104 protein-coding genes, 2 tRNA genes and 1 pseudogene (1 of these 107 cut by a window edge) are annotated in these 112762 nt (G+C 74.7%); 57 read left to right on the forward strand and 50 right to left on the reverse strand.

From position 1 onward, the window contains the following. On the reverse strand, positions 1 to 1182 hold a 1182-nt coding region (locus LPA42_RS16415; RefSeq protein WP_228986663.1), incomplete at its 3' end, for a zinc-dependent metalloprotease. Between the two features lie 181 nt (positions 1183 to 1363). Here LPA42_RS16415 and LPA42_RS16420 point away from each other — a divergent pair. From LPA42_RS16420 to LPA42_RS16440, 5 genes are all read left to right on the forward strand, one after another. Then, positions 1364 to 2377: a PDZ domain-containing protein gene (locus tag LPA42_RS16420; RefSeq protein ID WP_176734128.1), complete on the forward strand. Its 1014-nt coding sequence runs from the start codon at positions 1364 to 1366 to the stop codon at positions 2375 to 2377. Between the two features lie 122 nt (positions 2378 to 2499). Further along, on the forward strand, positions 2500 to 5490 hold the full coding sequence (locus LPA42_RS16425; protein ID WP_228986664.1) for a UPF0182 family protein: 2991 nt from the start codon (positions 2500 to 2502) through the stop codon (positions 5488 to 5490). Between the two features lie 72 nt (positions 5491 to 5562). After that, a tRNA-Met gene (locus LPA42_RS16430) sits at positions 5563 to 5636 on the forward strand. A gap of 171 nt (positions 5637 to 5807) precedes the next feature. Further along, positions 5808 to 5881, forward strand: a tRNA-Met gene (locus tag LPA42_RS16435). A gap of 209 nt (positions 5882 to 6090) precedes the next feature. Further along, a complete protein-coding gene (locus LPA42_RS16440; RefSeq protein ID WP_043965858.1) occupies positions 6091 to 6342 on the forward strand; it encodes a hypothetical protein in 252 nt (83 codons plus the stop codon). Positions 6343 to 6385: 43 nt separating this feature from the next. Here the strand turns inward: LPA42_RS16440 and LPA42_RS16445 are convergent, their stop codons facing one another. After that, positions 6386 to 7717, reverse strand: a complete 1332-nt coding sequence (locus LPA42_RS16445) for an ABC transporter substrate-binding protein (protein ID WP_077938439.1) — start codon at positions 7715 to 7717, stop codon at positions 6386 to 6388. A gap of 129 nt (positions 7718 to 7846) precedes the next feature. On the opposite strand from LPA42_RS16445, the gene LPA42_RS16450 reads away from it, so the two are divergent. Next, positions 7847 to 8680 carry a phosphoribosylaminoimidazolesuccinocarboxamide synthase gene (locus tag LPA42_RS16450; RefSeq protein WP_077938440.1) on the forward strand — a complete coding sequence of 278 codons (834 nt, stop codon included), beginning with the start codon at positions 7847 to 7849 and terminating at the stop codon, positions 8678 to 8680. Between the two features lie 48 nt (positions 8681 to 8728). On the opposite strand, the gene glpK is transcribed toward LPA42_RS16450, so the two are convergent. Continuing rightward, the gene (glpK, locus tag LPA42_RS16455) at positions 8729 to 10216 is read right to left on the reverse strand and encodes a glycerol kinase GlpK (protein ID WP_077938441.1); all 1488 of its coding nucleotides are present in this window, start codon (positions 10214 to 10216) and stop codon (positions 8729 to 8731) included. Between the two features lie 65 nt (positions 10217 to 10281). Continuing rightward, on the reverse strand, positions 10282 to 10740 hold the full coding sequence (locus LPA42_RS16460; RefSeq protein WP_077938442.1) for an ATP-binding protein: 459 nt from the start codon (positions 10738 to 10740) through the stop codon (positions 10282 to 10284). Positions 10741 to 10820: 80 nt separating this feature from the next. On the opposite strand from LPA42_RS16460, the gene macS reads away from it, so the two are divergent. Together macS and LPA42_RS16470 are read left to right on the forward strand one after the other, a co-directional pair. Continuing rightward, positions 10821 to 11972: a MacS family sensor histidine kinase gene (macS, locus tag LPA42_RS16465; RefSeq protein WP_368665525.1), complete on the forward strand. Its 1152-nt coding sequence runs from the start codon at positions 10821 to 10823 to the stop codon at positions 11970 to 11972. Positions 11973 to 12067: 95 nt separating this feature from the next. Beyond that, positions 12068 to 12733, forward strand: a complete 666-nt coding sequence (locus LPA42_RS16470; RefSeq protein WP_077938462.1) for a response regulator transcription factor — start codon at positions 12068 to 12070, stop codon at positions 12731 to 12733. 63 nt (positions 12734 to 12796) lie between these two features. Here LPA42_RS16470 and LPA42_RS16475 read toward each other — a convergent pair whose 3' ends face one another. From LPA42_RS16475 to LPA42_RS16485, 3 genes are all read right to left on the reverse strand, one after another. Further along, entirely contained in the window at positions 12797 to 13369 is a 573-nt protein-coding gene (locus tag LPA42_RS16475) for a DUF5709 domain-containing protein (protein WP_077938443.1), read from the reverse strand. A gap of 95 nt (positions 13370 to 13464) precedes the next feature. Beyond that, on the reverse strand, positions 13465 to 14244 hold the full coding sequence (locus tag LPA42_RS34160; RefSeq protein WP_077938444.1) for an ATP-binding protein: 780 nt from the start codon (positions 14242 to 14244) through the stop codon (positions 13465 to 13467). Continuing rightward, the gene (locus LPA42_RS16485) at positions 14244 to 15242 is read right to left on the reverse strand and encodes an SDR family oxidoreductase (RefSeq protein ID WP_077938445.1); all 999 of its coding nucleotides are present in this window, start codon (positions 15240 to 15242) and stop codon (positions 14244 to 14246) included. Before LPA42_RS16485 ends, LPA42_RS34160 begins: the two co-directional genes overlap by 1 nt. 175 nt (positions 15243 to 15417) lie before the next feature. On the opposite strand from LPA42_RS16485, the gene LPA42_RS16490 reads away from it, so the two are divergent. Then, the gene (locus LPA42_RS16490; RefSeq protein WP_077938446.1) at positions 15418 to 16620 is read left to right on the forward strand and encodes a glycosyltransferase; all 1203 of its coding nucleotides are present in this window, start codon (positions 15418 to 15420) and stop codon (positions 16618 to 16620) included. Positions 16621 to 16679: 59 nt separating this feature from the next. Here LPA42_RS16490 and LPA42_RS16495 read toward each other — a convergent pair whose 3' ends face one another. The 4 genes from LPA42_RS16495 to aroA all read right to left on the reverse strand — a co-directional run bounded on the left by LPA42_RS16495 (position 16680) and on the right by aroA (position 20882). Beyond that, positions 16680 to 17582, reverse strand: coding sequence for a hypothetical protein (locus LPA42_RS16495; RefSeq protein ID WP_077938447.1), 903 nt, complete (start codon positions 17580 to 17582; stop codon positions 16680 to 16682). 26 nt (positions 17583 to 17608) lie between these two features. Next, entirely contained in the window at positions 17609 to 18427 is an 819-nt protein-coding gene (hisN, locus tag LPA42_RS16500; protein ID WP_077938448.1) for a histidinol-phosphatase, read from the reverse strand. A 51-nt stretch (positions 18428 to 18478) separates the two neighbouring features. After that, positions 18479 to 19417, reverse strand: a complete 939-nt coding sequence (gene rsgA, locus LPA42_RS16505; protein WP_077938463.1) for a ribosome small subunit-dependent GTPase A — start codon at positions 19415 to 19417, stop codon at positions 18479 to 18481. Positions 19418 to 19580: 163 nt separating this feature from the next. Further along, complete coding sequence (gene aroA / locus LPA42_RS16510; protein WP_077938449.1) at positions 19581 to 20882, reverse strand: 3-phosphoshikimate 1-carboxyvinyltransferase; 1302 nt, start codon at positions 20880 to 20882, stop codon at positions 19581 to 19583. Positions 20883 to 21031: 149 nt separating this feature from the next. Here aroA and LPA42_RS16515 point away from each other — a divergent pair, with 149 nt between their 5' ends. The 7 genes from LPA42_RS16515 to LPA42_RS16545 all read left to right on the forward strand — a co-directional run bounded on the left by LPA42_RS16515 (position 21032) and on the right by LPA42_RS16545 (position 25660). Beyond that, entirely contained in the window at positions 21032 to 21739 is a 708-nt protein-coding gene (locus LPA42_RS16515) for an SOS response-associated peptidase (protein ID WP_077938450.1), read from the forward strand. A gap of 199 nt (positions 21740 to 21938) precedes the next feature. Then, positions 21939 to 22331 (forward strand): WhiB family transcriptional regulator, encoded by a 393-nt coding sequence (locus LPA42_RS16520; RefSeq protein ID WP_077938451.1) that lies wholly within the window; start codon positions 21939 to 21941, stop codon positions 22329 to 22331. 156 nt (positions 22332 to 22487) lie between these two features. After that, positions 22488 to 23105: an alpha/beta family hydrolase gene (locus LPA42_RS16525; RefSeq protein WP_077938452.1), complete on the forward strand. Its 618-nt coding sequence runs from the start codon at positions 22488 to 22490 to the stop codon at positions 23103 to 23105. A gap of 229 nt (positions 23106 to 23334) precedes the next feature. Beyond that, the gene (locus tag LPA42_RS16530; RefSeq protein ID WP_077938453.1) at positions 23335 to 24168 is read left to right on the forward strand and encodes a sigma-70 family RNA polymerase sigma factor; all 834 of its coding nucleotides are present in this window, start codon (positions 23335 to 23337) and stop codon (positions 24166 to 24168) included. A gap of 1 nt (position 24169) precedes the next feature. Continuing rightward, on the forward strand, positions 24170 to 24457 hold the full coding sequence (rsrA, locus tag LPA42_RS16535; RefSeq protein WP_074472685.1) for a mycothiol system anti-sigma-R factor: 288 nt from the start codon (positions 24170 to 24172) through the stop codon (positions 24455 to 24457). A gap of 478 nt (positions 24458 to 24935) precedes the next feature. After that, the gene (locus LPA42_RS16540) at positions 24936 to 25151 is read left to right on the forward strand and encodes a biotin/lipoyl-binding carrier protein (protein WP_077938454.1); all 216 of its coding nucleotides are present in this window, start codon (positions 24936 to 24938) and stop codon (positions 25149 to 25151) included. Further along, positions 25148 to 25660: a GNAT family N-acetyltransferase gene (locus LPA42_RS16545; protein WP_077938455.1), complete on the forward strand. Its 513-nt coding sequence runs from the start codon at positions 25148 to 25150 to the stop codon at positions 25658 to 25660. The genes LPA42_RS16540 and LPA42_RS16545 overlap by 4 nt, the downstream gene beginning before the upstream one ends. Before the next feature lie 108 nt (positions 25661 to 25768). Here the strand turns inward: LPA42_RS16545 and LPA42_RS16550 are convergent, their stop codons facing one another. Continuing rightward, positions 25769 to 26332, reverse strand: a complete 564-nt coding sequence (locus LPA42_RS16550) for a TetR/AcrR family transcriptional regulator (protein WP_077938456.1) — start codon at positions 26330 to 26332, stop codon at positions 25769 to 25771. 112 nt (positions 26333 to 26444) lie between these two features. Here LPA42_RS16550 and LPA42_RS16555 point away from each other — a divergent pair, with 112 nt between their 5' ends. Beyond that, positions 26445 to 28034 carry an MDR family MFS transporter gene (locus LPA42_RS16555; protein WP_077938457.1) on the forward strand — a complete coding sequence of 530 codons (1590 nt, stop codon included), beginning with the start codon at positions 26445 to 26447 and terminating at the stop codon, positions 28032 to 28034. A 67-nt stretch (positions 28035 to 28101) separates the two neighbouring features. On the opposite strand, the gene LPA42_RS16560 is transcribed toward LPA42_RS16555, so the two are convergent. Then, the gene (locus LPA42_RS16560) at positions 28102 to 29931 is read right to left on the reverse strand and encodes a tetratricopeptide repeat protein (protein WP_077938458.1); all 1830 of its coding nucleotides are present in this window, start codon (positions 29929 to 29931) and stop codon (positions 28102 to 28104) included. Positions 29932 to 30156: 225 nt separating this feature from the next. Here LPA42_RS16560 and LPA42_RS16565 point away from each other — a divergent pair, with 225 nt between their 5' ends. The 3 genes and pseudogenes from LPA42_RS16565 (at position 30157) to LPA42_RS34480 (ending at position 33075) form a co-directional block, all read left to right on the forward strand. Next, positions 30157 to 31188 carry an SIS domain-containing protein gene (locus LPA42_RS16565; protein WP_077938459.1) on the forward strand — a complete coding sequence of 344 codons (1032 nt, stop codon included), beginning with the start codon at positions 30157 to 30159 and terminating at the stop codon, positions 31186 to 31188. Positions 31189 to 31320: 132 nt separating this feature from the next. Beyond that, positions 31321 to 32427 (forward strand): annotated as a pseudogene (locus LPA42_RS34475) (histidine kinase N-terminal domain-containing protein); the annotation flags it as partial. Between the two features lie 42 nt (positions 32428 to 32469). Then, the gene (locus tag LPA42_RS34480; RefSeq protein WP_368859507.1) at positions 32470 to 33075 is read left to right on the forward strand and encodes an ATP-binding protein; all 606 of its coding nucleotides are present in this window, start codon (positions 32470 to 32472) and stop codon (positions 33073 to 33075) included. A 227-nt stretch (positions 33076 to 33302) separates the two neighbouring features. Here the strand turns inward: LPA42_RS34480 and LPA42_RS16575 are convergent, their stop codons facing one another. Beyond that, entirely contained in the window at positions 33303 to 34961 is a 1659-nt protein-coding gene (locus LPA42_RS16575; RefSeq protein WP_096761674.1) for a glycosyltransferase family 39 protein, read from the reverse strand. A 481-nt stretch (positions 34962 to 35442) separates the two neighbouring features. Here LPA42_RS16575 and LPA42_RS16580 point away from each other — a divergent pair, with 481 nt between their 5' ends. The 4 genes from LPA42_RS16580 to LPA42_RS16595 are packed head-to-tail and all read left to right on the forward strand — an operon-like array spanning position 35443 to position 38835. Then, positions 35443 to 37155, forward strand: coding sequence for a nitrite/sulfite reductase (locus LPA42_RS16580; RefSeq protein WP_077938465.1), 1713 nt, complete (start codon positions 35443 to 35445; stop codon positions 37153 to 37155). Continuing rightward, positions 37152 to 37310, forward strand: coding sequence for a hypothetical protein (locus LPA42_RS16585; protein WP_176734126.1), 159 nt, complete (start codon positions 37152 to 37154; stop codon positions 37308 to 37310). The genes LPA42_RS16580 and LPA42_RS16585 overlap by 4 nt, the downstream gene beginning before the upstream one ends. Then, positions 37307 to 38071: a phosphoadenylyl-sulfate reductase gene (locus LPA42_RS16590; RefSeq protein WP_043965904.1), complete on the forward strand. Its 765-nt coding sequence runs from the start codon at positions 37307 to 37309 to the stop codon at positions 38069 to 38071. The genes LPA42_RS16585 and LPA42_RS16590 overlap by 4 nt, the downstream gene beginning before the upstream one ends. Before the next feature lie 2 nt (positions 38072 to 38073). After that, positions 38074 to 38835: a sirohydrochlorin chelatase gene (locus tag LPA42_RS16595; RefSeq protein ID WP_077938466.1), complete on the forward strand. Its 762-nt coding sequence runs from the start codon at positions 38074 to 38076 to the stop codon at positions 38833 to 38835. Between the two features lie 135 nt (positions 38836 to 38970). On the opposite strand, the gene LPA42_RS16600 is transcribed toward LPA42_RS16595, so the two are convergent. Further along, on the reverse strand, positions 38971 to 39228 hold the full coding sequence (locus LPA42_RS16600; RefSeq protein ID WP_007072794.1) for a WhiB family transcriptional regulator: 258 nt from the start codon (positions 39226 to 39228) through the stop codon (positions 38971 to 38973). Between the two features lie 450 nt (positions 39229 to 39678). Then, the gene (locus tag LPA42_RS16605; RefSeq protein WP_077938467.1) at positions 39679 to 40629 is read right to left on the reverse strand and encodes a diacylglycerol kinase family protein; all 951 of its coding nucleotides are present in this window, start codon (positions 40627 to 40629) and stop codon (positions 39679 to 39681) included. Between the two features lie 43 nt (positions 40630 to 40672). On the opposite strand from LPA42_RS16605, the gene LPA42_RS16610 reads away from it, so the two are divergent. Continuing rightward, positions 40673 to 41062 carry a hypothetical protein gene (locus tag LPA42_RS16610; protein ID WP_077938473.1) on the forward strand — a complete coding sequence of 130 codons (390 nt, stop codon included), beginning with the start codon at positions 40673 to 40675 and terminating at the stop codon, positions 41060 to 41062. Between the two features lie 63 nt (positions 41063 to 41125). Here LPA42_RS16610 and LPA42_RS16615 read toward each other — a convergent pair whose 3' ends face one another. The 3 genes from LPA42_RS16615 to sodN are packed head-to-tail and all read right to left on the reverse strand — an operon-like array spanning position 41126 to position 42497. Then, entirely contained in the window at positions 41126 to 41530 is a 405-nt protein-coding gene (locus LPA42_RS16615; protein ID WP_043965908.1) for an ATP-binding protein, read from the reverse strand. A 32-nt stretch (positions 41531 to 41562) separates the two neighbouring features. Then, entirely contained in the window at positions 41563 to 42096 is a 534-nt protein-coding gene (locus tag LPA42_RS16620) for a GNAT family N-acetyltransferase (RefSeq protein WP_077938468.1), read from the reverse strand. Beyond that, on the reverse strand, positions 42093 to 42497 hold the full coding sequence (sodN, locus tag LPA42_RS16625) for a superoxide dismutase, Ni (protein ID WP_043965912.1): 405 nt from the start codon (positions 42495 to 42497) through the stop codon (positions 42093 to 42095). Before sodN ends, LPA42_RS16620 begins: the two co-directional genes overlap by 4 nt. A gap of 53 nt (positions 42498 to 42550) precedes the next feature. Between sodN and LPA42_RS16630 the strand changes: the two genes are divergently transcribed. The 3 genes from LPA42_RS16630 (at position 42551) to LPA42_RS16640 (ending at position 45300) form a co-directional block, all read left to right on the forward strand. Further along, entirely contained in the window at positions 42551 to 42940 is a 390-nt protein-coding gene (locus LPA42_RS16630; RefSeq protein ID WP_091276925.1) for a S24/S26 family peptidase, read from the forward strand. Positions 42941 to 43082: 142 nt separating this feature from the next. After that, entirely contained in the window at positions 43083 to 44261 is a 1179-nt protein-coding gene (locus LPA42_RS16635; RefSeq protein ID WP_077938469.1) for an NADP-dependent malic enzyme, read from the forward strand. Between the two features lie 76 nt (positions 44262 to 44337). Beyond that, the gene (locus tag LPA42_RS16640; RefSeq protein ID WP_176734125.1) at positions 44338 to 45300 is read left to right on the forward strand and encodes a zinc-binding dehydrogenase; all 963 of its coding nucleotides are present in this window, start codon (positions 44338 to 44340) and stop codon (positions 45298 to 45300) included. A gap of 70 nt (positions 45301 to 45370) precedes the next feature. Here the strand turns inward: LPA42_RS16640 and LPA42_RS16645 are convergent, their stop codons facing one another. The 3 genes from LPA42_RS16645 to LPA42_RS16655 form a co-directional block, all read right to left on the reverse strand. Further along, complete coding sequence (locus tag LPA42_RS16645; protein ID WP_077938471.1) at positions 45371 to 46342, reverse strand: dienelactone hydrolase family protein; 972 nt, start codon at positions 46340 to 46342, stop codon at positions 45371 to 45373. 64 nt (positions 46343 to 46406) lie between these two features. Beyond that, the gene (locus tag LPA42_RS16650; RefSeq protein ID WP_228986668.1) at positions 46407 to 46961 is read right to left on the reverse strand and encodes a nucleotidyltransferase domain-containing protein; all 555 of its coding nucleotides are present in this window, start codon (positions 46959 to 46961) and stop codon (positions 46407 to 46409) included. Between the two features lie 40 nt (positions 46962 to 47001). Then, on the reverse strand, positions 47002 to 47925 hold the full coding sequence (locus LPA42_RS16655; RefSeq protein WP_096761675.1) for an alpha/beta hydrolase: 924 nt from the start codon (positions 47923 to 47925) through the stop codon (positions 47002 to 47004). A 157-nt stretch (positions 47926 to 48082) separates the two neighbouring features. Between LPA42_RS16655 and LPA42_RS16660 the strand changes: the two genes are divergently transcribed. Further along, positions 48083 to 48256 carry a hypothetical protein gene (locus LPA42_RS16660; RefSeq protein ID WP_198956627.1) on the forward strand — a complete coding sequence of 58 codons (174 nt, stop codon included), beginning with the start codon at positions 48083 to 48085 and terminating at the stop codon, positions 48254 to 48256. Between the two features lie 58 nt (positions 48257 to 48314). Here the strand turns inward: LPA42_RS16660 and LPA42_RS16665 are convergent, their stop codons facing one another. The 7 genes from LPA42_RS16665 to LPA42_RS16695 form a co-directional block, all read right to left on the reverse strand. Further along, entirely contained in the window at positions 48315 to 49442 is a 1128-nt protein-coding gene (locus LPA42_RS16665; protein WP_077938475.1) for an acetate kinase, read from the reverse strand. After that, positions 49439 to 51508, reverse strand: a complete 2070-nt coding sequence (pta, locus tag LPA42_RS16670; RefSeq protein ID WP_077938476.1) for a phosphate acetyltransferase — start codon at positions 51506 to 51508, stop codon at positions 49439 to 49441. The genes LPA42_RS16665 and pta overlap by 4 nt, the downstream gene beginning before the upstream one ends. A gap of 82 nt (positions 51509 to 51590) precedes the next feature. After that, complete coding sequence (locus LPA42_RS16675; protein ID WP_007072780.1) at positions 51591 to 51770, reverse strand: DUF6104 family protein; 180 nt, start codon at positions 51768 to 51770, stop codon at positions 51591 to 51593. A gap of 116 nt (positions 51771 to 51886) precedes the next feature. Next, the gene (locus LPA42_RS16680; protein ID WP_077938477.1) at positions 51887 to 55651 is read right to left on the reverse strand and encodes a multifunctional oxoglutarate decarboxylase/oxoglutarate dehydrogenase thiamine pyrophosphate-binding subunit/dihydrolipoyllysine-residue succinyltransferase subunit; all 3765 of its coding nucleotides are present in this window, start codon (positions 55649 to 55651) and stop codon (positions 51887 to 51889) included. Positions 55652 to 55918: 267 nt separating this feature from the next. Then, positions 55919 to 56743: an ABC transporter permease gene (locus LPA42_RS16685; protein WP_077938478.1), complete on the reverse strand. Its 825-nt coding sequence runs from the start codon at positions 56741 to 56743 to the stop codon at positions 55919 to 55921. Beyond that, complete coding sequence (locus LPA42_RS16690) at positions 56740 to 57681, reverse strand: ATP-binding cassette domain-containing protein (protein ID WP_043965934.1); 942 nt, start codon at positions 57679 to 57681, stop codon at positions 56740 to 56742. The genes LPA42_RS16685 and LPA42_RS16690 overlap by 4 nt, the downstream gene beginning before the upstream one ends. Positions 57682 to 57880: 199 nt before the next feature. Then, entirely contained in the window at positions 57881 to 58537 is a 657-nt protein-coding gene (locus tag LPA42_RS16695; RefSeq protein WP_077938479.1) for a hypothetical protein, read from the reverse strand. A 237-nt stretch (positions 58538 to 58774) separates the two neighbouring features. Between LPA42_RS16695 and LPA42_RS16700 the strand changes: the two genes are divergently transcribed. The 8 genes from LPA42_RS16700 to LPA42_RS16735 all read left to right on the forward strand — a co-directional run bounded on the left by LPA42_RS16700 (position 58775) and on the right by LPA42_RS16735 (position 67441). Then, positions 58775 to 59581, forward strand: a complete 807-nt coding sequence (locus LPA42_RS16700; protein ID WP_077938485.1) for a GNAT family N-acetyltransferase — start codon at positions 58775 to 58777, stop codon at positions 59579 to 59581. Then, entirely contained in the window at positions 59578 to 60540 is a 963-nt protein-coding gene (locus tag LPA42_RS16705; RefSeq protein WP_077938480.1) for a 1-acyl-sn-glycerol-3-phosphate acyltransferase, read from the forward strand. Before LPA42_RS16700 ends, LPA42_RS16705 begins: the two co-directional genes overlap by 4 nt. A gap of 103 nt (positions 60541 to 60643) precedes the next feature. Continuing rightward, the gene (locus LPA42_RS16710) at positions 60644 to 61474 is read left to right on the forward strand and encodes a DUF4097 family beta strand repeat-containing protein (protein ID WP_077938481.1); all 831 of its coding nucleotides are present in this window, start codon (positions 60644 to 60646) and stop codon (positions 61472 to 61474) included. Next, complete coding sequence (locus LPA42_RS16715) at positions 61471 to 62094, forward strand: PadR family transcriptional regulator (protein WP_077938482.1); 624 nt, start codon at positions 61471 to 61473, stop codon at positions 62092 to 62094. Before LPA42_RS16710 ends, LPA42_RS16715 begins: the two co-directional genes overlap by 4 nt. An 85-nt stretch (positions 62095 to 62179) precedes the next feature. Further along, the gene (locus LPA42_RS16720; RefSeq protein WP_043966583.1) at positions 62180 to 62881 is read left to right on the forward strand and encodes a response regulator transcription factor; all 702 of its coding nucleotides are present in this window, start codon (positions 62180 to 62182) and stop codon (positions 62879 to 62881) included. Then, complete coding sequence (locus tag LPA42_RS16725; protein WP_077938483.1) at positions 62878 to 64440, forward strand: HAMP domain-containing sensor histidine kinase; 1563 nt, start codon at positions 62878 to 62880, stop codon at positions 64438 to 64440. The genes LPA42_RS16720 and LPA42_RS16725 overlap by 4 nt, the downstream gene beginning before the upstream one ends. A 62-nt stretch (positions 64441 to 64502) precedes the next feature. Next, entirely contained in the window at positions 64503 to 66074 is a 1572-nt protein-coding gene (locus LPA42_RS16730; RefSeq protein WP_228986669.1) for a S1C family serine protease, read from the forward strand. A gap of 308 nt (positions 66075 to 66382) precedes the next feature. Next, on the forward strand, positions 66383 to 67441 hold the full coding sequence (locus LPA42_RS16735; protein WP_077938486.1) for a glycosyltransferase family 4 protein: 1059 nt from the start codon (positions 66383 to 66385) through the stop codon (positions 67439 to 67441). Between the two features lie 22 nt (positions 67442 to 67463). Here the strand turns inward: LPA42_RS16735 and LPA42_RS34165 are convergent, their stop codons facing one another. Next, on the reverse strand, positions 67464 to 69014 hold the full coding sequence (locus tag LPA42_RS34165; protein ID WP_305076018.1) for a serine/threonine-protein kinase: 1551 nt from the start codon (positions 69012 to 69014) through the stop codon (positions 67464 to 67466). Between the two features lie 153 nt (positions 69015 to 69167). On the opposite strand from LPA42_RS34165, the gene LPA42_RS16750 reads away from it, so the two are divergent. The 5 genes from LPA42_RS16750 (at position 69168) to LPA42_RS16770 (ending at position 76414) form a co-directional block, all read left to right on the forward strand. After that, positions 69168 to 70001, forward strand: a complete 834-nt coding sequence (locus LPA42_RS16750; RefSeq protein ID WP_077938487.1) for a patatin-like phospholipase family protein — start codon at positions 69168 to 69170, stop codon at positions 69999 to 70001. After that, entirely contained in the window at positions 70001 to 71026 is a 1026-nt protein-coding gene (locus LPA42_RS16755) for a 1-acyl-sn-glycerol-3-phosphate acyltransferase (RefSeq protein WP_077938488.1), read from the forward strand. The genes LPA42_RS16750 and LPA42_RS16755 overlap by 1 nt, the downstream gene beginning before the upstream one ends. Positions 71027 to 71035: 9 nt before the next feature. Further along, entirely contained in the window at positions 71036 to 71356 is a 321-nt protein-coding gene (gene cutA / locus LPA42_RS16760; RefSeq protein WP_074472721.1) for a divalent-cation tolerance protein CutA, read from the forward strand. 47 nt (positions 71357 to 71403) lie between these two features. Further along, a complete protein-coding gene (locus LPA42_RS16765) occupies positions 71404 to 75180 on the forward strand; it encodes an SCO7613 C-terminal domain-containing membrane protein (protein WP_228986670.1) in 3777 nt (1258 codons plus the stop codon). Between the two features lie 187 nt (positions 75181 to 75367). Next, positions 75368 to 76414: an acyl-CoA desaturase gene (locus tag LPA42_RS16770; protein WP_077938490.1), complete on the forward strand. Its 1047-nt coding sequence runs from the start codon at positions 75368 to 75370 to the stop codon at positions 76412 to 76414. Between the two features lie 65 nt (positions 76415 to 76479). Here LPA42_RS16770 and LPA42_RS16775 read toward each other — a convergent pair whose 3' ends face one another. Beyond that, positions 76480 to 77265, reverse strand: a complete 786-nt coding sequence (locus LPA42_RS16775; RefSeq protein WP_144082697.1) for a hypothetical protein — start codon at positions 77263 to 77265, stop codon at positions 76480 to 76482. Positions 77266 to 77421: 156 nt separating this feature from the next. Between LPA42_RS16775 and LPA42_RS16780 the strand changes: the two genes are divergently transcribed. Then, positions 77422 to 77715, forward strand: a complete 294-nt coding sequence (locus LPA42_RS16780; RefSeq protein ID WP_043965956.1) for a 4a-hydroxytetrahydrobiopterin dehydratase — start codon at positions 77422 to 77424, stop codon at positions 77713 to 77715. Further along, positions 77712 to 78863 (forward strand): FHA domain-containing protein, encoded by a 1152-nt coding sequence (locus LPA42_RS16785; RefSeq protein ID WP_043965959.1) that lies wholly within the window; start codon positions 77712 to 77714, stop codon positions 78861 to 78863. The genes LPA42_RS16780 and LPA42_RS16785 overlap by 4 nt, the downstream gene beginning before the upstream one ends. A gap of 56 nt (positions 78864 to 78919) precedes the next feature. Here LPA42_RS16785 and rocD read toward each other — a convergent pair whose 3' ends face one another. The 3 genes from rocD to LPA42_RS16800 form a co-directional block, all read right to left on the reverse strand. Then, entirely contained in the window at positions 78920 to 80134 is a 1215-nt protein-coding gene (gene rocD, locus LPA42_RS16790; RefSeq protein ID WP_198956631.1) for an ornithine--oxo-acid transaminase, read from the reverse strand. After that, positions 80134 to 80949: a dimethylargininase gene (ddaH, locus tag LPA42_RS16795; protein ID WP_198956630.1), complete on the reverse strand. Its 816-nt coding sequence runs from the start codon at positions 80947 to 80949 to the stop codon at positions 80134 to 80136. The genes rocD and ddaH overlap by 1 nt, the downstream gene beginning before the upstream one ends. 223 nt (positions 80950 to 81172) lie before the next feature. Next, on the reverse strand, positions 81173 to 81823 hold the full coding sequence (locus tag LPA42_RS16800) for an NAD(P)-dependent oxidoreductase (RefSeq protein ID WP_228986671.1): 651 nt from the start codon (positions 81821 to 81823) through the stop codon (positions 81173 to 81175). Between the two features lie 97 nt (positions 81824 to 81920). Between LPA42_RS16800 and LPA42_RS16805 the strand changes: the two genes are divergently transcribed. After that, the gene (locus tag LPA42_RS16805; protein WP_228986672.1) at positions 81921 to 82289 is read left to right on the forward strand and encodes a helix-turn-helix domain-containing protein; all 369 of its coding nucleotides are present in this window, start codon (positions 81921 to 81923) and stop codon (positions 82287 to 82289) included. A 297-nt stretch (positions 82290 to 82586) separates the two neighbouring features. On the opposite strand, the gene LPA42_RS16810 is transcribed toward LPA42_RS16805, so the two are convergent. From LPA42_RS16810 to LPA42_RS16820, 3 genes are all read right to left on the reverse strand, one after another. After that, positions 82587 to 83450: a DUF4383 domain-containing protein gene (locus tag LPA42_RS16810; RefSeq protein WP_228986673.1), complete on the reverse strand. Its 864-nt coding sequence runs from the start codon at positions 83448 to 83450 to the stop codon at positions 82587 to 82589. A gap of 241 nt (positions 83451 to 83691) precedes the next feature. After that, positions 83692 to 84483, reverse strand: coding sequence for an NUDIX domain-containing protein (locus LPA42_RS16815; protein WP_077938495.1), 792 nt, complete (start codon positions 84481 to 84483; stop codon positions 83692 to 83694). Further along, positions 84480 to 84950, reverse strand: a complete 471-nt coding sequence (locus LPA42_RS16820; protein WP_144082698.1) for a hypothetical protein — start codon at positions 84948 to 84950, stop codon at positions 84480 to 84482. The genes LPA42_RS16815 and LPA42_RS16820 overlap by 4 nt, the downstream gene beginning before the upstream one ends. 839 nt (positions 84951 to 85789) lie before the next feature. Here LPA42_RS16820 and LPA42_RS16825 point away from each other — a divergent pair. Further along, positions 85790 to 86644: an Fpg/Nei family DNA glycosylase gene (locus tag LPA42_RS16825; protein WP_077938496.1), complete on the forward strand. Its 855-nt coding sequence runs from the start codon at positions 85790 to 85792 to the stop codon at positions 86642 to 86644. An 11-nt stretch (positions 86645 to 86655) separates the two neighbouring features. On the opposite strand, the gene LPA42_RS16830 is transcribed toward LPA42_RS16825, so the two are convergent. The 4 genes from LPA42_RS16830 to LPA42_RS16845 form a co-directional block, all read right to left on the reverse strand. Then, the gene (locus LPA42_RS16830) at positions 86656 to 87561 is read right to left on the reverse strand and encodes an aminoglycoside phosphotransferase family protein (protein WP_077938497.1); all 906 of its coding nucleotides are present in this window, start codon (positions 87559 to 87561) and stop codon (positions 86656 to 86658) included. A 41-nt stretch (positions 87562 to 87602) separates the two neighbouring features. Continuing rightward, complete coding sequence (locus LPA42_RS16835) at positions 87603 to 89024, reverse strand: WGR domain-containing protein (RefSeq protein WP_077938498.1); 1422 nt, start codon at positions 89022 to 89024, stop codon at positions 87603 to 87605. 78 nt (positions 89025 to 89102) lie between these two features. Next, a complete protein-coding gene (locus LPA42_RS16840) occupies positions 89103 to 90476 on the reverse strand; it encodes an FAD-dependent oxidoreductase (protein ID WP_077938501.1) in 1374 nt (457 codons plus the stop codon). 93 nt (positions 90477 to 90569) lie between these two features. Then, positions 90570 to 91718: a glutamate--cysteine ligase gene (locus LPA42_RS16845; protein WP_096761676.1), complete on the reverse strand. Its 1149-nt coding sequence runs from the start codon at positions 91716 to 91718 to the stop codon at positions 90570 to 90572. 192 nt (positions 91719 to 91910) lie between these two features. Between LPA42_RS16845 and LPA42_RS16850 the strand changes: the two genes are divergently transcribed. From LPA42_RS16850 to LPA42_RS16865, 4 genes are all read left to right on the forward strand, one after another. Further along, positions 91911 to 92210 (forward strand): DUF6412 domain-containing protein, encoded by a 300-nt coding sequence (locus LPA42_RS16850; protein ID WP_228986674.1) that lies wholly within the window; start codon positions 91911 to 91913, stop codon positions 92208 to 92210. 210 nt (positions 92211 to 92420) lie between these two features. Next, positions 92421 to 93320: a membrane protein insertase YidC gene (locus tag LPA42_RS16855; protein WP_077938503.1), complete on the forward strand. Its 900-nt coding sequence runs from the start codon at positions 92421 to 92423 to the stop codon at positions 93318 to 93320. Between the two features lie 62 nt (positions 93321 to 93382). Continuing rightward, the gene (locus LPA42_RS16860) at positions 93383 to 94822 is read left to right on the forward strand and encodes a chitinase (RefSeq protein WP_228986675.1); all 1440 of its coding nucleotides are present in this window, start codon (positions 93383 to 93385) and stop codon (positions 94820 to 94822) included. Positions 94823 to 94865: 43 nt separating this feature from the next. Next, the gene (locus LPA42_RS16865; RefSeq protein WP_077938504.1) at positions 94866 to 96434 is read left to right on the forward strand and encodes a cellulose binding domain-containing protein; all 1569 of its coding nucleotides are present in this window, start codon (positions 94866 to 94868) and stop codon (positions 96432 to 96434) included. 76 nt (positions 96435 to 96510) lie between these two features. Here the strand turns inward: LPA42_RS16865 and LPA42_RS16870 are convergent, their stop codons facing one another. Together LPA42_RS16870 and LPA42_RS16875 are read right to left on the reverse strand one after the other, a co-directional pair. After that, positions 96511 to 97182, reverse strand: coding sequence for a DedA family protein (locus LPA42_RS16870; protein WP_043965979.1), 672 nt, complete (start codon positions 97180 to 97182; stop codon positions 96511 to 96513). Positions 97183 to 97300: 118 nt separating this feature from the next. After that, complete coding sequence (locus LPA42_RS16875; protein ID WP_077938505.1) at positions 97301 to 97906, reverse strand: DUF1349 domain-containing protein; 606 nt, start codon at positions 97904 to 97906, stop codon at positions 97301 to 97303. A 78-nt stretch (positions 97907 to 97984) separates the two neighbouring features. Here LPA42_RS16875 and LPA42_RS16880 point away from each other — a divergent pair, with 78 nt between their 5' ends. Together LPA42_RS16880 and fabG are read left to right on the forward strand one after the other, a co-directional pair. Then, positions 97985 to 99637 (forward strand): alpha-amylase family protein, encoded by a 1653-nt coding sequence (locus LPA42_RS16880; RefSeq protein ID WP_077938506.1) that lies wholly within the window; start codon positions 97985 to 97987, stop codon positions 99635 to 99637. Positions 99638 to 99693: 56 nt separating this feature from the next. Beyond that, the gene (fabG, locus tag LPA42_RS16885; protein WP_077938507.1) at positions 99694 to 100452 is read left to right on the forward strand and encodes a 3-oxoacyl-ACP reductase FabG; all 759 of its coding nucleotides are present in this window, start codon (positions 99694 to 99696) and stop codon (positions 100450 to 100452) included. A 79-nt stretch (positions 100453 to 100531) separates the two neighbouring features. Here fabG and LPA42_RS16890 read toward each other — a convergent pair whose 3' ends face one another. Further along, complete coding sequence (locus LPA42_RS16890; RefSeq protein WP_077938508.1) at positions 100532 to 100942, reverse strand: hypothetical protein; 411 nt, start codon at positions 100940 to 100942, stop codon at positions 100532 to 100534. Next, entirely contained in the window at positions 100935 to 101327 is a 393-nt protein-coding gene (locus tag LPA42_RS16895; RefSeq protein ID WP_043965988.1) for a hypothetical protein, read from the reverse strand. The genes LPA42_RS16890 and LPA42_RS16895 overlap by 8 nt, the downstream gene beginning before the upstream one ends. A gap of 228 nt (positions 101328 to 101555) precedes the next feature. On the opposite strand from LPA42_RS16895, the gene LPA42_RS16900 reads away from it, so the two are divergent. Further along, entirely contained in the window at positions 101556 to 102461 is a 906-nt protein-coding gene (locus tag LPA42_RS16900) for a Gfo/Idh/MocA family protein (protein ID WP_198956636.1), read from the forward strand. Positions 102462 to 102851: 390 nt separating this feature from the next. Then, entirely contained in the window at positions 102852 to 103643 is a 792-nt protein-coding gene (erm, locus tag LPA42_RS16905; RefSeq protein WP_077938509.1) for an ErmE/ErmH/ErmO/ErmR family 23S rRNA (adenine(2058)-N(6))-methyltransferase, read from the forward strand. A 3-nt stretch (positions 103644 to 103646) separates the two neighbouring features. Here the strand turns inward: erm and LPA42_RS16910 are convergent, their stop codons facing one another. Beyond that, positions 103647 to 104903, reverse strand: coding sequence for an erythromycin esterase family protein (locus LPA42_RS16910; protein WP_077938510.1), 1257 nt, complete (start codon positions 104901 to 104903; stop codon positions 103647 to 103649). Between the two features lie 103 nt (positions 104904 to 105006). Between LPA42_RS16910 and LPA42_RS16915 the strand changes: the two genes are divergently transcribed. Beyond that, positions 105007 to 105198 carry a DUF2795 domain-containing protein gene (locus LPA42_RS16915; protein WP_077938511.1) on the forward strand — a complete coding sequence of 64 codons (192 nt, stop codon included), beginning with the start codon at positions 105007 to 105009 and terminating at the stop codon, positions 105196 to 105198. A gap of 73 nt (positions 105199 to 105271) precedes the next feature. On the opposite strand, the gene LPA42_RS16920 is transcribed toward LPA42_RS16915, so the two are convergent. Beyond that, positions 105272 to 107494 carry an MMPL family transporter gene (locus LPA42_RS16920; RefSeq protein ID WP_077938512.1) on the reverse strand — a complete coding sequence of 741 codons (2223 nt, stop codon included), beginning with the start codon at positions 107492 to 107494 and terminating at the stop codon, positions 105272 to 105274. A gap of 39 nt (positions 107495 to 107533) precedes the next feature. Then, positions 107534 to 108133 carry a TetR/AcrR family transcriptional regulator gene (locus LPA42_RS16925; RefSeq protein ID WP_077938513.1) on the reverse strand — a complete coding sequence of 200 codons (600 nt, stop codon included), beginning with the start codon at positions 108131 to 108133 and terminating at the stop codon, positions 107534 to 107536. A 213-nt stretch (positions 108134 to 108346) separates the two neighbouring features. On the opposite strand from LPA42_RS16925, the gene LPA42_RS16930 reads away from it, so the two are divergent. Continuing rightward, a complete protein-coding gene (locus LPA42_RS16930; RefSeq protein WP_077938514.1) occupies positions 108347 to 109129 on the forward strand; it encodes an isocitrate lyase/phosphoenolpyruvate mutase family protein in 783 nt (260 codons plus the stop codon). Positions 109130 to 109206: 77 nt separating this feature from the next. On the opposite strand, the gene LPA42_RS34170 is transcribed toward LPA42_RS16930, so the two are convergent. Together LPA42_RS34170 and LPA42_RS16940 are read right to left on the reverse strand one after the other, a co-directional pair. Next, complete coding sequence (locus LPA42_RS34170; RefSeq protein ID WP_077938515.1) at positions 109207 to 110373, reverse strand: NAD(P)/FAD-dependent oxidoreductase; 1167 nt, start codon at positions 110371 to 110373, stop codon at positions 109207 to 109209. A 104-nt stretch (positions 110374 to 110477) separates the two neighbouring features. Beyond that, positions 110478 to 111164 carry a TetR/AcrR family transcriptional regulator gene (locus tag LPA42_RS16940; RefSeq protein ID WP_077938516.1) on the reverse strand — a complete coding sequence of 229 codons (687 nt, stop codon included), beginning with the start codon at positions 111162 to 111164 and terminating at the stop codon, positions 110478 to 110480. Positions 111165 to 111461: 297 nt separating this feature from the next. Between LPA42_RS16940 and LPA42_RS16945 the strand changes: the two genes are divergently transcribed. Continuing rightward, on the forward strand, positions 111462 to 112762 hold the 5' portion of the coding sequence (locus tag LPA42_RS16945; RefSeq protein ID WP_228986676.1) for a right-handed parallel beta-helix repeat-containing protein. The gene runs 280 nt beyond the window's last position; only the first 1301 of its 1581 coding nucleotides appear in the window; it begins with the start codon at positions 111462 to 111464; the stop codon falls past the right edge of the window.

Below are 112762 nucleotides of genomic sequence, written 5' to 3' on the forward strand. Positions count from 1 at the left end.
GGGCGGGGGTTGCTCCTGGGGGCCGCCCGGGGCGGTGAAGTCGAAGGTGGCCAGCTCGTCGTCGAGGTCGAGCCGGGCCGTGGCGAACGCCACCGGGTCGGTGAAGTCGTCGTCGGAGGGGAGCAGGTCGGGGTGGCCCCAGACGGCGTCCCGGCCGGCGATGCCCCGGTGCTCGGTCAGCGCCGCCCACAGGGTCGCCGCCTCGCGCAGCCGGCGCGGGCGCAGCTCCAACCCGACCAGCGCCGCGAACGTCTGCTCGGCCGGCCCGCCGGCCGCCCGTCGACGGCGGAACGCCTCGCCGAGGCGTACGACGTTGGGCAGGCGCTCACCGGCGGCGTCGTCCACCACGTGGCAGACCCAGCCCTCCACCAGGGCGAGCGCGGTCTCCAGCCGGGCCAGCGACGCCTTCTGCGCCGGCGTGTCCTCCGGGGTGAAGATGCCCTCCAGGGCGATCGCCTGCATCGACTCCGGGTCGGTCGGGTCGACCCGGCCCATCGCCTCCTCGATCGCCTCCCGGTTGACCCGGATCCCCGAGGCGTACGTCTCGACGGCGGTGAGCACGTGCCCGCGCAGCCACGGCACGTGCTCGAAGAGCCGTTGGTGGGCCGCCTCGCGCAGGGCCACGTACAGCCGGACCTCGTCCTCGGGCAGCTCCAGGCCCTGGCCGTACACCCGGATGTTGGCCGGGATCAGCGCGGCCGTGCCGGCCGGGCCGAGCGGCAGGCCGATGTCGCCGGCGGAGAGCACCTCGGCGGCGAGCGAGCCGAGGGCCTGGCCGAGCTGCCCGCCGAAGAGCGCGCCGCCCAGCGTCGCCACCATCGACTGCATCGGGCCGAGCTGGGCGCGGGCCTCCGGCGGCACCAGGTCGCCCATCGCGCCGACCATCCGGCTGGCCACCGGGTCGCACAGCTTGCGCCAGACGTCGAGCGTCTTGTAGATCCACTCGTTGCGGTTCCAGGCCAGCGAGGTGCGGATGCCCGTCGGCCAGGCGGTGGCCGGCTCCAGCCAGAGGTCGGCCAGGCGCAGCGCCTCCTCGACGGCGTGCCGCTCGTAGGGTGAGGCCGCCGGGTCCCCGGTGGCGGCGAGCTGACTGGCGGCCACCTGCCGGGCCAGGTCCCAGTTGACCGGTCCGCCGCCCTGCGCCGAGAGCAGGTGCTGCAACTGCGACATGAACTGCTGCATCGCCGCGGGATCGTTGGGGTCTGGTGGTTGCCCACCCGGGAGCGCGAAACCGAACGGAATATCAGGCACGACCTCTACGGTACGCGGGCTGCGCCCCAGGCAGCCGCCACCGGCGTTGCGCTGAGGGCGAAGTCCCCGTCACCCTCGGGCATCCCGCCGCGGCCTCGGTACGCTCACCGCCATGAGACGTCGCGGCGTGACCGTCCTCCTGGGTGCCCTGCTGACCGCCCTGCTCAGCTTCGGCGTGCTCAACGCGCCCATCCCGTACGTGGTGCTCGGCCCCGGCCCGACGGTCAACACGCTCGGCACCGTGGACGGCAAGGAGGTCATCCAGGTGACCGGGCGGGCGACGTCCACCTCCGCCGGCCAGCTGCGGCTGACCACGGTCGGCGTGCAGCCCACGGTGCGGCTGCGGTCCGCGCTGGCCGGCTGGTTCTCCGCCGACGAGGCGGTGGTGCCCCGCGAGCTGGTCTACCCGCCGGGGGAGACCCAGCAGGAGGTCGAGCAGCGCAACGAGGAGGACTTCCGCAACTCCCAGACCAGCGCCGAGACCGCCGCGCTGCGGGAGCTGGGCTTCCCCGTCCAGGTGCTGGTCAAGACCGTGACGGCGGGCGGCCCGTCGGAGGGGGTGCTCTCCCCGGGCGACATCGTCACTTCGGTCGACGGCACGCCGGTCACCAGCGCGGGCAAGCTCACCGAGCTGATCCGCGCCAAGCCGGCCGGCACCGGCCTGACCGTCGGCTACACCCGCGCCGGTGCCGCCGCCACGGCCCGGATCACCAGCCGGGAGTCCGACGGCCGGCCGCGCATCGGGGTCGAGATCGACCAGCAGCAGCCGCACCCGTTCACCCTCTCCATCGACCTCGGCGACATCGGCGGGCCGAGCGCCGGCCTGATGTTCGCCCTCGGGATCGTGGACAAGCTGGAACCGGCCGACCTCACCGGCGGGACGATCATCGCGGGCACCGGCACCATCGACGACGAGGGCCGGGTGGGCCCGATCGGCGGGATCGCCCAGAAGCTGGTCGGCGCGAAGGACTCCGGGGCGAAGGTGTTCCTGGTGCCGGAGGCGAACTGCGCGGAGGCGGTGCGTAACCCGCAGCCCGACCTGCCGTTGCTCAGGGTGGGGTCGCTGGCCGACGCGCTCACCGCCCTGGAGACCCTCCGCGCCGGGGGCCAGCCCACCCGCTGCTGACCGATGTGCCCGCCCGACCCGCCGCCCGGCGTGACCGTGGGCCGACACTCTCAGGAACACCCCGTACTCTGGGTGCCTGGTCGGAGCCGATCACATCGAGCGTGCGGAGCCAAACAGTGGTCATGCGTAGCAGCCCCCTGCCGAGGATGAGCCGGCGCGGACGCGTCACCATCGGAGTCCTGGTCGGGGTGTTCGTTCTCTTCACCCTCCTCGGTTGGGGGGTGCAGGCGTGGACGGACTGGCTGTGGTTCGACGAGGTGCGATACACACAGGTCTTCACCGGCGTGCTGGCCACCCGGCTGCTGCTCTTCCTCGTCGTCGGCCTCGCGATGGCGCTGGTCGTCGGCGGCAACCTCTGGCTGGCGCACCGGCTGCGCCCCAAGCTGCGGCCCCACTCGCTGGAGCAGGCCACCCTGGAACGCTACCGGATGGTGCTCGGCCCCCGGCTCGGCCTCTGGATCAGCCTGGTCGCCCTGGTGGTCGGCCTCTTCGCCGGGCTGTCGGCGCAGAGCCGGTGGAACCAGTGGCTGCTGTTCCGCAACGGCGGCGACTTCGGCGTCAAGGACCCGGAGTTCGGCGTCGACGTCGGCTTCTACGTCTTCCAGCTGCCGTTCTGGCGCTACGTGCTGGGCGTCGGCTTCACGGCGGTGGTGCTGGCCCTGCTCGGCGCGCTGGCCGTGCACTACATCTTCGGCGGCGTGCGCCTGCAGGGCGTCGGGGACCGGATGACCAACGCCGCGCGGGCCCACCTGAGCACGCTCGTCGCGGTCTTCGTCCTGCTCAAGGCCGTGGCGTACGTGTTGGACCGGCGCAGCATGCTGCTGGAGTACAACGAGGGCGCGAAGCTCTACGGCGCCGGGTACGCCGACATCAACGCGCTGCTGCCGGCCAAGGAGATCCTCGCCTACATCTCGGTCGTGGTCGCCATCGCGATCATCGTGTTCTCCAACGCGGTGATGCGGAACCTGGTGTGGCCGGGCATCTCGCTGGCCCTGCTCGGCGTCTCCGCCGTCGCCATCGGCGGCATCTACCCGTGGGCCGTGCAGACCTTCGAGGTCAAGCCGAGCGCCAAGGACAAGGAAGCGCCGTACATCGAGCGGAGCATCGACGCCACCCGGGCCGCGTTCGGGCTGGCCGACACGAAGATCCAGCCGTACGCGGCGAGCAACCTGGTGCCACCGCAGAGCCTGGGCACCGACGCCTCCGTGGTGCCGAACGTCCGGCTGCTCGACCCGCAGCTCGTCTCCGAGACGTACACCCAGCTCCAGCAGGTCCGGGGCTTCTACGACTTCGGCCCGAAGCTGGACATCGACCGGTACGCGGTGGGCGGCAAGACCTCCGACTACGTGGTCGGCGTCCGGGAGGTCAACTACGGCGAGTTGACCGATCAGCAGAACACCTGGATCAACCGGCACACCGTCTACACCCACGGCTACGGGCTGGTGGCCGCGCCGGCCAACCAGGTGGTGTGCGGCGGCCAGCCGTACTTCGTCTCGGGCTTCCTCGGCGAGAAGACCCAGGAGGCGTGCTCGGCGCAGACCGAGCAGATCCCGGCCACCCAGCCGCGCATCTACTACGGCGAGCGGATGGAGCCCGAGGACTACGCGATCGTCGGGCAGGCCAACCCGGAGCGCAACGCCGAGTTCGACCGGCCGACCCAGACCGGCGGCGAGCAGTACTACACGTACACCGGCGAGGGCGGCGTCGAGATCGGCTCGTTCAGCCGCCGGCTGCTCTACGCCATCAAGGAGCAGGAGTCCAACTTCCTGCTCTCCGAGGCCGTCAACGAGAACTCGAAGCTGCTGTACGTGCGTAACCCCCGGGACCGGGTGGAGAAGGTCGCGCCGTTCCTCACCCTCGACGGCGACCCGTACCCGGCGGTGGTCGGCGGCCGGGTGCAGTGGATCGTCGACGGCTACACCACGGCCGCGACCTACCCGTACGCCGAGCGGGTCAACCTCCAGTCGGAGACCACCGACGAGCTGACCGGCCGGGGCACGTTCCAGCTCGCCCGGGAGAACGTCAACTACATCCGCAACTCGGTCAAGGCCACGGTCGACGCGTACGACGGCACGGTCCGGCTGTACGAGTTCGACCAGACCGACCCGGTGCTCAAGGCGTGGAACAAGGCGTTCGGCGGGGACCTGGTGCTGCCGAACGACAAGATCCCGGCCGAGCTGCGGGAGCACTTCCGGTACCCGGCCGACCTGTTCAAGGTGCAGCGCAACCTGCTGACCAAGTTCCACGTCACCGACCCGGGCGACTTCTACTCGGCGCAGGACTTCTGGCAGGTGCCGAACGTGCCGGACAACCCCGACGGCGGGCAGAAGCAGCCGCCGTACTACCTGTGGACGCAGTTCCCGGGGCAGGCCGCGCCGCGCTTCCAGCTCACCTCCGCCGTCACCCCGAACGGCCGGCAGAACCTCGCCGCGTTGATCTCCGGCTCGTACGTCGACGGCAAGCCACAGCTGGAGGTGCTGGAGCTGCCCGACCAGACCCGGATCTCCGGGCCGGTGCAGGTGCACCAGCAGATGACCAACAACGCCAACATCCGGCAGCAGCTGAACCTGCTCTCCTCCAACCAGGCCCAGGTGCAGTACGGCAACCTGCTGTCGCTGCCGTTCGGCGACGGGATGCTGTACGTCGAGCCGGTCTACGTCAAGAGCAACCAGCAGGACGCGTATCCGCTGTTGCAGAAGGTGCTGCTCTCCTACGGCGACGGCGGCTCGTACGTGGTGCTGGCCAACAACCTGACCGACGGCATCAAGCAGCTCGTCGAGCAGGGCAAGCAGGCCGCCGAGGGCGGGACCCCGCCGCCGACCGGCGGTACCCCGCCCCCGGGCGACGGCAGCAACGCCCCGCCGCTGACCGGCGAGCTGGCCGAGGCGGCGGCCAAGGTGCAGTCGGCCATCGCCGAGGTCAAGGCCGCGCAGACGTCCGGCGACTTCGAGCGGTACGGCCGGGCGCTCAAGGCCCTGGACGAGGCGATGACGGCGTTCCAGCAGGCCCAGCAGGCGGCCAGCCCGGCCGCCCCGGCCGCGCCCTCGGCGTCGCCGTCCGCCTCGCCCAGTGGCGGCTCCGCTCCGTCGCCGTCGGCGCCGGCAGGGGGATGACCAGCGGTTACGCCCCGCCCCGTGGGCCGTTTTGCGGCCCGCGGGGGCGGTGGGTTAGGGTTAACGAGCCGACGCGGGGTGGAGCAGCTCGGTAGCTCGCTGGGCTCATAACCCAGAGGTCGCAGGTTCAAATCCTGTCCCCGCTACTCGTTCGGAAAGGCCCCGGAGTTCGCTCCGGGGCCTTTCGCGTGACAGCCTTCCACGTGCTGGCCCTTCGCGCGCCGGCTTCTCGCATGCTGGCTTCTCGGACGGGGCGGGCGGCTTTCGGGGGGCCCGCTGATCTCCGCCGCGGGGATGGGCTAAGCTATAAAAGCCGACGCGGGGTGGAGCAGCTCGGTAGCTCGCTGGGCTCATAACCCAGAGGTCGCAGGTTCAAATCCTGTCCCCGCTACTCGTTCGCAAGGGCCCCGGAGTTCGCTCCGGGGCCCTTCGCCTATTCCTGCGCGCGAGGCTCCGTGTCTCCTCCTCGCGCGAGGCCCTGTCCAGCTCTCGGCCGCGAAGCTGGGGCGATGCCGTCCGTCGTGCCGTCGGGCGATGCCGTCGGGCGCATCCCCGGCCGTCCCGCGTGCCCCACTTGCGTTCCTCGGCGAGGATGGGGGCATGTCTTCGTGGAACAAGTGGTGGGGCCGGCTCAGCACGGTCCTCGGTGCGGTCGTGCTGTCGGTCTTCGTCCCGGTCGCGGCCTGGGCGTCCACCGGCACGGGGGAGCTCGTGGTGGAGGCCGCCAAGCGGCGGTCCCGGGGCGGCGGCGTCGGCTTCCTCGGGCTGCTGTGCTGCCTGGTCGTCGTCGGCGGGATCGTCCTGCTGGTGCTGCTGCTCATGCGCAACCGGCGAAACCGCCCGCCGCGCTGACCCGTCCTGTCGGCGACGCCGGGCGACGGAACGACGCGGGTGGTCAGGAGGCCAGGGCGGCCTCGGCCTGGGCGACGAACCGGGTGGTGGCCGCGCGGATCCCGGCCCGGCCGGAGCGGACGCCCTCGGCCGTCTCGACGAGCAGGGTCCGGACCCGGGCGTGCCCCTTCGGCGGCGGGCCGGGGGCCGGGCCGAGCTGGGCGGCCACGGCCTCCGCGAGGGCGGCGGCGGCCTGCTGCCCCGGGTCGGCCAGGCTCTCCCGCACGTACCGGCGGATGGCGAGGTTGGGGCTCACCCCGCGTTCGTGGCCGAGGGCCAGGCCGGCCTCCATGTTGTTGGTGAGGAACTGGATGACGTCGGCCACCAGTGCGGGGTGCCGGGTGCCCCGGAAGCCCGCCCAGTACATCGAGGCGCGCGGCCACTGCGCCGCCGGTGGCCCGGGGAACGCGGCCAGGGCCAGCTCGTCCCTGGTCTGCCGCCGGAACTCGGGGAACTGGTGGGCCCAGGCGAACGACGCGGCCGTGTGGCCGGTCACCACCAGTTGCCGGGTCGGCTCTCCGCCGTCGGCCTGGTCCACCAGGGCGGCGCTCGGGGTGGCCTGCCGGGCCCGCGCGTTCTGCCACAGCTCGAACCAGTCGACCAGCTCGTTCGCGCCGAAGCCGAGCTGCCGGCCCTGGTACAACTCGGCGCCCCGGGACCGCAGCCACAGCCAGAGCGCCCGGTGGTCGCCGGACGGGTCCATCGTGCCGGCCACCCGGCCGTCGGCGGCCCGGGTGACCCGCGCCGCCCAGTCGACGTACGCGGGCCAGGACATGCCGGTGCGGGGCTCGGCGACCCCGAGCCGGCGCAGCAGGCTGCGGTTGTAGACGAGGGCGGCGGTCGTCTGGGCGGCGGCGACCGCCACGGTGCGCCCGTCCACCTCGCCGTAGCGCGCCAGGTCCGGCGGGAGCCCGCGCAGGTCGAGCCGCTGGTCGGCGACGTATCCGCCGAGGTCGAGCAGGATCTCCCGCCGGGCGTACTCGGCGAGGACGGTGTCGTCGAGCTGGATCAGGTCTGGCACGTTGCCGCCGGCGGCCTGGGTGGCCAGCCGGTCGTAGTAGCCGGGCAGGCCCTGCCAGGTGACCCGGAAGCTGACCAGGTTGTTGCGGGAGGAGTAGAGCCGCAGCGCCTTCTCGGTCAGCTCGGCCCGGGCGGCGGTGCCGTACCAGAAGACCGACAGCTCGACCGGCCCGTCCTCGACCGGGCGGTCCTCCTCCCGGCTGCCGCAGCCCGCGAGGCCGGTCGCCGCGAACGGCGCCCCGAGCAGCGCACCGAGCAGCCGCCGCCGGCCCGGGTCCGGGCCGGTGCGGTTCGGTGGGGTACGGGCGTCGGGCACGGGCGCTCCTGATCTTTCCAACGTGGGGTCGGACCATTTACACAGCCGGCGCGGGCGGGTGTCAACGGCCGTGCGGCCCGACGGGTGGCCGTCCCGGGGCGTCTGCCGGCCCGTGGTGTACTAGGGCGCGTGGAACTTCTGCACTCGGGCAAGGTCCGGGACGTCTACGCCGACGGCGACGACCTGATCCTGGTCGCCTCCGACCGGATCTCGATCTACGACGTGGTGCTGCCGACCCCGGTGCCGGACAAGGGCCGCCTGCTCACCGCGCTGTCCCTGTGGTGGTTCGAGCAGCTCGCCGACCTGGTGCCGAACCACGTCGTCTCCGCCACGGACGTGCCGGCGGAGTTCGCCGGCCGGGCGATCCGCTGCCGGCGGCTGGAGATGGTCCCGGTCGAGTGCGTCGCGCGGGGCTACCTCACCGGCGGCGGCCTCGCCGAGTACGAGCGCACCGGCGCGGTCTCCGGCGTGCGGCTGCCCCGGGGCCTGGTCGAGGCGTCGATCCTGCCCGAGCCGATCTTCACCCCGTCGACGAAGGCCCCCAAGGGCGAGCACGACGAGCCGATCTCCTACCAGCAGGTGGTGGACAAGGTCGGCGCGGAGACCGCCGCGCGGCTGCGGCAGATCACCCTCGACATCTACTGCCGGGGCGCGGAGCTGGCCGCCGACCGGGGCATCCTGGTCGCCGACACCAAGATCGAGCTGGGCTGGGCGGCGGACGGCACCCTCGTCCTCGGCGACGAGGTGCTCACCTCCGACTCGTCGCGGTTCTGGCCGGCCGAGTCGTACCAGCCGGGCCGGGCCCAGTTCTCCTACGACAAGCAGTACGTCCGCGACTGGGCGACCGGCGGCGGCTGGGACAAGCGGCCACCGGCCCCCGAGGTGCCCGCCGAGGTGATCGAGGCGACCCGGGCCCGCTACGTCGAGGTCTACGAGAAGCTCACCGGCAGCACCTGGTCCTGACACCCGCCGGTCCGGCGGCGGGCCGGTGCCGGGCCGACCGGTGCCGGGTCAGTCCACCCAGTCGAGGGTGCGCTGCACGGCCTTGCGCCACTGGCGCAGCTCCCGGTCCCGCTCGTCCGGGTCCATCGCGGCGGTCCACTGCGCGTCGGAGCGCCACTGGGCGCGCAGGGTGGCCAGGTCCGGCCAGAAGCCCACGGCGAGGCCCGCCGCGTACGCGGCGCCGAGGCAGGTCGTCTCCGTGATCCGGGAGCGGACCACCGGCACGTCCAGCACGTCGGCGAGGAACTGCATGAGCAGGCCGTTGGCGGTCATCCCGCCGTCGACCCGCAGCCGGCGCAGCGCCACGTCGGAGTCGGCGTTCATCGCGTCGACCACCTCGCGGGTCTGCCAGGCCGACGCCTCCAGCGCCGCCCGGGCCAGGTGCCCCTTGGTGATGTAGCCGGTCAGCCCGGCGACCACCCCGCGCGCGTCGCTGCGCCAGTGCGGGGCGAACAGCCCGGAGAACGCCGGCACCACGTAGCAGCCGCCGTTGTCGTCGACCGTGCGGGCCAGCTCCTCCACCTCGGCGGCGGTGGAGATCAGGCCGAGGTTGTCCCGCAGCCACTGCACCAGCGAGCCGGTGACCGCGATCGCGCCCTCCAGCGCGTAGGCGGCGGGCTGCCCCTCGATCCGGTACGCGAGGGTGGTCAGCAGCCCGTGCGAGGAGATCACCGGGCTCGCGCCGGTGTTGAGCAGCAGGAAGCTGCCGGTGCCGTACGTGCACTTGGCCTCGCCCGGGCCGAAGCAGGTCTGCCCGAACAGGGCGGCCTGCTGGTCGCCGAGGGCGCTGGCCACCGGCACCCCGGCGAGCGGCCCGTCGGTGGCGGTGCCGTAGACCTCGGCCGAGCTGCGGATCTCGGGGAGCATCGCGGCCGGCACGCCGAGCGCGTCGAGCAGCTCCGGATCCCAGTCGAGGGTGTCCAGGCCCATCAGCATGGTGCGGCTCGCGTTCGTCACGTCGGTGACGTGTCGGCCGGTCAGCTTCCAGATCAGCCAGCTGTCCATGGTGCCGAACAGCACCTCGCCCCGCTCGGCCCGCGCGCGCAGCCCGTCGACGTTGTCCAGCAGCCAGCGCAGCTTCGGGCCCGCGAAGTAGGTGGCCAGCCGCAGCCCGGTGCGCTCGCACAGCCGCTGCTCGCCGTACGCCTCGTCGAGCGCGCGCAGCTGCGGCCCGGTGCGGGTGTCCTGCCAGACGATGGCGTTGGCGACCGGCCGGCCCGTGGCGCGGTCCCAGACGACGGTGGTTTCCCGCTGGTTGGTGATGCCGACGGCGGCGAGCCGTTCCGGGCCGGTGCCGGCCGCGTCGAGCGCCTCGCGGACGACGAGCCGCACGTTGTCCCAGATCTCCTCGGCGTCGTGCTCGACCCAGCCCGGCCGGGGGAAGTGCTGCCGGTGCTCGCGCTGGGCCACGGAGACGATCTCCCCGGCCCGGTCGAAGACGAGGCACCGGGACGAGGTGGTGCCCTGGTCGATGGCGGCGACGTACTCTCCGGTCACCGCAGCACCGTACCCGCCCCACCGCCGGTCCGCCGCCCACCGCCGCCCGGCCGGGGCCCGGCGGGTCAGTCCGGGGCGCGCTCGCCGGCGCCGAGGGCCGGGGCGAGGGGCATGCCGATGCGGACCGTGGTGCCGGCCGGGCCGGTCTCGACGTCCATCGCGTCGCTCAGCTCCCGGGCCAGCCAGAGGCCCCAGCCGCCCGCGGTGTCGGGCGCGGGGCGGCTCCGGTCGTCGAGCCGCCGGGAGCTGATCCCCCGGCCGTGGTCGGCGACCTCGCAGACCAGCCGCCCCGGCTGGCGCCACAGCCGCAGCCACCCCCGCCCGCCGCCGTGCCGCACCGCGTTGGTGAGCAGCTCGTTGACGGCCAGCACGAAGTCGTCCAGCCGTTGCCCGCGCAGCCCGACGGCGCGGGCGCAGGAGGTGACCGAGTGCCGGAGCTCGGTCACCTGGGCCTGGTCGAAGGCTTCGGCGATCAGGAGGGTGGTGTCGATGGGCACAACCGTACGCCGTGTCGGTCGGGGCAGCCATGATCGTCCGCCCTTCCCGGGGCAGGTGGCGGCGGGTCGCGTCCCGCCCGAAGGACGATCACGGCTGGGGAGGGGGCGTGTGGCATCGTGTCGGGGTGCCGTCGACGCCCGGTGGATTCGAGGTCCCGCTCTGGCGGGCCGTCGCGGTGTTCCGGTTCGCCGCCCTGGCGTACGTCGGCCTGATCGTCGCGCGCGACGCCCGCGGGTACGCCCACCCGGTGGTCGCCGGCGTCGTCCTGCTGGTGATGCTCGGCTGGACGGTGACCACCGCGCTCGGCTACGCCCGTCCCGCCCGACGGGGCTGGCCGCTGCTGGTCGCCGACCTCGCCGTCGTGGTCGGGGTGCTGCAGGTCAGCCCCTGGGCGGTCGGCCGGGCGGCCCTCGCGACCGGCGCGCCCAGCCTCGCCGTGGTGTGGCTGGCCGGGCCGGTGCTCGCCTGGGCCGTCTCCGGCGGCCGGCGGCGCGGCACCGTGGCCGCGCTGGCGGTGTGCGCGGCCGACCTGGCGGCCCGGGAGCGGATCGGCCAGTCCGCCCTCACCGGCTCGATCCTGCTGCTGATGGCCGGGGCGGTGGTCGGGCACGTCGCCCGGCTGGCGGTGACCGCCGAGCAGCGGCTGCACCGGGCGGTGGAGCTGGAGGCCGCGACCCGGGAGCGGGAACGGCTGGCCCGGGACATCCACGACTCGGTGCTCCAGGTGCTCGCGCTGGTGCAGCGGCGCGGCGCCCACCTGGACGGGGAGGCCGGCGAGCTGGCCCGGCTGGCGGGGGAGCAGGAGGCCGCCCTGCGCGCCCTGATCGCCGGGGCGGCGCCCCCCGGCGACGCCGACCCGGTGGGGCAGGACACCCTCGACCTGCGTGCCCTGCTCGGCCGGTACGCCTCGGCTACGGTCTCGCTGTCGGCACCGGCCACCGGCGTCCCGCTGCCCGCGCTGGTGGCCCGGGAACTGGCCGACGCGACCGGGGCGACGCTGGACAACGTGCGCCGGCACGCGGGTGGCCGGGCCTGGGTGCTCATCGAGGACGAGGGGGAGACGGTGACGGTCTCGGTACGCGACGAGGGCCCGGGCATCCCGGCGGGCCGGCTCGACGAGGCCGTCCGGCAGGGCCGGCTCGGGGTGGCGCAGTCGATCCGGGGCCGCGTCGCCGACCTGGGCGGCACGGTCACCATCACCTCCACGTCGGGAGCGGGCACCGAGGTCGAGCTGACCGTGCCGAGGACGCCCCGGTGAGCGCCGCCGACGCCCCGCCCCCGCCGACCGGCCCACGGTCGCCGGCCACCGGCCCGGACGCGCCCGCCGCGAACGCCCCGGCCGGCGTGCGGGTGATGGTGGTGGACGACCACCCGATGTGGCGGGAGGGGGTGGCCCGCGACCTCACCGAGGCCGGGCACCTCGTGGTCGCCACCAGCGGGGAGGGCCGCCAGGCCGTGCGGGTCGCCCCCGCCGCCCGGCCCGACCTGGTGGTGCTCGACCTGCAACTGCCGGACATCTCCGGGGTGGAGGTCATCCGGGGGCTGCGCGCGGCGCTGCCCGAGGTGCGGGTGCTGATGCTCTCGGCCAGCGGCGAACAGCAGAGCGTCCTGGACGCGGTGAAGGCCGGCGCGACCGGCTACCTGGTGAAGTCGGCGGCCCCGGCCGAGTTCCTGGACGCGGTGCGCCGCACCGCCGCCGGCGAGCCGGTCTTCACCCCCGGCCTGGCCGGCCTCGTGCTCGGGGAGTTCCGCCGGCTCGCGGCGGGCGCGGGCGGTCCCGCCGCGAGCCGGGGCACCGCCGCGGTGGACCGCCACGCCGACGCGCCCCGGCTCACCGACCGCGAGACCGAGGTGCTGCGCCTGGTCGCCAAGGGGATGTCGTACAAGCAGATCGCCGAGCGGCTCGGGCTGTCCCACCGGACGGTGCAGAACCACGTGCAGAACACGCTCGGCAAGCTCCAGCTGCACAACCGGGTCGAGCTGACCCGCTACGCGATCGAGCGGGGCCTCGACGACTGAGGCGTCGGGGCCGGGCGCGACCGACCCGCAGGCCGGCGCAACCGGCCGGGCGCGGCGGGCCGGTCAGTGCGCGCCGGGCGGCCGGGTCTCGTGGATCGCCAGCTCCTCGGCGCTCGCCCCGCCGCCGGCGGATCCCGCGTCGTACGCGACGTTGTCGGTCTCCAGGTCGCTGTGCGCCCCCTCGTCCGGTTCCACCAGCCGGCCGACCTCGGCGTCGGCGACGCTGCCGAGCTGGCCGTGGTCGTAGATGGAGACGGGGGATTGCGGGTCCGAGGTGGGGCCCGGGTCGATCACGTCGGCGTCGAGCTGCGCCTGGGCGGCGGCCTCCTCGCTGTCCGCCTCGGCCGCGATGTCCGGGTCGACCGGTCCGGCCAACGGGTCGTCGGCGGGGCGCTCGAAGCTCTCCCGCTGGAGCTTGTAGTCCAGCGACTCGCCGTCGAGCTGCTCCTCGGCGGTGGTGCCGTACCGGTCCACCGCCACGGGCGTGCGGTCGCCGGGCAGCTGGGCCGGCGCCGGGCCGTCCGCCTCGCGACCGGTCTCGACGTCGTCGTTGGCCGTCGAGTCGTCGTCGGCGGTGTCGGGCAGGCCGTCGGCCTCCGGGTCGGAGACGGGGGTCGGGTACTCGTCGTCGCGCATGGCTGATCACTACCCACTGCCCACCGCCCGTAACCGATCCGCCTGCCGGTGTCCGGGCCGGCACGTGGGGACCGCTGGGGCGGCGGTGACAGGAGTCAGCCCGGGGTGCGCGCGAGGTCCAACACGGCCCAGACGAGCTTGCCGTCGGGCAGGAGGGTGCTGCCCCAGCGGCGGGCCACCGTGTCGATCAGCAGCAGGCCCCGACCGCCGGCCAGGTGCGGCGGGGTCACCCCGGTGTAGCGCGGCTGCCGCCGCGACTGGTCGCGTACGCCGAGGTGCAGCGTGCCGTCGCCGGGGGCGAGCCGTAGGGTCATCGGGGTGCGCGCGTGCGCCACCACGTTGTTGACCATCTCGGTCACCGCGATGCAGCCCGCCTCGGCCAGAGCGCCGATCCCCCACCGGGCGCAGCCGTCGGTGACCAGCGCCCGGGCCTGCCGGGCCGCGCCGACGACCGGTGGCAGCGCGGTGGTGGTCGCCGCGGCCATCGGGGACCGGGTCAGCGCCGCCGTCGCCTCCGCCAGGGTCGCGCAGACCGGCAGCCCGGGGCCCGCCGCCGCCCCCGTCGGGTCGACGACCAGCAGCCCCGCCGCCGGCCAGTCGGCGATCTCGCGGCGCACCTCGGCGAACAGCCCCCGGGCAGGGGCGGCCAGCCGCAGCCGGGTCAGGTCGACCACCACCGGGCCGGGGCGGTCGCAGAGCCGCAGGAGCAGCGAGTCCCGGACGGCGGCGGTGCCGGCGGCGTCGAGCACCCCCGTCAACCGGAGCACTCCGGACGACTCGTCCGTCTCCACCACGCAGCGCAGGTCGGTCGGCATGATCGTCCCATTGTGCGCCGTGGCGACGAACCGCGCATCCTGCCGGTCGGGGGAGTTCATCAGCGCGCCGTCCGGGTCCGCCGGGCCCGGGCCGCCAGCGTGCCGACCGCCGTGCCGGCCGCGGCGAGCCCGAAGGCGGTCGTCATCCGGACCAGTTGCCGCCGCCGGCCGTGCCACCCGCCGTCCCGCCGTGCGGCCGCGTCGGCGGCGAAGACGTTGCCGGTGCTGTCCGGCCGGCCGGCGGGCCCGAACTGGGTGCGGTGGACATACCAGCCGAGGACCCGTTCGGCCAGCGCGGGGGCCAGCCGCCACTGCGCGCCGAGCAGCCGGGCGGCGCCCCCGGCGTACGCCTCGCGGCGCGGCCGGCGCAGCACCCGGACGATGGTCTCGGCCACCAGCTCCGGCGGGTACACCGGTGGGGGCGGCACCAGCTCCCGCCCGGTGTGGTTGGCGGCGTGCCGGAAGAACGGGGTGTCGATGCTCGCCGGCAGCACCGTGCACACGGAGACGTTCCCCCGCCCGGTGAGCCGCAGCTCCTGCCGCACCGTGTCGGCCAGCCCCCGGATGCCGTGCTTGGTGGCGTTGTACGCCGACTGGTAGGGCATCGCCACCTCGGCCAGCACGGAGGCGTTGTTGACCAGGACCCCGCCGCCGGCCGCCGCGAGGTACGGCAGGGCGGCCCGCATGCCGTGCACGGTGCCGAGCAGGTTCACCTCCAGCACCCGGCGGAACTCCCGCACCGGTATCTCGTCGAACAGCCCGACCGCGCTCACCGCCGCGTTGTTGATCCAGGCGTCGATCCGGCCGAACTCCTCCGCCGCGCGGGCGGCGAGGATCTCCACGGCGACCGGGTCCGTGACGTCCGTGGGCACGACGAGCGCCTGGCCGCCCAGCTCCCGGCACCGCGCCGCCACCCGCTCCAGGGCGTCCTCGCTGCGGGCCGCGAGCGCCACGGCCGCGCCCCGCCGGGCGAGGGCGTACGCGGTGGCGGTGCCGATGCCGCTGGAGGCGCCGGTGAGCACGACGACGGCGTCGTCGAGGGTGCGGGTCAGAGGCATTCCACGCCCGTACCCCGGTGGGCCCCGCTCATGCCGGCGGCCCGGACCGGATCGGCGGCCGGCGACCGGCGGCCCCGGCGGGGGACTTGCCAGGTTTCGGCTCCGAGCGGCGCGGTTAATGGGACCCTCTGACCGGGAGGACCCACCAGCTCAACCAACCGCATGGAGGTGACCCATGCGCGTCGGCCTAGTGTGCGCGCACTCCGGCCCGTCGCGGCCCGCCGACGGCCCGGTGGTCGGCACGCGCGAGCACATCGCGCGGGTCGCCGCCGAGCTGGCCGGGCGCGGCCACGACGTGCACGTGTACGAGCGCCGGGACGATCCCGCGCTGCCCGCCACGGCGGAGGTCGACGGCTACCGGGTGGAGCGGGTGCCGGTCGGCCCGGCCGCGCCGATGCCCACCGCCGAGCTGGTCGGGCACGTGTCGGAGTTCGGCCGGTGGCTGGCCGACCGGTGGGCCGGCGGGTGGTCCCCGGAGGTGGTGCACGGGCACTACTGGGTCGGCGGCCTGGCCGCCGCGCACGCGGTGCGCGAGACCGACATCCCCGTCGTGCAGACCTTCCACTCGCTCGGCGTGGAGCAGCTGCGCCACCTCGGCCCCGGCTACGACGGCCCCGGCACCCGCATCCCGCTGGAGCGGGCCCTGACCCGGGCGGTGGACATCGCGGTCGCCCAGTGCAACGACGAGGTCGACGAGCTGACCCGGATGGGGCTGCAACGCAGCTCGGTGGCGATGGTCCCCACCGGGGTGGACACCGACCAGTTCCACCCGGACGGCGAGGCGGCCCCGCGCGACCAGCGCTCGCGCATCCTCTCCGTGGGCGGCCTGACGCCCGGGCACGGCCACGACGACCTGATCCGGGCGATGCGGCTGGTCGGCGACGCCGAGCTGGTGATCGCCGGCGGCCCGCCGGCCGACCAGCTCGCCGGCCACGCCGAGGCGCGCCGGCTGCGCGAGCTGGCCGAGCGCACGGGGGTGGCCGAGCAGGTGACGCTGGTCGGCGCGGTGCCGCACGACCAGATGGCCACCTGGTACCGCTCGGCCGACGTGGTCGCCTGCACCCCGCACTACTCCTCCGCAGGCCGGGTCTCGCTGGAGGCGATGGCCTGCGGCGTGCCGGTCGTCGGGTACGCGATGGGCGGCATCGCCGACGCCGTCGTCGACGAGGTCACCGGGAAGCTGGTGCCGCCGGGCGACGTGCGGGCCCTCGGGATGACCCTGCGCCGGCTGCTCGCCGACAACGCGGGCCGGTTCGCGTACGGGCACGCCGCCGTGGACCGGGTCCGGTGCAGCTACACGTGGGAACGCACGGCCGGCGCGCTGGAGCGGCTCTACGAGCGGGTGGTGCTGCGGCGCAGGCCGGTCGAGGCGGCGTAGCCCGAACCGGCCCGGCGTGCCCGGACCGGCCCGGCGTGGAGGCTGCCGGGGCGGGCCGGTCAGCGGCGGGGGCGGGCCGGTGCGCCGGCGGGGAGCATCCCCCGGGCGTGTTCCCGGGCCGCCACCTCGTGGTGGTGCTGCGGCTCGGCGTAGCGCGTCAGCCCGATCACCGCGGCCAGCGTGGCCAGGAAGCCGAGGGCGGCCAGCCACTCCCGGCCCGGCCAGATCTTGTCGTTGAGCAGGAGCAGCCCGACGATCGCGGCGGGCACCGCCCCGGCCGCGTCCATCGCGGCCACCGCCGCCGTGGTCGAGCCGCGCTGCATGGCCAGGCCGAGCAGGAGCTGACCAACCAGCGAGTGGGCCACCAGCAGGTAGAGCAGCGGGTCCCGGACGAACCCCTCCACGCTTGTCACGGCGGCCAGCGGGCGGGCGGCCACCGCCGCGGCGGAGAAGGCCAGCCCGGCCAGCGAGCCGAGCGCCACCGACCCGGGCGAGCCGTGCAGCCGTACCGCGAAGAAGCCGACCACGGCGATCACCGCGAGCGCCGCCGCCAGCGCGACCAGGCCGGCGGGCCCGAGCGGCCGGGACTGCGCCGGCTGCGCCGACAGCACCAGGCCGGTGACCCCGACGACGAGCAGCACCAGCAGCGCGACCTCGGCGGTGGGCAGCCGCCACTTGAGCACCAGCACGCCGAGGATCGCGGTCACCCCGAGCCCCGCCGCCACGCTGGCCTGGACCAGGAACAGCGGCAGGTCCCGGCGGGCCAGGAAGGCCAGCACGAAGCCGCCGACCTGGCAGGCGAGGCCCACGAGGTACGTGCGGTGGCCGGCCAGCCGCAGCAGCAGCCCCGGATCGAAGGTGTGGTGCACGGTGGTCCGCGCCGCGGCGACGGACTGGAGCAGGTTGGCGAAGCCGTACGCGACGATCATCGCCGCCAGGAAGCACCAACCGGAGGACACCACCTGGCGAGGATAGAGGCTGGCGGCGCTCAGCGCTCGGCCGGCCGACCCAGCCTCGCCAGGATGTCGGCGTGCAGCGGCCCGTTGCTGGCCACGGCGCTGTTCTCCACCGAGGCGTCGCCGCCCGGGGCGGGCCGCCCCGCGAGGTCGGTGAACGTCCCGCCCGCCTCGGTCACGATCGGCACCAGCGCGGCGACGTCCCACAGGGACAGTTCCGGCTCGACCATCACGTCCAGGGCGCCCTCGGCGAGCAGCATGTAGCCGTAGAAGTCGCCGTAGGCCCGGCTGCGCCAGGTGTCCCGCATGAGCTGGAGCACCGGCTCCAGCAGGCCGGCGGACTCCCACCCCGACAGCGACGAGTAGCAGAAGCTGGCGTCGGCGAGGCGGGTCACCGCCGACACCCGGATCGGCGTGCCGTGCGCGGCGTCCGGGCCGGCGTACGCGCCCGCGCCGAGCGCGCCCCACCAGCGGCGGCCCAGCGCCGGCGCGGAGACCAGCCCGAGCACCGGCCGGTCGCCCTCCAGCAGGGCGATCAGGGTGGCCCAGACGGGCACCCCCCGGACGAAGTTCTTGGTGCCGTCGATCGGGTCGACCACCCAGCGCCGCCCGCCCGGGGTGGCCGGGGGCTGCCCGCCGTACTCCTCGCCGAGCAGGCCGTCGCCGGGGCGGTGCGCCGCCAGCAGCGCCCGGATCTCCCGCTCCACGGCGGTGTCGGCGTCGGAGACCGGGGTCAGGTCCGGCTTCGCCTCCACCCGCAGGTCGAGGGCCCGGAACCGGGCCGTGGAGATGGCGTCCGCGGCGTCGGCGAGCAGGTGGGCGAGGGCGAGGTCGTCGGCGTACCCGGTCATGCCGCAAACGGTAGCGGCGGCCCGGTCACGCTTCTGCCGGCGGGTCGCCGGTCACGACCCCTCCAGCGGGTCGCCCGGGTTGCGCTGGTCGGGCTCGCGGCTGTCGCCCTCCCCGGACCGGGAGGCCAGCAGCCGGCGGTACGAGGCGAGCCGGCGCTCGTCGGCCTTGCCGGCGGCCACCCACGCGTCCAGCGCGCAGTCGGCCTCCTCGGCGGTGTGCTGGCAGTTCGCCGGGCAGTCGACCGTGCCCTCCACCAGGTCGGGGAAGCCGTGCAGCAGGCTGTCGGCCGAGACGTGCGCCAGCCCGAAGCTGCGCACCCCCGGGGTGTCGACGATCCAGCCCGGGTCGGCGACGATGCCGGGGCGGGGCGGCAGCCGCAGCGCCACCGCGCTGGTCGAGGTGTGCCGGCCCCGGCCGATCGCGCTGACCACCCCGACCGCCCGGTCGGCGTCCGGGACGAGGCGGTTGACCAGCGTCGACTTGCCCACCCCGGAGTGGCCCACCAGGACCGACACCCGGCCGGCGAGCAGGTCGCGCAGCGCGTCGAGGTCGGCGTCGGGCCGCAACAGCACGTACGGCAGCTCCAGCTCGGCGTAGTAGCCGAGCACCTGCTCCGGGCCGGCCAGGTCGGCCTTGGTGAGGCAGAGCAGCGGCTCGATGTCGGCGTCGTACGCGGCGACCAGGCAGCGGTCGATGAACCCGGTGCGCGGCGGCGGGTCGGCCAGCGCGCTGACGATGACGAGCTGGTCGGCGTTGGCCACCACGACCCGCTCCAGCCGCCCTTCGGCGGTGTTCTCGTCGTCGTCGGCGGTGCGCCGCAGCACCGAGGTGCGCTCGGCGATCCGGACGATGCGGGCCAGCGCGCCGTCCGCCCCGGAGGTGTCCCCGACCAGGCCCACCCGGTCGCCCACCACCACCGACTTGCGGCCCAGCTCCCGGGCCCGCATGGCGGTCACCAGCGGGGCGTCGGGGCCGGCGTCGGGCAGCACGCACGTGTAGCGGCCCCGGTCCACGGCGATGACGAAGCCGTCGACGGCGTCGGCGTGCCGGGGTCTCGTGCGGGTGCGCGGGCGCGACGACCTGCCGGGCCGGACCCGTACGTCGTCCTCGTCGTACTCCCGCCGTTTCGTCGCCAGGACGCCCTCCGCCGTGTCAGCTCTCTCCGGTCACCATCGCCGACCATAGCCCGGGGAACTCCGGCATGGTCTTCGAGGTGCACGACACGTCGTCGAGCTCGATGCCGGGGACCGCCAGGCCGGTCACCGCGGCGGCGTGCGCCATCCGGTGGTCGTGGTACGTCCGGAACTGCCCGCCGTGCAGCGGCCGGGGCCGGATCTCCAGCCCGTCGGCCGACTCGGTGAGGTCGGCGCCGAGGCCGGTGAACTCGCGGGCGAGCGCGGCGATCCGGTCGGTCTCGTGCCCCCGGATGTGTGCCACGCCGGTGAACCGGGACGGCGAGTCGGCGAGCACGGCGAGCGCGGTCAGCGCCGGGGTCAGCTCGCTGACGTCGGAGAGGTCGGCCTCGATGCCGTGCACCACGCCGGTGCCGCGCACCGTCAGCCCGTCGGTGGTGAGGACCACCTCGCCGCCCATCCGGTGCAGCAGCGTGCGGAGCTGCTCGACGGGCTGGGCGCTGCCGCGCGGCCAGCCCCGCAACGTCACCTCGCCGCCGGTGACCAGCGCCGCGGCGAAGAACGGCACCGCGCCCGACAGGTCGGGCTCGATCTCCCAGCCCCGCCCGGTCAGCGGCCCCGGCTCGACGACCCAGACGTCGGGGGTGCCGTCATCGACGGCCGCCCCGGCGGCCCGCAGCATCTGCACGGTCATCCGCAGGTGCGGCGCGGACGGCACCGGCGGGCCGACGTGCCGGACCACCACGCCCCGGTCGAAGCGCGGCGCGGCCAGCAGCAGGCCGGAGACGAGCTGGCTGGAGGCGGAGGCGTCGATGACCACCTCGCCGCCGGCCACACTCCCGGTGCCGAAGACGGTCAGCGGGAGGCTGCCGGTGGCCGGGGACTCGACCCGCACCCCGAGGGAGCGCAGCGCGTCGATCAGCGGGCCCAGCGGGCGGGTGCGGGCCTGCGGGTCGCCGTCGAAGGTGATCCGCCCCTCGGCGAGCCCGGCGACCGGGGGCACGAACCGCATGATGGTGCCGGCGAGGCCGACGTCGACGTGCGCCGGGCCGGCCAGCGGGTGGGGCCGGACCAGCCAGCGGTCGTCGTCGGTGATCGACATGTGCGCGCCGAGGGCCCGCAGGCCGCCGGCCATCAGTTCGGTGTCGCGGGCGCGCAGCGGCCCGGCGATGGTGGAGGGGCCGCCGGCCAGGGCGCTGAGCACCAGCGCGCGGGCGGTCATCGACTTGGAGCCGGGCAGCCGCAGCGTGGCAACCACCGGGTCGGACGCGGTCGGAGCGGTCCACGGCCGTAGCGGCCGGGTCGCGGTCGTGTTCCCCACGGTCACATTCTGCCGTGCCCCGGCCGCCGCCCGACCGGCCGCCGGGCGGGCTCCCGGTGGGCGGGACGGCTTCCCCGGGGCCGGGCCCGCGACCGGGACGGCCGTCGGCGGGACAGCCGAACGCGGCCCGGGGCGTTAGCGTGTGCCCCATGTGCGGGAGGTACGCCACGACCCGGAGCGCGGTCGACCTGAGTGCCGTGTTCGAGTCGTCCGACGAGACGCAGGGCCGGGCCCGGTCGAGCCACAACGTCGCCCCCACGACGACCGTGCCGTTGGTGCGGCTCACGCCGGAGGGCCACCGCGCCCTGTCCGCCGGCCGCTGGGGGTTCCTGCCGCCCTGGTCGAAGTCGCCCGCCGCCGGGGCCCGCATGATCAACGCGCGGGCGGAGACGGTGGCCACCAGCCGGGCGTACGCGCCCGCGTTCGCCCGTCGGCGCTGCCTCGTGCCCGCCGACGGCTGGTACGAGTGGGTCCGGCTGCCCGAGGGCGGTCGGCAGCCCTACTTCATGACCCCGGCCGACTCGTCGGTGCTCGCCCTGGCGGGCATCTGGTCGGTCTGGGAGGGGCCCGCCGGGCCCGTGCTCACCTTCAGCGTGCTGACCACCGCCGCGGTGGGCGAGCTGGCCCGGGTGCACGAGCGGATGCCCCTGCTGCTGCCCCGGGGCCGGTGGGCGTCCTGGCTGGGCCCGACCGACGAGCCAACGGACCTGCTGACCCCGCCCGATCCCGGGTGGCTGGCGGGGCTGGAGATCCGGCCGGTCGGTTCGGCGGTCGGCAACGTCCGCAACGACGGGCCGGAGTTGATCACGCGGGTGCCCGCCCCGGCCGCCCCGGCCGCCGAGGTGACGCTTTTCTGACAGTTGCCGGGGGCATTGTCGCGTGCTGATTTGCCAGAGTTGCGGGCGAATCGTCGGCCAAGCTTTTAGTCATCTTTACGGAAGACTCTTGTCCCGGTGTCTGAAAGTGCGATACAACACAGCGCCGGTAGTGGGTGACGATTCGTACGGTGCGAACGGCACTCATCGATCTTTCCGGTCCCACGGGGGAGGTGGGTGGATGACACGGGCGCGTATGCCCCGCCCGCATGAGGTGGCTGCCGCACGACGAGATCCGCGACTGTTGCGGGCGTTGCGTGAACGGCGGCACGACGAAGCCTGGCGCACCAGAGGCACCTGCCAGAGCGTGGATCCGGAGACGTTCTTTCCGGCGCCCAACGAGCCGGCCGACGCGGCCGTCGCGCTCTGCCGCAGCTGTGACGTGCAGGGATCGTGCCTGGCCTGGGCGCTGGAGGTCGGTGACTGCCACGGCGTGTGGGGCGGCACCACACCCCGCGAACGCCGGGCCATGCTGGTCGCCTGGCGCAGCGAGGTCGACCCAGACCCGGACGCGGCCGACGAGGCCGGCCCGCCGGTGCGGGACCGGCTGCTCACCCTGGTCCCGCTGAGCTGACCGCCCCGGCCGTCCCGCCCACCGGCAAGGGCGGGACGGCCGGCGGCGGTCCGACCAGGGCGGTCCGACCAGGGCGGGGCGGCCGTGGTGCCTGCCTCCGGGCGGCGTCGGTGCGGTGCGCCGTCGGCTCGCGGCGGTGACCCGCAGAATGGGCCCGTGCGAGACGCGGACGAGATCGTCACCCCGCGCGGACCGGCCCGGGTCGACACCGACCTGCCCGCCGGCCCGCCGAAGGCGCTGCTGGTGCTCGGGCACGGCGCGGGCGGTGACGTCGACGCGCCGGACCTGGGCGCGCTACGGGACGCGGCGGCCCCCGCCGGGCTCGTCGTGTGCCGGGTGACCCAGCCCTACCGGGTCGCCGGACGGCGCGCGCCGGCCCCCGCCGGGCACCTCGACGAGGCGTGGACGGCGGTCCTGGCCGAGCTGCGCCGACGGCACCCCGCTGTGCCCACGCTCGTGGTCGGTGGCCGGTCCAGCGGCGCCCGGGTGGCCTGCCGCACCGCGACCGCCGTCGGCGCGGACGCGGTGGTGGCCCTGGCGTTCCCGCTGCATCCGCCGGGTCGGCCGGAGCGCTCCCGGGCGGCGGAACTGGCCACCGGGCTGCCGACGCTGGTGGTCAACGGCGACCGGGACCCCTTCGGCGTGCCCGAGCCCGGCCCGGGGGTGCGGGTGGTGGTCCGGCCCGGCGAGCGGCACGACCTGGCCGGCGATCCGGCCGGGACGGCCGCGGTGGTCGTCGACTGGTTGCGCGCGCGGGGCTGGGCGTCGCCCTGAGGCGCCCCGGGCCGTGACCCGGGGCCGTACGCCTCGTTGTCTCCGATGGTGTCGGAGGCCCGGTCCGGGCGGCCGGCACCGTCCCTCCCAGGCCCTTCCTGGTCCCAGCGCCGACACCCGCCGGAGTCGGGGCCGGGACCAGGAACGGGGCCGGCGGGCCGGAATGCCGGGGCCCGCGCCCCGCGTTACCCCCCACGGAAGAGACTTCTGCTTCAGGGGGGTGTGACCGGTGCCGACCGAGACGCGGAGCCGGGAACGGGACGAACGGGAGGCGCAGCAGCTCAGGAAGCTGCTGGGCGGACCGGAATGGCCCGTGGTGGCGGGGCCGGTCGGGCCACGGTGGCCCGCCGTGGTGAGGACCAGCACACCGGCCGAAAGTGAATCTGCGGGCAGTGTCAGGCGCGTATCCTCGGCGGGAAAGCATCCGACGCGAGGGGATGTGCGGTTGACCACCGAGAAGACGGACGAGCGCAGGGCCCGCTTCGAGCGGGACGCGATGCCATTCGTCGACCAGCTCTACGCTGCCGGGCTGCGGATGACGCGCAACCCGGCGGATGCCGAGGACCTGGTCCAGGAGACGTACCTGAAGGCGTACGCGGCCTTCCACCAGTTCGAGCAGGGCACGAACCTGAAGGCCTGGCTGTACCGGATCCTGACCAACACCTACATCAACTCCTACCGCAAGCGGCAGCGCCAGCCCATCCAGGCGCCGACCGAGGAGATCACCGACTGGCAGCTCGCCGAGGCCGAGTCGCACACCTCCAGCGGGCTGCGTTCGGCCGAGACCGAGGCGCTGGACCGGCTGCCGGACAGCGACGTCAAGGAGGCCCTCCAGCAGTTGCCGGAGGAGTTCCGGCTGGCGGTCTACCTCACCGACGTCGAGGGCTTCTCCTACAAGGAGGTGGCCGACATCATGGGCACGCCCATCGGCACGGTGATGTCGCGGTTGCACCGGGGTCGTCGTAATCTGCGCAAGCTGCTCGAGGGCTACGCCGCCGAGCGCGGTTTCAGCGCTGCGCGGTCCCCGAAGGGCTCGACCGCCGCCGCCGGCCGGGAGGTGTGACGTGAGCTGTGGGAAGCCGCACGAGACGGACTGCCGTGAGGTGCTCGCCGAGGTCTACTTCTACCTCGACCTGGAATGCGCCGAGGAGCGCCGCACGCTGATCCGGCGGCACCTCGACGAGTGCGGGCCGTGCCTGCGCGAGTACGGCCTGGAGCAGGAGGTGAAGGCGCTGGTGGCCCGCTGCTGCGGCAACGAGACCGCGCCCGAGCAGCTGCGCGAGCGGCTGCGGGTGCGCCTCACCGAGCTGGTGGTCTTCGAGACGAGCGAGTCCCGCGAGCTGGCCGACTGACGGCCGGTGCACCTGGACGTGCCGGTGGCCCGGGTCGGAATCCGACCCGGGCCACCGGCGTCTCCGGCCATGGCCGGCGAAGAGCACTGAGCGGTCGGCGGTCGCCCGCCGCGCGACTCAGGAGTTGGGGCGCTTGCCGTGGTTCGCGCTGCTCTTCTTCCGGGCCTTCTTCTTGCGGGCCTTCTTCGCCATGCTGACCTCCTCGGGTGCTGGTCGGTGTCCGCCGGCGGCGAGCGCGGCGGTGGTCGCGTACCGGTCGCCCGGTCACCCGGGGCCGACCCGCTGATGCTAGTGCGGCCCGCGGCGGCCGTGGTCCGCCGGGGCACCGTGGCGGGCCCGGTTCTCCGTCGACCGGGCCCGGTTGCGGTGGCCCGCGCGACGGGTACCGCATGTCGGGGGCCGCCGACGCGCCCCGCGACGGTCCGGCACGTGATTGGATACCGATCGCAGACACTGGCGGAAGAGGGAGGACCCGGAGATGGCCGACGAGATCCGCGCCGAGATGGTGGCGAACGTGTGGAAGGTCGTCGCGTCGGCCGGGGACACCGTGTCCGAGGGGGACACGCTGGTGATCCTGGAGTCGATGAAGATGGAGATCCCCGTCGTCGCCGAGTCCGACGGCGTCGTCCAGCAGCTCGCCGTCAACGAGGGTGACGTGGTGCAGGACGGTGACCTGATCGCGGTGATCGGTTGACCGGCCTGCGGGTCAGGCGGGCCACCCCGGCCGACTTTCCGGCGGTGGCCCGGCTGACCGTGGCCGCGTACGAGGCGGACGGTCAGCTCAAGGGCGAGCACGGCTACGGTGTCGTCCTCGCCGACGTGGCGACCCGGGCGGAGAGCGGCGAGGTGCTGGTCGCCGTCGATGGGGCCACCGGCGAGCTGCTCGGTTCGGTCACGTTCGTGCTGCCGGGCACCCCGTACGCCGAGCTCTCCGGCCCCGGCGAGGCCGAGTTCCGGATGCTGGCCGTGGACCCGGCGGCCCAGGGCCGGGGGGTCGGTGCGACGCTGGTCGAGGCATGCCTGTCCCGCGCCGCCGCGCTGGGCTGCTCGGCGGTGGTGATCTGCGTGCGCGGCGGGCTCGCCGAGGCCGCCCACCGGCTCTACGAGCGGCTGGGCTTCGTCCGCACGCCGGAGCGGGATTGGTCTCCGCTGCCCGGGGTGGACCTGCTCGGCCTGCGGCGGGAGCTGCCCGGCCCGAGCTGACCTGACCCTGCGCCCGGTCGGCCCGCCGCACCGGCCCTAGGGCTCCCGCCGCGCCGGCCCTACGGACTCCGCCGGCTGCGGCGCGGGGTCCGGCCGGACGGTGTCGGCTCAGCCGTCGGCGATGCGGGCGAGCAGCTCGTCGGCCACGTCCAGGGCGATCTTCCGCCGCTCCTCGTCGGTGACGCGCGGGGCGCGGATGGCGAACCAGCTGCTGTGCACGGCGAACAGCGACAGGGCGGCACGCAGCTGGGCGGCGGGCGACTCGTCGCCCCGGGCCAGGGCGTCGGCCAGTCGGAACATCCGGTCGCGCATCTGCTGGCCGGCGGCCAGGCTCTTGAGCGCGGTCTGGTTCTGCTCGAAGAAGCGCATCACCGAGGGCTGTTCGGTGGCGAACATGCTGTCGGCGTAGCGGGCGATCAGCTCCCGCCGCGTCGCCAGCGTGGAGGGCTGCTCGTCGGCCCAGGCGATCAGCGCGTCCATCCGGTCCAGCCGCTCCTCGACGAAGCTGCTGACGATCTCGTCCTTGCTCTTGAAGTGGTAGTAGAGGGCGGCCTTCGTCACGTTCAGCCGCTCGGCGATCTCGCGCAGCGATGTCTTCTCGTAGCCCTGCTCGGTGAAGAGTTCGAGGGCCACGGCCTTGATGCGCTCCCGCGTGCCTGTGCTCTCTCTCACCCGAACCACCCAACTCGCTTGACGACCAGTTGCCTCCCAACTTACCGTGCGGCTAGTAAGGTAACTAGCCGGCCGGCAAGTAAGTCGGTCACATCCCGGGGGGAGCTTACCGATGAGTCAGGAAGTCGAGGGCGCGGAGCGACGACCCAACGTCCGGGTCGTCCTCTTCGGCCTCATGATCGCGATGATGCTCGCGATGCTCGACAACATGATCGTCAGCACCGCGCTGCCGCGCATCGTCGGCGAGTTCGGCGGGGTGGACCACTTCACCTGGGTCGTCACCGCGTACGTGCTGGGCACCACCGTCTCCACCCCCATCTGGGGCAAGCTCGGCGACCTCTACGGCCGCAAGGCGGTCTTCCTGACCTCCGTGGGCATCTTCCTGGTCGGCTCCGCGCTGTGCGGGATGGCCGGCTCCGGCGTGTTCGGGGGCGCCGACAGCGGCATGATCGAGCTGATCGCCTTCCGGGCCGTCCAGGGCCTCGGCGCGGGCGGGCTGATGGTCGGCGTGATGGCGATCATCGGCGACCTGGTCCCGCCCCGGGAGCGGGGCCGCTACCAGGGCATGATGGCCGGCATCATGGCCATCGCCATGGTCGCCGGGCCGCTGGTCGGCGGCTTCATCACCGACAACCTCTCGTGGCGCTGGGCGTTCTACGTCAACCTGCCGCTCGGCGGCGTCGCGCTGCTGGTGCTCGCCACCACCATGCACCTGCCGAAGTACCGCACCGAGCACCGGATCGACTGGCTCGGCGCGGGGCTGCTCTCGGTCGGCATCACCGCGATCGTGCTGATCACCACCTGGGGCGGCAGCTCCTACGACTGGGCCTCGCCGCAGATCCTCGGCCTGTCCGCCCTGGCCCTGGTGAGCCTGGTCGTGTTCGGCTTCGTGGAGCGGCGCGCGGCGGAACCGATCCTGCCGCTGGGGCTGTTCGCCAACCGCAACTTCGCCCTGATCTCGATGATCGGCTTCCTGCTCGGCTTCGCCATGTTCGGGGCGATGAACTTCCTGCCGCTCTACCAGCAGACCGTGCAGGGGGCGTCGGCCACCAACAGCGGCCTGCTGCTGCTCCCGCTGATGTTCGGCATGCTGGTGGTCTCGCTGGTGGTCGGCCGGGCGATCACGAAGACCGGCCGGTACCGGATCTTCCCGATCGTCGGCGGCGTGGTGATGACCCTCGGCCTGGCCCTGCTGACCCGGCTCGACGTGGGCACCGGCAAGGCGGAGTCCTCGCTCTACATGATCGTCCTCGGCGTCGGCATGGGCTTCCTCATGCAGACCTCGATGCTGATCGCGCAGAACAGCGTCGAGCAGAAGGACCTCGGCGCGGCCAGCGGCGCGGCCACCTTCTTCCGCTCCATCGGCGGCTCGTTCGGCATCTCGCTGTTCGGCGCGATCTTCGCCAACCGGCTCGCCGACTCGCCCGCCGGGTCCGCGTTCAGCGGCGGGGGCGGCGAGGGCGGCCAGATCGACCTCGACAAGCTCAAGGAGCTGCCGGCGCAGGCCCGGGAGCTGGTGCTGAGCGGTCTCGCCGACGCCATCTCGCACGTCTTCTGGTGGGCGGTGCTGTTCACCGTGCTGGTGCCGGTGCTGGCCTGGTTCATCCGGGAGATCCCGCTGCGCTCGACGAACGACGCCCCGCCGGCCGCCACGCCGGAGGAGCAGGCCGAGACGGCCCTGGGCAAGGCCGCGGCGGTCTGACCCGGCCACGGCCGCCCGCCCCGACCGGGGCGGGCGGCCCGGGTCGGCAGCGCCGCCGGGGTCGGCCTCAGCCCCGGCGGCGGGTGAGGCGGTCCCAGAGGCGGCGCAGCCGGCCCGGTCGGGACCGGCCCGCCGCCGGGCCCGAGATCAGCTCGCCGGCCAGCGCGGCCGTGGCCGGGTCGAGGGCCGGGGTGGCCAGCGCCAGGTACGCCAGCGAGACCGCGATCGGCACGCTCCGGTCCCGGGCCACCGCCGCCGCGTCGGCGAGCCGGTCGGCCACCACGCCGGCCACGTCCTCGCGGACCGAGGGGTCCACCCAGGCGGCGGTGACCAGGGCGAACAGGGCGGCCTCGGTGATCCAGTCCTCCACTCCCCAGACCAGCTCGACCAGCGTCCGGCGACGGGTGGAGGACGCCCACGGCTCGTCCGTGCGGTGGTGCAGCAGGCCCAGGCACGCCCACACCTGCACGCAGCGGACCCAGAGCGACGGGTCCTGCCCGGCCAGCACCCGGCCCAGCCCGGTCGGCGGGGCCGCGGGCGGGTGCACCAGCAGCCCGAGCAGGTCGGGCAGCCCCAGCGTGGCCAGGCCGACCGCCGCGTCGTACGCCGCCGGAGGGTGCGGCCACGCCGGGTGGGCGAGCTGCCGGATGCGGTCCGCCGCCTCGGCCGAGGGCGCCGGCACCGCCGGGGCGGCGACGGTGCCGTCCCAGCGCCACAGCGGCCGGTCGGTGGCCCGGCGGGGCTCGCGCGGATCCGGCTCGGCCACCTCCGCCACCTCGACCCGCAGGTCGGGCGCGGCCGCAGCCACGGTGCGCAGGGCGCTCGGCGGCTCCAGCGTCTCCAGCCGTACGGTCGCGCCGAGGGCGTCCTGCTCGGCGGCCAGGGCGTGGCGCAGCACGGCGACGGCCGCCCCGGCGGCCGGGGTGACCTGACCCAGCCACGGCCGGCTGCGGCAGCACTCGGCGAGGTCGCCGTGCTCGTGCGAGTCGTCGGGATGGTCGCGGACGAAGTCGGCCAGCGCCACCAGGTGCGCCACGTCGCCGTCGCGCTGGAAGCGCAGCCGGTGCGCGGTGTGCACGGCGCAGTCGAAGGCGGGGTTCCGGGCGAGGGCGCGGTCGGTCCACTCCAGGGCCTCGTCGAGCCGGCCGGTGTCGGCCAGCGTGCCGGCGATGTCGGCGTAGACGGCGAGGTCGTCCGGGTCGTGGTCGACGGCCCTGCCGAGCGCGGCGAGGGCCTCCCGGGTGCGGCCGGCGCTGCGGTACGCGTACCCGAGCCAGACCTCGCCGAGCTTCGACGGGCGCGCCCGTACGCCGCGGCTCGCCCAGCGGACCGCCAGGGTGACCTCGCCGAGGCGCCGGGCCAGCGCGGACGCCGCGCCCAGCAGCAGGGCGTGCTCGGGATGGACGGTGACCGCGTTGTGGGCCAGGGTGAGGTACGGCGTCAGGGGCGCCCGGTCGGCGCGCGGCACCGGGTCGGGCGTGGCGGCGCACACCTGCATCAGCACCTGGGCGATGCCCTCCGGGTCGAGCCGCTCGGGCAGCTCCGGGGCCGTCACCCAGGGCACCCCGGCCCAGTCGGCGCTGCGGTCGTGCCCGGTGGCGGCGGCCAGCAGCTCCAGCCCCTCGGCGGGCCGCCCCGCCGCGGCGAGCAGGTGCGCCCGGGCCACCACCGTGCCGACGAAGGCGCGCTGGTGCAGGGGGAACAGGTCGAGGCCGCCGCCGCTGACGGCGGCCAGCCGGGCCAGCGTCTCGTGCGCCTCGGGCAGGGTGGGCGACCGGGTCAGCGCGCTGGCGACGTGCCCGGCGGCGTGCGCCAGGTCACCCTCGTCCAGCGCGAGCCGGGCCAGGGCCAGCTCCTCCTCCGCCGACAGCGGGGGATCGTCCCTTCCCTCGGACACGTGGGCCTCTCGGTGGTAGGTGCGGGTGGCCGGGCGACGGATGCGTCCCCCGTCGCAGTGTCGCCGGGCCGGGCAAGCGTAGGTGATGTTGGCTCGGCTTGGTGATCCACTGCGCAATGCTGCTCGCAAGATTGTTCACGTACGCCGAAACATGCAAGACTGAGCAGGAAACGCGCGGCAATCGCGCAGGGAAAGGGGCACTCCGTGACGCGTGCAGGGGCCGGCATGGCCGCCGACATCTCCGAGCAGCCGGCCGGCTACGAGCGGCTGCTCTCCGCCGAGCACGCCGGGGCGATCGCCGAGGTGGCCGCCGTCGTCGCGCAGCGCCGCCCCCGGCACGTGGTCTTCACCGCCCGGGGCACCTCCGACCACGCCGCCCTCTACGGGGCGTACCTGACCGAGATCCGGCTCGGCCTGCCCGCCGGGCTCGCCTCGCCCAGCGCGGTCACCCTCTTCGGCGCGCGCCCCGACCTGTCCGACGCGCTGGTCGTCGGCGTCAGCCAGAGCGGCGGCTCACCCGACCTGGCCGAGGTGCTGCGCACCGCCCGCGCGTCCGGCGCGCTCACCCTCGCCGTGACCAACAACCCCGACTCGCCGCTGGCCGGGATCGCCGAGCTGAGCATCGACATCGCCGCCGGACACGAGCGGGCCGTGGCGGCCACCAAGACGTACACGGCGGAGCTGCTCGCCCTGCTGCTGCTCGTGGAGGGCGTCCGGGCCGGCGACGGGGCGCTGCCCGCCGCCGAGCGCGCCGCCCTGGCAGCCCTGCCCGAGCTGGCCGCCCGCACCCTCGACGACCCCACCCCGGCCCAGCTCGCGCCCCGCTACCGGTTCGCCGCCCAGCTCGTCACCACCGGCCGGGGATACGCGTACCCGACCGCCCGGGAGGCGGCGCTCAAGCTGATGGAGACCTCGTACCTGCCGGCGCTCGCCTTCTCCGGCGCGGACCTGCTGCACGGCCCGCTCGCGATGACCGACCCGGACGTGCCGGTGCTGGCCGTCGTCGGCTCCGGCCCCGGCGGCCGGTCCATGGGCGAGGTGCTGCCCCGCCTCGGCGAGCGCCGCGCCGACGTGGTCGTGGTCGGCTCGGCCGACGTGCACGGGGCCACCCGGATGGCCGTCCCCGAGGTCGACGAGCGGTACGCCCCGCTGCTGGACATCCTGCCGTTGCAGCGCCTCGCCCTGGCGCTGGCCCTGGCCCGGGGCGAGGACCCCGACGCGCCGCGCGGCCTGAAGAAGGTCACCGCGACGATGTGAGCGCCCCGGGCCGGCCGGCGGACGTGGGCGGGCCTGCGGAGGTGAGCCGGGCGGGCCGGCGCGCGGGTCGACCGGTGTGAGCCCGGCCGGCCAGCGGGACGGGGCCCGCCTGGGCGTGGCACGCTGTGCATCGTGTCCACGTTGCGCGACCTCGCCGAGGAGCACACCCAGCTCCGCCCCGCCGACATCGACCACCTGCACCGGATCGCCGGAGACTGGCAGCTGCTGTCCGACCTGTCCTTCGCCGACCTGCTGCTGTGGGTGCCGGTGGACCGCGACGGCACCTTCCTCTGCGTGGCCCAGGTCCGCCCGACGACCGCGCCCACCGCGTACCAGGACGACCAGGTGGGGCGGATCGTCGGCGGGCCCGAGGTGGCCCACCTGGAGGTCGCGTACGGCCAGGGCCGGATCTGGCGGGAGGGCGACCCGGTCTGGTACGGCGACGTGCCCGCCCGGCACGAAGCGATCCCGGTCCGGTTGCGCACCGCCGACGGTGAGGCCGGCGAGGTGATCGCGGTCGTCGGCCGGGACACCAACCTCTCCACCGCCCGCACGCCCAGCCAGCTCGAACTGAACTACCTGACCACCGCCGACGACCTCGCCCAGATGATCGCCGACGGCACGTTCCCGCCGCCCCGGCACCCCGGGGAGACGACGTCCGCGCCCCGGGTCGGCGACGGCCTCGTCCGGCTCGACGCCGGCGGCAAGGTCACCTACGCCAGCCCCAACGCGCAGTCCGCGTACCGGCGGCTCGGCTTCGCCGCACACCTGGTGGGGGAGGACCTGGCCAAGCTGCACCGCCGGCTGGCCGGCGACCCCCTGGAGGGCACCGAAGCGGCCAACGGCATCCTCGCCGCGCTGCGCGGTGAGGGCCCGCCCCGGCGGGAGATCGACGCCCGGGGCGCGACCATGCTCACCCGGGCCCTGCCGCTGATGCCCGCCGGGGTGCCGATCGGCGCGCTGGTCCTGGTCCGCGACATCACCGAGGTACGTCGCCGCGACCGCGCCCTGATCACCAAGGACGCCACCATCCGGGAGATCCATCACCGGGTGAAGAACAACCTGCAGACCGTCGCCGCGCTGTTGCGCCTCCAGGCCCGCCGGGTGGCCATGCCGGAGGCCCGGGTCGCCCTGGAGGAGTCCGTACGCCGCGTCGCCTCCATCGCCCTGGTGCACGAGACGCTCTCCATGTCCAGCGACGAGGCGGTCGAGTTCGACGGCATCGTCGACCGGGTGGCCAGCGCGGCGACCGAGGTCGCCGCGACCGAGCAGACCGTCGGCATGCGCCGCCGGGGCAGCTTCGGCGTGCTGCCGGCCGAGATCGCCACCTCGCTGGTCATGGTCCTCAACGAGTTGCTGCTCAACGCCGTCGAGCACGGCTTCCCGCCGGCCGCTGAGTCCCCGACCGGGCCTCCGGCTGTACCCACGGCCGGATCCTCGGCCGGATCCTCGGCCGGGGCGGAGGCCAGCGGCGGTGCCGGGGCCGCTGGGGTGGGCGTCGGTTCCGGGTCCGCCGCGCTTGCCGGCGCTTCCGGGGCGACCGGGGTTTCCGGGTCGGCTGGCGGTTCCGGGTCGGGCGGGGGTTCCGGGTTGGCCGAGGGGTCCGGGTCGGGCGGGGTCCTTCCGCAGGTCGCCGCCGGGGTCGAGTCGACGGTGCCACCCGAGGTGGTCGTGTCGGCACACCGGTTCCGCAAGCAGCTGCACGTCACCGTCGCCGACAACGGGCGTGGCCTGCCGGCCGGGTTCGACGCCGAGCGCGGCAGCCGGCTCGGGCTCCAGATCGTCCGGGCGCTGGTGACCGGCGAGCTGCGCGGCACCATCGAGCTGCGCAACGGCGCGGAGGGCGGCACCGAGGCGGTACTGGTGGTCCCCCTCGTCCGCTCCTGACGCCCAGGTGCCCCGCGCCGCCCTGCTCCGCGCCGCGCCGCCTCGCGCCGTCCTGCCCCGCGCCGCCCCGCCCGTCGGGCCGAGGCCGCTTGATCGACTCCATGTCGGCGACATGGCGGCATCCCGCCGCCCCGGATACCGCCATGTCGCCGACATGACGCGGGCGATCCCGGGGCGGCCGGACGGCCGAGGGACGGCCGAGGGGCCGGGCAGCCGGGCAGGCCGGCTCAGCGGGTGAGTAGTGCCACGGTCAGGCCGGGGCGCTGCCAGACCCGGTCGACGGCGAAGCCGTCGTCCCGTAGCGCCGCCCCTTTCGCGCCGGGTACCGCGGCGACCGGGTCCGTTCGCCGGCCGGCGACCACCAGCCAGACCCGCCGCGCCCCGGCCAGGCAGGCGGCCGGGTCCGGGCACTCGTCGGCCCAGTAGTCGCCGCGCGCGTCGCGACCCCGTACGGCCAGCGCGTCCCGGGGCTGCCGGTCGCCGAGGTGGTAGCCGATGCCGAGGTCGGTGAAGAGCCAGCCGTCCCGGGGCGAGAAGACGATCACGTCACCGGGCCGGCGGCCCGCGTCGATTACCCGGGCGGCCCCCCGGTAGTCGACCAGCGCGCCCCGTGGCCACTCGTGGCTGTGCCGCAGCGCCGCCTGGTCGGGCAGGCCGAGCAGGCCGGCGAGGAGCACCACGGCCAGCGCCGCCGGCAGTGCCGCCGGCAGTGCCGCCGTGGCCAGCGCCGCCCCGGCCAGCAGGCAGGCGAACGGCACGACGAAGAACAGGTAGCGCGGCACCCACAGCGGTACGGCCAGCCCGGCCAGGAAGACCAGGGCCACCGGCAGGACGAGGCAGGCGGCGGGAAGCAGCCCGGCCCGGCCCGACCGGGCGGCACCCAGGGCGGCCAGACCCAGCAGCAGCCCGCCCACCGTGCCGCTCTGGGTCAGCGCGCCGGGCAGGGCGACAAGGTCGGCGGGGCGGGCCTGGTCCACCCAGTCGAGCTGCCGTCCCCGCTGCCCCGCCGCCAGTAGCACCAGGGGGGTCAACACGACCGCCGCCGGCAGGAGCGCGAGCAGCCAGCCCCACACCGGTCGACGCGACCGGTGGCCGGCGGCCGGGAGAAGGCCGGCCCGGTCGGCGGCACCATGGGCGGCCAGGTGGGCGGTGCCCGGGACCGCCCGGTCGGCGCTGCCCGAGGCGGTCCGGTCGGCGTTGCCCGGTGCGTCCCGGTCGGCGGTGCCCGGAATGGCCTGGTCGGCGGCACCGTGGGTGGCCCGGTCGGCGGTGCCCGGAGCGGCCGGGTCGGCGGTGCCCGGGACAGCGCCCGAGGCGGTCCGGCCGGCGGCCAGCACGGCTGCCGCGTGGGCGGCGAGCAGGGTGAGGGCGACCAGGTGGGTCAGGCCGAGGGCGGCCACGGCCGCGGCGTACCCGGCCCAGCGCCGCCAGCCGGGCCGCTCCAGCGCTCGGACCAGCAGCAGTGTCGCCAACACCGCGAAGAGGGCGACGAAGGCGTACGGGCGGGCCTCCTGGGCGTACCGGGAGGTGCCGGGCAGGGCCGCGAACAGCAGGCCACCGGTCAGGCCGGCGTGTCGCCCGAGCAGCCGTGCGCCGAGCGCGGCGGCGAGCCCGGCCGTTCCCGCCATGGCCAGCGCCGACGGCAGCCGCAGCGCGGCGGGGGAGTCCCCGCAGAGCGTCACCCAGCCGTGCATGAACAGGTAGTACGGCCAGGTGGCCGCGTCGATGGTGCCGGCCATCCGGGCCAGGTCGCCCAGCGGCCGGGTGGCGGCGCTCCAGGTGGCCAACTCGTCGCGCCACGGCTGGGCCGAGCCGATCCCCGCGCCGGTGACCGCCAGCGTCGCCAGGGTCGGCCACAGCCAGACCGCGCCGAGCCACCCCGGCAAATGCCGCCTTACAGGCAATCCGCCCACGATGCCGAGCCTTCCACACCCGAACGGCCCACGCCCCCACCCCGGCCCCCAACCCGGTGATCAAGAGGAAAGCGTCACCGTCGAGATCAACTCTGACGCTTTCCTCTTGCTCACCGGGGCGAGGGGTGCTTGGCCTGTTCGGGGGCGGTGTCGGCGCGGTGGCGCATCGGTGGCCCGTGATGTGGGATCACACTCACGGTCGGTGGTAGGTCCACCGCCGGTGTGCGAGCATGGTCGCATGCTTGCCGCTGTCGTCCGTCGCTTCGTGGCCCGTCGCCACGTCGACTACGGCCGCGTGCGCAGCGCCATCTGTCCGGCCCACTGACGACGCCCGACCCATCCGTCTCGGGCGCGTAGTCGCGCCGGCCGTCCGACACCGCTGTCCACGGCCCCGTCCCACGGGCCGGCCGCGCGCCCGCGTCCAGAGGCACAGCAGACAACGGAGGACGCCGCGATGGCGGTCAGCAGCACCCCCGCCCGACCCGAGGCACCCACGGCACCCGTCGCGCGGGCGCCCCGCCGCCCCCGTGGGGAGGGCCAGTGGGCGCTCGGCCACCGCGAGCCGCTCAACGCCAACGAGCGGATCAAGAAGGACGACGATCCGCTGAACGTCCGGGCCCGGATCGAGAACATCTACGCCCACGGGGGCTTCGCCTCGATCGACCCGCAGGACCTGCGCGGCCGGTTCCGCTGGTGGGGCCTCTACACCCAGCGCAAGGCCGGCATCGACGGCGGGCGCACCGCCGTGCTGGAGCCGCACGAGCTGGAAGACGAGTTCTTCATGCTCCGCGTCCGGGTCGACGGCGGCCAGCTCACCCTGGACCAGCTCCGGGTGGTCGCGGACATCTCCCGGGAGTTCGCCCGGGACACCGCCGACATCACCGACCGGCAGAACATCCAGTACCACTGGATCCGGGTCGAGGACATGCCGGAGATCTGGCGTCGGCTGGAGTCGGTGGGCCTGCAGACCACCGAGGCGTGCGGCGACTGCCCGCGCATCGTGCTCGGCAGCCCGGTCGCCGGGGTGGCCGAGGCCGAGCTGCTCGACCCGACCCCGGCGCTGGAGGAGATCGTCCGGCGGTACGTCGGCGACAAGCGCTTCTCCAACCTGCCCCGCAAGTTCAAGACGTCGATCTCCTGGCTGGTGGACACCCCGTACGAGGCGAACGACATCGCATTCCTGGGCGTCGACCACCCGGAGCACGGCCCCGGCTTCGACGTCTGGGTCGGCGGCGGCCTGTCCACCAACCCGATGCTGGCCAAGCGGCTCGGCGTCTGGGTGCCGCTGACCGAGGTGCCGGACGTCTGGGCCGGCGTGGTCGGCATCTTCCGCGACTACGGCTACCGCCGGCTGCGCAACCGGGCCCGGCTGAAGTTCCTCGTCGCCGACTGGGGCGTGGAGAAGTTCCGCGAGGTGCTGGAGAAGGAATACCTGGGCCGCACGCTGCTCGACGGGCCCGCCCCGGAGCTGCCCGCCAAGCCGGTCGACCACATCGGGGTGCACCGCCAGCGCGACGGGCGCGCCTACGTCGGGGCCGCCCCGGTGGTGGGCCGGGTCTCCGGCACGCAGCTCGCCCGGCTCGCCGACGTGGTCGAGGCGCACGGCAGCGGCCGGGTGCGGCTCACCCCGTACCAGAAGCTCCTGGTCCTGGACGTGCCCCCGGAGCAGACCAACTCGCTGGTGGCCGAGCTGAGCACGATCGGCCTTGAGGCCCGGCCGTCGGCCTGGCGGCGCGGCACGATGGCCTGCACCGGCATCGAGTTCTGCAAGCTGGCCATCGTCGAGACGAAGGCGCGCGGCGAGGAGCTGGTGGCCCGGCTGGAGGAGCGCCTGCGCGACTTCGACGCGGACATCTCCATCCACCTCAACGGCTGCCCGAACGCCTGCGCCCGCACCCAGGTCGCCGACATCGGCCTCAAGGGGCAGCTCGTGGTCGGCCCGGACGGCCGCCAGGTCGAGGGCTTCCAGGTGCACCTGGGCGGCGGCCTGGGCATGGCGCAGGGCCAGACCGCCGGTTTCGGCCGCAAGCTGCGCGGCCTGAAGACCACCGCCGACGAGCTTCCGGAGTACGTGGAACGGCTCGCCCGCCGCTACCTGGCGAGCCGGACCGAGGGCGAGTCCTTCGCCAACTGGGTGATCAGGGTAGACGAGGAGGAACTCCGATGAGTGAGACTCGTTCCGCGCCGCTGTACTGCCCCTACTGCGGCGAGGAGGACCTGCGGCCGAGCGAGGCCGGGCACGGCGCGTGGGAGTGCCACGCCTGCGCCCGGGTGTTCACGGTGAAGTTCACCGGCCTGCTGACCGAGGCGGTGACCCGGTGACCGCCCTGGTGTCGGCCGCGACCCTGGGGCTGGTCGGCCCCGGCGGCCCGACTCCCGCCGATCCCGCCCGGCGCAGCCCGCAGGAGCTGCGGGAGCTGGCCGAGCGGGCCGGCCGGGAGCTGGAGGGCGCTCCGGCGCTGGAGATCGCCCGCTGGGCGGCCGAGACGTTCGGCGACCGGTTCTGCGTGACCAGCTCGATGGCGGACGCCGTGCTGGCCCACCTGGTCTCCCGGGTCGCGCCCGGGGTCGACGTGGTCTTCCTCGACACCGGCCTGCACTTCCCGGAGACGCTGCGGGTGCGCGACGAGGTGGCCCGCCGGCTGCCCGTCAACGTCCGGTCGATCCGGCCCCGGCTCACCGTCGGCCAGCAGGACGGCGAGTACGGCCCCCGGCTGTTCAACCGTTCGCCGGACGACTGCTGCCAGCTGCGCAAGGTCGAGCCGCTGGAGCGGGCGCTGGCCGGGTACGACGCCTGGGCCGCCGGGCTGCGCCGCGACGAGTCGCCGACCCGGGCCAACACGCCGGTGGTGACGTTCGACGCCCGCCGGGGCAGGGTGAAGGTGAACCCGATCGCCGCCTGGAAGCAGGCCGACGTGGACGCCTACATCGCCCGGCACGACATCCCGGTGAACGAGCTGTTCAAGCGCGGCTACGGCTCGATCGGCTGCTGGCCCTGCACCCGCCGCACGAAGGCGGGGGAGGACCCCCGGGCCGGTCGTTGGGCGATGTTCGAGAAGACCGAGTGCGGGCTGCACCTCTGACCGTGTCCGGGCCCCGGGTGCGGTCGGTCGCGGCCGGCGACCCGGTGGTCCTGGTGGCGCACGGCAGCCGGGACCCCCGGGCGGCCGAGGCGACCCGGGCGCTGGCCCGGGCGGTCGCGGCCGTCCGCCCCGGCGTGGCCGTGTCGGCGAGTTGGCTGGACCACACGGACCCGGGGCCGACGGAGGTGCTGCGGTCGCTGGCGGCGGCCGGGCATCCCCGGGCGGTGCTGGTGCCGCTGCTGCTCACCGCCGCGTACCACCGGCGGGTGGACGTCCCGGCGGCGGTCGCGGCGGCCCGGGAGTCGGGCCCGCCGATCGACGTGCGCGTCTCCGACGTGCTCGGCCCGGCCGACGGCGTGGTCGACGGGGCGCTGCTGGCGGGGCTGCGGCGGCGGCTGGCGGAGGCGGAACCCGGCCGGTTCGACGCGCTGGTGCTCGCCGCCGCGGGCACCCGGGATCCCCGGGCGCGGGGCTCGGTGGGCCGGGTCGCGGCGGCGCTCGGCGCGGAACTCGGGGTGCCCTGCCGCGTGTCGTACGCCTCGGCGGCCCCGCCGGACGCGGGCGCGGCGGTGTCCCGGCTGCGCGCGGCGGGCGCGCGGCGGGTGGCCGTGTCGGCGTACTTCCTGGCCCCGGGGCTCTTCCACGACGCGGTGCTGGCGGGGGCGCGGGCGGCCGGCGCGGTGACCGTCTCCGGGCCGCTCACCGACGCCCCGGAGCTGGCCGATCTGGTGCTGCGTCGGGCGGACGCCGCGCCCGTCGAGTGATCCGGGCGGCCCGACGCGCGGGCCGGGCGGCTGCGGCACCGGCGAGGGCGCAGCGGGGCACGAGGGCTCCGCACAGCAGAACGCCCCGACAGGGGTTGCCCTGTCGGGGCGTGGAGCTGTGGTGCGTGCAGTAGGTCAGGCGGAGTGAGCGCGCAGCACCCGGAGGCCACCGCGGCGCTTGACGGCGCGCCGCTCCTCCTCGCTCATCCCGCCCCAGACGCCGGCGTCCTGACCGGACTCAAGTGCCCACTGGAGGCACTGGTCGGTCACGGAGCAGCGCCGGCAGACGGCCTTGGCCTGCTCGACCTGCAGGAGAGCCGGACCGGACGTCCCGATCGGGAAGAACAGCTCCGGGTCCTCGTCGCGGCAGACAGCATGGTGACGCCAGTCCATGGCGGCAACACTCCTCATTCTGGATGGGTGGCAGATATTGCGTTGGTGCGTTTTCCTTTATGCATCCGCACGCCGATGGTCACGGTTCGCATCCATCAATTCGGCGCTGCGTGAGCAGGCTCTGGTAGCCACTGGGACCTGCTCGAACACCTCAACACAATGAGCATGTCCAAGCAATGTCCCGGTAACTCAAGTTCGCTTGTGAATACTTTCACGAACTCACGCGATGTCAAGGGTGACGCTCGGAAAAACTCCGAGCGGTGAGCAAGCTCACGACCCCTTTGTCCGGTTTGCAGGGAGTCCTGGTTACCCGGCGTACCACAGTCGAGGATCAATATAGTACAGTCTGCGTGACATTGCTGACATTTCCGGCACCTCACCCTCGGTGTGGCGGCCACCGCATCGACAGCGGTGGGGGGACCGCGCTCGACCAAGGGCTGTACCCGAGACCTAGCAGATTACTCTCAGTGCGGCCGGAACGGATGCGAATCTGACTTTTTTCCGCTCGCCGAGATAGTCCCCGTCGAGCTGGAAAGCCTGAGGACGGCTCGCGACCAGGGTGAACTCGGCCAGGTCGTGCAGCTGCAGCACCTGACGCCCTCGCGGATTGGGCGTGTGGGAGAAGAACTGGGTCACTGTGCGTGCCGTGCTCGCCACGCGGAGCTGCCGCATGGCCAGCACGTCGAGCCCGAGGTCGAAGGACGCCGCCGGATTCGGGTTGATCTCCCGCTCGCCCAGGTACGTCCAGGGCGCGGTGTTCTGGATGATGACCGTGGCCAGATCACCCTCGGTAACCTCGCCGGGTCGCTCCAGTGAGATCGTCGGATGGCGGCGGTCCGAGCCGAGGAAGTACTGGTTGACCGTCGAGCGCAGATAGAGCGCCGGCGTGGAGACCCGGCCGCGCCGGCGGGCCCGCTCCACCCGGTGGATCACCGCCGCGTCGAGGCCGAAGCCCGCGCAGAAGGTGAAGTAGCGGTCGTCGGCCCGGCCCAGCCCGATCGTGCGGGACCGCCCGAGCCGCAGCCCCTCCAGGATCATGCTGGTGCCCTCCGGCCACTCCCGGGGCAGGCCGAGCGCGCGGGCGAACACGTTCGTGGAGCCCCCGGGGACGGTGGCCAGCGCCGGCAGCCGCTCGGCGGGGCTGCCCCCGGTGCGGATCGTCGGCGGCTCGGCCGCCATCAGGCCGTTGACCACCTCGTTGACCGTGCCGTCGCCCCCGAGCGTCACCACCAGGTCGACGCCCTCCTCGGCCGCCTCCCGGGCGAGGTCCATGGCGTGACCCCGCCGGCGGGTGTACCGCACCGACAGGTCGACTTCGCTGCGCAGCGCCCGGACCAGGACGTCCCGGCTGCGTTCGCTGGTGGTGGTGGCCTTCGGATTGACCACCAGGACGGCCCGCATGGGCGGCACTGTACCGCGCCCCACCACCGGTATCGTGGCGCGCGTGACCATCGACTCGGACCAGGACCCGACCACGCTGCGCTGGGCGGTCCGGCTGCTTCGGGCGGAGGCGGTCGCCCTCGGCCTGGTCGCCGCCTGGCTCGTCTGGGCCGACCTCACCGCCACCACCACCGACCTGCCGTCGGCGCTGCTGGTGACCGCGTTCGCCCTCGGCGGCGCGGCCGCCCTCTGGGCGCTCGGCGGGGCGCTCGGCCGCCGCCGCGCCGGGGCCCGCGCCCCGGCGATCGTCCTGCAACTGATGCTGCTGCCGATCGGCTGGTACATGATCCAGGGCGGGCTCGGCTGGCTCGGCGTGCCGCTGATGGCGCTCGGCCTCGGCGTCAGCGCGCTGCTCGTCAGCCCGCCGACCACCCGGGCCCTCGGCCTCGCCTGAGCCGGGCGGGCGCGGGCCCGCCGGGCGGCCCGTGGCGGGCGAGAAGAGCCGGCGCGGCGGGGGTCAGTAGCCGGCGCGGCGGGTCAGCAGGGAGATGGTGGCCCGGCCGTTGGCCGCGCTCGCCGAGGCGGCCGTGGTGAGGGCCGTCAGCACCTTCCAGGCGAACGACGACTCGGAGGGCAGCGTCGCCCCGCGCACGGTCGGCACGGTCACCTCGACGGTCAGGGCGTCCTCGGTCACCTGGAACCGGCACTCCAGCTCGGCGTCGCGGGTGGCGATCGCGAGGAGCATGGCGCACGCCTCGTCCACGGCGATCCGCAGGTCCTCGATCTCGTCGAGGGCGAACTGGAGACGGGCGGCGAGGCCGGCCGTGGCGGTGCGGAGCACGCCGAGGTAACCGCCGTCGGCGGGCACCGTGAGGTGCACGATGTCGTCGTCGGTGGCTGGCTGGCCGGTCAGTTGAGTCACGCCTCATCCCCCCGGTGGGGGACTCTACCCCGTCAGGCGGACGGACGCGTGGGCGCGGCGCTCGCCGGTGGCGTCGCGCCGGCCGCGAGCGCGGTCAGGGCCGCCCCCGTCAGCCGGTACGGCACCCACTCCGCCATGGGGGACGCGCCGATCGAGGCGTAGAACCGGGCCGCCGGGTTCCAGTCGATCATCGACCAGTCGAGCCGTCGGTAGCCCCGCTCGACGCAGATCGCGGCCAGGGTGGCCAGCAGCCGCCGGCCCGCACCGGTGCCCCGCGCCTCGGGGCGGACGTAGAGGTCCTCCAGGTAGATGCCGTGCACGCCGGCCCAGGTGGAGAAGTTGAGGAACCACAACGCGAAGCCGAGCGGCCGGTCGGCCCCGTCGACGGCCACGTGCCCGAAGAGCGCGGGCGCCGGGCCGAACAGGGCCTCGGTGAGCTGCCCGGCGGTCAGGTGACACTCGTCGGCGGCCCGCTCGTACGCGGCCAGCTCGTGCACCATGGCGACGACGGCCGGCACGTCCTCGGGACGCGCCGGCCGTACCGTCGGTGTGGACCCGGGGGTCACGCCTGCTTGGTCTCCCAGAAGATCTTCGAGATCTCCTCGATCTTCGCCAGCAGCTCCTCGGCCTTGGCCGGGTCGGCGCTGCCCTTGGCGCCGCTGGCGCCCGCGAGCTTGGTGGCCTCGTTGAACAGGGTGTGCAGGTTGGGGTACTTCTCGAAGTGCGCCGGCTTGAAGTAGTCCGTCCACAGCACCCACAGGTGGTGCTTGACCAGCTCGGCGCGCTGCTCCTTGATGATCAGCGCCCGGGTGCGGAACTCGGGGTCGGTGTTCGCCTGGTACTTCTCGGCGATCGCCTTGATCGACTCGGCCTCGATCCGGGCCTGGGCCGGGTCGTAGACGCCGCACGGCAGGTCGCAGTGGGCGCTGACGGTGACGCTCGGCATGAGGATGCGCGGAAGTCGCATCGGGATCCTCCATGGGAAGTTTGCGATGATCCAGGACGACATTACTCCTGGAGATGCTGCCCAGCGGTGCGGAGGTGAAACAGGTGCCCGCCGACACTCCCGCCGCCGACCGGCTGCGGGGGCCGCTCACGGCCGTACTGGTGACCGGCCCGTCGATGGCACCCACCCTGCGCCACGGCGACGCCGTGCTGGTGCGGCGCGGGGGCCGCCCGATCCGCCCGGGCGACGTCGTGGTCGCGGTCTTCCGCAGCCGCCCGGAGCTGCTCGTGGTCAAGCGCGCGGTCCGTCCCGCCGACGGCGGCTGGTGGGTACGCGGCGACAACGACCTCGTCACCGACGACTCCCGGGCGTACGGCGTGGCCGACGTGCACGGCCGCGTCGTGGCCCGCTACTGGCCCCGGCCGGGCCGGCTGCCCCGCCCCGCCGGCTACCGGCGAGTATGACCCTACTCACATCCGACTTGTGCTCCCGACACTATGCTCGGCAGGTATCCGGGTGACCCCCGCACCGTGCCACCGCCGCTGGCCGCCTCACCTCGCGCTGGCGCCGGTCGCCTCGTCTACCCGACAGATTCCTGGAGTCACCATGTCTTCGTCCACCGTGGACCCCGCTGATCCCGTCTTCCAACTGCACGTCGGCGGCAAGCTGGCCGTCGCCTCCACCGTCCCGCTGAGCAGCCGCGAGGACCTCTCCCTCGCGTACACACCAGGGGTGGCCCGGGTGTGCGAGGCGATCGCCGCCGACCCGGCGCTGGCCGACGACTACACCTGGGCGGGGCACACCGTCGCCGTCGTCACCGACGGCTCGGCCGTGCTCGGGCTGGGCAACATCGGCCCGCGCGCGGCGCTGCCGGTGATGGAGGGCAAGGCGGTGCTGTTCAAGCAGTTCGCCGACGTCGACGCGGTGCCGGTCTGCCTCGACACCCAGGACGTGGACGAGATCGTCGCCGTGGTGAAGGCCCTCGCCCCCTCGTTCGGCGGGATCAACCTGGAGGACATCAGCGCCCCGCGCTGCTTCGAGGTGGAGCGCCGGCTCGACGAGGCGCTGGACATCCCCGTCTTCCACGACGACCAGCACGGCACCGCCATTGTCGTGCTCGCCGCGCTGCGCAACGCGGCCACGCTGCTCAACCGCAAGCTCGGCGACCTGCGGGTGGCGGTCAGCGGCGCGGGCGCGGCCGGGGTGGCGGTCACCCGGATGCTCATCGCCGGCGGCGTCGACCCGGCCCGGGTCGTCGTCTGCGACTCGAAGGGCATCATCGGCCGGCACCGCACCGACCTCACCGGCACCAAGGCGGACCTCGCGGCCGACACCAACGCCGAGGGGCGGTCGGGCGACATCGCGGAGGCGCTGCGCGGCGCCGACGTGCTGGTCGGCGTCTCCGGCGGCGAGATCTGCGAGGCGGCGGTGGCCGGGATGGCCCCCGGCGGGATCGTCTTCGCCCTGGCCAACCCGACGCCCGAGGTGCACCCCGAGGTGGCCGCCCGGCACGTCGCCGTCGTGGCCACCGGCCGCAGCGACTACCCCAACCAGATCAACAACGTGCTGGCCTTCCCCGGGGTGTTCCGGGGCGCGCTGGACGCCCGGGCGACCCGGATCACCGACGGGATGAAGGTGGCCGCCGCCGACGCGATCGCCGGGGTGGTGGCCGACACGCTCACCGCCGACGCGATCGTGCCGTCCCCGCTGGACCCGCGCGTCGCCCCCGCGGTGGCCGAGGCCGTCGCCGAGGCCGCCCGCCGCGACGGCGTCGCCCGCGCCTGACGTGCAAGGAGGGGCACCCTGTTAACGCTTTCGGTATAGCGGGGGCCCCTTCTTAACACCCCCACTCCTTGTTACGGTGCGGATCATGCGTGCCGCCTTCGCCTCGAGCTTCGACGCCGACAACCCGCTCGCCGCGCTGACCGTCGGCGAGCAGCCCGAGCCGACCCACCCCGAGGACGACTGGGTGACCGTGCAGGTGCGGGCCAGCTCGATCAACCACCACGACCTGTGGTCGCTGCGCGGCGTCGGGCTCGGTGCCGACCGGCTGCCGATGATCCTCGGCTGCGACGCCGTCGGCACGGCCCCGGACGGCACCGAGGTGGTGGTCTTCCCGCTGGTCGTCGACCCGGGTGACCCGCGCGGCATGTCCATCCTCTCCGAGCACTTCCCCGGCACCTTCGCCGAGCGGGTGGCCGTACCCCGGATGAACCTGCTGCCCCTGCCGGCGGGCCTGTCGGCGACGGACGCCGCCTGCCTGCCGACGGCCTGGCTCACCGCGTGGCGGATGCTGACCACCAAGGGCCGGGTCGACGAGGCCGACGCCGTGCTGGTCCAGGGCGCGGGCGGCGGCGTCGCGACGGCCGCCGTCGCGCTCGCCGTCGCGCTCGGCAAGCGGGTGTACGCGACCAGCCGCGACGCCGGCAAGCGGGAACGGATCGCGCAGCTGGGGGCGACCGCGCTGGAGCCCGGCGCCCGGCTGCCCGAGCGGGTCGACGTGGTGATCGAAACGGTCGGCGAGGCGACGTTCGACCACTCCCTGAAGTCGGCCGCGCCGATGGCCCGGATCGTGGTCTCCGGTGCGACGGCCGGGCACGAGCCGAAGGTCAACCTGCGGCGGGTCTTCGCCATGCAGCTGGAGATCCTCGGCACCTCCATGGGCACGCCGGGGGAGCTGACCGAGCTGCTGACGTTCTGCGCCGAGCACGAGGTGCGCCCGGTGGTGGACAGCGTGGTGCCGTTCAGCCGGATCGAGGAGGCGTTCGCCCGGCTGCACTCGGGCGCGGCGTTCGGCAAGATCGTCATCGATCACACGGCGTGAGCGGGCGCCTGCCGGGAGCTTGTTAGGAGGGGCCCTTCCTATACCGAATGCGTTAACAGGGGGCCCTTCCTTACAGGCGGTCGTCGAGGGTGGCCACGCCGCCCCGGGTGGCCTCGTCCGGCAGCCGGCGCTTCGCCGCCGCGTCCCCGTACAGGGTCCAGCGCAGGAACTCGACGCAGGTGTCCGAGACCACCCGCAGGGCCGCGCCGTCGGTGAGCAGGGCCCGCCCGTGGTCGCCCTTCGGCAGGCTGAGCATCGCCTTGGGCCAGGGCACCCTGTCGTACGCGGCCTTGCCCGAGGCGTAGTCGACCACCTCGTCGGCCTCGCCGTGCACGAACAACTGCGGGGCGGCGGCCCCCGCGAACGCGGTGCCCACGCCGAGGCCGGTGCCGGCGAAGACCACCCCGGCGTCCAGTCGGTCGTCCCGGCCGGCGGTGAACAGGCCGATCGTGGTCACCCCACCGGCCGAGTGCCCCGCCGCCGCCACCCGGTCGGTGGCGAGCCGGCCGCGCAGCGGGTCGCCCGCCTTCGCGTCCAGGGCGAGCACCCGGGTCAGCGCGTACGACACGTCGGCCGGCTGGTTCAGCACGTCCAGCACGTTGGTGTCGGTGCCCCGGGCGGTGTGCGGGAAGGCCGGCGCGGCCACCACGAACCCGGCCGCCGCCCAGCGGGTGAGCAGCAGCTCGTAGTCCTCGGGCCGCCCGTTGAGGCCGTGGCTGAACATCACCACCGGGAAGCGCCCCGTCGCGGCCGTCGCGGACTGCTGCGGCGTCCCGCCCGCCGCGCCCCGGGCCGGATACCAGATCGTCACCGGCAGCGGGCGGTCGCCGTCGCGGTTGAGCTTGAGCTGACGTACGCCGACGGCGAAGCTCTCGCTCGGCGCGCTGCCGGCGGGCACGCGCGGGGCCGGGGTGGTCGCCTTCGGTGCCTGCGTCGGGGCGGCCTCGCGCCAGGCGGGCTCCGCGTCACCCGAGCAGCCCGCCAGGCCGGCGGCGAGCAGGGCGGTGGCCAGCAGGGCGGCGGTACGACGGCGGCGGCACATGAAACCGATTGTGCCTCGCCGGACTGGGGCGCCGACCCGCATCGCACCGCAGGTCAGGGCGCGCTCACCCCGGGCGACGGTGGCGGGCCCGGAGCCGGGCGAGGTCGGCGGCGTCCTTCGGGCGGCGTGGCCGGTCCGGCATCCAGACGGGGAACATCTCCTTGAACTCGATCTGCGCGGCGACGGCGACGACCGGCGCGGCCAGGTCGCCGATGCGGCCGGGCGGCGCGTCGAGCATCCCCGCCGGCAGCGGTGTGCCGGCCCACGGCCCGGCGCCCACCACCACCTGCCCCGCCGCGTCCCGGCTCAGGTAGGCGACGCTCAGCTCCACGTCGTCCCGGACGAGTTCGAGCTGCACGTCGACCGGCAGCCGGGGGGCGACCCGCCAGCCCCGTGCGCCCAGCGCCTCGGCGAGCCGGTCGGCGTCGTCGCGCCAGCAGTACCAGTCGACGTCGACGTGCGGCCGGGTCACCTCGCCGAGGGCGAAGTCCATCGCCCACCCGCCCCGTAGCCACAGCGCGACCCCGACCGCCCGGGCCACGGTGACCGTCTCCGCGATCGCCGCGAGCTGCCGCGCTGCCAGCCCGTCCCGCCCACCCCGCTCGCCGTCCCCGCCCACGCCGCGACGGTAGCGCCCGATGGGTGCCCCCGCGAGAGGGTTAGGAAGGGGCCCTTCCTATACAGAAAGCGTTAACAGGGGGCCCTTCCTTGCAACTCCAGTGGGTGGGGAGGGTGGCGTCCGTGGGGAGGCGGCGCAGGGCGGCCCGGTCGCCGTACAACGCCCAGCGCAGGAAGTCCGTGGTGGTGGCGAGGACCTGGGCGAAGCCGGGGCGGCCCGGGGTCAGGTAGCTGCCGTGGTCGCCCCCGGTGACGGTGAGGAACCCGGCCGGGCCGGGCGTGCGGGCGTACGCGGCCCGGCCGACGGTAACCCCGACGACCGGGTCGGCGTCGCCGTGCACGAACAGCACCGGCGCGGTCGGCCCGGCGAACGCCCCGGCCAGGCCGCCCCCGGCGAGCACGATGCCCGCCCGCAGCCGGGGCGGGTGCCCGGAGGTGAGCATCCCGGCGGTGGTGAAGCCGCCCGCCGAGTGGCCGGCGGCGGCGAACCGCGCGACGTCCAGGTGGCCGGCGAGCGGGTCGCCCCGGCGGGTGTCGAGGCGCACCAGGTGCCGGATCAGCCGCCACCCGTCGGCCGGCTGGTGGCGTACGTCGGCGCGGGTGAACCGGGCCGCCCCGCGCCGGGTGTGCGGATACGCGGGCGCGGCGACCACGAAGCCGGCGGCGGCCCACCGGCTGGTCAGCGGGGCGTGCAGGGCGGGCAGGCTGTCGAGCCCGTGGCTGAACACGACGACGGGGAACCGGCCGGGGGCCACCCCGCCCCGGGCAGCCGGATACCAGACGGTCACCGGCAGCGGGCGCGCGCCGCCCGGGTCGAGGGTGAAGGTGTGCACCCCGACCGGGTACGTCGTCGCCGGGGCGGGGCCGGCCGACGGGGCGCCGCGGGACCCCGGGGCGGCGGTTGCCGTGCCGCAGCCGGCCAGCAGCGCCGTCATCGTCGCGGCGACCAGCCGGCGTACCCACACGCCCTCACGGTAGGCGGCCGGCGGCGCCCGGCGGCCCCGCCGTCCGGACCGGTGGGCGACGCCACCCGGTCGGGGTGGCTCCGCCGATCCGGCGGTCCTGCGGCGTGCCGCCGGGTAGGGCGGGCGCGGGGTGGACCGTCTTGGCTAGGGTCTGGCCATGTCTGACAAGCACATGGACCCGAGCGGCAACACAGAGCAGTTCCGGGCGTTCGCCCACGCGCCGGAGGGCGCCGCCCCGGCCGCCCCGGCGTCCCGGGTTCCGCTGGTCGCCGGAATCGCGGTGGCCGTGGTGCTGCTGGTCGCCGTCGTCGCCTGGCTCGCGCTGGGCTGAAGCCCGGCAGAGACGGGCTGGGCTGCAGCCTGGCGGAGGCTGGGCCGTGCTGACCGCCTCAGCCCGTGGCCTCGGCCACCGCGCGGGCCTCGCGGGCGATCTCGCGTTCCTCGTCGGTGCCGACGACGCAGACGGCGACCTCCGCGCCCGCCGGGGAGATCACCCGGTCGCCGGTGCCGTCGTTGTGCGCCGGGTCGACGGCGATGCCGAGCCGCTCCAGGCCGGCCAGCGCGGCGGCCCGCACCGGCGCCGCGTGCTCGCCCACCCCGGCCGTGAAGGTGACCGCGTCCACCCGGCCGAGCAGCGCGTAGTACGCCCCGACATAGCCGGTGATCCGGCGGGTGTAGACGTCGAACGCGAGCGCGGCGGCCGGGTCACCGGCGGCGCGGCGGGCCAGCACCTCGCGCATGTCGTTGACCCCGGCGAGGCCGAGCAGGCCGCTGCGGTGGTTGAGCAGGTCGTCGATCTCGTCGACGCCCATCCCGGCCTCGCGGCGCAGGTGGAAGACGATCGTCGGGTCGAGGTCGCCGCTGCGGGTGCCCATCACGAGGCCCTCCAGCGGGGACATCCCCATCGAGGTGGCCACGCTGCGCCCGCCCTGCACCGCGCAGGCGCTCGCCCCGTTGCCCAGGTGCAGGGTGATCGTGTTCAGCTCGTCGTACGGCCGGCCCAGCAGCTCGGCGGTGCGCCGGGAGACGTACGCGTGGGAGGTGCCGTGGAAGCCGTACCGGCGGATGTCGTGCCGCCGGGCGGTGTCCCGGTCGATCGCGTAGGTGGCGGCGGCCTCGGGCAGGGTGTGGTGGAACGCGGTGTCGAAGACGGCGACCTGCGGCACCCCGGGCAGCGCCTCGCGGGCGACCCGGATGCCGGCCAGGTTGGCGGGGTTGTGCAGCGGGGCGAGCGGCACGAGTTCCTCGATCGCCGCGAACACGGCGTCGTCGATGAGCACCGGCTCGGTGAAGCGCCGCCCGCCGTGCACCACCCGGTGCCCCACGGCGGTCAGCCCGGCGAGCCCGTCCGGGCCGAGGCGGTCGAGGATCTCCCGGACGGCCGTCTCGTGGTCGGCCGGCCCGCCGCCGGGCTCGCCGACCCGCTCGACAGTGCCCTTCGCCAGGACCTCGTCGCCGTCGTAGAGCCGGTATTTCACCGACGACGAGCCGCAGTTGAGGACGAGCACCCGACTCATGACGACTCCCCGGCGGCGGCCTGGATGGCGGTGATGGCGACGGTGTTGACGATGTCGGGGACGGTCGCGCCCCGGGACAGGTCGTTGACGGGGCGGCGCAGGCCCTGCATGACCGGGCCGACGGCCACCGCACCGGCGGAGCGCTGCACCGCCTTGTACGTGTTGTTGCCCGTGTTGAGGTCGGGGAAGATGAACACGGTGGCCCGCCCGGCGACGGCGCTGTCGGGCAGCTTGGTGGCCGCGACGTGCGGGTCGATCGCGGCGTCGTACTGGATGGGGCCCTCGACCAGCAGCTCCGGCCGCCGCTCGCGCACGAGCCGGGTGGCGGCGGCGACCTTCTCCACGTCGGCCCCGGCCCCGGAGTCCCCGGTGGAGTAGGACAGCATCGCCACCCGGGGTTCAATGCCGAATCGGGCGGCGGTGTCGGCCGAGGAGATGGCGATGTCGGCGAGCTGGGCGGCGTCCGGGTCGGGGTTGACGGCGCAGTCGCCGTAGACGAGCACCCGGTCGGCGAGCAGCATGAAGAACACGCTGGAGGCCACCGACACCCCCGGCACCGTGCGGATGATCTCGAACGCGGGGCGGATGGTCGCGGCGGTGGTGTGGGTGGCCCCGGAGACCATCCCGTCGGCGTGCCCGGTGTGCACCATCATCGTGCCGAAGTAGTTGGGCTGCGCCACGATGTCGTGGGCCAGCTCGGCGGTCATGCCCCGGTGGGCGCGCAGCTTCGCGTACGCCTCGGCGAACTCGTCGCGCCAGGGGCTGGTCGCCGGGTCGACGACGGCCGCCCCGGAGATGTCGACGCCCAGCTCCCGGGTGCGCCGGGCGATGTCGTCGGGGCGGCCGAGCAGGGTCAGGTCGGCCACGCCCCGGCGCAGCAGGATCTCCGCCGCGCGCAGGATCCGCTCCTCCGCGCCCTCGGGCAGCACGAGGCGGCGGCGGTTGGAACGGGCGCGGTCGATCAGGTCGTACTCGAACATCAGCGGGGTGACCCGTGCGGAGCGGCTGACCCGCAGCCGGCGGGCGAGGTCGACGGTGTCGACGCAGTCCTCGAACGCGCCGAGCGCGGCCTCGACCTTGCGCGGGTGGGCCATGCTGGGCCGGCCCTCGATCCGGCTGGACGCGGCGACCGTGTCGTAGCTGTCGCTGCCCACGGAGAGCACCGCGAGCCCGGTGTTGAGCCCCTCGACCAGGCGCATCGCCCTCGGGTCGGGCCGCTCGCCGAGGGTGAGCACCAGCCCGGCCACGGAGACCTGGCCGGCGACGTGCGCGGCGCTGGCCGCCACCAGCAGGTCCGCCCGGTCGGCCGGGGTGATCACCAGCGCGCCCTCGGTGAGGTGGTCCAGCAGCGTCGGCACGTGCGCCGCGCCGACGACGTAGTCGAGCACGTCGCGGCCGAGCGCGGCGTCGTCGCCGGCCAGCAGGGTCGCGCCGAGCGCCGCCGCCACCTCGGCCACCGTCGGCGCCGACACGGCCGGCACCTCCGGGATCGCGTACGCGGGGACGGGCAGCTCGGGCAGCGTCATCGGCCCCGGCACCCGGTTGGCGATCACCGCCAGCACCGTCGCGCCGAGGTCCACCAGATCGTGGTACGCCCCGCGCGCCGCCGCCGCGATCGCCTCCGGCTGCTGCCCGAAGCCGTCGACGACGGGCACCACGACGCTGCCGAACTCGGTGGCCAGCCGGGCGTTGAACGCCAGCTCGCGGGGGCCCGCGCCGTCGCCGCCGTCGGCGAAGTCGCTGCCCACCACGACCACCGCGGGGCAGCGCCGTTCGACGTCGCGGTACCGCTCGACGATCCGGGAGATCAGCTCCTCCCGGCGGCCGTCGGCGACCAGCGCGCCCGCCTCGGCGTAGCTGCAGCCGTGCAGCTCGTCGACCGGGATCTCGATGCGGTAGCGCTCGCCGAGCAGGGCGAGGATCTGGTCGGGCCCCCGCCCGGGGACCAGCGGCCGGAATGCGCCGATCCGTTCGACCTGCCGGGAGAGCAGCTCGGCGAGGCCGAGCGCGATGGTCGACTTGCCCCCGCCGGAACCGACGCTGGTCAGATACACGCTCCGGGCCACGCCCCCACGCTACAAGATCGCGCCCAGGGCCGCCCGGGTCCTTGGACCCGGGCCGGCGGGGGCTGGCCGCCCGTCGCCGAGGTCAGTCGTCGTCGGGGTCGTCCAACCGGGCCAGCCAGGTGGCGAAGCGCTCGATCGGCGTCTCGAACTCGGGGTTCAGGTCCACGAAGTCGCGCAGGCGCTCGCCCAGCCACTCCACGCTCACCTGTTCCTCGCCCCGCCGCTCGACCAGCTCCTCGATGCCACGGTCGGTGAAGTACATCGTGCGTCCTCATCGGTTGTGCCGGCCCGGGGCCGGGTCGTGCGGTCAGGGATGCGAGCGGGGGAGCGCCCGTCGTGGTGACGGTCGCTGCCCCGGCGCACGGCGGTGCGGTCAGGTCACGGGCGGGGCAGTGCCGCCTCGATCAGCGCGTTCTGCTCGACCTCGTGCATCTTCGCCGAGCCGACGGCCGGCGCGGCGGCGGCGGGGCGGGAGATGCGGCGCAGCCGGACCTCGCTGAGGTGCTCCAGCAGGTTGAGCGCGACGAAGCTCCACGCGCCCTGGTTGGCCGGCTCCTCCTGCACCCAGGCGAAGTCCTCGGCGTTCGGGTACTGCGCGAGGGCGGCCCGGATCTCCTCGACGGGCAGCGGGTAGAGCTGCTCCATCCGGACGATCGCGGTGTCGGTGACGCCGCGCTCGGCGCGAGCCTGGAACAGGTCGTAGTAGACCTTGCCCGAGCAGAGCAGCACCCGCTTCACCTGCTCGGCGGGCGGGGCGGCGGTGTCGGCCAGCACCGGGGCGAAGGTGCCCGTGGTGAAGTCCTCCACGCCCGACACGCAGAGCTTGTGCCGCAGCAGCGACTTCGGCGTGAACACCACCAGCGGCTTGCGCTTCGGCGACAGGGCCTGGCGGCGCAGCAGGTGGAAGTAGTTCGCCGGGGTGGTCGGGATGGCCACCCGCATGTTGTCCTCGGCGCAGAGCTGGAGGAACCGCTCCGGGCGGCCGGACGTGTGGTCCGGGCCCTGGCCCTCGTGGCCGTGCGGCAGCAGCAGGGTGACGGCGGAGCGCTGGCCCCACTTCACCTCGCCGGAGGAGATGAACTCGTCGATCACCGACTGCGCGCCGTTGACGAAGTCGCCGAACTGGGCCTCCCAGCAGACCAGCGCGTTGACGTTCTCCACCGAGTAGCCGTACTCGAAGCCCATCGCCGCGTACTCCGACAGCAGGGAGTCGTGCACGAAGAACCGGGACCGCTCGCCGTCGGCGGTGAGCGACTTCAGCGGCAGGTAGTCGTCGCCGGTGCGGGCGTCCACCACCGAGGCGTGCCGCTGCACGAACGTGCCCCGGCGGGAGTCCTGCCCGGCGAGCCGGACGGTGACCCCGTCGTGCAGCAGCGCGCCGAACGCGATGATCTCGCCGTACCCCCAGTCGATGTTGCCCTCGACGGACATCTTCGCCCGCCGGTCGAGCAACTGCTGGATCCGCTTGTGCGGGGTGAAGCCCTCCGGCAGGTGGGTGTGCGCCTCGCCGACGGCCTTGACGACCTCGGCCGTGGTGGCGGTCGCCACCTGCGGCTCCGGCTCCTCCTCGCGGCGCGGCCGGGTTGCCTGCTTCGGCGCGGAGGCGGCGTCGCGGGTGGCCTTGAAGACCCGCTCCAGCTGCGCCTGGTAGTCGCGCAGCAGCTCCTCCGCGTCCTCCACGGTGATGTCGCCCCGGCCGATCAGCTCCTCGGTGTAGAGCTTGCGGACCGACCGCTTCGAGTCGATGATCTTGTACATCTGCGGGTTGGACATCGACGGGTCGTCGCCCTCGTTGTGCCCGCGCCGGCGGTAGCAGACCATGTCGATCACGACGTCCTTGTTGAACGCCTGCCGGTACTCGAACGCCAGCCGGGCGACCCGGACCACGGCCTCGGGGTCGTCGCCGTTGACGTGCAGGATCGGGGCCTCGATCATCCGGGCCACGTCGGTGCTGTAGAGGCTGGACCGGGAGTGCTCGGGGGCGGTGGTGAAGCCCACCTGGTTGTTGACCACCACGTGCACCGTGCCGCCGGTGCGGTAGCCGCGCAGCTGCGACAGGTTGAGCGTCTCGGCGACCACGCCCTGGCCGGCGAAGGCGGCGTCACCGTGCACCGCCAGCGGCAGCACCGTGTAGCCCTCCAGCTTGAGGTCGATCCGGTCCTGCTTGGCCCGGACGATGCCCTCCAGCACCGGGTCGACGGCCTCCAGGTGCGACGGGTTGGCCACCACCGACACCTTGACGGCGTGCTCGCCGTCGGGGGTGGTGAACTTGCCGTTCTGGCCGAGGTGGTATTTCACGTCGCCCGAGCCCTGCGTCGAGCGCGGGTCGAGGTGCCCCTCGAACTCCGAGAAGATCTTCTCGTACGGCTTGCCGACGATGTTGGCCAGCACGTTGAGCCGGCCCCGGTGGGCCATGCCGATGACGACCTCGTCGAGCCCCGCCTCGGCGGAGGACTCCAGCACCTCGCCGAGCAGCGGGATCAGCGACTCGCCGCCCTCCAGCGAGAAGCGCTTCTGGCCGACGTACTTCGTCTGGAGGAAGGTCTCGAACGCCTCGGCGGCGTTGAGCCGGTTGAGCACGTGCTTCTGCTCGTCGGAGGAGGGCTTCTCGTACTTGCGCTCGATCCGCTCCTGGATCCAGCGCCGCTCCTCCGGGTCCTGGATGTGCATGTACTCCACGCCGACCCGCCGGCAGTAGGAGTCGCGCAGCACGCCGAGGATGTCGCGCAGCTTCATCCGCTGCTTGCCGGCGAAGCCGTTGACCGGGAAGACGCGGTCCAGGTCCCACAGGGTCAGCCCGTGCTGGAGGACGTCCAGGTCCGGGTGCTTGCGGATCTTGAATTCCAGCGGGTCGGTGTCGGCCATCAGGTGGCCGCGCACCCGGTACGCGTGGATCAGCTCGTGCACCCGCGCGGTCTTGTTGATCTGGCCCTCGGAGTTGACGGCCACGTCCTGCATCCAGCGCACCGGCTCGTACGGGATGCGCAGCGAGGTGAAGATCTGGTCGTAGAAGCCGTGCTCGCCGAGCAGCAGCTCGTGCATGACCTTGAGGAACTCGCCGGACTGCGCGCCCTGGATGATCCGGTGGTCGTACGTGCTGGTCAGCGTGATGATCTTGCTGACGGCCAGCTCGGCGAGGGTGGCCTCGCTCATCCCCTGGTAGGGCGCCGGGTACTCCATCGCGCCGACGCCGATGATGGCGCTCTGCCCCGTCATCAGGCGCGGGATCGAGTGCACCGTGCCGATGCCGCCCGGGTTGGTCAGCGAGATCGTGGTGCCCGAGTAGTCCTCCATGGTCAGCTCGTTGCGGCGGGCACGCCGGACCACGTCCTCGTACGCCTGCCAGAACTGCCGGAAGTCCATCGTCTCGCAGCCCTTGATGGACGGCACCACCAGGTTGCGGCTGCCGTCGGGCTTGGCCAGGTCGATCGCGATGCCCAGGTTGACGTGCTCGGGGCGGACCATCGCCGGCTTGCCGTCGACCTCGGCGAAGGAGTTGTTCATCTCCGGGTGCTCGACGAGCGCCCGGACCATCGCGTACCCGATCAGGTGGGTGAAGCTGACCTTGCCGCCGCGCCCCCGGGCGAGGTGGTTGTTGATCACGATGCGGTTGTCCACCAGCAGCTTGGCCGGGACGGCGCGCACGCTCGTCGCGGTCGGCACGCTCAGCGAGGCGTCCATGTTCTGGACGATCTTCGCGGCGACGCCGCGCAGCGGGGTGGTCTGCGGGCCGGACACCGTCGGCTTCGCCGCCGCCTTCGCGGCCGGCTCGGCCTTCGCGGCCTTGGCTGGCGCCGGCTTCGTGGCGGGCTTCGCCGCGGGCTGCGCCGCGGACGCGGCCGCCTTCGGCGCGGGGGCCTTCGCGGGGGCCGGCTCCGCCTTCGTCGCCGGCTGGGCGACGGTGGCGGCGGCCTCCTGCTGCCCGGCCGGCTCCGGCGCGGCCTTGGCGGCCTTGGCCGCCTGGCCGTCCGGGCGCGCCGTGGCGGCGCCCGGCGCGGGGCGGTAGTCGGCGAAGAAGTCGTGCCAGGCCGAATCGACGCTGCTCGGGTCGGCGAGGTAGCGCTGGTACATCTCCTCGACGAGCCACTCGTTAGGGCCGAAACCCGCCAGTGGGTTCTCCTGCGAAGTCTGCTGGGTCGACACGGCCGGTAATCGCCTCTTTCACGCGGGTTTGTGTGTCACGCGGTGTCCTCCGACGCCCCGATTGCGAGGGGCGGACGGGGGACGGCTCCCAGGCTACGCCGTACGAATACGCTAGGCATTTCCGGCTCGGGCGCGTGGTCGGTTTCACAGAAGATGACACAAGTTCGGTCAGCGCCGCGTGTCCCGTTGACTCCGGCCCGGAACCGTGCCGGCCCCGGGCGCGATCCGTGATCACGCTCCGGGGCCGGTCGCCGACTCCGCGAGGGGTCAGGAGATGTCCCGCCGCCGCATGGTGAGGGTGCCGATCACGCCGGTCACCACGGCGTACCCGATCAGCACCGCCGCGCCCGCCCAGCGCGGCGGGTTGCCCGGGATCTGGGTGCCGCTGACCATCAACGACGAGGCCAGCGAGGGCACCAGCACCTGGAGGTTGTTGATCCACTCGCCCCAGCGGGCGGCCAGGATGCTGATCGCGATGGCCGCGCCGATCGAGCCGCCCAGGTAGAGCAGGATGCCGGTGACCGTCGCGCCGATCTGGCTGCGGATCAGCACGCCGATGCCGACGCCCAGCACCGACCAGAGCAGGTACGCCAGCGCGTTGAGCGCCGTCGCCGTCCAGACCGCGCCGTTGCCGAGCTGGGAGCCGAGGTCGACGCTGTTGAGCACCAGCACGCCGAGCACCAGGTTGAGCCCGGTGGTGACCAGCCAGAACAGCATCGCCAGCACGGCCGCCGCCACCAGCTTCGCGGTCATCACCGCCGTGCGGTGCGGCACGGTGAGGAACGTGGTGGTCACCGTCTGGTGGAAGAACTCGCTGGTCACCACGATGATGCCGAGCAGCATCACGATGAGCAGCCCGAAGAACTGCCCGTTGGTGTAGATGTTGGCCGCGAGGCTGTCCACGGACTGCGCGGCCGTCACCTGGTCGGCCTGCTCGGCCGGCACGTCGCCGAAGTTGCCGCTGGCCAGCGCGTCGGTCTGCAGCCAGTTGATCAGCGCGGTGAGGGCCCACAGCGGCAGCGAGATGAGGCCGAAGATCCACCACGTGTTGGTGGTGCGGATCTTGAGCAGCTCGGATCGGACGAGGTTCATCGGATGCCCGCCTTTCCGGCCGTCAGCTCCAGGAAGACCCGTTCCAGGTCGGGCCGCTCCGGGGTCAGTTCGTGCAGCTCCACACCGGCGGCCAGCGCGGCCTTGCCGATCGCCGGGGCGTCCGCCCCGGTGACCAGCAGCACGCCGTGCTCGCCGGTCTCCACCGTCGCCGACTGCGCGCGCAGCGCCGCGACCAGCTCGTCGGCCTGCGGGGTGCGCACCCGCACCCGGCCGCCGCCCTGCGCCATCGAGCCGAGCACCTGCTCGACCGGCCCCTGCCGGACCAGCTTGCCGGCCGCGATGATCACGACGTCGTCGGCGAGCAGCTGCATCTCCGACAGCAGGTGGCTGGAGACCAGCACCGTGCGGCCCTCGTGGGCCAGCCCCTTGAGGAAGCCGCGCATCCACCGGATGCCCTCGGGGTCGAGCCCGTTCGCCGGCTCGTCGAGGATCAGCACCCGGGGGTCGCCGAGCATCGCGGCGGCGATGCCGAGGCGCTGCTTCATGCCCAGCGAGTAGCCCTTGAACTTGCGCTTCGCCGCCGGGGTGAGCCCGACCAGGGCGAGCGCCTCGTCGGCGCGCGACTTCGGCAGGCCGGCCGCCGCGCAGATCACCCGCAGGTGGTTGATCCCGGTGCGGCCCTTGTGCGCGCTGGACGCCTCCAGCACCGCGCCGACGTGGCGCAGCGGGTCGGTCAGGTCCGCGTACCGCTGGCCGCCGATGGTCGCCGTGCCGCCCGTCGGGGTGACCAGGTTCAGCAGCATGCGCAGCGTGGTGGTCTTACCGGCGCCGTTCGGGCCGAGGAAGCCGGTGACCCGCCCCGGTTCGACCGTGAACGACAGATTGTCGACCGCCCGGACGTTCTTGTACTGCTTCGTCAGGCCGGACACCACGATCTGACCGCTGCCGGTTGTGGGGCTTCGCTGCCCGTCAGACATCTTTCTCCTCCCGTGCACGGCGCGCGGAGCGCGCCGAGGTGTGCGGCGCTGTTGCGGACGCGCCGTGGCACAGCCTGGCAAGGCCGCGCAACCAGGTCAATCAGGCGCGACACCTACCTCCGCCTCCACCTCAGGCAGGAGCCGGTCCTCCCCAGGGACGAGATCGTCCCGCCCGGGGTCCCGCCCCTCGACCCGCCGGTCACGCCTCCGACAGGGCGATCCAAGCGGCCAGGGCCCGGCCCAGCAGCCGGCCGTCCGGGGCGTAGAGGCTGGTCCGGACCACCGCCTTGCGCCCCCACACGCCGTCGGCCACGCCCGTCACCACGCACTCGTCACCCGGCGCCGGCAGCCCGTCCAGCACGGCGGTCATCCGGCCCAGCACGTACGGCCGGCCCGGGCCGATCACCGCCCAGCCGCCGGGGCAGTCCAGCGCCGCCCATACCGTAGCCGCGCCCACCTCGGCCGGTGCGGTGAACGGGGCGGCGGTCCGCCCGTCGGGCAGACGACCGGGGAAGATCCGCAGCCCGTCGGCCCGGCCGGGCCCGCAGACGAAGCAGCCGGGGAACGGGTGGTCCACCAGACCCGGGTACGCCGCCGAGGCGGCCCGTGCCGTGTCGAGGTCCACCGGGGGCACCGCCTCCGGCGCCTCGTCGACGCCGCGCACCTGGGCGATCAGCCGGCCGTCCGGGTCGTGCACCTCGCCGCCGCCGAGGGCCAGCGGGGTCTCCAGCGGCGGCGGCTGCCGCAACGTCACCTCGACGGCGCCGCCGAGCCCGGACGCGGCGGCGAAGACGCCGGCGCACCAGCCGCCGTTGCCCGACCCGGGCGGCCCGTTGTATCTCGCGGGGATGATCACGCGCACCTCCTCCGCGCAGCCTCGCACGCCCGGTTTGATGCAAGGAAGGGCCCCTTGTTAACGCCTGAGGTATAGAGGGGTCCCCTTCTCACCCCGCCGGGTGGCGGCCCGGCGAGCGACGCGCGCGGGTGCGCGGGGCGGGCCGCCGACCCGGCTGGGGCAGTCCGCCCGGTGGCGTTCACCGGATCGACACCGGTCGTCCCCGCTCGCGGCATCCGGGGCACCTACACAGAGCTCATGGCTGTTCTGCCCGTCGCTGGCGTTCCCCTGACGACCAGCGGATACACCGTGTCGATCGCCGACGACCCCCGCCAGGTCGCGGCCGCGCAGCGCCTGCGCCACGAGGTGTTCGCCACCGAGCTCGGGGCCACCCTGCGCCCCGGCCCGGTCGGCCTGGACGCCGACGACCTCGACCCCTACTGCGACCACCTGATCGTCCGCGAGGAGCGCACCGGCGCGGTGGTCGGGACGTACCGGCTGCTGCCGCCCGGACGGACCCCGCGCCGGTACGCGGAGGCCGAGTTCGACCTCGCCCCGCTCGATCCGCTGCGGGACGTCCTGGTGGAGGCCGGCCGGTCCTGCGTCCACCCCGACCACCGCTCCGGCGCGGTGATCAACCTGATGTGGACCGGCATCACCCGCTACCTGCACCTGCGCGGGTCGCGCTGGCTGGGCGGCTGCGCCTCCGTCCCGGTCGACGACGGCGGGCTGCTCGCCGCCGGCGTCTGGGAGCATGTCCGGGCCCGGCACCTGGCCCCGCCGCCGCTGCGGGTCCGGCCGCTGCGCCCCTGGCTGGCCGAGCCGCGAGCCACCGCCCCGCACGCCACCGCCCCGCACGCCACCGCCCCCGGCGACCCGCGCCCGGGCGGGCGGGTCGCGCTGCCGCCGCTGCTGCGCGGGTACCTGCGCCTGGGCGCCTGGGTGGCCGGCGAGCCGGCGTACGACCCGGACTTCCGGGTCGCCGACTTCTACGTGATCTTCTCGCTGGACCGGATGAGCCCCCGCTACCTGCGGCACTTCCTCGGGGACGGGGGCGAGCGGTGACCGCCCGCCACGACCTCTGGCGACCGGTCTCCGGCTGCGACGCGGGCTGCCTGCCCGGCCCGGGGGAGACCTCCGCCGTCCCGGTCGCCCGCCGGCTCGGGCGGCTGGCCGCCGTGCTCCTGATGCTGGCGGCCGGCGCGTTGCTGGCCGGGCTGCTGCCGGTGCTGCCGGCCCGGGAGCGGCGGGCCGCGCTGCGTGGCTGGGCCCGGGGCGCGACCCGGGCGTTCGGCGTGCGGCTGGTGGCCCGGGGTCGGCTGCCCCGGCGGCCGTCGCTCGTGGTGGCCAACCACGCCTCGTGGCTGGACGTGCTCGCGTTGCTGGCCGTGGCGCCGGCCCGGGTCCTGGCCAAGCGCGAGGTGCGCCGCTGGCCGCTGGTCGGGCCGCTGGCCGTCGCGGGGGGCACCCTCTTCGTGGACCGGGCGCGCCCCCGGGCGCTGCCCGCCGCCGTGCGCCGGGTCGCCGCCGTGCTGCGCGCCGGTCACCCGGTCGCGGTCTTTCCCGAGGGTACGACGTGGTGCGGCGCGGCCCTGGACTGCCGGCCGGGCGGCGGGTTCCGTCCTGCCGTGTTCCAGGCGGCGGTCGACGCGGGCGCGCCGGTCGTCCCGGTCCGGATCGGCTACCACCTCGCCGCCGCCGCTCCCGCGCCTGGCCTTTCCTCCGCTCGGGCCGGCGGGCCGACGACCGTCGGCGCCTTCCTCGGCGCGGAGAGCCTCGGGCGGTCGGTCTGGCGGGTCCTCGGGGCCCGGGGGCTCACGGTGACGGTGACGGCCACCGCCGCGCTGCACCCGGGGCGGGACGCGGACCGACGGCGGCTCGCCCGGGCCGCCGAGTCGGCGGTCCACCTCGTGCCGCCCCGGGCCGCCGCTCCGGCCGTCCCGCCCCGGGCCGCCGTCCCGAGGCTGCCGCTCGCGCCCGTGTCGCCCCGGGCCGCCGCCCCGGAGGTCGGCCTGGCGGCCTGACGTCCCTCCGACACGCGACAGTCTTGTTCAGTCGCGATGTATCGCGTTAGCCTTCCCCCGGAAGGAGCGCGCCGCCGGGGCGCGCCTGCCGGCGGGAGGATGCATGCCCAGGTGGACCGTCGACCGCCCGCAGCGGCTCACCCTCGACGAGCCGGTCACCGCCCTGCACGTCCGGCTGGTGACCGGGCGGCTCAACGTCGTCGCCGCGGACGGCCCGGCCCGGGTGGACGTCACCCGGGTCAGCAGCCGACCCGTGATCGTCGAGCAGCGCGACGGGGTGCTGACCGTCCGGCACGAACGCCACCCGAGGACGCCCGGGCTGCGCTGGTGGCTCGGCCGGCTCGGTCGCCGCTTCCGGGCCGACGTCTCGATCGCCGTACCCGCCGACGTGCTGGCCGACCTCCGGCTGGTCGACGGCCCGCTGGTCGCCTCGGGCCTGCGCCGGGAGACGCGCGCCGACGTCACGTCGGGCCAGATCACCCTGATGGGCGTGCGGGGTCGCACCGCCGCGAAGATCGTCTCCGGGCCGGTGGAGGCCCTGGGGGTGGCCGGGGACCTGAGCCTGGAGACCGTCTCCGGGGAGGTGGTCCTCGCCGACAGCACCGCCGGCACGGTGCGCGCGCACACCGTCTCCGGCGAGATCACCTGTGACCTGGACAATCTGCGCGGCGGCGAGATTCAGCTGAGCACGATCTCCGGCGCGATCACCGTCCGGGTCCGCGAGGACAGCGACCTCGCCGTCCGCCTGCACACCACCGCCGGCCGGATCACCAGCGGGTTTCCCCAGGTGCGCGGCGGGGGTGGCCTCAGCGGCGTACGGGACAGCGCGGGGGTCCTCGGCACCGGCGCGGGTAGGCTCTGGGCGTCCGCGACCTCCGGCAGCATCGCGCTGCTCGCCCGTCCGGTCGACGACGACGCCGAGGAGCTGCCGTGACCGCCGTGTTCAGCCACGGGCGGCTCCGGCTCTACCTGCTCAAGCTCCTCGACGACGGCCCCAAGCACGGCTACGAGCTGATCCGTCTGCTGGAGGACCGCTTCCTCGGCCTGTACGCGCCGAGCGCCGGCACGATCTACCCCCGGCTCCAGCGGCTGGAGGCCGAGGGACGGGTGACCCACACCGCCGCCGGTGGCCGCAAGGTCTACGAGATCACCGAGGCGGGCCGGGCCGAGCTGCGCCAGCGGGCCGGCGAGCTGGCCACCCTGGAGTCCGACATCAGCTCCTCGGTGGCGGACCTGTCCGCCCTGGCCGGCGAGATCCGTTCCGAGGTACGCGGCTCGGTGCGCGACCTCAAGCGGGAGCTGCGCGAGGCGACCCGGCGGACGCGGCAGTCCCGGCGTACCCCGTGGGAGGCCGCGCCGCCCCCGGGCCCGGCGCGGTCCGCCGCCCCCACCGGATCCTCGCCGCTGCTGGCCGAGCTGGACGACCGGTTGGCCACGTTCACCGTCGAGGTCGACGCGTTGACGCGGGCCGGTCGGCTCGACGACGTCCAGCTCCGCGCGGCGATCCGGGTCCTCGACGGCGCCCTGGACGGGCTGCGCCGGCTGCTCCGCTAGGCGGGCGACGAGCCGCTCCGAGTTCTCAGGGAGTTTCCAGCAACCGCCCAGCGCCGACGCAGCGAGGTCACGGATGATGGTCGGCATGGCCGCTACCCAGACCGAGGCGCGACTGCTCGTCGTCGAGGACGATCCCAACATCCTCGAACTGCTCTCCGCGAGCCTCCGCTTCGCCGGCTTCGACGTGGCCACCGCGACCAGCGGGAGCGCCGCGCTGCACGCCGCGAAGGACCACCGCCCCGACCTGGTGGTCCTCGACGTGATGCTCCCCGACCTCGACGGCTTCGAGGTCATCCGGATGCTCCGCGAGGGCGGCACCCGCACCCCGGTGGTCTTCCTGACGGCCCGGGACGCGACCGACGACAAGATCCGCGGGTTGACCCTGGGCGGCGACGACTACGTCACCAAGCCGTTCAGCCTGGAGGAGCTCACGGCCCGCATCCGCGCCGTGCTGCGCCGCACGGCCAGCGGCGACCAGACGCCGTCCCGCCTCACCTTCGCCGACCTGGAGCTGGACGAGGAGACCCACGAGGTGCACCGGGCCGGGCAGCGTGTGCAGCTATCGCCCACCGAGTTCAAGCTGCTGCGCTACCTGATGCTCAACGCCAACCGGGTGCTGTCCAAGGCGCAGATCCTCGACCACGTCTGGAACTACGACTTCCGGGGCGACGACAACATCGTCGAGTCCTACATTTCCTACCTGCGGCGCAAGGTCGACAACACCCAGCCCCGGCTGATCCACACCCTGCGCGGAGTGGGATACGTGCTGCGCAAGCCGGCGGCGTGAACGCCGTCGCGCTGGCGAAGGGGCGGCTGCGGAGCGTACCGCTGCGGGTGAAGCTGGTGGCGGCGGTGCTGACGCTGGTCGCCGCGGCCCTGCTGGTGATCAGCTCCCTGACCACCTATTTCCTGCGCAACTACCTGGTCGCCCAGGTCGACGTCGAGCTGCGGGCCTCGGTCAACAACCTCGAGACGTACGTGAAGACCTCGCCCAACGGCAGTCCCGTCGTGCCCACCGACTACCTGCTGGTCGCCATGGACGTGAACACCGGCCGGGTCCGTGGCTACGAGTACGACGAGTTCCGGTTCCGGGTCGACGACCTGCCGGCCTGGCCGAACACGGCGGAGGGCTTCGCGGCCCTGGCCGACAAGGGCCCCCGGACGGTGCCGGCCCGGGACAGCGCGATGCGCTGGCGGATCCTCTACACCGAGCTGCCGACCGGGCAGATGGTGGCCATCGCGCAGAACCTCACCGACGTCGACCTGGCGGTCAAGCGGCTGGTCTGGATAGACCTCCTGGTCGGCGGGGCGGTGCTGATCCTCCTGGCGTCGATCGGCGCGGCGATCGTGCGGACCAGCCTCAAGCCGCTGGTGGAGATCGAGCGCACCGCCGCCGCCATCGCCGGCGGCGACCTGACCCGGCGGGTGCCCGACCCGGAGGACGGCGAGCCCTGCCCGACCTCCGAGCTGGGGCGGCTGTCCCGGGCGCTGAACACGATGCTGGCCCAGATCGAGGCCGCCTTCACCGCCCGCGCCGCCTCCGAGATCGCCGCCCGGTCGGCCGAGGCCGGCGCGCGGGACGCGGCCGCCGCCGCGCAGGCGTCCGAGGCGCGGGCCCGCCGCTCGGAGGAGCGGATGCGGCAGTTCGTCGCGGACGCCTCGCACGAGCTGCGTACCCCGCTGACCACCATCCGGGGCTTCGCCGAGCTGTACCGGCAGGGCGCGGCGCGGGCCCCGGAGGAGACCGCCGGCCTGCTGCGCCGCATCGAGGACGAGGCCGCCCGGATGGGGCTGCTGGTGGAGGACCTGCTGCTGCTCGCCCGGCTGGACCGGGAGCGGCCCCTCGCGCTCGGCCCGGTGGAGCTGCCGCTGCTGGCCGGCGACGCCGTGCAGGCCGCCCGGGTGGTGGCCCCGGACCGGCGCATCGAGCTGGAGATCGAGCCGGGCTCCGGGCCGCTGGTGGTGCTCGGCGACGACGCCCGGCTGCGGCAGGTGATCGGCAACCTGATGACGAACGCGCTCACCCACACCCCGCCGGACGCCTCGGTGACCCTGCGGCTGCGTACCGAGGCGGGGAACCTGGCGGTGATGGAGGTGGCCGACACCGGCCCCGGGCTCTCCCCGGAGCAGGCCGAGCGGGTGTTCGAGCGGTTCTACCGGGCCGACGCCGCCCGCACCCGGCGGGCCGGCGGGATGACCAGCACCGGGCTGGGGCTGGCCATCGTGGCGGCGCTGGTCGCCGCGCACCACGGCACCGTCGAGGTCGGCGAGACACCGGGCGGGGGAGCGACCTTCCGGGTCCGGGTGCCCCTGCTTCCCGACAGCGGGGACGACCCGGGCGAGTGACTTTCAGGGAACTTCCAGGCGGGTTCCAGGCTGGTCGCAGTGGCATGGGAGAAGGTGGATACATGACCGAGTACGAGACCGACCCGCAGCGGCGACCGGCGCCCTCCGACGCCGAGCCGTCGCACCCCACCGCCGAGCTGTCCCGCGTCGAGACCGGGCAGTCCGACTCCCCGGCCGTCGAGCCCGCCGCTCCGGCCGCGCCGACCGCCCACCCCACCTACCCCGGCCCCGCCGCGCCGGCCGCCGGGCAGCACACCCCCGCCGCCCCCGTCTCCGGGCCCGTCGCCCCGGGTTCCGGCCCGCAGCCGTACGCCACCCCGGCCACCCCGGCCACCCCGTCCGCGCCGCCGTACCCGGTGTCGGGGCAGCCGCAGCCGGCCGGGCCGTACCCGAACAGCCCCTGGCAGCCCCAGCACGCCGGGCAGCACTCCGCCGGGCAGCACTCCGGCTGGGCCGCGGGGGGCCAGCACGGTCCGGCGGCCCCCGGGTACGCCCCGCACGCCGGTGGTCCCGCGTACCCGGGCGGCCCGGTGCCGCCGCAGCACCCCGGCCAGCCGGTGCCGGCGTGGGCACAGGCCCCGAAGCCGAGCCGCGTGGCCAAGCTGGCCGGCGCCGGGGTGGCGGTGTTCGCGCTGATGCTCGGCTCCGGCGTGGCCGGCGGCGCGCTCGCGCTCGCCATCGACGGCAACTCGGGCGGGATCACCCGCACCTACTCGGCCGCGCCGGTGCTCAACAGCGCCGACCTGCCGAAGATCGCCGCGTCCGTGCAGGACAGCGTGGTCTCGATCAGCACCGGCAGCGGCGAGGGCTCCGGGGTCATCCTCTCCGAGGACGGCTACGTGCTGACCAACAACCACGTGGTCGCCTCCGCCTCGGGCAAGACCGTCAAGGTGGTCTTCGCCGACGGCAAGTCCGCCGACGCCGAGATCGTCGGCACCGACCCGAAGACCGACCTGGCCGTGGTGAAGGCCAGCGGGGTCAGCGGGCTGAAGGCCGCCACGTTCGGCGACAGCGACGCGATGCAGGTCGGCGACCAGGTGCTCGCCCTGGGCAGCCCGCTCGGCCTGCAGGGCTCGGTCACCTCGGGCATCATCAGCGCCCGGGACCGCACCATCCAGGCCGGCGACAGCCAGCAGCAGCAGGACCCGCGCCAGGGGGTCAGCTCGATCGCCGGGCTGCTCCAGACCGACGCCCCGATCAACCCGGGCAACTCCGGCGGCGCGCTGGTCAACACCCGGGGCGAGGTGATCGGCATCAACACCGCCATCGCCACCTCCGGGCAGAGCACCGGCAACATCGGCGTCGGCTTCGCCATCCCGAGCAACAAGGCCAAGGACGTGGCCGGCAAGCTCCAGCGCGGCGAGAAGGTCAGCCACCCCTCGCTCGGGGTGAGCGTGAGCCCGGCCGAGAACGGCGGCGCGGTGGTCGCGTCCGTCACCCCCGGCAGCGCCGCCGAGAAGGCCGGCATCCAGCGGGGCGACGTGATCACCAAGTTCGGGGACACCGTGATCAACGACTCCGACGACCTGGTGGGCGCGGTCCAGGCCCGCAAGGTCGGCGACCGGGTCGAGGTGCAGTACCAGCGAAACGGATCGGCGGCGACGGGAACCGTGACGCTCACCGAAACGTCGTAACGACAGCAGACCTACCTCCTCCCGAAGGGCGGTGGGTGGCGGAGCCAAGGGGGTTGGCTTCGTCACCCGCCGCCCTTCCCCCTTCCCGGCCCCCGGAGCCGTCGCGGGCGGATGCCGTTCACCCGGACCGGGTGAGCCGCGCTCACCCCCCGGCCGTCCGGCCCCGCCGGTGCCGGGCCCGTTCCGTTTGGCCCGACCGGGGCCGGGAAAGCGCCGCAGATCACGCGCACTGGGACCACCGGGGAGGACTCGTGGCCGTGAACCACCTGCCGCTCGACCGCTCGGAGGAACGGCCGCTGCGGATCGCCATGGTGGTCCCGCCGTGGCTGACCGTGCCGCCGCCCGGCTACGGCGGCCTGGAACAGGTCGTCGCCGGCCTGGTGGACGCGCTGGTCGACCGGGGGCACGCGGTGACCGTCTTCGGGGCGGGCCGGCGGCACGGCACCCGGGCCGACTACGTCGCCACCTGCGACGACCTCCAGTACGACCGGCTCGGCGAGTCCCTGCCCGAGCTGGCCCACCTGGCGCACGTCGGCCACCTCGTCTCCCCGGCCGACTTCGACGTCGTGCACGACCACACCACGATCGGTCCGCTGGTCGCCGGCCGCCGGGCGGTGCCCACGGTGGCCACCGTGCACGGCAACCCGGTCGGCGAGTACGGCACCGTGCTCAGCGACACCGACTGGGGAGTCGGCCTGGTCGCCATCTCGCACACCCAGCGGCGGCTGAACCCGGGGCTGCCGTGGGTCGGCACCGTGCACAACGCGCTCGACGTCGCCGACGTGCCGCACAAGACCGCGCCGGGGCGTGGCCCGGTGCTCTGGCTGGCCCGGTTCAGCCCCGACAAGGGCCCGGACGTGGCGATCGGGGCCTGCCGGGCGGCGGGCCTGCCGCTGGTCCTCGCCGGCAAGTGCAACGAGCCCGCCGAGCGTCGCTACTACGAGCAGGTGGTGGAGCCGATGCTCGACGACGACGTGACCGTGGTGCTCAACGCCGACCGGGAGGCCGCGCTGCGGATGCTCGTCGACGCCCGCTGCCTGATCATGCCGATCCAGTGGGAGGAGCCGTTCGGGATGGTCATCCTGGAGGCGATGGCGACGGGCACGCCGGTGGTGGCGCTGCGCCGGGGGGCCGTGCCGGAGCTGGTCCGCCCCGGCATCACCGGGCTGGTCTGCGACCGCCCCGACGACCTTTCCGATGCGCTGCGGGAGGCCGACCGGCTGGACCCGGCCGACTGCGTGGCGCACGTCGCGGAGAACTTCTCCACGACCCGGATGGCGCAGGGCTACGAGGCGGTCTACCGCGACTTCCTGCACGGGCTCGCGCCCGCCCCGCCGAGCCGGCCGATCCCGGTGCCGGCCCGCTGACGCCCGCGCGGGCGGGGGCCGGTCACAGCCGGGCCGCCCCGAGCCGCTGGAAGGCGGTGTCGAGCTGGCGGGCGTACGCGGGGGTGATGCTGCCCTCGCGCTGCCGTTCGGCGACCTTGTCGCGGGCCCGCTGCACCGCGGCGGCCAGGTCGCCCGCGCTGTTGGCCTCGACGGCGTGGCCGAGCAGGTTGCGGATGTCGGTGCCGACGTCGACCCGGATCCCGCCGTCGGCCACTCCCGTGTCGATGAGCTGCCGGATCTCGGTGGCCATCTCGGTCACGCTGCCGCCGGACGGGGCGGACGGCGTGGTCGTCGCCGCGGCCGAGGGGGTGGGCCGGGGCCGGGCGGGCGGCCGGGTCGTGGTCGGCGGCGCGCTCGGCGACCGGGTCGGCGCCGCTCCCAACGACTCCCCGGCCGGCGACTCGGTCGGCAGGGCGCGGGGCGGCGGGTCGGGCTGCTCGTCGAGCCTGGGCCACAGCAGCACCCCCGCGGCCGCCACCGCGGCCCCCGCCGCCACCACGGGCACCGCCCAGCGGCGGCGGGACCGGCCCGGCGACCCGGCGGGCTGCGGGGGCGTCGCGGGGCCGGGCGTGTCCCCGGGCGGCGGGGCCGGGGCCGCGCCGGGCGCGCCCCCCGGCGGGGGAGGCGGTGCCGGGGCGGGCGGACCGGCCGGGACCGGCGGGGCGACGATCGACGGCAGGGTCATCGTCGGGGCGAGCATGGTGGCGGCCTGCGGGTCGGCCGGCAGGAGCTGGTCGCGCAGCGCGAGGGCCACCTGGTGCGCGGTGGGGCGGTCCCGTGGCTGCCGGGACAGGCAGCGCAGGCAGATCCGGACCACCTCGGACGGCAGGCCCGGCACCTCCAGCGGCGGGGGTTCGTCGCCGCTCTCCAGCGCCGCGCCCAGCTGCTCCCAGGTGTCCGCCGGGTAGGGCACCTGCCCGGTCAGGGTCTCGTAGAGCAGCACGCCGAGCGAGTAGATGTCGGTGGCCGGCTGCGCCGGGGCCCCGTCCAGCCGCTCCGGCGCGACGTACGCGGGCGTGCCGAAGGTGCCGCCGTCCTCGTCCTCGTCCGGGGCGCCGACGTGGGTGGCGATGCCGAAGTCGAGGACCTTCGCGCCGACCGGGGTCATCATCACGTTGGCCGGGGTGATGTCCCGGTGCACGATGCCGAGCCGGTGCGCGGCGGCGAGCGCCTCCGCCACCTGGGCGCCGATCTCCACCGCCTCCGGCCAGGGCAGCGGGCCCTCGGTCAGCCGGTATTCCAGCTCCTCCCCGGCGAGCAGCTCCATCACCACGAACGAGGTGATGCTGCCGTCCGGGGCGAGCGTCTCGCCGTAGTCGTGCACCGCCGTCACGTGCGGGTGGACGAGCTGCGCGGCGGAGCGGGCCTCCTCGCGGACCATGTCGCGGAACCGGGCGTCCGCCGCGAGCGAGGGGGCGAGCACCTTCAGGGCGACCGTACGGTCGAGAACCTCGTCGCGGGCCCGCCAGATGACCGACATGCCACCTGCGCCGATCTGGTCGATGAGTCGGTACCTGCGGGCCAGCAGCCTGCCGGCGTGCAGTGTTGCCATGACGGATCGCACCTGCCTGAGGTCGGGGCGGTATCAGGTTGCGCGAATGTGTCCGGCATGTCAACGCCCGTCCGGTCTCACCCGACCGACGCCTGGACGGCCGCGCCCGGGCACCGGACGGCCGGCGTGACCACGCGTGCCAGGATGAACGGCATGGTCAGCGGTCCGGTGGCGTTCGTGCTCGGCGGCGGGGGAGTCCTCGGCGCGGTCGAGGTGGGCATGCTGCGCGCCCTGTTCCGCGCCGACGTCCGCCCCGACCTGGTGCTCGGCACCTCGATCGGCGCGGTCAACGGCGCGCTCGTCGCGGCCGACCCGACCGAGGCGGTCACCGACCGGCTGGTCCGGCTCTGGGCGTCCCCCGAGGCCAGCGAGGTGTACGGCGACTCCGTCGCCCGGCAGCTGCGCCGCTTCGCCGCCCGCACCCACCTGCACTCGCCCCGGCCGCTGCGCCGGCTGCTGGAGGCCGAGCTGGGTGAGGAGACCACCTTCGCCGACCTGCAGGTGCCGTTCCGCTGCTGCGCGGCGCACATCGAGCGGGCCGCCGAGCACTGGTTCGACGCCGGCCCGTTGGTGCCGGCGGTGCTCGCCTCCGCCTCGGTGCCGGGGCTGCTGCCGCCGACCGAGATCGACGGGCAGCACTTCATCGACGGCGGGATCGTCAACTCCATCCCGATCGGCGCGGCGGTCGAGGCCGGGGCGCGGGAGATCTTCGTACTCCAGGTGGGCCGCATCGAGCGGGAGCTGACGCCGCCCCGACGGCCCTGGGAGATCGCCCAGGTCGCGTTCGAGATCGCCCGCCGGCACCGGTTCTCCCGGGAGATGGCGGCGCTGCCCGACGGGGTGCGGGTGCACGTGCTGCCCACCGGGGGGCCGGGCCCGCGCGAGGACAGCCCGTGGGCCTACCGGGACATGGCGGCGGTGGGACGGCGGATCAGCCGCGCGTACACGGCCTCCCGCCGCTACCTGGCGACCCACCTGGACCGCTGATGCCGCTGCCGCCCCGATGGGTCCGCCGGTTGCTGCTGGCGCCCGGTGTGGTGCTGCTCGCCGTGGCCGTGGTGACCACGCTGCCGGTCTGGGCGTTCGCCGCCCTGGCGCTGTCCCCGCTGGTCCCCGGCCGGCTGCGACCGCTGCGCCTGCTCTGGATCGGCTGCGTCTACCTGGTCTGGGACGCGGCGGCGCTGCTGGCCCTGTTCGTGCTCTGGCTGGCCTCCGGCTTCGGGGTGTGGAAGCGGACGCCACCGTTCCAGCGGGCCCACTACGTGCTCGCCGGCCACTTCCTCCAGGTGTTCTTCTGGCAGGCCCGGTGGACGCTGCGGCTGCGCATCGACGTGGTCGGCACCGACCCCGACACGGCGCTGCCCGGCCGCCCGGAGCTGGTGCTCTGCCGGCACGCCGGGCCGGGCGACTCGTTCATCCTGATCCACGCGCTGGTCAACTGGTTCCACCGGGAGCCCCGGATCGTGCTCAAGGACAGCCTCCAGTGGGACCCGGCGATCGACGTGCTGCTCAACCGCCTGCCCAACCGGTTCCTCGCCCCGGCAGCCGACCGGCGGGGGTCGGTGAGCGAGCAGATCGGCCACCTGGCGACCGGCCTGGACGACGACGACGCCTTCGTGATCTTCCCCGAGGGGGGCAACTTCACCCCGCGCCGCCGGCTGCGCGCCATCGCCCGGCTGCGGTCGCGCGGCCTGGAGCGGATGGCGCTGCGGGCGGAACGGATGCGGCACGTGCTCGCCCCGCAGCCGGGCGGGCTGCTCGCCGCGCTGGACGCCGCCCCCGACGCCGGGGTGATCTTCGTGGCGCACACCGGTCTCGACCGGATGCTCACCGTCGCCGACGTGTGGCGGGAACTGCCGATGGACAAGCGGATCATCATGCGGTTCTGGTCGGTGCCCCCGGAGGAGATCCCCGCCGGCAAGCAGGAGCGCATCGACTGGCTGTTCGACTGGTGGTCACGCATCGACGAATGGATCGCGGCGCACCACGACGGGGGCGTCGACGGCGCGTAGGGTGCGCTGGTGGAGCAGATCAGCGTGGTGACGACCGTGGTGGACAGCCGCTCGGTCGCGGACGTGCTCGCGGCGGCCGCGGTCGCCGGTCGGCTGGCCGCCTGCGCGCAGGTGGGCGGCCAGGTGGACAGCACCTACTGGTGGCGGTCCGCGGTGGAGACGACCACCGAGTGGTCGGTGCTGTTCAAGACCGCCCCGGACCGGGTTCCGGCGCTGGTCGACCACATCCGCCTCAGCCATCCGTACGAAGTTCCGGAGGTGCTGGTGACCCGGGTGGACAGCGGCAACCCCGACTACACGGCCTGGGTGCACGAGCAGACCCGGCCCTGAGTACGCGCACTCTGGGTGGGGCTTGACCAGGGCACCATGATGGCCGGGTGGACACGAGTGGCTACCCCTGCCCGGCGTGTGGCGCCCCGGCCGACCTGAGCGTCGGCTGCCGGCGCTGCGGGCGGGCCCCCGACCCGACCGCGGCCGAGGTGATCCGGCTCGACCGGGAGATCGTCGTGCTCTCCGGGCGGGCGGAGCAGGCCCGGCGGGCGTACGTCGAACTGGTCGAGGCGGTGCGGTCGGCGCAGGTCCGCCGGGCGGACCTGGCGGCCCGGGTCCGGGCGGCGATCCCGGTCGGTGCCCCGCGCCCGGCCGGGCCGGTTCCCGCCCCGCCGCCCCTCGTCGCACCGGCTCCCGTGCCGGCGGCCGGGCAGCAGGTGCGGCCGTCCGGCCCGGCGCTGCCGGTGCCCGGCCAGCAGGCGCAGCCGCCGGGTCCGGCCGTGCGGCTGCCAGGCCCGGTGCTGCCCGCGCCGGTCGGGGCGGTGCCGTCCGCGCCGTTCGGGGCGGTGCCGGCGCAGGTCGGCGGGGCGGAGACCTCCACCCGCACCGTGCAGGGGCTGCTCTTCGTGCTCGGCGGCCTGCTGCTCGGCACGGCGGCGGTGGTCTTCACGGCGGTCGCCTGGGCCACGGTGGGCGTCGCCGGCCGGGCGCTGATCCTGCTCGCGTTCACCGCGCTCGCCCTGGCCGTCCCGCCGGTCGCGGCGCGGCGCGGGCTGCGCGGCACGGCGGAGACGTTCGCCGCCGTGGGGCTGCTGCTGGTGGTGCTCGACGGGTACGCCGCCTGGTCGGTGGACCTGTTCGGGGTGGCCGGCTGGCCCGGTGCCCGCTACGCCGCGCTGGTCGGGGGGGTCAGCGCGGCGCTGGCGGCGGGCTACGGCCAGCTGACCCGGCTGACGGTGCCGTGGTTCGCGGCGTTGTTCACCGTGCAGCCGGTGCTGCCGCTGCTGGCCGGCCCGGCCCATCCGTCGGCCGCCGGTTGGACGGTGGTGTTCGTCGGCGTCGCGGCGCTGAATCTCGTCGTGGTCGCCGCCCTGCGCGACCGGGGACCGGCCCCGACGGGGTCGCCGGTCCAGCCGGCAGCGGCGCCGGCGTCAGCGCCGCTCGGGGAGGCGCCGCTCGGGGAGGCGCCGCTCGGGGAGGCGCCGCTCGGGGGAGCGCCGGTCGGGGGAGCGCCGGTCGGGGCGGGGGCCGCCGGGGGGTCGGCCCCCGCCGCCGGCCGGGTGCTGGCCTGGCTCGGCTACGGCGGCGCGCTCCTCGTCGCGGCCGGCTGCGCGCTGGTGCCGCTCGCCGTGGGCCGGGCCGCCGGGTCGCCGCTGCTGGCCGGCGGGCCCCTGCTCCTGGTCAGCCTGGCCCTGCTCGGCGCGGCGCTGGTCGCCGGCGGCCGGTTGTTCCGCGCCGCCGCGGCGGGGGCGCTGGTCCCGGTGCTCGGCCTCGCGCTGCTGCGCCCGGTGGCGGAGCTGCGCTCGGGACTGCTGACGCTGGCCACGGCGCTCGTCGCGCTGGCGCTGGCCGGGGCGGTCCGGGCGCTGCCCCGCCGGGTCGGCACCGGGCCCAGGGCCGGTGCCCTGGTGGTCGCCGCCGGGGCGGCGCAGGTCGGCGCGCTGCTCGCCGTGCTGCTCGGCGCGGTCGCGGTGGGTCGGGTGCTGCCGCCCTGGTCGGGCGTCGGCCCGGGTCCGCACCTGCCCTGGGGGTGGCAGGTGCCGGTGGCCGTGGCCCTGGCGGCGGTCGCCCTGGCGGCACTGCTGCCCCGGATGGCCTGGCCGGTGATCGGGGTGGTCGCGGTCGCGTTCGCCACCCTCGGGGTGTCGGGCGTCGGGCCGCTGCCGTGGCCGGCGGTGCCGGCCGCCGGCCTGGTCGTCGGCGCGGGGCTGCTGCTGTTCGCCGTCACCCGGGCCCAGCCCTGGTGGGGCGTGCTGGCGGCGGCGGTCGCCGGTGCGGCGCTGGTCGGGCACGCGCTCCTGGTCGGCCTGGCCTACCCGGCCGGGGAGGCGGCGCTGCTCGGCGCGGTCGTCCCGCTCGGGCTGGCCGTCGCCGCCCTGGGCCGGCGGGCCAGCGGCGTCCGGCGGGGCGTCGCGGGGGCCGCCCTGGCCGCCGCGCTGCTGGCGGTGCCGGCGGCGGTCACCGTCGCGCTCTTCGCCGCCGGGGTGCCGCCCTGGTGGCAGGCACGGGCCGCCCTCGCCGCCGTCGGGCTGCCGCTGGTCGCGCTGGTCGCCGTCCGCCGCCGGTGGCCCGAGCTGACCGGGTACGCCTCCGTCGCCTTCGCCGCCGGGTCCGCGCTGGTGGCGCTGGCCCCCCTGGTCGTACGGGTCGACGAGCCGGTGGCGCTCTACGCCGCGGTGGTGGTCCTGCTGACCGTGCTCGCCGGGCCGGGCACCCGGCCGACGGGAGCGCCGCTGGTCAGCGGCCTCGGCCTGCTCGCGGTGGCGCTGTTCGCCGCCGCCGGGGTGCTCGCGCGGGTGCTCGTCGCCCCGTACGGGGAGGTGGCCGCGCCGTGGTCCGGCCCGCCCACCGGCGGCCCGGTCCCGGGGGCCACCCCGGCCGGCGTGGCCCTGCTCGTGCTGACCCTGGCCGCCGCGCTGGCGGGCCGCACGCCCGGCCCGGGGCGTTCCGGTACTCCGGTCGGCGGGGACGGGTTCCCGCCCGGGGCGGGGCTGCCCACGTCGTCCGGCGGGCAGCCGCCCCGGGCGGCGGGGTGGGCCGACGCGGCGCTGTCCGCGCTGCCGTTCGCCGCGGCGGCGCTGCCGGTGCTGCTCGCCGCCGCCGGCACGCCGTGGCCGGTGGTGCCGGCGGTCCTGCTGGCGACCGGGGTGGCCGCCCTGCTGGCCGCCGCCCTGGCCCGGCCCCGGCCGCTGCTCGGCGCGGTCACCGTGCCGGTGGGGCTGGTGGCCACCGTGACCGGGCTGGGCGGGCTGCTCGCCACCCGGGCCGGCACCCTCGCCGGCCTCGGGACGCTGGTGGTGGCCGGCGTGGTGGCCGCCGTCGCGGGCCGGACGGGCGCGGCCCGGCTGGCCGCCGCCCTGACGGCGGTCGGGTCGGCGACCGGGTTCGCGGTCACCGCCGCGCTGGCGGCGAGCCTGCCGCTGCGTACGGCCTCCTTCGCCGTGCTGGCGGTGGCGGTGCTGGCCCTGGCCGCCGCCGCCCTCCCGTCCGGCGTCGACCCGATCCGGGGCCGGGTGCTGGATGTGGCCGCCCAGGCCGTGGCCCTGCTGGCGGTGCTGCTGGCCGCCGGGTCACCCCGGTACGCCGCCGCGGTCTGCGTGCTCTGGGGGGCCGCCGTGGGGCTGCGGCTGCTGCGCCGGGGCGAGCCGGCCGGGTGGCGCTGGGCGTTCGCGGGCGTCGCCGGGGGCAGCGAGCTGCTCGGCGCGTGGCTGCTGCTGATCGCGGGCGGGGTGGCGCTGCTGGAGGCGTACACCCTGCCGGCGGCGGGCCTGGCCCTGGCCGCGGGCGCGGTGGCCCTGCGCACCCGGCCGGGCCTGAACAGCTGGCTCGCGCTCGGGCCGGGGCTGGTCGCCGCGCTGCTGCCCAGCGGGGTGTCGGTGCTGTTCGCGCCCGATCCGCAGCCCTGGCGGCGGCTGCTGCTCGGGGCCGGCGCGCTGGCCGTGGTGCTGGCCGGCGCGGCCCGCCGCTGGCAGGCCCCGGTGCTGCTGGGCGGGGTCACCCTCGTCCTGCTCGCGCTGCACGAGGTGGCCCGCGGCTGGGACCTGCTGCCCCGGTGGATCTTCCTCGCGGTCGGCGGGCTGGCGCTGATCGGCCTGGCCGCGACGTACGAGCGACGCCGCCGCGACCTGGCCCGGTTCCGGGCGGCGGTGGGGCGGATGAGCTGACGGGCCGACCGGGTGGGGCCGGTGGGGCGGACGGGGCTGCCCGTGCCGGCCCTCGCCCAGGGTAGGGCGGGCCCCACTCCCGATGCGGGTGCTCGCCGGGTTACCCAGGGCTACTGTTGCCGCGAGACTCGGTACAGGGCCCGCCGTCCGGCGTGGCCCGGGTGCCGACGTGCGGGGAGCTCACATCATGCTTGCAGCGACAGCGGACCCGCCGGCCCGGCGGGGCAGCGACTACGCCCGACTGTCCCGACTGGTCAGCGGGGCGGGCCTGCTCGACCGCCGGCCCGCCGGGTACGCCGTCCGGATCGCCCTGACCCTGGCGGCCTTCGTCGCCGGCTGGGTGGCGGTGCCGCTGGTCGGCGACTCCTGGTGGCAACTGCTGGTGGCGGCCGGCCTGGCCGTGGCCACCACCCAGGTGGCGTTCCTCGGGCACGACGCCGGCCACCGGCAGATGTTCCGCCGCCGGGGCCCGAGCGAGGCGGCCGGGCTGCTCGCCGGCAACCTGGCGGTCGGGCTCAGCTACGGCTGGTGGGTCGACAAGCACAACCGGCACCACGCCAACCCCAACCACCACGACGAGGACCCGGACGTCGGTGCCGGGGCGCTGGTCTGGTCGTACGAGCAGGCCGCCGCGACCCGGGGCATCGGCCGGCGGCTGGCCCGGCGGCAGGCGTGGCTGTTCTTCCCGATGCTGCTGCTGGAGGGGCTGGCCCTGCACGTGGCGAGCGTGCGGGCGCTGCTCGGGCGCGCCCCCGACGGCCGGTACGCCACCCCGGTGCGGCACCGGGCCGTCGAGGGGCTGCTGCTCGCGCTGCACGCGGCCGGCTACCTCGGCCTGCTGTTCGCGGTGCTGCCGCCGGGGAAGGCGCTGGCGTTCGTCGCCGTGCACCAGGGGCTGTGGGGGCTCTACATGGGGTGCGCGTTCGCCCCGAACCACAAGGGCATGCCGATGCCGAGGGCCGGCGAGGAGCTGGACTTCCTGCGCAAGCAGGTGCTCACCTCGCGCAACGTGCGGGGCGGCTGGTTCGTCGACGTCGCGCTGGGCGGGCTCAACTACCAGATCGAGCACCACCTCTTCCCCAACATGCCCCGGGGCAACCTGCGCCGGGCCCGGCCGATCGTGCGGGCGTACTGCGCCGAGCACGGGGTGCCGTACGTCGAGACCGGGCTGGTCGAGTCGTACCGGCAGGCGCTGGCCCATCTGCACGAGGTGGGCCGCCCGCTGCGGGGCTGAGCGGGACGCGGGCCGGGGCCGGGCCGGGACAGCACGCCCGCCCCGGCCCGGTGGGCAGGCGTCGGTCAGGTGCCGGCCCCGGTCAGCCCCGTCGGCGCCTCGACGACCTGGCTGGCCGGTGGCCGGGACACGGACACGGGCGTGCCCCAGTCGGAGTAGACGACGCTCATCGGCCCGAGCGTCGGGCTGACCACCGTGGTGTCGACCCCGAGCTTCTTCAACCGGCCCTGCTCGTCCACGGTGGCGGTGAACGGCACGGCCTTGGCCTTGTCGCTCAGGTCCGCCAGGGTCTTGCTGTCGGCCATGCTCTTCGAGTAGTCGAGGGTGCCCACGAAGGTGCCCGGACCGATGCGCCGCACCTCGACCACGGCGTCGAGCATCTTCCTGACGCCCACCGGGTCGTCGGCGGGCATCAGCCCGAGCTGCCCGCCCGAGCCGAGGCTGCGGGTGTCCAGGTGCAGCCACTTCCCGGACCCGCCGGTCGCCGCGCCGAGCTGGCCGCCCATCTTGACGTACGCGTCCCGGCCGATCATCAGGACGCGGGTCTCGCCGGCCGTGCCCAGCTCCATCGTCATGTCCATGGCCGGCACCTTCGGGTCGGACAGCCCGGTCCCGCTCAACCCCGTCGAGCTGACGTGGATCCGCATGCTCTCCTCGTTGAGCCTGAGCACGGCGGCCCGCAGCTCGTCGGCCGGATCCGCGGTGGTCGCGCCCGCCGGGGCCGCGCTCGCGGCGCCGCCGTTGGCAGCCGGGGCGTCGGTCGTGGCCGGGCTGCCGCAACCGGTCACCGCGAGACCGAGGACGGCGACGTACGCGACCCCCGTGGTCGCCAGCCGTCGGAGTTTCGTCAACACGCGCTCCTCGCCAGGTTGAGGTGGGCCGGCCGGGCGTCACCGCCGCCGCCGGCCCGAGTCGGCGCTCAGCCTAGCGGCCGGCACCGACCGGCGGGCGTCGATGCCGGCGCACGTCGGACCGGCCCGTCGGTCCCCTGGCGGTAGGGTCTGGCCATGGCAGACGTGCTCACCGCCGAGGCGGTGCGAGACGGGCTGGGCGGCCTGGCCGGCTGGACGGGTGATCCCACCGGGATCAGCCGCACCGCCGAGCTGGGCAGCTTCCCGGCGGCCGTCGCGGTGGTCGACCGGGTCGCCGAGGTGGCCGAGGAGCTCGACCACCACCCCGACATCGACATCCGGTGGCGGACCCTCACCTTCCGCTGCGTCACCCACTCGGCCGGCGGGGTCACCCACCGGGACCTGGAGCTGGCGCGGCGCATCGACGACATTCTCCGGAGTGCCCGATGAGATTCGAGATCAGCAAGGTGCTCGACGCCATCGAGGGGCGGGTCTGCACCGACCCGTCGCTGGCGCGGGCCGTCCTCGACCTGGCCGAGGTGATCCGCTACCAGGACCTCGACGGCGGCCGGCCGGCGAACCTGCTCCGGCTCGGCATGGTGATCGACGCGCTCGCCCGCGACCTGGAGGAGGACAGCGTCCCGGTGTACGCGATCGTGCACCGGGCCCTGCTCTCCGACGCCGACCTCACCTCCAACGAGCGGATGGTGGTGCGCCGCTGGGCCGACGACGGCCTGGTGGAGGTGCTCGACCACCCGGGCGACCGGATGCTGGAGGTCGCCGACCTGCTGGGGCTGCCGGTGCTCAGCCGGGCCCGCTTCGACGGCCTGCGCGGCCGGTTCCCGTGGACCGTCGAGCAGCCCGGCCGGGTGCTCGCCCCGGTGCCCGGCGCGGGCGGGCCGGTGTTCATCGCCCACGTCGGCGGCGGCAACGTGCCGGTCGCCGGCACCCGCTCGGCGACGGGGGAGAAGCTGCTCGCCCGGCAGTGGCGCTGCCCCGAGCCGGGCTGCGCGCTGTTCGGCGGCGGCGGGGGTGGCGGCGCGTTCGCCGACCTGGCCCGGGTCGAGCGGGCCCCGGCCGGGCAGCCGCCGCCCTCCCTGCGCGGCGGCGTGCCGACCTGCCCCCGGCACGGCGCGCGGCTCGGCGACGCCGGGCCCCGGCCGCGCACGGAGGTGCTGGCCGTACGCATCGGCGGGCTGATCCGCCGCCGGTTCGTGCTCACCGAGGAGCAGCCGGTGCTGGTCGGGCGCGCGCCGGAACAGCAGGGCGGGATCGTGCTCGGCCAGTGGCTCAACGACGAGGCGCGGCGCTGGATCAGCCGTGGTCACGTCCGCTTCGAGCTTCGCGTCGGCGAGGTGATCGTCACCGACGTGAGCACCAACGGGTCGGGGATCCGCCCCGGCGGCTCGATGACGGAGGCGGACCGGATCGCGCTCAAGCCGCAGCAGTCGCGGGTGTTGTCCGCCGGGGACATGGTCGAGCTGTATCCGGGGGTGCAGGTCGGCCGCGCCGACGAGCTGCCCTCGGGTGCGCCGTTCACCCCGACCTCGGTGATGGCCGAGGCTCCGACGATGGCGATGCGCCTGCCCCGGCCCTGAGCCGGGTGCGCCGGCGGGCGCCGGGCCGTGGCCCGACGCCCGCCGACGTCGTACGGTCAGTCGGCCAGCACGGCGGCGAGCTGGGCGACCGCGTGGTCGATCTCCTCGGCGGTGATGACCAGCGGCGGGGCGAGCCGGATCGTGGAGCCGTGGGTGTCCTTGGCCAGCACGCCACGGGCCATCAGCCGCTCGCACGCCTGCCGGCCGGTCATCAGCGCCGGGTCGATGTCGAGGCCGGCCCAGAGCCCCCGGCCCCGCACGGCGACGAGGCCCCGGCCGACGAGGCCGCGCAGCCCGGCGTGCAGCCGCTCGCCCAGCTCCGCCGACTGGCGCTGGAACTCGCCGGTGGCCAGCAGCCGGACGACCTCGGTGGCCACCGCGCAGGCCAGCGGGTTGCCGCCGAACGTCGAGCCGTGCTGGCCGGGCTGGAGCACCCCGAGCACGTCGGCGTTCGCGGCGACCGCGGAGACGGGCACGATGCCGCCGCCCAGCGCTTTGCCCAGCAGGTACATGTCGGGCACGACGTCGTCGTGGTCGCAGGCGAACGTCGCCCCGGTGCGACCCAGGCCGGACTGGATCTCGTCGGCGACGAACAGCACGTTGCGCTCGGTGCAGACCCGCCGTACGCCCGGCAGGTAGCCGCCCGGCGGCACCACGACGCCCTGCTCGCCCTGGATCGGCTCCAGCAGCACGGCCACGGTGTTGTCGTCGATCGCCGCCTCCAGCGCCGCCAGGTCGCCGTAGGGGACCACGGTGAAGCCCGGCGTGTACGGCCCGAAGTCGGCGCGCGCGTCCTCATCCGTGGAGAAGCTCACGATGGTGGTCGTACGCCCGTGGAAGTTGCCCTCGGCCACCACGATGTTCGCCTGCCCGGCCGGGACGCCCTTGACCCGGTAGCCCCACTTGCGGGCCACCTTGATCCCGGTCTCGACGGCCTCCGCGCCGGTGTTCATCGGCAGGACCATGTCCTTGCCGCACAGCTCGGCCAGCTCCCGGCAGAAGTCGGCGAACTGGTCGTGGATGAACGCCCGGCTGGTGAGGGTCAGCCGGTCGAGCTGCGCGTGCGCGGCGGCGATCAGCCGGGGGTGCCGGTGACCGAAGTTGAGCGCCGAGTATCCGGCGAGGCAGTCCAGGTAGCGCCGCCCGTCGACGTCGGTGAGCCAGGCGCCCTCGGCGGAGCTGACCACCACCGGCAGCGGGTGGTAGTTGTGCGCGGTGTGGCGCTCGGCGTCCCGGACCGCCCCCGGCGTCCGCAGCATGTCTTCCACGATCACTTGCTCGCCTTTCCCTGACGGAGTCGCAACGTGCAGCACTTCGGTCCGCCGCCGGCCTTGCGCAGCTCGGACAGGTCCACCCCGATGGTCTCGTAGCCCCGGTCGCGCAGTTGCGCGGCCAGGCCGGTGGCCTGCTCGGGCAGCACCACGTGCCGGCCGTCGCTGACGGCGTTGAGGCCGAGCACCTCGGCGTCGGCGGCGGTGGCGTGGACGGCGTCGGGGAAGAGGCGGCGCAGCGCGGCCCTGCTGCCGGGCGAGAACGCCTCCGGCAGGTACGCCACGGTGCGCTCGTCGAGCACGGTGAGCGCGGTGTCCAGGTGGTAGAAGCGGGGGTCGACCAGTTGCAGGGTGATCACCGGGTAGCCGAAGACCTCCTGGAGCTGGGCGTGCGAGGCGTGCGCCGTGCGGAACCCGGTGCCGGCGAGCAGCACGTCCCCGGCGAGCAGGACGTCGCCCTCGCCCTCGTTGACGTGCTTCGGGTCGTGCAGCTCGAAGCCCGCGGAGGCGAACCAGGCCCGGTAGGCGGGGGCCTCGTCGGCGCGCTGCGGGTCGCGGAACTGCACGGACATCGCCTTGCCGTCGATCACGGTGCCGCCGTTGGCGGCGAAGACCATGTCGGGCAGGCCGGGGACGGGCACGATCTCCTCGACGGTGTGGCCCAGCTCGCGGTAGACCTGCCGGAGCCGCTCCCACTGCCGCACGGCCAGCCCGGCGTCGACGGCGGCGGTCGGGTCCATCCAGGGGTTGATCGCGTAGTCGACGGCGAAGTACGTCGGCCGGCACATCAGAAAGCGCTGGCTGGTGGCGTCCATCGTCACTGTCCTGCTCCCATGGGTCGGGCGCGCCCGGCCACCTTCGGCCCACGGGCTGGCGCCGTTGCCCAACGGTATGCGGGCACAGCGACGACATCCACCGCCGGAAGTTGCGTCGCCCGACGATTCGTTGCGTCTCGGACCCCGAGGGCGGCGATGTGTTGCGCTGTCGCCGCCCCCGCGCTTGTCCGGCCGTCTCCTCCGCCGCTGGCGACTGCCGCCGTCACACGGTGGGCGTCGTGCCCTCTACGCCCAGGTGCACCCGGTGGTGGTGGGGCGCGTCGATCTCGTCGAGCAGGGCGAGGGCCAGATCCGGGTAGGTGATCCGGCTGCCGGCGTCCCCCGAGGCGAACCGGTAGCCCCCGGCGGGCTGGCCGGTGTGGTCGAAGTCCCCGGCCGGGCTGAGCACCAGCCAGTCCGGCGCGCCCTCCGCCCGGCGCAGCGCCTCGTTGCCGGCACCGTGCCCCAGGCAGAACGCCCGGTACTCCTGCGGGTAGCCGGGGGTGTCCAGCAGCAGGGCCCCGGTCTCGGTGGGCAGGACGGCGGCCAGCCCCACGACCACCAGCCGGCCCACCCCGGCCCGCCCCAGCCCGGCCGCGAGCGCGCGGGCGGCGGCCGGGAAGAACACGTCGGCCGGTACGCCCAGGTCGGCGGCGGCGTGCACGGCCGCGTCGTGTCCGGCCGCCAGTTCGGCGACCCGCCCCGCGTCGGTGACGTCACCGGCGGCGACCCGGACGCCCCGCTCGGCCGCCAGGGCGGGGTGGCGGGCCGGGTCCCGCACCACGGCGGTCACCTCGTGACCACGCGCCCGCGCCTCGGCCACCACGGCCCGGCCGGCCCGGCCACCGGCCCCGAAGACGACGATCCCACTCATCGACGTACCCCCTCGCTCCGGTCGCCCCGCCGGCGACCTCGCAGCGACGCTAGCCGGGGGGCCGGTTACCGCCCGGATACCGATTACGGTGAGTGTCATGGCGACGCCACTGGACCCGGAGATGTTCGACCCGCTCTGCCCGTCGGACCTGTCGCCGTTCCGGTTCGGCGACAAGTGGGGCGGCATGGTGATCCGCTGCCTGGAGGGCGGCCCCCGGCGCTTCTCCGAGCTGCGGGTGCCCCTGCGCGGGGTCAGCGCCAAGGCCCTCACCGCCTCGCTGCGCCGGCTGGAGGCCAGCGGCCTGGTGCGCCGCTCGGAGCAGCCCGGCCCGCCGCGTCGGGTCGAGTACGCCCTCACCGCGCTCGGCCGCAGCATGCTCGGCCCGATCGAGGCCGTCTGCGCGTGGAACCGCGAGCACTGGGACGAGCTTCTCGACGCCCGGGAGGGCGTCGCCCGCCGGGACTGAGGCGGGGACCCGGGGGCGGGGCCCACCCCGGGGGTGCCACCCGGGCATGCTCGCCGGACATGCTTCGGGGGCGGCGAATCGCCGCCCCCGAAAAGGTGTGCCCGGCCGGTGAACCACCGGAGTGGTCGGGCTGCCGGCGAGTCGCCGGGTCGCACAGTCCCGGTGCACCACCGGGTCCCACAGTCCCGGCGCACCGCCGGGGTCGAGCATCCCCGGTGCACCACCGGGTCGATCAGGGCCGGCGCACCGCCGGGTCGAACTGTGCCGGCGTACCGCCGGCGGGGTCCAATGTGCCCGTCAGAGGCGATCGACAAACTGTGAGTCGAGCCACTCGCGCAGCCGCTGCACCCAGTCGCCGTCCGTGGTGGGCCAGACGAACTGCCCGGTCATCGCCAGCACCCCGAGCACCACGGCGGCCACGCCGAAGGCCATGCCCAGCAGCGCGTCCGTCTTGCCCGCGATGTGCCGGCGGCGGGTGGCGAGCAGGCCGAACACCGACAGCACCGCGCCCAGCGCGCCGACCGCGATGCCGTACCCGGCGAGGGTGCCGGTCAGCACGGCGGCCAGCCCGGCGACGCCGACGACCAGGCCGAGGGTGGCGAGCAGGCTGGCCCTCGGCTTCGGCCCGGCCACCACCGGCACCGGCTCCCGCTGGGTCTCGGCGTCGGCGTCGACCCGGTCGGCCGGCAGGGGCCGTTCGGTGGTGCGGTCCCGGTCGGCCGGCAGCGGCCGTTCGGTGGTGCGGTCCGTCGCCGGTGCGGCCGTGGGAGCCGCCGGCAGGGTCCGGGAGGCACCGCGTTCCCGGTCGGCGGCCCGCTCCGGGTCCGGGGAGTCCACCGTGGGCGCGGCGGTGGCCGGGCGGCGCAGCTCGCCGTCCGGGGTGCGGGCGGTGGCCGCGCGGGCGGTGGCGGCCCGGGCCAGGGCCCCCCGCTCGGCGGCCCGTCGCTCCACGTCGGAGGCCCGCTCGCCGTCGGTGGCGGTCGCGCTGCTGCGGTACGTCGTCTGCTCCCCGCCCCGGTCGGTGACCACCGGCTGCCCGTCGGGGCGGCCGTCGGTGCCGGACGCGACGGTTCCGTCGCGCTCGTCAACCCGGCCGTCGCCGTTGCTGTCGTACGTCGTCGCCGGCTCGTTCCGGCGGGACAACAGCGAAGGAATCTTCACCTCATCACCTCCTGATGAACGCGTGGAGACCTCGGAAGCGCCGGTGGCAGCCACGCGGTAACGCCACCGAGGTACCCAGCCGCCGATCCGGCGACACCCGGTTCACCCGATCGGGGGCCGCCTCGCGGGAGTCGTGTCCGGGGAAGGCGTGGGTGTGAGCGCGGCGGATTGCCTTGTGAGTCGTGACGCCTGCGAGTGTCGGACAGTCGATGCACCTGCCGGTGCCGAACTCAGCGGGCGATCATGAGGCTGCCTGGCCTGGGCCATCGTTTGAGTGCTTCTCGTCAACACAGGGTGGGACGAGGGGCGGGTGGATCCGCTTCGCAGGCCCGACACGGTACAGCCGTGCAGGTCTTCCCCCGCTCGTCTGGTTCTGGCCCGTCGGCTCGATGAACCCACTCGTGTGGAGAGCCTTCCGATGGAAGTTTCGGGCGTCCAGCGGCGTGCCCCAGATGATCTCGTAGACGGTGCGCAACTCGGTGATGGTGAATTGCGGGCCACAGAAGTCGGTAGCGATAGGAGTGTGTTCCAACAGGTTCCGCGCTGCGTGGCGTGCGTCCTCCAGGATCTGCCTGTGGTCGAAGGCCAACTGCCGCATGAGCCGATCGTCGATGGTCACCCAGGTAGCCCGTCGGACGTCGTTGTTCTTTACTTCCGAGGGCGTCTGCGTCTGCGGCAGGTTCGGTGCGATGGCCAAGAAGACGGTGGTGATGACTCGGCCCCGGGGGTCCCGCTCGGGGGCGGAGTACGTCTTCAGTTGGCGGAGCGGGAAGGTGCCGGAGTCGAGGCCGGTCTCTTCTCTGAGCTCGCGGCGGGCGGTGGTTTCGAGATCCTCTCCGGGCCTGACGAATCCGCCCGGCAGCGCGAGCATGCCAGCGAACGGGGCCTTAGCTCTCTCGACGAGTGCCACTTGCAGGGTGTGCTCGCGTATCGTCAGCACGACGAGGTCGGCGGTTACCTTCACGTTCTCCCGGGGGCGGCTGCCAGGAGGATCGATCAGGCCGCCAGGCTGGCTGCGCTGCTCGTGAATCATTCGGCGCGGCGCTCCCCTGTCTTGTCCGTTGCGGGCAAACCGCTTCGCTTCAGCCGAGACATGACCTCGGCTGGGCTGAGGATAGCGTCGGGTGCGATGTCGATTGGCACGTCCTGTGGCGTCTCAGAATAGTAGATCGGGATTCCTCTGTCGAGGATGGACCCCAACTCCAGACATGTTGCTCGACCGACGTACCCCTGCGGTGCGACCACGTAGACGAAGTCGGATGCGTGGATCTTTCTGGTTGTCTCCGCCTGGATGGAATGGTCCGTGGACTGAGGTGGATCGGATTCAAAACGAACGTATTCGCTGTCTGGATTGACGATTCGACAGATCGGGGGGGAAAGCACACGGACCCCTGCGGATTCGAATATCTCCGCAGCCCGGACCACGTCCGCGTAATGCCGTCGAAAGCTGCCGATCAACGACACGGAGATGCTGTCGTTGTGGTTGTCGGCGGTCGTCACGGGCAATCTCCCGTCTGGTGTTCTCTCTTGTCCTGTCCGGGGGTGGTGGTCCCCGAAGCCGGGGACCACCACGGGTTCGGATGCTGTCGTCGTGCCTGGGCGACGTGCTGGGTCAGATGACCAGGAGCACGATCACGATGATCAACAGCATGCAGACGACGGTGCCCTTCGCCGCGACCGTCACGGTCATCGAGTCCATCATGGCTTCCTCCCTTCCTGGTCGTCGTACGGGCATTAAGTGGCGCGCGACCGCTGCTCAATCTGGGAGTGGCGTTTGCCCACCGCTCCCGTGGCCGCGCATGTCACAACTTTGCCCCCTTCCGGACATGCAGCGCAACGGCTGGAGGGCTCTCATGGGTGCCGAGCAATGGAAGGGTCTATTGCGTCGTCGTGACGGTATTGTCCCCGGCGGTCGGTTCACGTGCAGGTGACGTTTTATTCGCCTGTCGGATCCTGGTGCACGTCAGGGCGTTTCTGGCGCTGGCCCGCGCGCTCCTCGCGGTTGTTGCCGTAGCGTATTGCGTAGCTGTGACGCAAAGGGATGTTCGCGCATCGAGTCTCGCGCCGTGCCATCCCGCATAGTGGGAGGGTCGTGACTCGATGGCCTTCTCATCGCTGTGACGCAATGCCATACTGGTGAGAGCGGCCGCCCAGTATCCATCTGCGGCGCGCCTCCTGGCTTGTTCAGTCGTACGGGCAGCCATGGCAACGGCCTCCGTGTTTGCCCACGGGGGCCGTTGAGTTGTCGGCTATCGTCGTGGCCGGTTCGCACCGCCGGGCAAGCCCTCGGTCACTGTTCGGATGCGCGGCCGTCCTGGCCGACACGCTACCGTTGCGACGTGCCAGAGGGACACACCATCCACCGCCTCGCCGCCCGGCACGCCGAGCTGTTCGCCGGGGCCGAGGTGCGGGCCACCAGCCCGCAGGGCCGCTTCGCCGACGGCGCGGCCCTGCTCTCCGGCACCGTCCTGGAGGGCACCGAGGCGTACGGCAAGCACCTGCTGCACCACCACGCGAACGGGCTGACCCTGCACGTGCACCTCGGCCTGTACGGCAAGTTCGCCGACGGGTCGGGCGAGCCCCCGCCGCCCGTCGGTCAGGTGCGGCTGCGGCTGACCGGCGACGGTTCGCGGACGCGCTCCGGGCCGGAAGCGTCGCACCACGGGCACTGGCTGGACCTGCGCGGCCCGAACGCCTGCGAGCTGCTCACCCCGCCCGAGGTGGCGGCGCTGCGCGACCGCCTCGGCCCCGACCCGCTGCGCGCCGACGCCGACCCGGCCCGCGCGTACGCCCGGATCTCCCGCAGCGCGACCCCGCTCGCGGCGCTGCTGCTCGACCAGTCGGTGGTGGCCGGCACCGGCCTGATCTTCGTCACGGAGGCGTTGTTCCGGGCGGGCCTGTCGCCGCTGCTGCCCGGCCGGGAGCTGACCCCGGCCCGGTGGCGGGAGCTGTGGGCGGACCTGGTGCACCTGATGACCCGGGCCGTCGAGGCGGGCCGGATCGACACCGTGCGGGACGCCCACCTGCCGGAGGCCACCGGCCGCGCGCCCCGGGTGGACCGGCACGGCGGCGAGGTCTACGTCTACCGCCGCCCCGGCCAGCCGTGTCACGTCTGCGGCGACGAGGTGCGCCGGGGCGAGCTGGCGGGCCGCAACCTCTACTGGTGCCCCACCTGCCAGCCCGGCCGGGCCTGATCCGCCGCCGCTCAGGCGAGGTCGAGCAGCCAGCGGACGATCTCGGCGTGCTCGGTGAACACGACGTCATCGGTCATGCTCCAGGCCAGCGTGTGCCCGATCGCCCAGCCCAGCACCCGCTCGCGGTCCAGGCCCAGCTCGCCGGTCAGTTTGTCCAGCCGCCGCCGCAGCGCCGCCGGGGAGTGGCCCAGCTCCTGGCCCCGGACGATCGCCACCACGCCGAACTCGCGCTCCCCGACCAGCGGTTTCGGGTCGATCACCAGCCACGGCTCGCGGGTGGCCCGCAGGATGTTGCCGGCGTGCAGGTCCTGGTTGACCAGCACCTGCTCGCCCTGCGTGTCGACCAGCTCGGCGAGCCGGCCGAGCGCGGCGTCGAGCAGCCGGCGCTCGAACGGCCGGCCGAGCCGCTCCCAGCGCACCGGCAGCCGCTCCGACCAGCCCGCTGCCTCCTCGGCCAGCGGCGTGAACGGCGCGCCGACGGGTCGCCACAGCCGGGGCAGCAGCCCGGCGACGACGTCCAGCGCCTCGTCGAGCGTCACCTGCGGCGCTCCGTCCCGACCGACGGCGTGCAGCTGCGTGCCCGGGTCGCAGCGCTCCACCAGCAGCGCCCGCCGACCCGGGTCGTGGGCCAGCAGCCGGGCCGCCCCGTCGCCCGCCCAGCACGCCAGGGCCGTGGCCTCGTGCATGCTGTCGGCGTCGGGAAGCTGGAGCTTGAGCACCGCCCGGGTGCCGTCGGGCAGCTCGACCGGCCGCGCCAGGGAGGCGAACGCGTACGGGAAGGGCGGGCCGGTGAGCCGCAGCCCCCACTGCTCGACGCAGTCGGCGAGCCGGCCCGGCAGCGCCGCCAGCCAGGCTCGGCCGAAGGGCGTCCGCCGCAACCAGCTCAGCCGCTCGGGGATCTCCAGCTCCGTCTCCATCGGACCATCCTGCCGCACCGCCGCTGCGCGCCAGGGACCGCTCAGCGCAGCCGGCGGATGTCGCCGTACGCCCGGTAGAAGCCGCCCCGGCCCGCCTCGCGGACCTCGGTGACCAGGTAGCGCGCGCCCGGCTCGCGGATGCCCTTGGGGAACTGCACCGACCAGTCCCGCCGGTAGCCGTCGGAGAGCACGTGGACGCGCAGCCGGCCGCCGTCGTCGACGCACTGCACCACCACGCCGCCCCGGTCGTCGGTGACCACCTCCACGGTGGTCCATGCCGCCGGCTCGGGCTGCCGGGCGGGGGCCTTGACGTCCACCACCTCCGGCACGGTGCCCGCCTCGGCGGCCCGGATCGCCGGCTCGCTGGCGTCGATGCAGGCCAGATAGCCGCTGGTGGTGACCACGTAGAGCCGGTCGTCGTGGAACTGCATCGAGTAGGCCGAGCCGCAGCCGGTGCCGAGCTTCCACAGCCGGTTGCCGGCCGCGTCGAAGCAGTAGATCGACGACTGGTTGTCGCCGGCGAAGACATACCGGCCGTCCTCGGCGGTGGCGCACGAGAAGACCGGGGCGTCGCAGCGGTAGATCTGCTCGGCCCGCCCGTCCTTGCGCAGCCGCACCACCTCGCGGGTGCCGGTGCCGGCGAACACGGCGTCGCGCTCCTGCCAGCCGAACAGCACCGACCCGGTGCGGGTGTGCCACAGCTCCCGGCCGGTGCGCCAGTCGTAGCCGGTGACCCCCTGCGAGTGGCCGTGGTAGAGCGCGTCGGCGTCGCAGCGCACCATCCACGCCGCCCGGCCGCGCCCCGGCCGCCGCCACAGGAACTCGTCCTCGTGGTCGATCGCGGCGATGCCGCCGTCGGCGTCGGCGACGCCCAGCACCCCGTCGTGGATGTCCAGCCAGTAGATGTCGATGTCGGGGGCGATCGCGTACGCCACCCGGGGCACCTTGCCGGACAGGTCGTAGACGTTGCCGTCGTCGCAGCCCGCGTAGAGCCAGGCGTCGTCGGCGACGATGCACTTCACCCCGTCGGGCAGGCGGACCTGGTCGAGCACCCGGGCGTCGTGGTCGAGGGTGGTGATCACCCCGTGCTCGTTGCCGACCATGCAGTGCCGCCCGTCGACGAAGATGCCGAACGCGGGCGCGCCCGAGGCGTACCGCCACAGCACGGGGGCGGTGCGGGCCGTCGAGCGGGTGCTGACGATCTGCCGCCGCGACACGGGCCGCTTCTGGCGGACGCCGGGCACCGCCGGGGCGTACCCCTTGCGGACCTTCTCGCCGATCTTCTTCGCGGCGGCGGCGCGGGCGCGCGCGTTGTCCGGGTAGGTCGTGGTCTTCACCTGGCCCTGGTCGCCGATCCGGCCGTAGCGCAGCGTCAGCGCGGTGTCGTCCACCACCACCTCGTAGAACTTGTGCGCCGCACCGTCCGCTTCGGACAGTTCGAGGTAGGTCGTCTCCTGCGACATGGTGATGCCTTTCGAGGGGGTGGGGCGCCGGACCCGGCACCGCGACTGCGCCCACACGCTAACCGCGCCCCCCGACACTCACCCCTGGTGCAGGGCGTCGACCGCCTTGCGGGCCGCGATCAGCACCGGGTCCCACACCGGCGCGTACGGCGGGGCGTAGCCGAGGTCGAGGGCGGTCATCTCGTCCACCGTCATCTCGTTCCACAGCGCCACGGCCAGCGTGTCGATCCGCTTCGCCGCCTCGGACCAGCCGACGATCTGCGCCCCGAGCAGCCGCCCGCTGGACCGCTCGGCGATCAGCTTCACCGTCATCGTCCGCGCCCCCGGGTAGTAGCCGGCCCGGTTCGTCGACTCGGCCCGCACCGACACGAACTCGAACCCGCTGGCCGCGGCGTCCCGCTCGCGCAGGCCGGTGCGCCCCACCTCCAGCTCGCAGACCTTCGTCACGGCCGTGCCGATGACGCCGGGGAACGTCGCGTACCCGCCGCCGAGGTTGATCCCCGCGACCCGGCCCTGCTTGTTGGCGTGGGTGCCCAGCGGCACGTGCACGGGCAGCCCGCTGACCCGGTGCAGGGTCTCGACGCAGTCGCCCGCCGCCCACACCCCCGGCACCCCGGGCACCCGCATCCGCCGGTCCACCCGGATCCCCCCGGAGAGGCCGACGGGCAGGCCGGCGGCCTCGGCGAGGGCGGTGTCGGGGCGTACCCCCAGGCCCAGGACCACGACGTCGGCCGGCAGCGGCCCGTCGGCGGTGACCACCGCGGACACCCGCCCGGCCCGGCCGTCGAGCCCGGTCACCTCGACTCCGGTGCGGATGTCGATGCCGATGCCGCGCATCGCGTCGGCGACCAGCGCCGCCATGTCGGGGTCGACGGTCGCCATCGGCTGGTCGGCCTGCTCGACGAGGGTGACCGACAGGCCGCGCTGGATCAGCGCCTCGGCCATCTCCACCCCGATGTAGCCGCCGCCCACCACCACCGCGCGGCGCGGCGCGGGCTCGGCGTCCAGCCACGCGCGCAGCGCCGAGGCGTCGTCGAGGGTCTGCACGCCGAAGACGCCCCGCACCTCGGGGTCGGCCCAGTCGGGCCGCTTCGGCACCGCCCCGGTGGCGTACACCAGCTCGTCGAAGGGCTCGCGGACCTCGCCGCCGCCGTCGAGGTCGCGGGCGACGACCTCCCGGCGGGCCAGGTCGATCGCGGTGACCTCGTGCCGCAGCCGGACGTCGATGTCGAAGTCGGCGCGGAAGGTCGCCGGGTCGCGGGCGATGAGCTGGTCCCGCTCCGGGACCACCCCGCTGATCCAGTACGGGATGCCGCACGCCGAGTACGACGTGAAGTGCCCCCGCTCGAACGCCACGATCTCCAGGTCGGACCGGTCGCGGCGGCGGCGCGCCTGGGAGGCCGCCGCCATGCCGGCGGCGTCCCCGCCGACGACGATCAGCCGTTGCGCCACGACGACCATCCTGTCACGCCGCGCCCCGCCCCGGGCCGGTCCCGGCGGTGCGGGCGTCCGTCCCGGCCCGGTGCGGGATCCCGGCCGCCACGCTCAGCCACGGGTCTGCCGGGCCACGTCCCGCACCACGTCGACCAGGCTGCCGGTGCGCGCGAAGACGGCCCGCTGCCGCGCCGCCCCGGTGCCGTGCCGGCGCAGCCCGCCCAGCAGGTCGGTCACCTCGGCCAGGTCGCCGTGCCGCTCCAGCGCGGGGGCGAGCCGCTCGACGAGGGCGTCCAGCAGCTCCCACGCGGGGCGCAGCTCGCCGTCGGTCAGGTCGACGCCCGCACCCTCCAGGCCGTCGTGGGCGGCCCGCCAGTGCGCGGCCACCAGCAGGTGGTGGTCGGTGCGGATGGGCGGCCGGCCCTCGGCGATGTCGGTCATCGCGGTCGCCACCAGGGCCCGGACCAGGGCGGCGACCAGCACCGCGTCGTCCACCGAGGGGCAGACGTCGCCGATGCGCAGCTCCACCGTCGGATACTTCGCCGACAGCCGGGCATACCAGTAGAGCATCCCCTCGTCGAGCATCACCCCGCTGGCGATGAGCTGCCGGATCAGCCGCTCGTAGTGCTCGTGCGACTCCAGGTACGGCGTCGGCGCCACCGACGGCCAGCGTTCCCACTCCACCGAACGCCAGCTCGCGTAGCCGGTGTCGACCCCGGCGGAGAACGGCGAGTTCGCGGTGGCCGCGTGCAGGATCGGCAGCCAGGGCCGGACATGGTTGAGCACCTGCACCCCGGTCTCCGCGTCCGGCACCCCGACGTGCACGTGCATGCCGTTGTTGCCGGGCCCCGGCACCAGCAGCCGGAACCGATCGATCATCCGGTCGAAGCGGGGCTTGTCGACCACCGGTGGCACGGGCCCCTCGACCGGGCCCGTGCCGATGGCCAGCACCCGTACGCCGGCGCGCTCGGCGGCGTCGGCCAGCGCCCGGCGCAGCACCCCGAGGGAGTGCCGGATCGACGACAGCTCCAGCCCCGGCGGGCTGCCGATCTCGATCTGGCTGGTCTGGAACTCCCGCTCCACCTGCCCGCGCAGCTCCGCCGGCACCTGCTCCATGACCAGGTCGACGGCCGGCACGGCGGTGCCGGTGTGCGGGTCGACGAGCAGGAACTCCTCCTCCACGCCGACGGTGAGCAGGTCGGTCCCGCCCTGGGCGGCGTCCCGTTCCCGCTCGGCCACTGACCCGCTCATCGCACTCACCGTCCGTTCCGTGCCGGTCGCGGTACCGCGCCGCGACGTCGACGGCGCATTACCCACCGTGTCGGCGCGGGGAAACGCCCACCCGCGTGTCGGGTGTAAGGAAGGGCCCCCTGTTAACGCTTCCGGTAGAGAAGGGAACCCCTCTCACCGGAGATGTTCGCCGGGTGGACGGCACCTCCTACCCTGGCCGGCGTGACGGGGCTGCTGCTGGCGGTGACGGGGGCGTGGGCGTACGCGCTCACCCACCTGACCCTGCTCGCGGACCGCCCCGCCGAGGTGCTCGCCGGGGCGGCCGTCGCCGCCGTCGTGCTGCTCACCGTGCTGCTCGCCGGGCGGCCCTCCGCGGCGGCCGGCCCGCCGAGGCGGGGCGTCGGCCGGGGCGCGGGCCTGCGCGAACGTGCCCGCCGTCGGGGCGTGCCCCGGCAGGTCGACCCGGACGCCGCCGGCCGTCCCCGCCCCCGCGCGCCGGGCCTGGCCCCCTCGGCCGGGTAGCGCCCCCCGGACGCGTCCGCCCCCGCCCGCCCGCCGGGTGGACCAGGGCGGCAGCCCGTCGTCCCCTGTCGCCGCCCGGCCGGTTCCGCCGTGGTCCCTCCCGCCGCGCCCCTCTCCGGGGCCGCAGCCGGGACCACGAGACGTCGTCCGTCCCGCCGCGCCCGCCACGGGCCGGCCGGACACCACCGGAAACCGGACCGAGGGGTCACCATGCTCGCCTTCGCACCACTGCACGCCGCCGTCGGCGTCGCCGCCGACACCGTCACCTGGCTCGCCGGCACCCTGCAGCCGCTGACCGGCGGGGCCGCCACGGCCGCCGCCATCGTCCTGTTCACGATCGCCGTCCGCCTGCTGGTCTCACCGCTCACCCTGGCCCAGGTCCGTGGGGAGCGGCGCCGCGCGGCCCTCGCCCCGCAGGTCCGCGATCTGCAACGCCGGTACGCCGACGACCCCGCCCGCCTGCAGAGCGAGCTGTTCGGGTTGTACCGGTCGGCCGGGGCGAGCCCTGTCGCGGGCTGCCTGCCGGCGCTGCTCCAGGCCCCGTTCTTCCTGGTGATGTACCGGCTGTTCAGCACCGGCGAGGGCAGCACGGGCGGCGGGACCGGCGACGCCGGCACCGGCCTGTTGGCCGAGCGGCTGGCCGGGGTGCCGCTGGGCTGGCACCTCTCCGACGGGCTGGCCGGTGCGGCGGGCCCGCTGTTCGGGGCGCTGCTGGCGGCGCTGGTGGCGCTGGCCTGGTGGTCGTCGCGGCGGGCCCGGCGCGCGGCGGCGGCCGGCACCACCCCGAGCGGCACCACCCCGAGCGGCACCGCCCCGAGCGGCACCGCCCCGAGCGGCACCACCCCGAGCGGCACCACTGTGGCCGGCGGCGGCACCACGGCCGGGGGCACGGGCACGGCCGGCGGCGGTGCCACGGCCGACGGGGCGGTGCCGGCCGTGCTCGGGCGGGTGCTGCCGCTGCTGCCGTACCTGACCGTGGTGGTGGCGCTGGTGGTGCCGCTGGCGGCGGTGCTCTACCTGGTCACCACGACGGCGTGGACGGCCCTCGAACAGGCGGTGCTGCGTCGCCCGCAGGTTTCCGCCGGCCAGCCCCTGGACAGGAACAGTTAACAGTCCTAATAATAAGCGCCAACGTTGACGGATGTGAATGCCGTCCGGGCGTGGAGGGCTGCATGAGGCGTACCCGAGCACTGATTTTGACCCTGGTGACCGCGTGCGCGGCGACCGTCGGGGCGGCCTGGGTGGCCCTGCCGGCGTTCGCCGCCGGGGCCACCGCGACCTTCGTCAAGACCGCCGACTGGGGCACCGGCTGGGAGGGCAAGTACACGATCACCAACGGCGGGGCCAGCACCCTCTCCGGCTGGGCGGTCACCTTCGACCTGCCGGCGGGCACCACCCTCGGCAGCTACTGGGACGCGCTGCTGACCTCCTCGGGCCAGCGGCACACCTTCACCAACCGGTCCTGGAACGGGACCCTCGCCCCGGGGGCGAGCACCTCGTTCGGCTTCCTCGCCACCGGTTCCGGCAGCCCGGCCAACTGCCAGCTCGACGGCGCCCCCTGCGGTGGCGGCCCCACCCCGACCCCGACCGGCCCCACCCCGACCCCGACCGGCCCCACCACCCCGCCGGCCACCACCGCGCCCCCGACGACCCCGCCGGCCACCACCCCGCCGGCCACGACACCCCCGCCCACGACCGCCCCGCCCACCGGTGACCAGCCGAAGCACCTGCTCACCGGCTACTGGCACAACTTCGACAACCCGGCGGTCGAGCTGCGGCTGCGCGACGTACCCGCCGAGTACGACCTCGTCGCGGTCGCCTTCGCCGAGGCCACCGCCACCCCCGGGGCGGTCACCTTCGCCGTCGACCCCGGCCTGTCCGCCGCCCTCGGTGGCTACTCCGACGCCGAGTTCACCGCCGACGTGCAGGCGCTGCGCTCGCGCGGCAGGAAGGTGATCCTCTCCGTCGGCGGCGAGACCGGCCGGGTCGCCGTGAACGACGCCGCCTCGGCCACCGCGTTCGCCGACAGCACGTACGCGCTGCTGCGGCGGTACGGCTTCGACGGCGTCGACATCGACCTGGAGAACGGGCTCAACCCGACGTACATGGGCCAGGCGCTGCGCGCCCTGCGGGCCAAGGCCGGCCCGTCCCTGATCATCGCCATGGCGCCGCAGACCATCGACATGCAGTCCCCGGCCGCCGGCTACTTCAAGCTGGCCCTCGACATCCGGGACATCCTCACCGTCGTCAACACCCAGTTCTACAACTCGGGGGCGATGCTCGGCTGCGACCAGAACGCCGCCTACCCCCAGGGCAGCGTGAACTTCATCGTCGCGCTCGCCTGCATCCAGCTGGAGGCCGGGCTGCGCCCCGACCAGGTCGGCCTCGGCCTGCCCGCCGGGCCCGGCGCGGCCGGCGGCGGCATCGTCGCCCCGAGCGTCGTCAACGCCGCCCTCGACTGCCTGGCCAGGGGCACCAACTGCGGCAGCTTCCGCCCGCCGCGCACCTACCCGGGCATCCGGGGCGCGATGACCTGGTCGATCAACTGGGACGTCAGCAACGGCAACGGCTTCGCCCGCACCGTCAAGCCGCACCTGTCCACCCTGCCCTGACCCCCTGCCCCACCCCCCCCACCCCCGGTCTCTGGAGGCCACTGTGAAACTGCGCGCCCCGACACTGCGTACCCCCCGCGCGGCGACGTTCGCCGCCGCGCTCGCCGCCGCCGTCGTCGCGGCCACCCTCGCGGCCCCGCCGGCCGCGTCGGCGGCCACCGCCACGTTCGTCAAGACCTCAAGCTGGAGCAGCGGGTACGAAGCGAAGTTCACCGTCACCAACAACACCTCGGTCGGCATCGGCTCCTGGAACGTCCAGTTCGACCTGCCCGCCGGCACCACCCTCGGCTCCTTCTGGGACGCCACGATGAGCGCCTCCGGCCAGCACGTCACCGCCGTCAACGCGTCCTGGAACGGCACCCTCGCCCCGGGGGCGAGCACCTCGTTCGGCTTCGTCGTCGCCGGCACCGGCGACCCGACCAACTGCACCGTCAACGGCGGCTCCTGCACCGGCGGCGGCACCCCGTCCGGCCCGGCCACCCCGGGCGGGCTGCGGGTCACCGGCACCACCGCATCGTCGGTGTCGCTGGCCTGGAACGCCGTCTCCGGCGTGACCGGCTACCGGGTGTACGAGGGCAGCGCCGTGCGGGCCACCGTCACCGGCACCTCGGCGACGGTCTCCGGGCTGGCCACCTGCTCCGCGCACAGCTACACCGTCGCGGCGTACAACTCCTCGGGTGAGTCGGCGAAGTCGGCCGCCGTGTCCGCCACCACCTCCGGCTGCACGGGCGGGAACGGGCCGATGGCCGCCGCGCCGTACCTCTACCCGGGCTGGGGCGACCCGCCCGCACCGGCGACGGTCATGGGCGCGACCGGCGTCAGGTGGTTCACCATCGCGTTCGTCCTCTCCGGCGGCGGCTGCACCCCGGCGTGGGACGGCACCGGTCCGCTGACCGGCGGCGCGCACGCCGCCACCATCGCCGCGATCCGGGCGGCCGGCGGCGACGTCATCCCGTCCTTCGGCGGCTGGAGCGGCAACAAGCTGGGCCCGAACTGCTCCTCGGCCAGCGCACTCGCCGGGGCGTACCAGCAGGTCATCAACGCGTACGGGCTCAAGGCCATCGACATCGACATCGAGAACAGCGACGAGTTCGAGAACGAGGCGGTGCAGGACCGCATCCTCGGCGCGCTGAAGATCGTCAAGCAGAACAACCCGGGGATCAGGACGATCGTCACGTTCGGCACCTCGACCACAGGCCCGTCGTACTACGGCACCCGGCTGATCAACCAGGCCGCCGCACTCGGGGCGAACATCGACACGTTCACGATCATGCCGTTCGACTTCGGCGGCGGCGCGAACATGTACCAGAACACCGTCAACGCCGCCGAAGGGCTGAAGACCGCGCTGAAGAACGCGTTCGGCTGGTCCGACGCCACCGCGTACGCGCACATGGGCATCTCCGGCATGAACGGCCTGTCCGACCAGCAGGAGCTGACCTCCCCGGCCACCTGGACGCAGATCCGCGACTGGGCGAAGGCCCGCGGCCTGTCCCGGTTCACCTTCTGGTCGGTCAACCGCGACCGGCCGTGCCCCGGCGGGGGAGTGGTCGCCAACTGCTCCGGCATCGCCCAGGACACCTGGGAGTTCACGAACATCACGGCCCGGTACTGAGCCGCCCGGTACTGAGCCGCCCGGTACTGAGCCGCCCGGTACTGAGCCGGGACGGCCCGCGCGGGCCCGCGCGCGGTCAGCGGCCGGCGGTCACCGACTGCCGGTCGCGCCGCGCGCGGCGGCGGCGCACCTTCTTCGCCGCCCAGCTCACGACCATCACCCCGAAGACGGCGAAGATCGCGTAGTTGAACCAGCTGCTGTAGCGGTCCACCTCTTCCCAGCGCGACCCGAGCGCGAAGCCGGCCCCCACGATCAGCGCGTTCCACACCCCGCTGCCCAGCGTGGTCAGCAGCACGAACTCGCCCAGCGGCATCCGGTTCGCCCCGGCCGGGACCGACACCAGGCTGCGTACCACCGGGACCACCCGGCCGATCAGCACCGCCCACCGGCCGTGCCGTTCGAACCAGCGGTCGGCCTTCTCCAGGTCGTCGCGGTCGACCAGCGGGATGTGGTCCAGCCACCGCTTCAACCGCTCCTCGCCCAGGGCCGCGCCGAGCCAGTAGAGCACCAGCGCCCCGAGCAGCGAGCCGACCGTCGCGGCGACGACGATCAGCACCACGTTGAACTGGCCCTGCGAGGCGAGGTAGCCGGCCATGGCCAGCACGATCTCGCTGGGGATCGGCGGGATGATGCTCTCCAGGGCCACCAGCAGGGCCACCCCGACCGCGCCGAGCGCCCCGATGACGTCGGCCACCCACCCGGTCAGCCCGGTGAACTGCGACGGTTCGACGTCCTGGGCGAGGGCCATGGGTGTCCTTCCGTGGAGCCGCGGGAGCGGACCTGGGTGGGGCCGCCGGGGGGATCGGGAGGTGTTACCCAGTCTGCGGGCGATCACACCCCCCGGTGACCGGGCCCACCCGAGGGGCTCAGTGCAGGGCGGCGTCCGCCGGGCCCCGCCGCCAGCCGGTGAACGTCACGGCCAGTCCGCCCCGCGTCGGCGAGCAGCAGAACGGCCCGGCCGTCGCCTCGGCGTCCGGCGCGAGCGGGGCCACCCGGACCAGTCGCCACGGCTCGTCGCCCGCGCGGGCCCGCACGGTCAGCGCGTCGCCGGCCCGGCTCACCCGCACGCTCACCGCCCGTCCCGACCACTGGGGCACCGGGGCCACCGACCAGTCGGAGACCTCCCGGGTGACCACCGCGCCGACCTGTAACTCGCCGTCGCTGACCTCGACCCCGGCCTTGACCCAGTTGCGCTCGTCCACCCGGACGAGCACGCCCGCCTGGTCGAACTGCTCGGTGAAGTCGAGCCGGAAGTCGACCTCCACGGCGCTGCCGGACGGCAGCGGGGCGAGCAGGGCCGGGCCGTCGTCGTGCACGAAGCCGTAGCTGGTGTGCCGCCAGAAGTCGCTGCCCGCGCCCGGCTCGACGACCAGCCCGCCGTCGGGCGTCGGCTCGGCCCGCACCGGCCGGTGCAGCCACTCGCCCTGCGCCCAGTCGACGTCGCGCAACCCCGTACCCGATCCGCTGCTCATGCCGGAAACGCTACCGCCCCCGCGACCCGGAGGGTTCTCGCGTTTGCCGGCGGGCCGAATCGGAGAAGGTACGCCGGCATGGGTGACAGGTGGTATTCCGAGGCCGTCGTCTACTGCCTCGACATCGACACGTACGCGGACTCCGACGGCGACGGGGTCGGCGATATCCGGGGCCTCATCGGCCGGCTGGACTACCTGGCCAGGCTCGGGGTGACCTGCCTGTGGCTGCACCCGATCCACCCGTCGCCCAACCGGGACGACGGCTACGACGTCACCGACTTCTACAACGTGGACCCGCGCTTCGGCACCCTCGGCGACTTCGCGGAGCTGCTGCACCAGGCGCAGAACCGGGGCATCCGCGTCATCATCGACCTGGTGGTCAACCACACCTCCGACCAGCACCCGTGGTTCCAGTCCGCCCGGTCGTCGCCCGACTCGCCCTACCGCGACTGGTTCGTCTGGGCCGACCACGAGCCCGCCGACCGGCACCAGGGCATGGTCTTCCCGGGCGAGCAGAACGAGACGTGGACGTACGACCGGACGGCGAAGGCGTGGTACTACCACCGGTTCTACAAGTACCAACCGGACCTCAACTTCGCGAATCCGAAGGTGCGCGCCGAGGTCAAGAAGATCGTCTCGTTCTGGCTCCAGCTCGGCGTCTCCGGCTTCCGGATGGACGCCGTCCCGTTCATCATCGAGCTGACCGAGCCGGGCAACCCTGACTCCCCGAAGGACTTCGAGTTCCTCACCGAGCTGCGCCAGCACGTCCAGTGGCGGCGCGGCGACGCCGTCCTGCTCGCCGAGGCCAACGTGGAGCCCGACGAGCTGCCCACCTTCTTCGGCGACGGCAGCGGCTCCGGCAACCGGATCCATATGCTGTTCGACTTCATGCTCAACGGCCGGCTCATGCTCGCCCTGGCCCGGCGGGACCCGGAGCCGGTCATCGAGGCGCTGCGCGACACCCCGACGCTGCCCACCGGCGGCCAGTGGGCCACCTTCCTGCGCAACCACGACGAGATCGACCTGTCGCGGCTCACCGCCGCGCAGCGTGACCAGGTGTACGCCGAGTTCGGCCCCGAGGAGCACATGCGCATCTACGACCGGGGCATCCGCCGCCGGCTCGCCCCGATGCTCGGCAACGACCGCCGCCGCGTCGAGCTGGCGTACGCGCTCCAGTTCTCGCTGCGCGGCACGCCGGTGCTGCGCTACGGCGAGGAGATCGGCATGGGCGAGGACCTGTCGCTGCCGGGGCGGGAGGCGATCCGTACCCCGATGCAGTGGTCGTTCAAGCCGAACGCCGGCTTCTCCACGGCGGACCCGGAGAAGCTGGTCCGTCCTGTGATCGACGCGGGCGACTACTCGTACGAGAAGGTCAACGTGACCGCCCAGCGCGGTGACCCGCGCTCGCTGCTGTCGTGGTTCGAGCGGATGATCCGGACGCTGCGCGAGGCCCCGGAGATCGGCTCCGGGTCGACCACCCACATCGACGTGCCGATGCCGGCCGGGGTGCTGGCGCACCGGGCCGACGGTCCGACCGGGACGATGGTCTTCCTGCACAACCTCGGCACCGACGACGTGGAGATCGACCTGGGCATGCTCGCCGCCGAGGCGGACCTGCCGCTGGACGTGCTCACCGACCGCCAGTACGGCGAGGTGGGCAAGCTCGACTCCCTGAAGCTCGCCGGCTACGGCTACCGCTGGATCCGGCTCTGCCGCGGCGACACGTTCTGACCTCCGGCCGGTGGGTTACGCTCCCCGGGTCGGGCGTAGGTTACCGGGAGGTAGGCATGTCGGAGGAGCAGCGGGTCGCCATCGTGACCGGGGCCGCGCGGGGGATCGGGGCGGCCACCGCCCGCCGGCTCGCCGCCGACGGCCTGGCCGTCGCCGTGGTCGACATCGACGAGGCGGCCACCGCCGACACCGTCGACGCGATCGTGGCGGCCGGCGGCCGGGCGATCGGCGTCGGCGCGGACGTCGCCGACCGGCCGCAGGTCACCGCCGCCGTCGAGCGGGTCGCCGCCGAGCTGGGCGCACCCACCGTGCTGGTCAACAACGCCGGCGTGCTCCGCGACAACCTGCTGTTCAAGATGACCGACGCCGACTGGGACACCGTCATGGGCGTGCACCTGCGCGGCGCGTTCCTGTTCAGCCAGGCCGCCCAGCAGCACATGGTCGAGGCGAAGTGGGGCCGGATCGTCAACCTGTCCAGCACGTCCGCGCTGGGCAACCGGGGCCAGGCCAACTACGCGGCGGCGAAGGCGGGCCTGCAGGGCTTCACCAAGACCCTCGCCATCGAGCTGGGCCCGTTCGGGGTGACCGTCAACGCGGTCGCGCCCGGGTTCATCGTCACCGACATGACCGCCGCCACCGCCGCCCGGATGAAGGTGGACTTCGAGGCGCTCCAGAAGCACGCCGAGTCGGAGATCCCGGTGCGCCGCGTCGGCCGCCCGGAGGACGTGGCGCACACCATCTCGTTCCTGGTCAGCGAGGGCGCGTCCTTCGTCTCCGGCCAGGTCGTCTACGTGGCCGGCGGCCCGAAGGACTGAGGTGCAAGGAAGGGCCCCTTGTTAACGCTTCCTGCATAGAAGGGCACCCTTCTCACCCCGCCGGCGGGGTGGGGGCGCGTCAGCGGGTGCGGGTGCGCCAGAGCCAGAGCAGGCCGAGCACCGGCAGCACCAGCGGCACGTAGCCGTACCCGCTGCCGAACCCGGACCAGACCGTCTCGTCGGGGAACAGCTCCGGGTCGGCGAGGCTGAGCAGGCCCACGCCGACCACGCCGACCAGCTCCACCGAGCAGCAGGCCAGCGCGACCCGTCGGCCCGCGTGCCCGGCGCGGGCCAGCCCCACGGCGGCCACGATGTAGACCAGCGCGGCCAGCGCCGACAGCAGGTACGCCACCGGGGCCTCGGCGAACCGCGTGGCGATCTGCAGGCCGGCCCGGGAGGTCGCGGCGATGGCGAACAGCAGGTACACGGCGATCAGCAGCCGGCCCGGCCCGGTGTTGGTGGCGGGCCGGTGCGCCTCGGTCTCAACCACCGACGACCTCCCAGGTCTGCTGGAGCCGGACCACCACGACCGGCGTGACCACGCAGATCGCGCAGACGATCGCCGAGCCCCACCGGGTCGGCTCCATCCGGGCCAGCACCCAGGCCAGCGGCGGCAGGCAGACCAGCGTCACCAGGTAGCCGAAGAACGCGCCCGGCTCGCCCGGCCGTTCGCCGCCGCCGAGGGCGACCAGCGCCACCACGGCCAGCGCGAGCAGCGCCAGCTCCAGCACGGCCAGGCCGGCGAGCTGCACCCGGTCCGGCGGCCGGTTGCGCACCGCCGCCACCAGCGCCCACCCGGCGAGTACGAGCGACAGCACGATCGTCGCCGTCGCCAGCACCCCGTCCACCGGCGAGCCGGCCGCCGCGCTGGTCATCGACGCCAACGGCGTCGCAGTCTCGGTCACCGGGACAGCCTACTAACCGGCGTAGTACACGCCCCCGGCCCGGTCCGCCCGCAGCCCCGCCCCACGCCCGTCCGCCTCCCGGGCCGGGGTCCGCGTTCCCGTGCCCGACGCGTCGGCTGCGCCAAGGCGGGGCGGGCGGCTAGCGTGGATCACGGCTCCGGGCTCGCCGGCGCCGACGACGGACACCGGGGGTGGACCGTGCTGCGGTTCGGCTTGTTCGGCACCGGCCACTGGGCGGCCGAGACGCACGCGGCGGGCATCGGCGCGCACCCCCGCGCAGAGTTGGCCGGCGTCTGGGGCCGCGACCCCGACCGCGCCGCCGAGCTGGCCCGCCGGCACGGGGTGCCCGCGTTCACCGAGGTCGACGCGCTGCTCGACGCCTGCGACGCGGTCGCCGTGGCGCTGCCGCCGGACGTCCAGGCCGACATCGCCGTCCGGGCCGCCACGGCCGGCCGGCACCTGCTGCTGGACAAGCCGCTGGCGCTGACCGTCGCCGACGCCGACCGGGTGGTCGCCGCCGCCGCGCAGTCCGGCGTCGCCTCCGTGGTCTTCTTCACCAGCCGCTTCCAGCCGAACATCGCCGGCTTCCTCGCCTCGACCGCCGCCGCGGGCGGCTGGCACACCGCCAGGGCGGTCCGGTTCGCCTCGATCTTCCAGCCCGGCAGCCCGTACGGCGGCTCCCGCTGGCGTCGCGACCGGGGCGCGCTGTGGGACATCGGCCCGCACGCCCTGTCCATCATCCTGCCGGTGCTCGGCCCGGTGACCCGGGTCGCCGCGATGGACGGCCCGCGTGGCCTGGTCCACCTGCTGCTCACCCACTCCGGCGGCGCGACGAGCACGGTTTCGCTGACCCTCGACGCCCCGCCCGAGGCGGTGACGGCCGAGTTCGCCTTCTACGGCGACAGCGGCGTCGAGCCGGTCCCGCCCGGCGACGGCAGCTCGCTGACCGCGTTCGGGGTGGCGATCGACCAGCTTTTGGAGGAGATCGACGCCGGTACCCGGGACCACCGGTGCGACGTGCGGTTCGGCCGCGACGTGGTGGGCGTCCTCGCCGCCGCCGAGACCGCCCGCGCCGAGGGCCGCACCGTCACCGTGCCCGACTGAGACCGCTGCGGCAGCCCGGTGCGTCACAGGACGCCGTAGACGTCGCTCCGGTGGCCGAGGTGGGTGTGCCTGGGCGGCCGGCAAATCGGTCGCGTGACCGGGGTCGCCCGGCCTACTCTGCCCGCATGTTCACGCACGCCCTGATCGACGTGGCCGCTTCGCCGGCCGCGTGGGCCCCGCTGCTGGTGGCCCGCCCGCGAGTCCGGCGTCCGGCCCCGGCCGGCCGGGACGCCACCCGCGCCTGATCACCGCCGGGCGGTTGACGCCGCCCGCGTCCCCCGTGCCGAGGGCCGTCCGAGTCCCCATCCGACCGGACAGGCCCACCCGCCGGCTGCCCGCCGGCCGCCTGTCCGTGCCCGTCGCCGCCGGCGACAGACAGGACGACGACCCATGGCGCCCCGCCGTACCCGTGCCACCGAACGCGACCGGTCCCGTCGCGTACTGTCCCAGAACTTCCTCGCCGACCCGGCCGCCGTCGCGCGGGTCGTCGCGGCGGCCCGCCCCGGCCCCGGCGACCTGCTGCTGGAGGTGGGCGCCGGCCGGGGCCGGCTGACCCGCGCGCTGGCCGCCCGGTGCGGGCGGCTCGTCGCGTACGAGATCGACCCGGTCGCCGCCGCGGACCTGGCCGTGACCTGCGCCGATCTGCCCGGGGTGACCCTGCGCCGGGCCGACTTCCTGGCGGCGGACCCGCCCGCCGAGCCGTTCGCGGTCGTCGGCAACATCCCGTGGTCGCTGACGGCGGCCGTGGTCCGCTGGTGCCTGGCGGCCGACCGGCTGCGCTCGGCGACCCTGCTCACCCAACTGGAGTACGCCCGCAAGCGCACCGGTCACGCCGGCCGGTGGAGCCGGCTGACGGTGCTGACCTGGCCCGGGTACGCGTGGCGGCTCGCCGGCACCGTGCCCCGCGCCGCGTTCCGCCCGGTGCCCCGCGTCGACGCCGGCATCCTGCGCCTCGACCGGCGGGCCGAGCCGCTGCTGCCGCCCGGCGAGTGGCCCGCGTACCGCCGGTTGGTGGAGGTCGGGTTCGGCGGGGTCGGCGGCGGCGTCGCGGCCTCGCTGAGCCGGCACCGCCCCCGCGCCCGGGTCGACGCGGCGCTGCGCGCGGTGCGCCTCGACCGGGACGCCCTGCCCGGCGAGGTCTGGCCGGAGCAGTGGATCACCCTGCACCGGCTGCTCCGCTGAGGGTCACACCCCCGCCGGGTACGTCTCCATCTCGCCGAACGAGGTGAGCGCCGGCAGCGGGCGCACGCCCCGGGTCTCGTCGCACCAGACGAACGCGTCGTAGCGCTCGCCCAGCCGGGTCGGCACGTAGTTGCCCCACGACTCGAAGTTCGGGTCGTACACGACGCCGACCGCCCGGTGGTCGTGCTCCTCGGTGACCCAGCCGGGCTGGTCGGGGCCGCCGAAGACCAAGACCGCCCGCTCCGGCAGCAGCTCGTGCAGCCGCCGCTCGACCGAGCCGGGGCGGGCGGGCGGCACCACCATCTCCTCGGCCGGCGAGCCCCAGCGCGGCGCGGCGACGACCGTGCCCCGGTAGCTGCCGAAGCCGACGAGCACCACGGCGTCCGCGCCGTGCCGTTCGCGGGCGAGCTGGCCGATGTTGACCATCCCGTCGGCGGCCATGTCGGTGGCCCGGGCGTCGCCGACGTGGGTGTTGTGCGCCCACACGATCCCCCGCGAGCCGGGGCCGTGGAAGTCCAGCAGCCGGTCCAGGGTGTCCGCCATGTGGATGTCCCGGACGTTCCACGAGTGCGGCCCGCCGCCCATCATCGCCCGGTAGTAGCGCTCCGCGCCGGCCACCACCTCCGCGTTCTGCCAGGCCGAGAAGCGGTCCGGGCCGTCCGCGGTGGCCTGTTCCCGGGTACGCGCCAACAGCCGCACCACCTCCTCCTCGCAGCGGGCCGAGACGAACCGGCTGGCCGCGCCGTACTCCTCGATCCGCCGTCCGTACGGCTCGAAGCACCGGTACGCCTCCTGCGCGGCCTCCAGCGAGGCGGGCTCCTCCTCGCCCAGGTAGTCGAAGATCGCCTGCATGGACTCCCAGAGGCTGTAGACGTCCAGCCCGTGGAAGCCGGCGCGCTGCTGCTGGGGGCGCTCCTGGTTCCAGGCGCGCAGCCAGCGGCAGAAGCGCGCCACCTCGGCGTTGGACCACATCCAGGTCGGCCAGCGGGTGAAGCGCTCCAGCGCGGCCTGCGGGTCGGCGAGCCCGCCGGGGGCGGCGGTGACCGACCGGTGTACGCGCTCGCAGTCCGGCCAGTCCCCCTCGACGGCGACGAAGCGGAAGCCCTGCTCGGCGATGAGCCGCCGGGTCAGCTGCTCGCGGAGGCGGTAGTAGTCGTGGGTGCCGTGCGTCGCCTCGCCGATCATGACGATCCGGGCGCCCCGGATCCGGTCCAGCAGTCCATCGAAGTCGCTCGGCGCGCCGAGCCGCTGTACCAGCATGTCCGCGGCTACCCGGCCCCCGCCGGGACAAACCGCCCGCCGCCCGCGCCCGGCCGGGGGCGCGCGGGGGCATGGAGACGGGCCGAACGGGTAGCCGGCCGGCATGACCGTCAGTGGGGTGGAGTTGCAGGAGTACCTGGCCGGGCTCGACTACCCGGTCTCCCGGGAGGACCTGGTCCGCTGGGGGCAGGAGAACGGGGCCAGCACCGAGGTGTTGCAGATGCTGCACGCGCTGCCGGCGGAGGAGTTCTCCTCCGCGGCGGAGCTGACCGAGGCGCTCACCACGCTCGCGTGAGCGTGCCCGCAGGTGTTTGCAGGGGCCCCCTGTACAACAGAATGCGTTAACAGGGGGCCCCTCCTTGCACAGCTCAGACCTTGGCCGGTTCCTTGTCGGCCAGGTGGGCGCGCAGGCCCTCGCCCTCGACGTCCACGTTGGGCAGGATCTTGTCCAGCCAGCGCGGGATCCACCACGCCGCCGTGTTGAGCAGCGACATCACCGCCGGCACGATGGTCATCCGCACCACGAAGGCGTCGATCGCGACGCCGGCGGCGAGCGCGAAGCCCATCGACTTGATCACCGGATCGTCGAGGAACACGAACCCGCCGAAGACCGAGATCATGATGAGCGCGGCGGCGGTGACGACGCGCGCGCCGTGACCCATGCCGTTGATCGTGGCCTGGCGCGCGGTGTCGCCGTGCACGTAGTCCTCCCGCATCCGGGAGACCAGGAAGACCTCGTAGTCCATGGCCAGGCCGAACAGGATGCCGATGAGCAGGATCGGCAGGAAGCTGACCAGCGGCCCCGGGGTGTCGAGGCCGACGAGCCCGGCCAGCGTCCCCTCCTGGAACACCGCGACCGTGATGCCGAACGTCGCGGCGACCGTGAGCAGGAAGCCCAGCGCCGCCTTGACCGGCACCAGGACCGACCGGAACACCAGCATGAGCAGCAGGATCGACAGGCCGACGACCAGCAGCAGGTAGACCGGCAGCGCGTCCGAGAGCTTCTCCGACACGTCGATGCCGATCGCGGTCGCGCCGGTCAGCAGCACGTCCGCCCCGTCGACGCCGGCGACCTGGCGGCGGATGTCGTGCACCAGCTCCTCGGTGGCCTCGTCGGTCGGGCCGCTGCGGGGGATCACCCCGAGCAGCGCGGTCCGCCCGGTCGGGTCGGTCTGCGGCGGGGCCACCGCGAGCACCCCGTCCGTGGCCTGGACCAGCTTGGCGACCTGCGGGGCCGCGGCGGCGGTGGCCTGCGGGGAGTCGGACGTGACGACCACCGCGAGGCGGCCGGTGAAGCCGGGGCCGAAGCCCTCCCGGACCAGGTCGTTGTTCACCCGGGCCGGCGAGCCCGCGGCGGCCGTGCTGGCGTCCGGCAGGGCCAGCCGCATGTCGGGGGCGGGCACCGCGAGCAGGCCCAGACCGAGCAGGGCCACCAGGATCACCGGTACGCGCAGCCGGGTGACCAGGTGCGCCCAGCGGAAGCCGAAGCCGGACCGGTCCTCGGCGGTTCCTGAACCGGTCGGCTCCTCGGCCGGTGCCATCCCGTTCGCCGGCGCGGTGCCTGCGGTGCTGCCGGCCCGGCGCAGCCGGCGGGGGAGGACCCGGTGACCGGCGAAGCCGAGCAGCGCGGGGGCGAGGGTGATGGCGACCAGCACGGCGACGGTCACGGTGCCGGCGGCGGCCAGGCCCATGACGGTGAGGAACGGGATGTCCACCACGGCGAGACCGGCCAGTGCGATGACCACGGTGGCCCCGGCGAACACCACGGCGGAGCCGGCGGTGCCGACGGCGCGGCCGACCGCCTCCTCGGGGGAGAGCCCCTCGATCAGGTGCTGGCGGTGGCGGGAGGTGATGAACAGCGAGTAGTCGATGCCGACCGCGAGGCCGAGCATCAGGGCCAGGATCGGCGCGGTGCTGGTCAGCTCGATGGTGCCGGAGAGCGCGAACAGGCCGGCCATGCCGACGCCGACGCCGATCAGCGCGTTGAGCATGGTCATCCCGGCCGCGACCAGTGACCCGAACGTGATGACCAGGACGATCGCCGCCACGAGGACGCCCAGTGCCTCGGTGGAGCCGACCTCCGGCTCGCCGCCGAGCACCTCGCCGCCCGGGGCGATCTGCCAGCCCTTCGCCTCGGCCTGCGCGCCCACCTTCTCGTACGCGTCGCGCTGGGCGTCGGTGACGTCGTCGGCGCGGCCGGCGAACTGCACCTGGATCAGCGCGTACCGGCCGTTGGGGGAGATCGCCTGGGACTGGTACGGGTCCACCGCGCCGACCACCCCGGGCAGGGTGGCCGCCTCCTGGGTCACCTGCTTGACCAGGGCCTGCCCCTCGGGCGTGGCGAGCTGACCGTCCGCCGGTGCCTTGACGGCGATGGTGCCGGTGGCCCCGCTGGCCGCCGGGAACCGCTCGGCGAGCAGGTCGATCGCGCGCTGGGACTCGGTGCCGGGCATGGTGAAGTTGCTCGCCGTCGGGCCGCGCAGCGTCGCCGCGGCGATGCCGAGGCCGACGAGCACGACGAGCCAGACGACGGCGACGAGCCGCCGGTGGCGTAGTGAGGCCCGGCCGAGCCGGTACAACAGGGTCGCCATCAGATCCTTGTCCTCGATCGTGGGTGGGGTCGTCGTGGGTCAAACCGTGGTGGTGGAGCCGTCCTGGGTGGAGCTGCTGCCGGGCGGCGGCGGGTCGGCCGGGGGCACCAGCGCGCGCCGGACGAGGCCGAGCAACGCCTCGCGCAGCTCGTCGTCGTCGAGGTCGTCGAACTCGCCGCAGGTCTCGGCGATCCCGGCGAGCACGACCAGGGCCGCGACCCGGGCGGCCGGGTGCGGCGAGTGGCCGGCGAACGCCGCGACCAGTCGTTCGGAGATCTGCTGCACGTGCGCGAAGGCCGGCTGCTGGAGCAGCACGGGGAACTCGCCGCGCAGCAGCGCGATCTGCCGGCGGAAGCGCACCGCGAGGTCGACGAAGCCCTCGGCGGCCACCCGCTGGGCCCGGTCGCCGCCGAGCCCAGCGATCCGCTCGTCGAGCTCGACCACCGCCGCCAGCTCCGGGGCCATCAGCTCGCTGAGCAGGGCCTCCTTGTTGGCGAAGTGGTAGAGCACGGTGGCCTTCGAGACGCCGACCTCGCGGGCGATGTCCTGCAGTGAGGTGCCCTTGTAGCCGGTGACGGCGAACCGCCGCCCCGCCGCCGCGAGGATCTCCGCGTGTGTCTCCGGTACCGCCCGTGCCATGCCCGGCCACCTCCTGCCCACCAGCATGCCTGACCGATCGGTCAGACCCTGACCGATCGGTCAGAGGAATCGGGTGGCGTTGGCCACAGCGCTGCCCGCCTTCGCGACAGGACCAGGAGCCGGCCGGGGCCGGACCGGGAACCGGCCGGCAGCGACGCCGGACACGGCCCGCTCGAAGAACCGGTACCGCCCCCCGGGTGCCATGATGCGGGGATGACCGAGAACCCATCGACCTCCGTCGAGCACGCGGACGCGCTGCGCGCCCTGCACAAGTCCGGCGACCCGCTGATGCTGCCCAACGCCTGGGACGCCGGCTCCGCCCGGGCGGTCGTCGCGGCCGGCTTCGCGGCCGTCGCCACCAGCAGCGCCGCCGTCGCCGAGTCCCTCGGGTACGCCGACGGCGAGGCCACCCCGGTCGAGGAGATGTTCGCCGCCGTCGCCCGGATGGTGCGCGCGGTGCCCGTCCCGGTCACCGCCGACCTGGAGCGGGGGTACGGCCTGAGCCCCGCCGAGCTGGTCGAGCGGATGCTCGCCGCCGGGGTCGTCGGGTGCAACCTGGAGGACTCCGACCCGCGCACCGGCGCGCTGTACGACGCCGAGGAGCAGGCCGACCTGCTGGCCGCCGTGCGGGCGGCGGCCGACGCGGCCGGGGTGCCGCTGGTGCTCAACGCCCGCATCGACCTCTACCTGCGCGGGGCCGGCGACCCGGACGGCCGCACCGCCGAGGCGATCCGTCGGGGGCGGCTCTACCGGGCCGCGGGGGCGGACTGCGTCTACCCGATCTTCCTCGCCGAGCCGGAGCGGATCGCGGAACTCGTGTCAGCCGTGGACGCCCCGGTGAACGTCGGCTTCAAGCCGGGCGGGCCGAGCCTGGCCGAGCTGGCCGGGCTGGGCGTGGCCCGGGTCAGCTTCGGCCCCGGCCCGTACCGGGTCAGTCAGGCGCGGATCGCCGGCCTGCTCGACGCCGTCCGCTCCGGCGCCAACCCGTACGCGTAAGGAAGGGCCCCCTGTTAACGCTTTCGGTATAGGAAGGGCCCCTTCCTAACCAGCCGGCCGACCCGTTCCGGCAGCCGTCAGCGGGCCTCGGCGTACGCGGCGAAGCGGTCGACGAGGCCGTGCGGTGCGTCGTCGCGGAAGCAGATCTCCAGGTTCGCGGCGGCCTCCCGGGCGGCTTCCTCGGCGCGGGGGAACAGCGCCCGCTCGTACGCGGCCAGCGCGGTCTCGACGTCGTCGTGGTGGGCGGCGAGGGCCCGGCCGAGTTCGGCGCCGTCGAGCATGGCGAGGTTGGCACCCTCCCCGGCGAAGGGCGACATGAGGTGGGCGGCGTCGCCGAGCAGGGTGACGCCGGGCACGCGGTCCCAGCGGTGCCCGACCGGCAGCGCGTGGATGGCACGCGGGACCAGGGGGCCGTCGGCGTCGGCGATCAGTGCCCGCAGCTCGGGCGCCCAGCCGGCGAACTGGTCGAGCAGGAAGGACCGGGCGGGGCCGTCGCCCGGCCGCTCGTGCCCCGGGACCGCGCCGGCGTGGTCGACGCCGGCGAGCCGGTCCTCGGGCAGCCGCAGGGCGACGTAGACGTGCAGGCTGCCGTCGGGCTCCCGGTGGGCCAGGAAGCCCTTGCCGGGGCCGAGGGCGAACAGCATGCCGGACCCGACGAGCGCGGCCTGCGCGGGGTGCCGGCGGTCGGCGTCGCGCAGGGTGGCCTCGACGAACGACAACCCGGAGTACGTGGGCGCGGCGGCGGAGACCAGCGGTCGGATCCGGGACCAGGCGCCGTCGGCGCCCACGAGCAGATCGGTGGTGGCGGTCCCGCCGTCGGCGAGGGTCAGCTCGTGCCGCCCGTCGCCGAGGGCGCGGGCGGCCGTGACCCTGCCGCCCCAGCGGACGGTGCCCTCGGGCAGGGAGTCCAGCAGCAGCCGGCGCAGGTGGCCCCGGTTGACCTCGGGGCGGTCGCCGTCGCCCTCGTCGGCCTCGTCCAGGTGCGCGGTGCCGTGCCGGTCGAGCACCCGCACGGCCTGCCCGCCGGGGTGGACGAGGCGCAGGAACTGCTCGTGCAGGCCGGCGGCCCGCAGGGCGACCTGGCCGTTGTGCTGATGGATGTCGAGCATGCCGCCCTGGGTGCGGGCGTCCGGTGCGGCGTCCCGCTCGTAGACGGTGGCGGGGATGCCGTGGACGTGCAGGACGCGGGCGAGCGTGAGGCCGCCCAGTCCGCCGCCGATGATGCCGATCGCTGGTGTGCGCACGGGTCTCCTTCAGGTGTGGGTGCTGCCGGTTCGGACCGACGAACGGGTTCTTGACGAACGCGTTCGACGCGAGCATGGAAAGTCGCCGTGCGGCCGGGGAGGGGTCAGTCGCCGCGCCGGCCGGCGGCGAGGCCGTCGAGCAGGGTGCTGAACGCCCACCGCGCCCGCTGTTCGCCGGTGCCGGAGAACAGCTCGTCGCGGGCGCGGTGCAGGTGGGGGTGGTTGCCCGGATCGGCGTCGCGCACGGCCGACACCTGCTGGCGTACCTCGCCGTCGGCGTCGGCCGACCCGTCCCGGGTGCCCTGTTCGGCGGCCGTGGCCGTGGCGTGCTGCAGCAGCAGGTCGACGCCCCACGCCGCCTGCCGCACGGGGATGCCGCCCGCGTGCAGCAGGCCCAGCACCGCATCGACCAGCCGCAGGTAGTGCGGCCCGGAGGGGCGCAGCACCAGCGCCGACCGGGCCAGGCCCGGATGACCCATCAGGATCCGGGTGTACGCGTCGAGCAGGCCGATCACGTCCTCGCGCCAGCGCCCGGCGTCGTCGCCGGACGGCAGCGGAAGGTCCGCGATCAGCGCGTCGAGCAGGGCGGCGTGCATCTCGGCCAGGTTGTCGACGTAGACGTACAGCGACGCCGGGCCGGTGTCGAGCTCCGCCGCCAGCCGGCGCATGGTGACCCGCTCCAGGCCCTCCTCGCGCATGACGCGCAGGGCGACGCTCACCACGCCGTCCCTGCTCAGTGGCGGCTTGGCGGGGCGGTCGCGGCGACTCACGGGAACGCGCCGAGGGCTCATGAACGCGATCGTAACGAACGTGTTCGTCGACTGGCAAGGGCGTCCCCGCGACGGGCCGTCCCGGCCGGTCCGCGACGGTGCGGGCGGTGCGGGCCGGGAGCCTTGCTTTCATTGATGAGCTTTGGCATCCTCCACGTGGAAAGCGCTTTCCAGTTCTGGTGTCTCCGGGCGACGCCGGCACCGGCCACGCCTGCGCCCCGGCCGCACGCTGTCGATCGACGGCGCGTCGGCCGTGCGCCCGGCCGGCCGACCCCGGGCAGCCCGTCCCACGACCAGTTCGATCCCCTGGAGACCCCCATGCGCCTTAGCTCCATGATCGCCGCGACCGGCCTGCTGGCCGGCGCGCTCGTCGTGCTACCCCAGGCGGCGCAGGCCGCCCCCGTCCGGTACGAGGCCGAGACCTCCCCGGCGGTGTGCACCGGCACCGTCGACGCGGACTGGGCCGGCTATTCCGGCAGCGGCTTCTGCAACGCCACCAACGCCGTCGGCGCGTACGCCCAGTTCACGGTGACCGCCGCCGCTGCCGGCGCGGCGACGGTGCAGATCCGGTTCGCCAACGGCGCCACGACGGTCCGGTCGGCGGACCTGGCCGTCAACGGCGCGACCGTGCAGAACCTCGCGTTCGAGGGCACCGGCGCCTGGAGCACGTGGGTGACCAGGACGGTGTCGGTGAACCTGACCGCCGGCAGCAACACCGTCCGGCTCACCCCGACCGTCTCGGCCGGCCTGCCCAACGTGGACTACCTCGACGTCGACGCGGGCACCACGACGCCGCCCCCGGCGACGAACGCGCTCTACGTGGCCACCAACGGCGACGACGGCAACCCGGGCACCCTGGCCGCCCCGCTGCGCAGCATCCAGCGCGCGGTCGACCTCGCCCAACCCGGCCACACCATCTACCTGCGCGGCGGCACGTACGCCCCGAGCACCAACCTCCAGCTGCTCAAGAACGGCACGTCGAGCCAGCCGATCACCATGCGCAACTACGGCACCGAGCGGGTGGTCATCGACGGCGAGAACATGCCGCACACCCCCGCGCCGGTGGGCGGCAGCATCCCCCGCGCCGAGCGGGGCGCGATCCACATCGAGGGCGACTGGTGGCGGCTCGTCGGGCTGGAGATCGTCCACGGCCCGTACGCGGTGTTCGCGCTCGACGTCAACAACACCGTCTTCGACCGCCTGGTGACCCGGGACAACTACGAGTCGGGCATCCAGATCCAGGGCGCGTCGAGCAACAACCGGGTCGTCAATCTCGACTCGTACGGCAACCGTGACCCCCGAAAGAACGGGGAGAGCGCCGACGGCCTGGCCATCAAGGAGGGCTCCGGCACCGGCAACGTGGTGCGGGGCGCCCGGCTGTGGAACAACTCCGACGACGGGCTGGACTTCTGGATGTTCGAGTCGCCCATCTTGCTGGAGAACAGCCTGGCCTGGGGCAACGGCTTCAACCGCTGGAACCTGCCGGACTACACCGGCGACGGCAACGGCTTCAAGCTGGGCGGCAACGGCGTGGCGGCCAACCACACCGTGCGCAACAGCATGGCGTGGGGCAACGCCGTCGGTGGCTTCATCGACAACAACAACCCCGGCCGGCACGC

Source organism: Micromonospora sp. DH13 (genome assembly GCF_020873825.1).
GTDB classification, from domain to species: Bacteria; Actinomycetota; Actinomycetes; order Mycobacteriales; family Micromonosporaceae; genus Micromonospora; species Micromonospora haikouensis.

Coding starts and splice junctions, on each gene's coding strand:
- LPA42_RS16420 (WP_176734128.1), top strand. CDS start 1,364: ATGAGACGTCGCGGCGTGACCGTCCTCCTGGGTGCCCTGCTGACCGCC.
- LPA42_RS16425 (WP_228986664.1), top strand. CDS start 2,500: ATGCGTAGCAGCCCCCTGCCGAGGATGAGCCGGCGCGGACGCGTCACC.
- LPA42_RS16440 (WP_043965858.1), top strand. CDS start 6,091: ATGTCTTCGTGGAACAAGTGGTGGGGCCGGCTCAGCACGGTCCTCGGT.
- LPA42_RS16470 (WP_077938462.1), top strand. CDS start 12,068: ATGGTGGTGGACGACCACCCGATGTGGCGGGAGGGGGTGGCCCGCGAC.
- LPA42_RS16475 (WP_077938443.1), bottom strand. CDS start 13,369: ATGCGCGACGACGAGTACCCGACCCCCGTCTCCGACCCGGAGGCCGAC.
- LPA42_RS34160 (WP_077938444.1), bottom strand. CDS start 14,244: ATGAACTCCCCCGACCGGCAGGATGCGCGGTTCGTCGCCACGGCGCAC.
- LPA42_RS16485 (WP_077938445.1), bottom strand. CDS start 15,242: ATGCCTCTGACCCGCACCCTCGACGACGCCGTCGTCGTGCTCACCGGC.
- LPA42_RS16490 (WP_077938446.1), top strand. CDS start 15,418: ATGCGCGTCGGCCTAGTGTGCGCGCACTCCGGCCCGTCGCGGCCCGCC.
- hisN (WP_077938448.1), bottom strand. CDS start 18,427: ATGACCGGGTACGCCGACGACCTCGCCCTCGCCCACCTGCTCGCCGAC.
- LPA42_RS16515 (WP_077938450.1), top strand. CDS start 21,032: ATGTGCGGGAGGTACGCCACGACCCGGAGCGCGGTCGACCTGAGTGCC.
- LPA42_RS16520 (WP_077938451.1), top strand. CDS start 21,939: ATGACACGGGCGCGTATGCCCCGCCCGCATGAGGTGGCTGCCGCACGA.
- LPA42_RS16540 (WP_077938454.1), top strand. CDS start 24,936: ATGGCCGACGAGATCCGCGCCGAGATGGTGGCGAACGTGTGGAAGGTC.
- LPA42_RS16555 (WP_077938457.1), top strand. CDS start 26,445: ATGAGTCAGGAAGTCGAGGGCGCGGAGCGACGACCCAACGTCCGGGTC.
- LPA42_RS16565 (WP_077938459.1), top strand. CDS start 30,157: ATGGCCGCCGACATCTCCGAGCAGCCGGCCGGCTACGAGCGGCTGCTC.
- LPA42_RS34480 (WP_368859507.1), top strand. CDS start 32,470: ATGCGCCGCCGGGGCAGCTTCGGCGTGCTGCCGGCCGAGATCGCCACC.
- LPA42_RS16580 (WP_077938465.1), top strand. CDS start 35,443: ATGGCGGTCAGCAGCACCCCCGCCCGACCCGAGGCACCCACGGCACCC.
- LPA42_RS16585 (WP_176734126.1), top strand. CDS start 37,152: ATGAGTGAGACTCGTTCCGCGCCGCTGTACTGCCCCTACTGCGGCGAG.
- LPA42_RS16600 (WP_007072794.1), bottom strand. CDS start 39,228: ATGGACTGGCGTCACCATGCTGTCTGCCGCGACGAGGACCCGGAGCTG.
- LPA42_RS16605 (WP_077938467.1), bottom strand. CDS start 40,629: ATGCGGGCCGTCCTGGTGGTCAATCCGAAGGCCACCACCACCAGCGAA.
- sodN (WP_043965912.1), bottom strand. CDS start 42,497: ATGCGACTTCCGCGCATCCTCATGCCGAGCGTCACCGTCAGCGCCCAC.
- LPA42_RS16630 (WP_091276925.1), top strand. CDS start 42,551: ATGCTGCCCAGCGGTGCGGAGGTGAAACAGGTGCCCGCCGACACTCCC.
- LPA42_RS16635 (WP_077938469.1), top strand. CDS start 43,083: ATGTCTTCGTCCACCGTGGACCCCGCTGATCCCGTCTTCCAACTGCAC.
- LPA42_RS16645 (WP_077938471.1), bottom strand. CDS start 46,342: ATGTGCCGCCGCCGTCGTACCGCCGCCCTGCTGGCCACCGCCCTGCTC.
- LPA42_RS16660 (WP_198956627.1), top strand. CDS start 48,083: ATGTCTGACAAGCACATGGACCCGAGCGGCAACACAGAGCAGTTCCGG.
- LPA42_RS16665 (WP_077938475.1), bottom strand. CDS start 49,442: ATGAGTCGGGTGCTCGTCCTCAACTGCGGCTCGTCGTCGGTGAAATAC.
- LPA42_RS16675 (WP_007072780.1), bottom strand. CDS start 51,770: ATGTACTTCACCGACCGTGGCATCGAGGAGCTGGTCGAGCGGCGGGGC.
- LPA42_RS16685 (WP_077938478.1), bottom strand. CDS start 56,743: ATGAACCTCGTCCGATCCGAGCTGCTCAAGATCCGCACCACCAACACG.
- LPA42_RS16690 (WP_043965934.1), bottom strand. CDS start 57,681: ATGTCTGACGGGCAGCGAAGCCCCACAACCGGCAGCGGTCAGATCGTG.
- LPA42_RS16700 (WP_077938485.1), top strand. CDS start 58,775: ATGGCTGTTCTGCCCGTCGCTGGCGTTCCCCTGACGACCAGCGGATAC.
- LPA42_RS16710 (WP_077938481.1), top strand. CDS start 60,644: ATGCCCAGGTGGACCGTCGACCGCCCGCAGCGGCTCACCCTCGACGAG.
- LPA42_RS16720 (WP_043966583.1), top strand. CDS start 62,180: ATGGCCGCTACCCAGACCGAGGCGCGACTGCTCGTCGTCGAGGACGAT.
- LPA42_RS16730 (WP_228986669.1), top strand. CDS start 64,503: ATGACCGAGTACGAGACCGACCCGCAGCGGCGACCGGCGCCCTCCGAC.
- LPA42_RS16735 (WP_077938486.1), top strand. CDS start 66,383: ATGGTGGTCCCGCCGTGGCTGACCGTGCCGCCGCCCGGCTACGGCGGC.
- LPA42_RS34165 (WP_305076018.1), bottom strand. CDS start 69,014: ATGGCAACACTGCACGCCGGCAGGCTGCTGGCCCGCAGGTACCGACTC.
- LPA42_RS16750 (WP_077938487.1), top strand. CDS start 69,168: ATGGTCAGCGGTCCGGTGGCGTTCGTGCTCGGCGGCGGGGGAGTCCTC.
- LPA42_RS16755 (WP_077938488.1), top strand. CDS start 70,001: ATGCCGCTGCCGCCCCGATGGGTCCGCCGGTTGCTGCTGGCGCCCGGT.
- LPA42_RS16770 (WP_077938490.1), top strand. CDS start 75,368: ATGCTTGCAGCGACAGCGGACCCGCCGGCCCGGCGGGGCAGCGACTAC.
- LPA42_RS16780 (WP_043965956.1), top strand. CDS start 77,422: ATGGCAGACGTGCTCACCGCCGAGGCGGTGCGAGACGGGCTGGGCGGC.
- LPA42_RS16785 (WP_043965959.1), top strand. CDS start 77,712: ATGAGATTCGAGATCAGCAAGGTGCTCGACGCCATCGAGGGGCGGGTC.
- ddaH (WP_198956630.1), bottom strand. CDS start 80,949: ATGGACGCCACCAGCCAGCGCTTTCTGATGTGCCGGCCGACGTACTTC.
- LPA42_RS16800 (WP_228986671.1), bottom strand. CDS start 81,823: ATGAGTGGGATCGTCGTCTTCGGGGCCGGTGGCCGGGCCGGCCGGGCC.
- LPA42_RS16805 (WP_228986672.1), top strand. CDS start 81,921: ATGGCGACGCCACTGGACCCGGAGATGTTCGACCCGCTCTGCCCGTCG.
- LPA42_RS16815 (WP_077938495.1), bottom strand. CDS start 84,483: ATGATTCACGAGCAGCGCAGCCAGCCTGGCGGCCTGATCGATCCTCCT.
- LPA42_RS16830 (WP_077938497.1), bottom strand. CDS start 87,561: ATGGAGACGGAGCTGGAGATCCCCGAGCGGCTGAGCTGGTTGCGGCGG.
- LPA42_RS16835 (WP_077938498.1), bottom strand. CDS start 89,024: ATGTCGCAGGAGACGACCTACCTCGAACTGTCCGAAGCGGACGGTGCG.
- LPA42_RS16855 (WP_077938503.1), top strand. CDS start 92,421: ATGCTCGCCTTCGCACCACTGCACGCCGCCGTCGGCGTCGCCGCCGAC.
- LPA42_RS16860 (WP_228986675.1), top strand. CDS start 93,383: ATGAGGCGTACCCGAGCACTGATTTTGACCCTGGTGACCGCGTGCGCG.
- LPA42_RS16870 (WP_043965979.1), bottom strand. CDS start 97,182: ATGGCCCTCGCCCAGGACGTCGAACCGTCGCAGTTCACCGGGCTGACC.
- LPA42_RS16875 (WP_077938505.1), bottom strand. CDS start 97,906: ATGAGCAGCGGATCGGGTACGGGGTTGCGCGACGTCGACTGGGCGCAG.
- LPA42_RS16880 (WP_077938506.1), top strand. CDS start 97,985: ATGGGTGACAGGTGGTATTCCGAGGCCGTCGTCTACTGCCTCGACATC.
- fabG (WP_077938507.1), top strand. CDS start 99,694: ATGTCGGAGGAGCAGCGGGTCGCCATCGTGACCGGGGCCGCGCGGGGG.
- LPA42_RS16895 (WP_043965988.1), bottom strand. CDS start 101,327: ATGACCAGCGCGGCGGCCGGCTCGCCGGTGGACGGGGTGCTGGCGACG.
- erm (WP_077938509.1), top strand. CDS start 102,852: ATGGCGCCCCGCCGTACCCGTGCCACCGAACGCGACCGGTCCCGTCGC.
- LPA42_RS16910 (WP_077938510.1), bottom strand. CDS start 104,903: ATGCTGGTACAGCGGCTCGGCGCGCCGAGCGACTTCGATGGACTGCTG.
- LPA42_RS16915 (WP_077938511.1), top strand. CDS start 105,007: ATGACCGTCAGTGGGGTGGAGTTGCAGGAGTACCTGGCCGGGCTCGAC.
- LPA42_RS16920 (WP_077938512.1), bottom strand. CDS start 107,494: ATGGCGACCCTGTTGTACCGGCTCGGCCGGGCCTCACTACGCCACCGG.
- LPA42_RS16925 (WP_077938513.1), bottom strand. CDS start 108,133: ATGGCACGGGCGGTACCGGAGACACACGCGGAGATCCTCGCGGCGGCG.
- LPA42_RS16930 (WP_077938514.1), top strand. CDS start 108,347: ATGACCGAGAACCCATCGACCTCCGTCGAGCACGCGGACGCGCTGCGC.
- LPA42_RS16940 (WP_077938516.1), bottom strand. CDS start 111,164: ATGAGCCCTCGGCGCGTTCCCGTGAGTCGCCGCGACCGCCCCGCCAAG.